Annotated in this window: 112 protein-coding genes, 1 tRNA gene and 2 pseudogenes (1 of these 115 running past the window's edge); 45 read left to right on the plus strand and 70 right to left on the minus strand. The window is 61.2% G+C overall.

Translation table 11 applies throughout. From position 1 onward, the window contains the following. From AC04SH_RS01190 to AC04SH_RS01200, 3 genes are all read left to right on the plus strand, one after another. Positions 1-1,129 carry the 3' portion of a GNAT family N-acetyltransferase gene (locus AC04SH_RS01190; RefSeq protein ID WP_488573623.1) on the plus strand. The gene continues 86 nt to the left of window position 1, outside the view, so the window shows 1,129 of its 1,215 coding nt (coding positions 87-1,215); its start codon lies off the left edge, out of view; the stop codon is at positions 1,127-1,129. Positions 1,130-1,240: 111 nt separating this feature from the next. Then, on the plus strand, positions 1,241-1,672 hold the full coding sequence (locus AC04SH_RS01195; RefSeq protein WP_488573624.1) for an HIT family protein: 432 nt from the start codon (positions 1,241-1,243) through the stop codon (positions 1,670-1,672). A gap of 145 nt (positions 1,673-1,817) precedes the next feature. Beyond that, a complete protein-coding gene (locus tag AC04SH_RS01200; protein ID WP_488573625.1) occupies positions 1,818-2,885 on the plus strand; it encodes a phosphatase PAP2 family protein in 1,068 nt (355 codons plus the stop codon). A gap of 98 nt (positions 2,886-2,983) precedes the next feature. Here AC04SH_RS01200 and clpA read toward each other — a convergent pair whose 3' ends face one another. From clpA to AC04SH_RS01215, 3 genes are all read right to left on the minus strand, one after another. After that, positions 2,984-5,467 carry an ATP-dependent Clp protease ATP-binding subunit ClpA gene (gene clpA, locus AC04SH_RS01205; RefSeq protein WP_477232615.1) on the minus strand — a complete coding sequence of 828 codons (2,484 nt, stop codon included), beginning with the start codon at positions 5,465-5,467 and terminating at the stop codon, positions 2,984-2,986. Between the two features lie 6 nt (positions 5,468-5,473). Continuing rightward, entirely contained in the window at positions 5,474-5,800 is a 327-nt protein-coding gene (gene clpS, locus AC04SH_RS01210) for an ATP-dependent Clp protease adapter ClpS (RefSeq protein WP_023671012.1), read from the minus strand. 275 nt (positions 5,801-6,075) lie between these two features. Next, complete coding sequence (locus AC04SH_RS01215) at positions 6,076-6,405, minus strand: phasin family protein (protein ID WP_488573626.1); 330 nt, start codon at positions 6,403-6,405, stop codon at positions 6,076-6,078. A 285-nt stretch (positions 6,406-6,690) separates the two neighbouring features. On the opposite strand from AC04SH_RS01215, the gene AC04SH_RS01220 reads away from it, so the two are divergent. After that, positions 6,691-8,127: an SPOR domain-containing protein gene (locus AC04SH_RS01220; protein WP_488573627.1), complete on the plus strand. Its 1,437-nt coding sequence runs from the start codon at positions 6,691-6,693 to the stop codon at positions 8,125-8,127. Positions 8,128-8,174: 47 nt separating this feature from the next. Here the strand turns inward: AC04SH_RS01220 and AC04SH_RS01225 are convergent, their stop codons facing one another. The 4 genes from AC04SH_RS01225 to AC04SH_RS01240 all read right to left on the minus strand — a co-directional run bounded on the left by AC04SH_RS01225 (position 8,175) and on the right by AC04SH_RS01240 (position 11,626). Then, entirely contained in the window at positions 8,175-8,873 is a 699-nt protein-coding gene (locus AC04SH_RS01225; protein WP_488573628.1) for a DnaJ domain-containing protein, read from the minus strand. Further along, positions 8,873-9,604: a VWA domain-containing protein gene (locus AC04SH_RS01230; RefSeq protein ID WP_488573629.1), complete on the minus strand. Its 732-nt coding sequence runs from the start codon at positions 9,602-9,604 to the stop codon at positions 8,873-8,875. The genes AC04SH_RS01225 and AC04SH_RS01230 overlap by 1 nt, the downstream gene beginning before the upstream one ends. Before the next feature lie 102 nt (positions 9,605-9,706). After that, positions 9,707-10,144 (minus strand): DUF1489 family protein, encoded by a 438-nt coding sequence (locus tag AC04SH_RS01235; protein WP_488573630.1) that lies wholly within the window; start codon positions 10,142-10,144, stop codon positions 9,707-9,709. A gap of 78 nt (positions 10,145-10,222) precedes the next feature. Next, positions 10,223-11,626 (minus strand): L-serine ammonia-lyase, encoded by a 1,404-nt coding sequence (locus tag AC04SH_RS01240; protein WP_488573631.1) that lies wholly within the window; start codon positions 11,624-11,626, stop codon positions 10,223-10,225. 211 nt (positions 11,627-11,837) lie between these two features. On the opposite strand from AC04SH_RS01240, the gene AC04SH_RS01245 reads away from it, so the two are divergent. Next, positions 11,838-12,533, plus strand: coding sequence for a cysteine hydrolase family protein (locus AC04SH_RS01245; protein WP_488573632.1), 696 nt, complete (start codon positions 11,838-11,840; stop codon positions 12,531-12,533). 44 nt (positions 12,534-12,577) lie between these two features. Beyond that, positions 12,578-13,321 (plus strand): DUF599 domain-containing protein, encoded by a 744-nt coding sequence (locus AC04SH_RS01250; RefSeq protein WP_488573633.1) that lies wholly within the window; start codon positions 12,578-12,580, stop codon positions 13,319-13,321. Here the strand turns inward: AC04SH_RS01250 and AC04SH_RS01255 are convergent. The 9 genes from AC04SH_RS01255 to AC04SH_RS01295 all read right to left on the minus strand — a co-directional run bounded on the left by AC04SH_RS01255 (position 13,270) and on the right by AC04SH_RS01295 (position 19,843). Beyond that, complete coding sequence (locus AC04SH_RS01255) at positions 13,270-14,067, minus strand: YdcF family protein (RefSeq protein WP_488573634.1); 798 nt, start codon at positions 14,065-14,067, stop codon at positions 13,270-13,272. The genes AC04SH_RS01250 and AC04SH_RS01255 overlap by 52 nt on opposite strands. Next, positions 14,067-14,468 (minus strand): hypothetical protein, encoded by a 402-nt coding sequence (locus AC04SH_RS01260; RefSeq protein ID WP_488573635.1) that lies wholly within the window; start codon positions 14,466-14,468, stop codon positions 14,067-14,069. Before AC04SH_RS01260 ends, AC04SH_RS01255 begins: the two co-directional genes overlap by 1 nt. Before the next feature lie 139 nt (positions 14,469-14,607). Continuing rightward, positions 14,608-16,173, minus strand: coding sequence for an amidase (locus AC04SH_RS01265; protein WP_488573636.1), 1,566 nt, complete (start codon positions 16,171-16,173; stop codon positions 14,608-14,610). Further along, a complete protein-coding gene (locus AC04SH_RS01270) occupies positions 16,173-16,628 on the minus strand; it encodes a GNAT family N-acetyltransferase (protein WP_488573637.1) in 456 nt (151 codons plus the stop codon). Before AC04SH_RS01270 ends, AC04SH_RS01265 begins: the two co-directional genes overlap by 1 nt. Positions 16,629-16,635: 7 nt before the next feature. After that, positions 16,636-16,923, minus strand: a complete 288-nt coding sequence (gene gatC / locus AC04SH_RS01275) for an Asp-tRNA(Asn)/Glu-tRNA(Gln) amidotransferase subunit GatC (protein WP_488573638.1) — start codon at positions 16,921-16,923, stop codon at positions 16,636-16,638. Positions 16,924-17,018: 95 nt separating this feature from the next. Beyond that, positions 17,019-17,585 carry a hypothetical protein gene (locus AC04SH_RS01280; protein ID WP_488573639.1) on the minus strand — a complete coding sequence of 189 codons (567 nt, stop codon included), beginning with the start codon at positions 17,583-17,585 and terminating at the stop codon, positions 17,019-17,021. 114 nt (positions 17,586-17,699) lie between these two features. After that, positions 17,700-18,509, minus strand: coding sequence for a radical SAM protein (locus tag AC04SH_RS01285; protein ID WP_488573640.1), 810 nt, complete (start codon positions 18,507-18,509; stop codon positions 17,700-17,702). Positions 18,510-18,674: 165 nt separating this feature from the next. Continuing rightward, on the minus strand, positions 18,675-19,091 hold the full coding sequence (locus tag AC04SH_RS01290) for a hypothetical protein (protein ID WP_488573641.1): 417 nt from the start codon (positions 19,089-19,091) through the stop codon (positions 18,675-18,677). Between the two features lie 44 nt (positions 19,092-19,135). Next, on the minus strand, positions 19,136-19,843 hold the full coding sequence (locus tag AC04SH_RS01295; protein ID WP_488573642.1) for a metal-dependent hydrolase: 708 nt from the start codon (positions 19,841-19,843) through the stop codon (positions 19,136-19,138). A gap of 119 nt (positions 19,844-19,962) precedes the next feature. Here AC04SH_RS01295 and ruvX point away from each other — a divergent pair, with 119 nt between their 5' ends. Then, complete coding sequence (ruvX, locus tag AC04SH_RS01300) at positions 19,963-20,469, plus strand: Holliday junction resolvase RuvX (protein WP_488573643.1); 507 nt, start codon at positions 19,963-19,965, stop codon at positions 20,467-20,469. On the opposite strand, the gene AC04SH_RS01305 is transcribed toward ruvX, so the two are convergent. The 3 genes from AC04SH_RS01305 to AC04SH_RS01315 form a co-directional block, all read right to left on the minus strand. After that, entirely contained in the window at positions 20,387-20,728 is a 342-nt protein-coding gene (locus AC04SH_RS01305; protein ID WP_488573644.1) for a DUF6105 family protein, read from the minus strand. The two genes, ruvX and AC04SH_RS01305, sit on opposite strands and share 83 nt — an antisense overlap. Beyond that, on the minus strand, positions 20,728-21,351 hold the full coding sequence (locus AC04SH_RS01310; protein WP_488573645.1) for a hypothetical protein: 624 nt from the start codon (positions 21,349-21,351) through the stop codon (positions 20,728-20,730). The genes AC04SH_RS01305 and AC04SH_RS01310 overlap by 1 nt, the downstream gene beginning before the upstream one ends. 128 nt (positions 21,352-21,479) lie before the next feature. Next, complete coding sequence (locus tag AC04SH_RS01315) at positions 21,480-23,108, minus strand: DNA alkylation response protein (RefSeq protein ID WP_488573646.1); 1,629 nt, start codon at positions 23,106-23,108, stop codon at positions 21,480-21,482. A 158-nt stretch (positions 23,109-23,266) separates the two neighbouring features. Between AC04SH_RS01315 and AC04SH_RS01320 the strand changes: the two genes are divergently transcribed. From AC04SH_RS01320 to dprA, 4 genes are read left to right on the plus strand one after another with little or no spacing between them, the layout of a single operon-like run. Continuing rightward, complete coding sequence (locus AC04SH_RS01320; RefSeq protein WP_023806087.1) at positions 23,267-24,232, plus strand: aspartate carbamoyltransferase catalytic subunit; 966 nt, start codon at positions 23,267-23,269, stop codon at positions 24,230-24,232. After that, a complete protein-coding gene (locus tag AC04SH_RS01325; RefSeq protein WP_488573647.1) occupies positions 24,229-25,515 on the plus strand; it encodes a dihydroorotase in 1,287 nt (428 codons plus the stop codon). Before AC04SH_RS01320 ends, AC04SH_RS01325 begins: the two co-directional genes overlap by 4 nt. Before the next feature lie 56 nt (positions 25,516-25,571). Beyond that, positions 25,572-26,177 (plus strand): glycerol-3-phosphate 1-O-acyltransferase PlsY, encoded by a 606-nt coding sequence (gene plsY, locus AC04SH_RS01330; protein ID WP_477232634.1) that lies wholly within the window; start codon positions 25,572-25,574, stop codon positions 26,175-26,177. Beyond that, on the plus strand, positions 26,174-27,310 hold the full coding sequence (gene dprA / locus AC04SH_RS01335; RefSeq protein WP_488573648.1) for a DNA-processing protein DprA: 1,137 nt from the start codon (positions 26,174-26,176) through the stop codon (positions 27,308-27,310). Before plsY ends, dprA begins: the two co-directional genes overlap by 4 nt. A 3-nt stretch (positions 27,311-27,313) precedes the next feature. Here dprA and AC04SH_RS01340 read toward each other — a convergent pair whose 3' ends face one another. Beyond that, positions 27,314-28,456: a hypothetical protein gene (locus AC04SH_RS01340; RefSeq protein ID WP_488573649.1), complete on the minus strand. Its 1,143-nt coding sequence runs from the start codon at positions 28,454-28,456 to the stop codon at positions 27,314-27,316. Between the two features lie 1,146 nt (positions 28,457-29,602). Between AC04SH_RS01340 and AC04SH_RS01345 the strand changes: the two genes are divergently transcribed. Further along, positions 29,603-30,256 (plus strand): ATP-dependent DNA ligase, encoded by a 654-nt coding sequence (locus AC04SH_RS01345; RefSeq protein ID WP_488573890.1) that lies wholly within the window; start codon positions 29,603-29,605, stop codon positions 30,254-30,256. A gap of 204 nt (positions 30,257-30,460) precedes the next feature. On the opposite strand, the gene AC04SH_RS01350 is transcribed toward AC04SH_RS01345, so the two are convergent. Continuing rightward, positions 30,461-31,612 (minus strand): Hint domain-containing protein, encoded by a 1,152-nt coding sequence (locus AC04SH_RS01350; RefSeq protein ID WP_488573650.1) that lies wholly within the window; start codon positions 31,610-31,612, stop codon positions 30,461-30,463. Positions 31,613-32,354: 742 nt separating this feature from the next. Here AC04SH_RS01350 and AC04SH_RS01355 point away from each other — a divergent pair. After that, positions 32,355-32,942, plus strand: a complete 588-nt coding sequence (locus AC04SH_RS01355; RefSeq protein ID WP_488573651.1) for a hypothetical protein — start codon at positions 32,355-32,357, stop codon at positions 32,940-32,942. A gap of 31 nt (positions 32,943-32,973) precedes the next feature. Continuing rightward, the gene (locus AC04SH_RS01360) at positions 32,974-34,056 is read left to right on the plus strand and encodes a hypothetical protein (RefSeq protein WP_488573652.1); all 1,083 of its coding nucleotides are present in this window, start codon (positions 32,974-32,976) and stop codon (positions 34,054-34,056) included. A gap of 450 nt (positions 34,057-34,506) precedes the next feature. Here the strand turns inward: AC04SH_RS01360 and AC04SH_RS01365 are convergent, their stop codons facing one another. Together AC04SH_RS01365 and AC04SH_RS01370 are read right to left on the minus strand one after the other, a co-directional pair. After that, positions 34,507-35,481, minus strand: a complete 975-nt coding sequence (locus AC04SH_RS01365; protein ID WP_488573653.1) for a helix-turn-helix domain-containing protein — start codon at positions 35,479-35,481, stop codon at positions 34,507-34,509. Positions 35,482-35,548: 67 nt separating this feature from the next. Beyond that, positions 35,549-35,953, minus strand: coding sequence for a hypothetical protein (locus AC04SH_RS01370; protein ID WP_488573654.1), 405 nt, complete (start codon positions 35,951-35,953; stop codon positions 35,549-35,551). 143 nt (positions 35,954-36,096) lie between these two features. On the opposite strand from AC04SH_RS01370, the gene AC04SH_RS01375 reads away from it, so the two are divergent. From AC04SH_RS01375 to AC04SH_RS01385, 3 genes are all read left to right on the plus strand, one after another. Beyond that, the gene (locus AC04SH_RS01375; RefSeq protein ID WP_488573655.1) at positions 36,097-37,401 is read left to right on the plus strand and encodes an epoxide hydrolase family protein; all 1,305 of its coding nucleotides are present in this window, start codon (positions 36,097-36,099) and stop codon (positions 37,399-37,401) included. A 109-nt stretch (positions 37,402-37,510) separates the two neighbouring features. Beyond that, positions 37,511-38,137 carry a VOC family protein gene (locus AC04SH_RS01380; RefSeq protein ID WP_488573656.1) on the plus strand — a complete coding sequence of 209 codons (627 nt, stop codon included), beginning with the start codon at positions 37,511-37,513 and terminating at the stop codon, positions 38,135-38,137. Between the two features lie 425 nt (positions 38,138-38,562). Next, entirely contained in the window at positions 38,563-39,585 is a 1,023-nt protein-coding gene (locus tag AC04SH_RS01385; RefSeq protein WP_488573657.1) for an MBL fold metallo-hydrolase, read from the plus strand. Positions 39,586-39,833: 248 nt separating this feature from the next. On the opposite strand, the gene AC04SH_RS01390 is transcribed toward AC04SH_RS01385, so the two are convergent. The 5 genes from AC04SH_RS01390 to AC04SH_RS01410 form a co-directional block, all read right to left on the minus strand. Beyond that, positions 39,834-40,916, minus strand: coding sequence for an NmrA family NAD(P)-binding protein (locus tag AC04SH_RS01390; RefSeq protein ID WP_488573658.1), 1,083 nt, complete (start codon positions 40,914-40,916; stop codon positions 39,834-39,836). Beyond that, positions 40,876-42,162: an epoxide hydrolase family protein gene (locus tag AC04SH_RS01395; RefSeq protein ID WP_488573659.1), complete on the minus strand. Its 1,287-nt coding sequence runs from the start codon at positions 42,160-42,162 to the stop codon at positions 40,876-40,878. The genes AC04SH_RS01390 and AC04SH_RS01395 overlap by 41 nt, the downstream gene beginning before the upstream one ends. 723 nt (positions 42,163-42,885) lie before the next feature. Further along, a complete protein-coding gene (locus tag AC04SH_RS01400) occupies positions 42,886-44,532 on the minus strand; it encodes an MASE4 domain-containing protein (protein WP_488573660.1) in 1,647 nt (548 codons plus the stop codon). A gap of 128 nt (positions 44,533-44,660) precedes the next feature. Next, positions 44,661-45,029: a response regulator transcription factor gene (locus AC04SH_RS01405; RefSeq protein ID WP_488573661.1), complete on the minus strand. Its 369-nt coding sequence runs from the start codon at positions 45,027-45,029 to the stop codon at positions 44,661-44,663. Between the two features lie 76 nt (positions 45,030-45,105). Then, positions 45,106-45,762: a response regulator transcription factor gene (locus AC04SH_RS01410; protein ID WP_488573891.1), complete on the minus strand. Its 657-nt coding sequence runs from the start codon at positions 45,760-45,762 to the stop codon at positions 45,106-45,108. Between the two features lie 405 nt (positions 45,763-46,167). On the opposite strand from AC04SH_RS01410, the gene AC04SH_RS01415 reads away from it, so the two are divergent. The 9 genes from AC04SH_RS01415 (at position 46,168) to AC04SH_RS01455 (ending at position 59,803) form a co-directional block, all read left to right on the plus strand. Continuing rightward, positions 46,168-47,094, plus strand: a complete 927-nt coding sequence (locus tag AC04SH_RS01415) for a response regulator transcription factor (RefSeq protein ID WP_488573662.1) — start codon at positions 46,168-46,170, stop codon at positions 47,092-47,094. 176 nt (positions 47,095-47,270) lie between these two features. Continuing rightward, complete coding sequence (locus AC04SH_RS01420) at positions 47,271-47,981, plus strand: SDR family NAD(P)-dependent oxidoreductase (protein ID WP_488573663.1); 711 nt, start codon at positions 47,271-47,273, stop codon at positions 47,979-47,981. 42 nt (positions 47,982-48,023) lie between these two features. Continuing rightward, positions 48,024-48,260, plus strand: coding sequence for a tautomerase family protein (locus AC04SH_RS01425; protein ID WP_488573664.1), 237 nt, complete (start codon positions 48,024-48,026; stop codon positions 48,258-48,260). Between the two features lie 241 nt (positions 48,261-48,501). Next, positions 48,502-49,128, plus strand: a complete 627-nt coding sequence (locus AC04SH_RS01430) for a VOC family protein (protein WP_488573665.1) — start codon at positions 48,502-48,504, stop codon at positions 49,126-49,128. Between the two features lie 377 nt (positions 49,129-49,505). Next, on the plus strand, positions 49,506-50,825 hold the full coding sequence (locus AC04SH_RS01435; protein ID WP_488573666.1) for an epoxide hydrolase family protein: 1,320 nt from the start codon (positions 49,506-49,508) through the stop codon (positions 50,823-50,825). A 494-nt stretch (positions 50,826-51,319) separates the two neighbouring features. Continuing rightward, complete coding sequence (locus AC04SH_RS01440) at positions 51,320-52,429, plus strand: redoxin domain-containing protein (RefSeq protein ID WP_488573667.1); 1,110 nt, start codon at positions 51,320-51,322, stop codon at positions 52,427-52,429. A gap of 890 nt (positions 52,430-53,319) precedes the next feature. Beyond that, complete coding sequence (locus tag AC04SH_RS01445; RefSeq protein ID WP_488573668.1) at positions 53,320-54,552, plus strand: hypothetical protein; 1,233 nt, start codon at positions 53,320-53,322, stop codon at positions 54,550-54,552. Continuing rightward, the gene (locus tag AC04SH_RS01450) at positions 54,549-55,790 is read left to right on the plus strand and encodes a hypothetical protein (protein WP_488573669.1); all 1,242 of its coding nucleotides are present in this window, start codon (positions 54,549-54,551) and stop codon (positions 55,788-55,790) included. Before AC04SH_RS01445 ends, AC04SH_RS01450 begins: the two co-directional genes overlap by 4 nt. A gap of 416 nt (positions 55,791-56,206) precedes the next feature. Continuing rightward, positions 56,207-59,803, plus strand: coding sequence for a DNA/RNA non-specific endonuclease (locus tag AC04SH_RS01455; RefSeq protein ID WP_488573670.1), 3,597 nt, complete (start codon positions 56,207-56,209; stop codon positions 59,801-59,803). A gap of 222 nt (positions 59,804-60,025) precedes the next feature. Here AC04SH_RS01455 and AC04SH_RS01460 read toward each other — a convergent pair whose 3' ends face one another. Beyond that, entirely contained in the window at positions 60,026-60,241 is a 216-nt protein-coding gene (locus tag AC04SH_RS01460) for a hypothetical protein (RefSeq protein ID WP_488573671.1), read from the minus strand. Positions 60,242-60,299: 58 nt separating this feature from the next. Here AC04SH_RS01460 and AC04SH_RS01465 point away from each other — a divergent pair, with 58 nt between their 5' ends. Both AC04SH_RS01465 and AC04SH_RS01470 read left to right on the plus strand, forming a co-directional pair. After that, the gene (locus tag AC04SH_RS01465; RefSeq protein ID WP_488573672.1) at positions 60,300-60,560 is read left to right on the plus strand and encodes a hypothetical protein; all 261 of its coding nucleotides are present in this window, start codon (positions 60,300-60,302) and stop codon (positions 60,558-60,560) included. Between the two features lie 76 nt (positions 60,561-60,636). After that, a pseudogene (locus AC04SH_RS01470) lies at positions 60,637-60,726 on the plus strand (IS21-like element helper ATPase IstB); the annotation flags it as partial. Positions 60,727-61,203: 477 nt separating this feature from the next. Here the strand turns inward: AC04SH_RS01470 and AC04SH_RS01475 are convergent. From AC04SH_RS01475 to AC04SH_RS01485, 3 genes and pseudogenes are all read right to left on the minus strand, one after another. Beyond that, a pseudogene (locus AC04SH_RS01475) lies at positions 61,204-62,582 on the minus strand (virulence-associated E family protein). After that, positions 62,582-63,391, minus strand: a complete 810-nt coding sequence (locus AC04SH_RS01480; RefSeq protein WP_488573673.1) for a hypothetical protein — start codon at positions 63,389-63,391, stop codon at positions 62,582-62,584. Before AC04SH_RS01480 ends, AC04SH_RS01475 begins: the two are co-directional and overlap by 1 nt. A gap of 499 nt (positions 63,392-63,890) precedes the next feature. Then, positions 63,891-63,966, minus strand: a tRNA-Lys gene (locus tag AC04SH_RS01485). A gap of 329 nt (positions 63,967-64,295) precedes the next feature. Between AC04SH_RS01485 and AC04SH_RS01490 the strand changes: the two genes are divergently transcribed. Continuing rightward, positions 64,296-64,763, plus strand: coding sequence for a BA14K family protein (locus tag AC04SH_RS01490; RefSeq protein WP_488573674.1), 468 nt, complete (start codon positions 64,296-64,298; stop codon positions 64,761-64,763). A 99-nt stretch (positions 64,764-64,862) separates the two neighbouring features. On the opposite strand, the gene AC04SH_RS01495 is transcribed toward AC04SH_RS01490, so the two are convergent. The 19 genes from AC04SH_RS01495 to AC04SH_RS01585 form a co-directional block, all read right to left on the minus strand. Further along, positions 64,863-65,342: a DUF6882 domain-containing protein gene (locus tag AC04SH_RS01495; protein WP_488573675.1), complete on the minus strand. Its 480-nt coding sequence runs from the start codon at positions 65,340-65,342 to the stop codon at positions 64,863-64,865. 44 nt (positions 65,343-65,386) lie between these two features. Further along, the gene (glpK, locus tag AC04SH_RS01500; protein WP_488573676.1) at positions 65,387-66,880 is read right to left on the minus strand and encodes a glycerol kinase GlpK; all 1,494 of its coding nucleotides are present in this window, start codon (positions 66,878-66,880) and stop codon (positions 65,387-65,389) included. Positions 66,881-66,891: 11 nt separating this feature from the next. Beyond that, on the minus strand, positions 66,892-67,416 hold the full coding sequence (locus AC04SH_RS01505; RefSeq protein WP_488573677.1) for a hypothetical protein: 525 nt from the start codon (positions 67,414-67,416) through the stop codon (positions 66,892-66,894). A 59-nt stretch (positions 67,417-67,475) separates the two neighbouring features. Beyond that, complete coding sequence (locus AC04SH_RS01510) at positions 67,476-69,203, minus strand: ABC transporter substrate-binding protein (protein ID WP_488573678.1); 1,728 nt, start codon at positions 69,201-69,203, stop codon at positions 67,476-67,478. A 77-nt stretch (positions 69,204-69,280) separates the two neighbouring features. Then, complete coding sequence (locus AC04SH_RS01515; protein ID WP_192253790.1) at positions 69,281-69,568, minus strand: DUF2160 domain-containing protein; 288 nt, start codon at positions 69,566-69,568, stop codon at positions 69,281-69,283. A gap of 2 nt (positions 69,569-69,570) precedes the next feature. Then, a complete protein-coding gene (locus tag AC04SH_RS01520) occupies positions 69,571-70,485 on the minus strand; it encodes a carbohydrate ABC transporter permease (protein WP_488573679.1) in 915 nt (304 codons plus the stop codon). A gap of 1 nt (position 70,486) precedes the next feature. Continuing rightward, positions 70,487-71,353: a carbohydrate ABC transporter permease gene (locus tag AC04SH_RS01525; protein WP_454574966.1), complete on the minus strand. Its 867-nt coding sequence runs from the start codon at positions 71,351-71,353 to the stop codon at positions 70,487-70,489. Then, a complete protein-coding gene (locus AC04SH_RS01530; RefSeq protein WP_488573680.1) occupies positions 71,354-72,433 on the minus strand; it encodes an ABC transporter ATP-binding protein in 1,080 nt (359 codons plus the stop codon). 10 nt (positions 72,434-72,443) lie between these two features. Next, a complete protein-coding gene (locus AC04SH_RS01535; protein ID WP_192253782.1) occupies positions 72,444-73,523 on the minus strand; it encodes an ABC transporter ATP-binding protein in 1,080 nt (359 codons plus the stop codon). A 38-nt stretch (positions 73,524-73,561) separates the two neighbouring features. Continuing rightward, positions 73,562-75,088 carry a glycerol-3-phosphate dehydrogenase gene (glpD, locus tag AC04SH_RS01540; protein WP_488573681.1) on the minus strand — a complete coding sequence of 509 codons (1,527 nt, stop codon included), beginning with the start codon at positions 75,086-75,088 and terminating at the stop codon, positions 73,562-73,564. 127 nt (positions 75,089-75,215) lie between these two features. Continuing rightward, the gene (locus tag AC04SH_RS01545; protein ID WP_477232653.1) at positions 75,216-75,983 is read right to left on the minus strand and encodes a DeoR/GlpR family DNA-binding transcription regulator; all 768 of its coding nucleotides are present in this window, start codon (positions 75,981-75,983) and stop codon (positions 75,216-75,218) included. Between the two features lie 117 nt (positions 75,984-76,100). Further along, a complete protein-coding gene (locus AC04SH_RS01550; RefSeq protein WP_488573682.1) occupies positions 76,101-76,505 on the minus strand; it encodes a hypothetical protein in 405 nt (134 codons plus the stop codon). A gap of 60 nt (positions 76,506-76,565) precedes the next feature. After that, positions 76,566-77,975, minus strand: coding sequence for a pyridoxal phosphate-dependent decarboxylase family protein (locus tag AC04SH_RS01555; RefSeq protein WP_488573683.1), 1,410 nt, complete (start codon positions 77,973-77,975; stop codon positions 76,566-76,568). Between the two features lie 74 nt (positions 77,976-78,049). Further along, on the minus strand, positions 78,050-78,781 hold the full coding sequence (locus AC04SH_RS01560) for a proteasome-type protease (protein ID WP_488573684.1): 732 nt from the start codon (positions 78,779-78,781) through the stop codon (positions 78,050-78,052). Between the two features lie 32 nt (positions 78,782-78,813). Then, positions 78,814-79,608: a transglutaminase family protein gene (locus tag AC04SH_RS01565; protein WP_488573685.1), complete on the minus strand. Its 795-nt coding sequence runs from the start codon at positions 79,606-79,608 to the stop codon at positions 78,814-78,816. Positions 79,609-79,693: 85 nt separating this feature from the next. Further along, a complete protein-coding gene (locus AC04SH_RS01570; RefSeq protein WP_112561554.1) occupies positions 79,694-80,635 on the minus strand; it encodes an alpha-E domain-containing protein in 942 nt (313 codons plus the stop codon). 91 nt (positions 80,636-80,726) lie between these two features. Continuing rightward, entirely contained in the window at positions 80,727-82,139 is a 1,413-nt protein-coding gene (locus AC04SH_RS01575; protein ID WP_162712104.1) for a circularly permuted type 2 ATP-grasp protein, read from the minus strand. A gap of 173 nt (positions 82,140-82,312) precedes the next feature. Beyond that, the gene (locus tag AC04SH_RS01580) at positions 82,313-82,549 is read right to left on the minus strand and encodes an Lrp/AsnC ligand binding domain-containing protein (RefSeq protein WP_112561551.1); all 237 of its coding nucleotides are present in this window, start codon (positions 82,547-82,549) and stop codon (positions 82,313-82,315) included. A gap of 80 nt (positions 82,550-82,629) precedes the next feature. Then, the gene (locus AC04SH_RS01585) at positions 82,630-82,878 is read right to left on the minus strand and encodes a thioredoxin domain-containing protein (RefSeq protein WP_488573686.1); all 249 of its coding nucleotides are present in this window, start codon (positions 82,876-82,878) and stop codon (positions 82,630-82,632) included. A 195-nt stretch (positions 82,879-83,073) separates the two neighbouring features. Here AC04SH_RS01585 and AC04SH_RS01590 point away from each other — a divergent pair, with 195 nt between their 5' ends. Then, a complete protein-coding gene (locus AC04SH_RS01590; protein ID WP_488573687.1) occupies positions 83,074-83,502 on the plus strand; it encodes a DUF4864 domain-containing protein in 429 nt (142 codons plus the stop codon). Positions 83,503-83,513: 11 nt separating this feature from the next. Here the strand turns inward: AC04SH_RS01590 and AC04SH_RS01595 are convergent, their stop codons facing one another. From AC04SH_RS01595 to coaD, 8 genes are all read right to left on the minus strand, one after another. Next, a complete protein-coding gene (locus tag AC04SH_RS01595; RefSeq protein WP_488573688.1) occupies positions 83,514-84,200 on the minus strand; it encodes an SDR family NAD(P)-dependent oxidoreductase in 687 nt (228 codons plus the stop codon). A gap of 110 nt (positions 84,201-84,310) precedes the next feature. Continuing rightward, on the minus strand, positions 84,311-85,441 hold the full coding sequence (tgt, locus tag AC04SH_RS01600) for a tRNA guanosine(34) transglycosylase Tgt (protein WP_488573689.1): 1,131 nt from the start codon (positions 85,439-85,441) through the stop codon (positions 84,311-84,313). Continuing rightward, the gene (locus tag AC04SH_RS01605; RefSeq protein WP_477232659.1) at positions 85,434-85,703 is read right to left on the minus strand and encodes a hypothetical protein; all 270 of its coding nucleotides are present in this window, start codon (positions 85,701-85,703) and stop codon (positions 85,434-85,436) included. The genes tgt and AC04SH_RS01605 overlap by 8 nt, the downstream gene beginning before the upstream one ends. Next, positions 85,693-86,781 carry a tRNA preQ1(34) S-adenosylmethionine ribosyltransferase-isomerase QueA gene (queA, locus tag AC04SH_RS01610; protein WP_488573690.1) on the minus strand — a complete coding sequence of 363 codons (1,089 nt, stop codon included), beginning with the start codon at positions 86,779-86,781 and terminating at the stop codon, positions 85,693-85,695. The genes AC04SH_RS01605 and queA overlap by 11 nt, the downstream gene beginning before the upstream one ends. Next, positions 86,781-87,230 carry a DMT family transporter gene (locus AC04SH_RS01615; RefSeq protein ID WP_488573691.1) on the minus strand — a complete coding sequence of 150 codons (450 nt, stop codon included), beginning with the start codon at positions 87,228-87,230 and terminating at the stop codon, positions 86,781-86,783. Before AC04SH_RS01615 ends, queA begins: the two co-directional genes overlap by 1 nt. A gap of 12 nt (positions 87,231-87,242) precedes the next feature. After that, on the minus strand, positions 87,243-87,755 hold the full coding sequence (locus AC04SH_RS01620) for a peptidylprolyl isomerase (RefSeq protein ID WP_112561544.1): 513 nt from the start codon (positions 87,753-87,755) through the stop codon (positions 87,243-87,245). Between the two features lie 43 nt (positions 87,756-87,798). Further along, entirely contained in the window at positions 87,799-88,386 is a 588-nt protein-coding gene (locus AC04SH_RS01625; RefSeq protein WP_488573692.1) for a peptidylprolyl isomerase, read from the minus strand. Between the two features lie 16 nt (positions 88,387-88,402). Further along, a complete protein-coding gene (gene coaD, locus AC04SH_RS01630; protein ID WP_112561542.1) occupies positions 88,403-88,903 on the minus strand; it encodes a pantetheine-phosphate adenylyltransferase in 501 nt (166 codons plus the stop codon). Positions 88,904-89,094: 191 nt separating this feature from the next. Between coaD and AC04SH_RS01635 the strand changes: the two genes are divergently transcribed. After that, positions 89,095-89,241: a hypothetical protein gene (locus AC04SH_RS01635; protein WP_352586861.1), complete on the plus strand. Its 147-nt coding sequence runs from the start codon at positions 89,095-89,097 to the stop codon at positions 89,239-89,241. A 59-nt stretch (positions 89,242-89,300) separates the two neighbouring features. On the opposite strand, the gene gyrA is transcribed toward AC04SH_RS01635, so the two are convergent. After that, positions 89,301-92,099 carry a DNA gyrase subunit A gene (gene gyrA, locus AC04SH_RS01640; RefSeq protein WP_488573693.1) on the minus strand — a complete coding sequence of 933 codons (2,799 nt, stop codon included), beginning with the start codon at positions 92,097-92,099 and terminating at the stop codon, positions 89,301-89,303. Between the two features lie 211 nt (positions 92,100-92,310). Between gyrA and AC04SH_RS01645 the strand changes: the two genes are divergently transcribed. Both AC04SH_RS01645 and AC04SH_RS01650 read left to right on the plus strand, forming a co-directional pair. After that, entirely contained in the window at positions 92,311-93,999 is a 1,689-nt protein-coding gene (locus AC04SH_RS01645; RefSeq protein ID WP_488573694.1) for a SulP family inorganic anion transporter, read from the plus strand. Further along, positions 93,996-94,133, plus strand: a complete 138-nt coding sequence (locus AC04SH_RS01650) for a hypothetical protein (protein ID WP_488573695.1) — start codon at positions 93,996-93,998, stop codon at positions 94,131-94,133. Before AC04SH_RS01645 ends, AC04SH_RS01650 begins: the two co-directional genes overlap by 4 nt. Before the next feature lie 2 nt (positions 94,134-94,135). Here the strand turns inward: AC04SH_RS01650 and AC04SH_RS01655 are convergent, their stop codons facing one another. Next, positions 94,136-94,996: a helix-turn-helix transcriptional regulator gene (locus tag AC04SH_RS01655; RefSeq protein WP_488573696.1), complete on the minus strand. Its 861-nt coding sequence runs from the start codon at positions 94,994-94,996 to the stop codon at positions 94,136-94,138. Positions 94,997-95,082: 86 nt separating this feature from the next. Here AC04SH_RS01655 and AC04SH_RS01660 point away from each other — a divergent pair, with 86 nt between their 5' ends. The 3 genes from AC04SH_RS01660 (at position 95,083) to AC04SH_RS01670 (ending at position 96,764) form a co-directional block, all read left to right on the plus strand. Then, positions 95,083-95,619, plus strand: a complete 537-nt coding sequence (locus AC04SH_RS01660) for a hypothetical protein (protein ID WP_488573697.1) — start codon at positions 95,083-95,085, stop codon at positions 95,617-95,619. Positions 95,620-95,651: 32 nt separating this feature from the next. Next, positions 95,652-96,029 (plus strand): VOC family protein, encoded by a 378-nt coding sequence (locus AC04SH_RS01665; RefSeq protein ID WP_488573698.1) that lies wholly within the window; start codon positions 95,652-95,654, stop codon positions 96,027-96,029. Positions 96,030-96,134: 105 nt separating this feature from the next. Then, positions 96,135-96,764, plus strand: coding sequence for a MarC family protein (locus AC04SH_RS01670; protein WP_023822237.1), 630 nt, complete (start codon positions 96,135-96,137; stop codon positions 96,762-96,764). Between the two features lie 18 nt (positions 96,765-96,782). Here the strand turns inward: AC04SH_RS01670 and AC04SH_RS01675 are convergent, their stop codons facing one another. The 3 genes from AC04SH_RS01675 to ssb are packed head-to-tail and all read right to left on the minus strand — an operon-like array spanning position 96,783 to position 98,196. Continuing rightward, positions 96,783-97,208 carry an OsmC family protein gene (locus AC04SH_RS01675; RefSeq protein WP_488573699.1) on the minus strand — a complete coding sequence of 142 codons (426 nt, stop codon included), beginning with the start codon at positions 97,206-97,208 and terminating at the stop codon, positions 96,783-96,785. 27 nt (positions 97,209-97,235) lie between these two features. Further along, on the minus strand, positions 97,236-97,631 hold the full coding sequence (locus tag AC04SH_RS01680; protein WP_488573700.1) for a DUF2306 domain-containing protein: 396 nt from the start codon (positions 97,629-97,631) through the stop codon (positions 97,236-97,238). A gap of 40 nt (positions 97,632-97,671) precedes the next feature. Continuing rightward, positions 97,672-98,196: a single-stranded DNA-binding protein gene (ssb, locus tag AC04SH_RS01685; protein WP_112561535.1), complete on the minus strand. Its 525-nt coding sequence runs from the start codon at positions 98,194-98,196 to the stop codon at positions 97,672-97,674. A 209-nt stretch (positions 98,197-98,405) separates the two neighbouring features. Between ssb and AC04SH_RS01690 the strand changes: the two genes are divergently transcribed. The 9 genes from AC04SH_RS01690 to AC04SH_RS01730 all read left to right on the plus strand — a co-directional run bounded on the left by AC04SH_RS01690 (position 98,406) and on the right by AC04SH_RS01730 (position 106,982). Further along, positions 98,406-98,795 carry a cupin domain-containing protein gene (locus AC04SH_RS01690; protein WP_488573701.1) on the plus strand — a complete coding sequence of 130 codons (390 nt, stop codon included), beginning with the start codon at positions 98,406-98,408 and terminating at the stop codon, positions 98,793-98,795. A 44-nt stretch (positions 98,796-98,839) separates the two neighbouring features. Beyond that, positions 98,840-99,154: an ArsR/SmtB family transcription factor gene (locus AC04SH_RS01695; RefSeq protein WP_488573702.1), complete on the plus strand. Its 315-nt coding sequence runs from the start codon at positions 98,840-98,842 to the stop codon at positions 99,152-99,154. Then, a complete protein-coding gene (locus AC04SH_RS01700) occupies positions 99,151-99,624 on the plus strand; it encodes an SRPBCC family protein (RefSeq protein ID WP_488573703.1) in 474 nt (157 codons plus the stop codon). Before AC04SH_RS01695 ends, AC04SH_RS01700 begins: the two co-directional genes overlap by 4 nt. A 28-nt stretch (positions 99,625-99,652) precedes the next feature. Beyond that, a complete protein-coding gene (locus tag AC04SH_RS01705) occupies positions 99,653-100,261 on the plus strand; it encodes an ATP-dependent Clp protease proteolytic subunit (RefSeq protein ID WP_192253728.1) in 609 nt (202 codons plus the stop codon). A gap of 110 nt (positions 100,262-100,371) precedes the next feature. Continuing rightward, on the plus strand, positions 100,372-100,629 hold the full coding sequence (locus tag AC04SH_RS01710) for a hypothetical protein (RefSeq protein WP_488573704.1): 258 nt from the start codon (positions 100,372-100,374) through the stop codon (positions 100,627-100,629). Positions 100,630-101,365: 736 nt separating this feature from the next. Continuing rightward, positions 101,366-104,287 carry an excinuclease ABC subunit UvrA gene (uvrA, locus tag AC04SH_RS01715; protein ID WP_488573705.1) on the plus strand — a complete coding sequence of 974 codons (2,922 nt, stop codon included), beginning with the start codon at positions 101,366-101,368 and terminating at the stop codon, positions 104,285-104,287. A gap of 34 nt (positions 104,288-104,321) precedes the next feature. Next, the gene (locus AC04SH_RS01720; RefSeq protein WP_488573706.1) at positions 104,322-104,792 is read left to right on the plus strand and encodes a GNAT family N-acetyltransferase; all 471 of its coding nucleotides are present in this window, start codon (positions 104,322-104,324) and stop codon (positions 104,790-104,792) included. Between the two features lie 24 nt (positions 104,793-104,816). Next, on the plus strand, positions 104,817-105,620 hold the full coding sequence (locus AC04SH_RS01725) for a DUF72 domain-containing protein (RefSeq protein WP_488573707.1): 804 nt from the start codon (positions 104,817-104,819) through the stop codon (positions 105,618-105,620). Positions 105,621-105,836: 216 nt separating this feature from the next. After that, positions 105,837-106,982: a GGDEF domain-containing protein gene (locus tag AC04SH_RS01730; protein ID WP_488573892.1), complete on the plus strand. Its 1,146-nt coding sequence runs from the start codon at positions 105,837-105,839 to the stop codon at positions 106,980-106,982. A gap of 58 nt (positions 106,983-107,040) precedes the next feature. On the opposite strand, the gene AC04SH_RS01735 is transcribed toward AC04SH_RS01730, so the two are convergent. From AC04SH_RS01735 to urtA, 6 genes are all read right to left on the minus strand, one after another. Next, positions 107,041-107,217, minus strand: coding sequence for a hypothetical protein (locus AC04SH_RS01735; RefSeq protein WP_112561526.1), 177 nt, complete (start codon positions 107,215-107,217; stop codon positions 107,041-107,043). A gap of 528 nt (positions 107,218-107,745) precedes the next feature. Beyond that, the gene (gene urtE, locus AC04SH_RS01740) at positions 107,746-108,441 is read right to left on the minus strand and encodes an urea ABC transporter ATP-binding subunit UrtE (protein WP_013895283.1); all 696 of its coding nucleotides are present in this window, start codon (positions 108,439-108,441) and stop codon (positions 107,746-107,748) included. 69 nt (positions 108,442-108,510) lie between these two features. Further along, entirely contained in the window at positions 108,511-109,257 is a 747-nt protein-coding gene (gene urtD / locus AC04SH_RS01745; RefSeq protein ID WP_192253719.1) for an urea ABC transporter ATP-binding protein UrtD, read from the minus strand. Positions 109,258-109,261: 4 nt separating this feature from the next. Then, a complete protein-coding gene (gene urtC, locus AC04SH_RS01750; protein WP_488573708.1) occupies positions 109,262-110,494 on the minus strand; it encodes an urea ABC transporter permease subunit UrtC in 1,233 nt (410 codons plus the stop codon). Beyond that, the gene (gene urtB / locus AC04SH_RS01755) at positions 110,491-112,107 is read right to left on the minus strand and encodes an urea ABC transporter permease subunit UrtB (RefSeq protein ID WP_488573709.1); all 1,617 of its coding nucleotides are present in this window, start codon (positions 112,105-112,107) and stop codon (positions 110,491-110,493) included. The genes urtC and urtB overlap by 4 nt, the downstream gene beginning before the upstream one ends. A gap of 104 nt (positions 112,108-112,211) precedes the next feature. Then, on the minus strand, positions 112,212-113,522 hold the full coding sequence (urtA, locus tag AC04SH_RS01760; RefSeq protein WP_112561521.1) for an urea ABC transporter substrate-binding protein: 1,311 nt from the start codon (positions 113,520-113,522) through the stop codon (positions 112,212-112,214). Between the last annotated feature and the right edge of the window lie 242 nt (positions 113,523-113,764).

A 113,764-nucleotide genomic window follows, 5' to 3' on the forward strand; every position in this document is an offset into this window, starting at 1 on the left:
CGATGAGTGGAACGGATTTGCCGGCACCACGCGCGGTTGCACAGAAAACGGCTATAACCCTCTGATTTCATACGCTTTTCTGAGCGCGCTTGAGGATTCCGGCTGCGCCGTGCGGCGCACCGGCTGGCAGGGCCATCACCTCAGGCTGGAAAATGCGCAAGGCAGATTGTTGGGCGCGATGCCCTGCTATCTCAAATCGCACAGCCAGGGCGAATATGTCTTCGACCATGGCTGGTCGGATGCATTCGAGCGCGCCGGCGGCCGCTACTATCCAAAATTGCAGTGCGCCGTGCCGTTCTCCCCTGTCACCGGCCCTCGCCTGCTGGTCAGCAGGGGCGAGGATAGCGCGACTGTGAAGGCCGGTCTCGCGGCGGGCCTGAAGGCGGTGACGGAAAAGCTAGGTGTGTCCTCAGCGCACGTCACCTTCGCGCAGGAAAGCGACGTTGCAACGCTCGAAGCAGCCGGCTTCCTGCACCGCACCGACCAGCAGTTCCATTTCTTCAACGAAGGCTTTTCGACCTATGACGATTTCCTCGCCACGCTGGCATCACGCAAGCGCAAAGCGATGAAGAAGGAACGCCGCGAGGCGCTCGCCAACGACATCTCGATCGACCGGCTGACTGGCAAGGACCTGACCGAAAAGGCCTGGGACGATTTCTTTGCCTTCTACATGGACACCGGCAGCCGCAAATGGGGCCGGCCCTATCTCAACCGCAAGTTCTTCTCGCTGATCGGCGAGCGGATAGCCGACGACATCGTGCTGGTGATGGCCAAACGCAATGGCCGCTATATCGCCGGCGCCATCAACTTCATCGGCTCCGATGCGCTCTACGGGCGCAATTGGGGCTGCATCGAGGACCACCCCTTCCTGCATTTCGAGGTCTGCTACCATCAGGCCATCGACTTCGCCATTGAGCGCAAGCTGAAGGTGGTTGAGGCGGGTGCACAGGGTGAGCACAAGCTGGCCCGCGGCTACCGTCCCGTGACCATGCATTCGGCGCATTACATTGCGCATCCCGGCCTGCGCAACGCGGTGGCAGATTATCTCCGGCGTGAGCGGCGCGAGGTCGAGCGAATGGGCGAAATTCTGGAAGAGCACACGCCTTTCCGCAAGGATCTGGAAGAGTAGCGGTCTGTCGTCCCGGGTGCCATTCGATCCGGTCTCGCCGATCTCACCTGACTGACTTGCCGGTTTGGGGAGGCTTCGCTACACCGGGAGGCACAATTCCGGAGCACCGCCATGGCTGAAGCCAGCTACGACCCCAGCAATATCTTCGCAAAGATCCTGCGCGGCGAAATCCCCTCGCACCGCGTCTACGAGGATGACGCGGTGGTTGCCTTCATGGATGTGATGCCGCAGGGGCTCGGGCACACGCTGGTTGTGCCGAAGGCGCCGTCGCGCAATCTGCTCGATGCCGATCCGTCCACGCTCGGCCCACTGTTCACGGTCGTTAAGCAGGTGGCGCTGGCGGTCAAAAAAGCATTCGGCGCCGACGGCGTCACCGTCCTGCAGTTCAACGAACCGGCCTCTGGCCAGTCCGTCTATCACCTGCATGTCCATGTCATCCCGCGGTTCGAAGGCATCGCGCTCAAGCCGCACACGGGACAGATGGAGAAGCCCGAAGTGCTGGCTGAGAACGCGGCCAAGATCCGGGCAGTGCTGAACGGTTGAAGCCGGGGTCCTCAAGACGATGCGCTTAGGCAAATTCCACCGCGTCGGTTAGGAAAGTATCAAACCACGCCATGGTAACTTGTCGTACCGTGGTGCGTTTGGGTTTTCAAAAATCGTGGGAAATTCGGTTGCGACATCAGAACCGTTGGCAAAAGCAGTTGCCGGGCGGGTCTTTCTGAGCATTTTGGCGGACGCATACCGGCGACACCGGCTGCTGCATGTGATGGCCATCGCTTCCTTGCTCTTGGCAGCCGCGGTCGGCCTGCGTACCGGAAACATGCCGGATTTCAGCGTGCTGGAAGACTACGCCCTATACCTTCTCTTCGCTTTCTGGATAGGCGGCTGTGCCTTCGCGCTCGGCAGTTTTTTTCACCTTGCGCTCATCAAGCGGGATACTGAACCGCTCGGCACTTTTCTGAGTTCGATGAGTGGCTTCTTCGGCAACGCCGAGCGCAACGCCAACAGCCTCAACGGTCTGGCTGCGAGCATTGCGCTCATATCCGCTTTCGGTGTGTTGAAAGGCGCGGTCGCGATCCTTTCGCCATTCGCATGGGACCACGCATTGGCCCAGGCCGACCGGGCGCTGCATTTGGGGCGAGCTCCCCATGAATGGCTATGGTTTATCGTCCAGTCGCCGCTCGCCGTAAGACTGTTCAACCTGGCTTACAATTCCTGGTTCGTCGTCCTTATCGCCTCGGTCTTCATCGCTTGCATCACGCGCAAGGACACGAAGCTGCGCCACCAGTTCCTGATGAGCTTCATGCTCGTATGGATACTAGGGGGGTTCTTCCTGGCAATGGGCCTGTCTTCGGCAGGGCCGTGCTTTTACGAGCGACTGGGGCTGGGCAGCGACTACCATCCCCTGGTGCAAGCGCTCGCTGCTGCCGATCGCATCTATCCGATCTGGGCGCTGAGCACGCAGGACATGTTGTGGAGCGGCTACATCGGGGCGACCCCAGGCAGTCTTGGCATATCCGCCTTCCCGTCCATGCATGTGGCGATGGCGGTGCTTTTCGCTCTTTACGCAGCACGCCGCTCACCGTTGGTTGGCCTGTTGATGTGGGCATTCGCCGCAATCATCATGGTCGGCTCGGTTGTCCTTGGCTGGCACTATGCTGTCGACGGCTATGCGAGCGTGCTGATCTCGATTGCCATCTGGAAGGCGTGCGGTCATTTCCTGGCCCGCTTCGCAGCCGACGGCGTCGCCGCCTGACCTCACAGCATCTGACCTGAACGCAGGGGCGCTGTTTCGGCAAACGGCCAGCCATGAAAAAAGGCCCCGTCACCGGGGCCTTTTCATCGGCGAACTTTTTAGCCCTTGCGTGGCAGTTGCGGCACCAGACTGCGCTTGCCGCCGTCCTTGCCCTTAGGCTCAGGCTCGTCCTTGCCCTTGGGCTTTTGCGCCACCGCCTTCTTGGCGACGGGCTTCTTGGCCACCGCCTTGCGGGCTTTCGGCGCCTCTTCCGGCTCCTGCTTCGGTTTCACCGGGGCTTCGTCGGCCAGCGATTCGAGCTTCAGGCCGGTTTCGCCGGTTTCCTTCTTCTCGACGGTGACGCGCACCGTGCCGCCCTTCTTGAGCTTGCCGAACAGCACCTCGTCGGCCAACGGCTTCTTGATGTGCTCCTGGATGACCCGGCCGAGCGGCCGCGCACCCATGCGCTCGTCGTAACCCTTGTCGGCGAGCCAGGCGATCGCGTCCGGCGACAGGTCGAAGGTGACACCACGCTCGGAGAGCTGGGCCTCGAGCTGCATGACGAACTTCTGCACCACCTGATGGATGACCGGCACCGGCAGCGAGCCGAACGGGATGATCGCATCGAGACGGTTGCGGAATTCCGGCGTGAACAGCCGGTTGATCGCCTCGACATCGTCGCCTTCGCGCTTGGTCGACCCGAAACCGATCGCCGCGCGCTGCGCATCGGATGCGCCCGCATTGGTGGTCATGATCAGAATGACATTGCGGAAGTCGATCTGCTTGCCGTTGTGGTCGGTCAGCTTGCCGTGATCCATGACCTGCAACAGGATGTTGAACAGGTCGGGATGCGCCTTCTCCACCTCGTCGAGCAGCAGCACGCAGTGCGGATGCTGGTCGACGCCGTCGGTCAACAGGCCGCCCTGGTCGAAGCCGACATAGCCGGGAGGAGCGCCGATCAGCCGCGAAACGGTGTGGCGCTCCATATATTCCGACATGTCGAAGCGGATCAGCTCGACGCCGAGCGAGGCGGCGAGTTGCTTGGCCACTTCGGTCTTGCCGACGCCGGTCGGGCCTGAGAACAGGTAAGAGCCGATCGGCTTTTCCGGTTCGCGCAGGCCGGCACGCGCCAACTTGATCGCCGAGGTCAGCGCGGTGATCGCGGTATCCTGACCGTAGACGACGCGCTTCAGCTCGATATCGAGACCCTGCAGCACCTTCTCGTCGTCGGCCGAAACCGTCTTCGGCGGGATGCGCGCCATGGTGGCGATCGTGGCTTCGATCTCCTTGATGCCGATCGTCTTCTTGCGCTTGGCCTCCGGCACCAGCATCTGCGAGGCGCCTGTCTCGTCGATCACGTCGATCGCCTTGTCCGGCAGCTTGCGGTCATTGATGTAGCGCGCCGACAGTTCCACCGAAGCCTTGATCGCCTCGTTGGTGAACTTCACCTTGTGGAACTCCTCATAATAGGGCTTGAGGCCCTTCATGATCTCGATGGCGTCCTCGATGGTCGGCTCGTTGACGTCGATCTTCTGGAAGCGCCGCACCAGAGCGCGGTCCTTCTCGAAGAACTGGCGGAACTCCTTGTAGGTGGTCGAGCCGATGCAACGGATCGCACCAGAAGACAGCGCCGGCTTCAACAGGTTCGACGCATCCATGGCGCCGCCCGAGGTGGCGCCGGCACCGATCACGGTGTGGATTTCGTCGATGAACAGCACGGCGCCCGGATAATCCTCGAGCTCCTTGACGACCTGCTTCAGCCGCTCTTCGAAATCGCCGCGATAGCGGGTGCCGGCCAAAAGCGTGCCCATGTCGAGCGCGAAGATGGTGGCGTCCTGCAGCACTTCCGGCACATCGCCTTCGACGATGCGCTTGGCCAGACCTTCGGCGATTGCCGTCTTGCCGACGCCGGGGTCGCCGACATAGAGCGGGTTGTTCTTGGAGCGGCGGCACAGCACCTGGATGGTGCGGTTGATCTCGGTCTCGCGGCCGATCAGCGGATCGATCTTGCCGGCCTTGGCCTTGTTGTTGAGGTTGACGCAATAAGCGGTCAGCGCATCCTGCTGCTGCTTCTTCTTGCCGCCTTCCTCTTGCGGCTCGGCGCCGTTCTGGCCGCCCTGCTCGTCATCGGCGCCGCGCGGCGAGCGCGTTTCCGATGCGCCCGGGCGCTTGGCGATGCCGTGCGAGATGTAGTTGACCGCGTCGTAGCGGGTCATCTGTTGTTCCTGCAGGAAATAGGCGGCATGGCTCTCGCGCTCGGCAAAGATGGCGACGAGCACGTTTGCGCCGGACACTTCCTCGCGGCCGGATGACTGCACGTGGATCACGGCGCGCTGGATGACGCGCTGGAAGCCGGCGGTCGGCTTGGAATCCTCATCGTAACCGGTGACGAGATTGTCGAGCTCGGTGTCGATATAGGTGAGGACAGTGTGCTTCAGCTCGTCGAGATCGACGTTGCAGGCGCGCATGACGGCGGCCGCCTCGGTGTCGTCGATGAGTGCGAGCAGCAGATGTTCAAGGGTTGCATATTCATGGTGCCGCTCATTGGCGAGCGTCAGCGCCTGGTGAAGCGCCTTTTCCAGGCCTTGGGAGAAAGCCGGCATGTTACCTCACTTCTTCTCCATCACGCATTGCAGCGGATGCTGATTCTGTCGGGCGAAATCCATGACCTGGGACACTTTGGTCTCGGCCACCTCGAATGTATAGACCCCGCACTCGCCCACTCCATGATTGTGAACATGAAGCATGATGCGTGTGGCGGCTTCGCGGTCCTTTTGAAAAAAACGCTCCAGGACGTGAACCACGAACTCCATGGGCGTGTAGTCGTCGTTGAGGATAAGGACCCGATAAAGGCTGGGCTTCTTGGTCTTGGTTTTCGTGCGCGTAATGACGGCCGTGCCGCGACCGGCCTCATTGCCGTCGCCGTCACTTTGCATCCGCACCACGCTTGCCGTAGCAGTCAAACCGATCGTCACGTAATCCTGCCTCTTTCGAATCCCCATGCGAGTTCGACATGTAGGTGTTCGATGGACGATTTTAAGCCCTTCTTGTTAGCTGACAATATGGCTAGGTGGGCAAACCGAGGCGATTTTCAAAATCGTGAACCGCCAAAGCCCCGGAATTGAAACCGGCATGAAAAAACCCGGCCGCGCATCCGCGACCGGGTCTGTTTTGCAAGCCCGAAAGGCCGTGCCTGGTATTTTGGAGCGAATTACTTCGCTTTGGCGACAATCGATTCGAAGGGCTTGTAGGCCTCCTTGGCGAGCTCGGCATAGAGATCGCCGAACTTGGTCGCCTCGGCAATGAAGCTCTCATAGCTCTGCTTGGCGAAGTCGGACTGGATCTCGATCGCCTTTTCCAGCGACTTGGCGGAGATCAGCTTTTCGACAGCGGCGCTGCCGGCTTCGAAGCTCTTCTTGGTGTACTCGCCAGCTTCGGTGGCGATCGCCTGAGCGCCCTTGGAGAGCGAAGCGAAGCTCTTCAATCCGGTGTCGGCAAACTCTTTGCCGTATTTCGAGAAGTCCTCATAGGTCTGGGTCATTTCACGTTTCCCTTGGCGTTTTTAAAGCGCCCCTGCCTGAGCGCGGTTGTGCAATGCAGGAGAGTATATTGTGCGCTGCACAAAAGTCAAGATTTCCGCGGCGTCGGGGCCGCGCTGCGTCGGCAACGACTAAAATTCGAATAAAGAAAGCCTCAAGCCCGAGGAAAATGGTGAACGCGCCGGTTACCATAAACGGATTGGTAACGCAGGCCGCGATAGTTTGACGGCAAGTGAGGTCGGATCCCTTTGCCGCCTCCAGGGCAACGAGTTTCAAAGGAACTATCAGTGCGTCAGGCGTTGTCGGTCTTCGGTTCAAAATCCGCATCTTCCCTCAAAACGATCATGATCCTCGCCTTGGCGATGTCATTTGTCGTTGCGGATGCCGCATCGTCGATGGCCGCCAGGTCGTCGGCGATCGTCGTCGACGCCAAGACCGGCAAGGTGCTCTATTCGTCCGATGCCAATGGCCGGCGCTACCCGGCGTCGCTAACCAAGATGATGACGCTCTATCTGACCTTCGAAGCCATGGCGAAGGGTCGAATCAGCAAGAACACGCCGGTGCCGTTTTCGGCAAAAGCGGCGGCCGAGCCCCCGACCAAGCTCGGCGTCAAGGCCGGCGGAGCGGTTTCTGTCGAGACCGCCATCCTGTCGATGGTGACCAAGTCGGCCAATGATTCGGCGACCGCGCTCGGCGAACTGCTCGGCGGCAGCGAGAGCAATTTCGCCCGCATGATGACGGCCAAGGCGCGGCAGCTCGGCATGGACGGCACCGTGTTTCGCAATGCCAACGGCCTGCCCGACCCCGGTCAGTTCACCACCGCCCACGACATGGCGATGCTCGGCATCGCGCTCCGGGAACATTACCCGCAGTATTACGGCTATTTCTCGCAGCGCTCTTTTCTGTACGGGCGGCAGCGCATCAACGGCCACAACCGCCTGCTCGGCCGCATCAAGGGCGTCGACGGCATCAAGACCGGCTATACCCGCGCCTCCGGCTTCAACCTCGTCTCGTCGGTTTCGGACGGCAACCGCCGCCTCGTTGCCGTCGTCATGGGCGGGACCTCGGGCCGCAGCCGCGACAACCAGATGGCCGGGCTGATCAACGCCTACATGCCGCGCGCATCGACCCGCGGCGGCGGCGCCCTGATCGCCAAAGCCGGCGGCGACAATCCGATCAAGGCGCTGGCCAAGGCTTTCTTGCCCAAGCATGACGCGCCGACGCCCGACGACAAGCCGATGGTGGAAGACGATGCCGTGGCGTCCAATGACGATCCGACAACTGCTGACGAGCAGTCTGCCGACGAACAGACGGTGGCCGCGGTCGAAGAACCCGCTCCCGTCGTCAAGACCAGGAAGGTCAAGACCGTCATCGTGACGGCGCCCAAGGTCGAAACGGCACAAATGGTCGCGGCCTACGCCGAGCCCACGCCAGCATCGCCTCCGGCGGTCGATCCGGTCAACACCGCCTCGGTGCCGTCCGGTTGGGCGGTCCAGGTGGCGTCTTCGCCCAAACAGTCCGAAGCCCAGGCTTTCCTCGACAAGACCGCCAAGCAGGCGCCGAAGATCCTTGCATCTGCCTCCGGTTTTACGGTCGCTTTCGACAAGGATGGCGAGACCTATTACCGCGCCCGCTTCGGCGGTTTCGGTTCGAAGGATGCGGCCTGGAATGCCTGCAACGCTTTGAAGAAGAAGAAAATTACCTGCTACGCCGTCCAACAGTAGGGCGGCGTCGAGGACCATCTCCCGGAAATTTACTGCGTCGAAGGAGACTAATTGTGATTGGAGAGCAAGACGTCCTTGGCTTCATTGATCCGCGCCGCCAGGAAAGACGTGCCGCCGATGTCGGGGTGCAGGCGCTGCATCAGGCGGCGGTGCGCCTTGCGGACATCCGCCGCGGCGGCCCCCGCTTCAAGACCAAGGACCTTGTAGGCCTCCTCCTTAGTCATGGCGCCCGCACCTGGCGCAACACCCAGCCCTTCGCCACCGTTCGTCTCAGCGTCTTTGCGCCAGACGGGAAAACGGCCGTCAAGATACGTCTCTAGCAACTGACGGCTCTCCGGGTCACCGGGGAGCTCGCGATAAAGCTGCTGCAGTTCGGGCAGGCCCATCGCGCCCAACATCTTGCCTTCATGGCGACCCGCCAGAACCAAGCCTTCAAGCCCGCCCGTATCGTGATCAAGTTCCATCTCCAGCGCTGCTGTGCGCACCGTCGAGCGCTTGCCGGGCGCCGGCCTGATCGTGGGCCGCTTCATCCGCACCGAACCATACCAGGCAAGGGCCACGGCCAGGATGAGGCCGGCAATGCCTTCGCGGCCGACCACCAGCACGGCGAGGCCAAACAGCGCCAGAAGGACCGGTCCGAGCGTGCGCATGCCGCTAGCCAGTTTTTGCGCATCGGCGCGGACGAAGATCGTCGCCGCGCCAAGCAGCACCAGAAACAGTGCAACAAGTGCAATGATTGCGCCCATCAATTCCCGCCGCCCCGCAGATGCTCGATTAGCAGCCGGTCTCCCGGCCGGTCCCTTGCCTCGAGCGCCTTCAATCCGCCGGTCGCATAGACGGCGACGGCTGAAAGCAGTCCGGCCAGGGTCGCGGCAGCCCGCCGGTCGAACCGGAACCAGGCCCCTTTGGACAGCCGCGCGATCTCCTTGAACGCCTTTTCTGCGCCGGAATCATGACCTTCCTGGAAGACGAAGACGGGAACGCCGTGCAGGCCCAGGCTGCCGGCCTTCTGCGCCAGGTCGTCGATATTCTCTTCCATGGCGTCGCCGATATAGACCAGCGCATTGACCTTCGCCTTCGCCGTCTCCTTCAGCGCATGGGTGAGGACCTTGCCGATTTGGGTGGTGCCGCTACGGCACACGATGCGCGTCATCAACGTCTTCAGTGCATCGGTGTCGGCAACGAAGGCCGATGACCGGCATTCGCCCAGCCCGCGAAAATAGGCAAGTTGGACGCTGAGGGTTCCGGCCTTGCCGGCGGCATCGAACATTTCGCCTTGCAGCTTGGTGGCGAGATCCCAGGTCGGCTGGCGGCTCATCGTCGCGTCGAGCGCCAGGATCAGCCGCCCGGAGCCGGTCGCGGACGCGACAAGCGACCGCGCCTGACGGATAAAGGCGTCGATCTCGCCGGCATTGGATTGAGGCTTGACCGGCGCCGAACTGGCCTTTGCGGGCACTGGCTGCTTCTTGTCGCTCATAAGAAGCAAGATGTGGCGCGTTGCCGGGCCGCTTGCAAGTCCAGTCTCGGACAGGATAAAGGGCCAGCGATCGCACAGTGGGCAGGACGCCCGGCCCAGGCGCTAGAGCAGACCGAGATCGGCGAGCTCGCGCTTCAATTTCGGCGGCATCTCGACCATTCCGGCCTTGCCCTTGCCGATGTCGGCCGGCGCATCCGACGGTTTCAGGTAGCGCCAGCCCTGGAAGGCGCGGCGCGGCTGCCAGTCGGTGCGCACGACCTCCGGGTCGAGCATCAAACGGCAACGGCCGATGCCTTCATCGTCGGTGAAGGGCCTGATATCAGTGATCAGCTGGCGGCACTGAACGCTGCCCTTGATCACCCAATAGAGCGAGCCGCCATCGGTGACCTCGGCGCCACGTGTCGGCACCATGCGGGTCGTGTGCCAGTGTTCGGCCTGTTCGCCGGCGCGGCGCCGCTCATCGAGACGGAAGGCGATCCACTCTTCGAGATCCTCGACGCTGTCGCAACCGACGCACAGTTTTAGGAGATTGAGTGCCATCGCTTAAGGTTTAGTCCGGCGTGCGGTTGCGTCAACGGCTCTGCCCGACTTCTCCACAGTGCCAGCGGCGTTGAGTGTTCAACATTCCACGACGTTGACAGCCAGCCCACCCAGGCTGGTTTCCTTGTACTTCTCGTTCATGTCGAGGCCGGTCTGGCGCATGGTTTCGATCGCCGCGTCAAGCGGCACGAAATGGACACCGTCGCCCTTGATGGCCAGCGAGGCGGCGGTCACCGCCTTGACGGCGCCAAGCGCATTGCGCTCGATGCAGGGCACCTGAACCAGGCCGCCGACCGGATCGCAAGTCATACCGAGATGGTGTTCGAGCGCGATCTCGGCAGCGTTTTCGACCTGCTCGGGCGTGCCGCCCATGACGGCGCAGAGGCCTGCAGCGGCCATCGCAGAGGCTGAACCGACCTCGCCCTGACAGCCGACCTCGGCGCCGGAGATCGAGGCGTTGGTCTTGATAATGCCGCCGACAGCGGCGGCCGTCAGCAGGAAGTCGCGGATGCTCGGCTGGTCAGCCTCGGGGTGAAAATGCAGCCAATAGCGCAGCACGGCCGGCAGCGTGCCAGCAGCGCCATTGGTCGGTGCAGTGACGACGCGGCCACCGGCGGCATTTTCCTCGTTCACCGCCATGGCGTAGATCGACAGCCAGTCATTGGCGAGCAAGGGGTTGGGCTTGTTCTGCTGCCATTGCTCCTGCAACTTGTCGTGCAACATGCGGGCGCGGCGGCGCACTTTCAGGCCGCCCGGCATGATGCCGTCCTGCGACAGGCCGCGGTCGATACAGCCCTTCATGGCGCCCCAGATCGCATCCAGGCCGCTGTCGAGCTCCTCGCGCGACATATGCGTCTCTTCGTTGACGCGCTTCATATCGGCAATCGACAGGCCGCTTTTGCCGGCCATCTTCAGCATCTCGACGGCGTTCTTGAAGGGATAAGGCACCTTTTTGCCTTCGGTCGTCACCGAGCCCTTCACCTTCATCCGCTGCAGCTCTTCTTCCGAGACCACGAAGCCGCCGCCGATGGAATAATAGATGCGCTTGAGCAGCAGCCGGTCGTCGGAATCGTAGGCGTAGAACGCCATGCCGTTGGCGTGGCCAGTGAGGGGCGTTTTCCTGTCCAGCACCAGATCCGTCGCCGGATCGAAGCGATAGGAGGGATGGCCGGGCGGCGAAATCCGCTTCTCGGCGGCGATGCGCGTGGCGATGGTATCGGCCTGATCGGGATCGACCGTCTGCGGCGTCAGGCCGGCAAGGCCGAGGACAACGGCGCGGTCCGAGCCATGGCCGATGCCGGTATAGGCGAGCGAGCCATGCAGGCTGGCGCCAATCCGATCGACCTTGACGCCGGCCGGGCGTGGCCAGTCATCGCCGGCGATCTCGTCGAGAAACCGCCGCGCCGCCGTCATCGGTCCCATCGTATGCGAACTCGACGGTCCGATGCCGATCTTGAACAGGTCGAAAACCGAAAGGAACACGCTGCGCCGTCTCCAGGAATGAGATCAAGACCTACATATAGGACTTTCCATGATGTTTGTGCTGTTTTGACAAACGCAGCGCTGCACCCGCCGACCTTGTTTGCTCCGGCAGCGACATTGATTGCTCGACCATGACGGCGCGGCTATTCTGAACATCGCGCCCCGGGGTGCGCCCGCAGCGTTTGTTTCTCGTCTGCCGAGGGAGAGAACCGTGCTTACGCTGAATGCCAGGCCCCAGCCGGTGCGCATCGCGCCTGCCGAGACCGCCGTCGTCGTGGTGGACATGCAGAACGCCTTTGCGTCGAAAGGCGGCATGTTCGACCTCGCTGGCTTCGACATATCCGGCGCCGCGCCCGCCATCGACACCAACAGGCGCCTGCTCAAGGCGGCACGCGAGGCCGGCGTCAGCGTTATTTACCTCCAGATGTCGTACAAGCCCGATCTCAGCGATGCGGGAGACGCCTCCTCCCCGAACCATCACAAGGAACTGGGGATGGTGATGATGCGCGAGCGTCCCGAGCTTGCCGGCAGACTGTTGATCGACAACAGTTGGGACTGGCAAATCGTCGACGCGCTGAAGCCCGAGCCGGGCGACCAAATCATTCGCAAATCGCGCTACAGCGGCTTTTGCAACACCGGCCTGGAAGCGCATCTGCGCGCCCGCAAGATCCGAAATCTGCTGTTCACCGGCGTCGCCACCAACATCTGCGTCGATGCCACCGCGCGTGACGCCTACATGCTGGAATTCTGGCCGATCCTGGTCGAGGACGCGATGAACCATTCCGGCCCCGATTTCAATCGCCAGTCGACGCTGTGGAATTTCGAGCATGCCTTCGGATGGATCACCCGGACTGACAGCGTCGTCGAGGCGTTGCACATGGAAGCCGCCGCGCCTTTGCCGGCCTGAGCCAACCGTCGAAAGGCGCGCCTTGCCTGTGGTAAAAGGTCTGCATGGGCGATTCCTTTCATCTGTCGACGGCTGATCTCGCGGCGCTGGCCTTCTTCCTCCTTGCATGGGTGCTGCATACGCTGGCGTCCGACGGCAAGCTGGTCAGCCGGGTGTCGCTGACGATGGCCATGAATGTGCAGCGCGAAGCCTGGATGCGCACCATGGCCGAGCGCGAGATCCGGATTGTCGACACCGCCATCATGAGCGGCCTGCAGCAAGGCACCGCCTTTTTCGCCTCGAGTTCGCTGATTGCGCTGGGCGGCTGCTTTGCGCTGCTCGGCGCGTCCGACAGGGTGCTTGACGTGCTGAACGACCTGCCATTGAACGCGACCTCGTCGCGCTCGGCCTTCCAGATCAAGGTCTTTGGCCTGGTGCTGATCCTGGCCTTCGCGTTCTTCAAGTTCGGCTGGGCCTACCGCCTCTTCAACTACTGCACGATCCTGATCGGCGCGGTGCCGATCCCGCATGGCGAGGCCTCACACAATCCGGTCAGCGAAACGGCGGTGTGGCGCGCGGCGCGCATGAACATGCTGGCCGGCAAGCACTTCAATTCAGGCCTGCGCGCTGTGTTCTTCTCGATCGGCTATCTCGGCTGGTTCGTCGACCCGGTCGTGTTCGTGCTGTCGACGCTGCTGCTTCTGGCGGTGCTGGTGCGCCGCCAGTTCTTTTCCGCCGCCAGGCAAGCAGTGATCGGTCAGCCGCCCGGGCCCGGGAAAAGCTGGTCGATCCGCCCCGACAGCCAATAGGCGGCTAGACCGATCCATTCGCGGATCGCCATGGTCGTGGTCTGCAGCGAATCCGGCGCGTTATCGCGGAACAGGCCAAAGCCTTCCTTTCCCGAGGTGCGATAGTCGACAGGCCACGGGGTCGTCGGAAAGCCGGCCTTGTCGAACAGCGCCTTGGCGCGCGGCATGTGGAAGGCGGAAGTCACCAGCAGCCAGGTCTCGCCCGGCTTCGGCGTCACCAATTCTTTGGCGAAGACGGCATTCTCATAGGTGTTGCGGGATTTATTTTCGAGCATCAGACGATCGGCGCTGACGCCAAGCGCCCCGAGCAGGCGCGGCGCGGTCGCCGCATCGCCCTCGCCTTCCAGCAACAATTCGCCGGTGCCGCCGGAGACAACCACCTTTGCCTCGGGAAAGCGCCGGGCGAGGATCGCGGTCTCGACCATGCGGTCGCCGCCGGAATTCAGCTCATAACCACCGCGCACCAGATTGATGGCACCCTCGAAACCGCCACCGAGCACGACGACACCATCGACCTTCTGCGGCAGTGGTGGCTTGGGAAAGCGCTCTTCGAGCGGATTGAGCATCATGGCGCCGAGCGACGACCAGGCCGACAGCGCGAGAATCAGGAAGCCGAGCACACTGCCTGTCGCCGCCAGCCGCCGCCGGCCGATCAGCGCCGCAAGCAAACCAGCCAGCAGCAGGAAGATCGCCAGGTTGAGCGGCTGGACGAAGAACCAGAAGATCTTGGAAAGATAGAAGAACATTACCTGCCTATCGCCAGCATGAATTTTTGACGGCCGGTGAAATCCTGGATCGCATTCGCCACAACCTCCGCCTCCTCACGGCTCAACTCCCGGCCGAAAACAATGGTGCCGTTCGCGTTGGTCAAACGGATGACTTCCAACAGCCCGACTTCGTCCGTCGGATAGGTATGATCGAGGATTTCGACGTTAAGGTGCCCTTTCAAAGGCAATGAAGAACGATTTCCTAGAGACCCCCTGATGTCGCGTACAGCGGCGGCGGCGGTCAGCCGCAGGGTTTCCTTGCCGAACACCAGCCAGATGAAATCCTTGCCGAGGAAATAGGTGAACAGGGCGATGATCGCCACAAACGACAGCAGGCCGAAAGTTCCGCTGGTGACCGCCGCGGGCGAAATGTCTGTCAATCCCATGTAGCCGGTGTAGGCAACAATCGCGGCCCCGATCAGGACAAAGCCTGTCCTGAAATCCGAGGTGCGTGGTGGGTTTGTGATCAGCAGTTCGTCTCCCGTCTCGACGATGGAAATGCGAGACGGGGGCGGCATGCTACCACCACTTCTCCGGCTGGAAGGTTCCCGCCGCCTGTTCGATGACGGCAGCGGTCTGGAACAGGGTTTCCTCGTCGAAGGGCCGGCCGATCAGCTGCAGGCCGAGCGGCAGGCCCTTGGCGTCGAGGCCGGCGGGCACGCTGATGCCCGGCAGGCCGGCCATGTTTACGGTGACCGTGAAAATGTCGTTGAGGTACATCTTCACAGGGTCGGCGGCCATGTCCTCGTCGGCGATGCCGAAGGCGGCGGACGGCGTCGCCGGCGTCAGGATGACGTCGACGCCGGCGGCAAAGACGGTCTCGAAGTCGCGCTTGATCAGATTGCGCACCTTCTGCGCCTGCAGATAATAGGCGTCGTAATAGCCGGCCGACAGCACATAGGTGCCGATCATGATGCGGCGCTTGACCTCGCGGCCGAAACCGGCGGCGCGGGTCTTTTCATACATGTCGACAATGTCCTTGCCCGGCACGCGCAGGCCGTAGCGGACGCCGTCATAGCGCGCGAGGTTGGACGACGCCTCGGCGGGTGCGACGATATAATAAGCCGGCAAAGCATATTTGGTGTGCGGCAGTGAAATGTCGACGATCTCGGCGCCGGCATCCTTCAGCCAGGCAATGCCCTTCTGCCACAGCGCCTCGATCTCTTCCGGCATGCCGTCGACGCGGTATTCCCTGGGAATGCCGACCTTCATGCCCTTGATCGGCTTGCCGATCGCCGCCTCGTAGTCCGGCACCGGACGGTCGACCGAGGTGGTGTCCTTGGCATCGACCGAAGCCATGGATTTCAGCAGGATCGCGGCGTCGCGCACGTCGCGGGCGATCGGGCCGGCCTGGTCGAGCGACGAGGCGAAAGCGACGATGCCCCAGCGCGAGCAGCGGCCATAGGTCGGCTTGATGCCGACGGTGCCGGTGAAAGCGGCGGGCTGGCGGATCGAGCCGCCGGTGTCGGTGGCCGTGGCGCCGGCGCACAGGAAGGCCGAGACGGCGGAAGCCGAGCCGCCCGACGAACCGCCCGGCACCAGCTGCGCGTTGTCCAAAGTGCGTGCGGTCTTGGTGCCGCCGGCCGAAACGAAACCGCCATCGCCCTGATGCGTGGTCGGCATCACCACCGTGTCGAGGCGCGAGCGCCGCCATGGATTGACGACCGGGCCGTAGTAGGAGGTCTCGTTGGACGAGCCCATGGCGAACTCGTCCATGTTGAGCTTGCCCAGCATGACGGCGCCGTCGGCCCACAGATTGGCGGTAACGGTCGATTCATAGCGCGGCTTGAATCCGTCGAGCACATGGCTGCAAGCCTGGGTGTGGACACCTTCGGTGCCGAACAAATCCTTGATGCCGAGCGGGATGCCTTCCAGCGCACCGCCCTCGCCCTTGGCGAGCTTCGCGTCGGAGGCCTTGGCCATATCGCGCGCCTTGTCGCCGGTGACGACGATGTAGGCGTTGAGCACCGGATTGGCGCGCTCGATGGCCGAGAGATAGGCCTCGGTGATCTCGGCGGCGGTGATCTCCTTGCCGCGCAGCTTGGCGCGGGCCTGCGAAATCGTCAGATGGGTCAGTTCGCTCATCAAAGGCTCTTTTCGTAAAACACCGACCACTCGGAATCGGGATAATCCAGCACCGGCCCACAGCGCGAGAAGCCGGCGCGTTCATAGACGGTCCATGCCGCGGGATGGCGGTCGCCGGTTTCCAGCACCAGGCGCTTCAATCCTTCTTGACGCGCCAGCATCTCGACCCGCTCGACGATTTTTGCGCCGATCTTCCTGCCGCGATGCGAAGGCCGCGTGTACATGCGCTTGACCTCGCCGACGGTATCGTCATGGCGCTTCAGCGCGCCGCAGCCGATGGCCTGCCCGTCGTCGCGGGCGATGAAGACAGTGGTGTCTTCGCCGGCCATCTGCTCGACCGTCAAATGATAGCAATGTTCCGGCGGCGTCAGTTCGAGCAGCGTCGCGTTGAGCTCCTCGACCAAAGCGCGGACATCGTCCTGCAGCGGTGTCTCGATGGCGATCTCGATTGCCATCGGCCGCCTACTCCACGACCTTCGGCACGAGGAAGAAATCCTCTTCGGTGGCCGGCGCGTTGGCGACGATGTCGGCGGCCTTGCTGCCGTCAGTGACGACGTCCTGGCGCTTCTTCATCTCCATCGGCGTCACCGAGGTCATTGGCTCGACGCCGGAGACATCGACCTCGTTCAACTGCTCGACAAAGCCCAGAATGGCGTTCAACTCGCCGGTCATGCGCTCGGCATCCTCCTCGCTCACCGCAATGCGGGCGAGACGCGCAACGCGCTTCACTGTCTGCAGATCAACGGACATTTTGAAACCTTCGAAAAACCAGCCCGCGCTATAGCCGCGCAGAGCGGCGGGCGCAACATATCGGGCAACATTTGACGCCTCAGCCAGGCTAGACCTTACTGGAAGACGTAACCCATGTGCTTGCGCCTTTGCGCCGAGACAGCGTCGGTGACCGCTTTCCGGTTGTCGGGGGTATCTTCAAGGATCATTGCCGGCGCGCAAGGTTGCTGGACAAGCTGAACAAATGGCGTCCCGTGACGGTCGATGGCAGCGCGTAGACCAACGATCACATTTTCCGGCCCTTCCCAGTGCTCCGGCATGGCATATGTTGAGTGGACCCAGTTGCCCTCCAAGTTGTCCAATGGTGGAGAGCCGGAAAGCATTTCTACAACCTCGAACTTGATCCGAATGCTATTGGCGGAACGATCCGATAGCTTGGCTGCCAGTTGCTCACCGCCATTGTTGCTCAGAGCCTCACGAAACTTGCGCCGCCGTTCCTGGAGTTCCGGGTCGAATACCGGTTGATAAGATATCATTCTGGCGCGGACGACGATTTGCGCATTGCTGAAGTAGTTCAGATCTTGCTCGTGAAGAATTGCACATGCCGTTGCTGTTCCGGATAGCGAAAAAAGGCTCAAAACCGCGCATGCCAGCACAGCGTTCAGCTTCAAGGTCCTGTTCACATCGCTCTCCATACCGCCTCAGCATTAGAGACGATCGTCAACAATCAAGGCAAATTGACGCCGTCTCACAGGTAATAGCTGCTGCCGTTGCCGACCGGCCCGCGTGCTGCAGGCCTAAATCGCGGTGCTGGCCCGGGCCTTCGGCAGGCGCAGCGGAAGCGGCAATTCGAACAGGCGCTCCTTGGCCGGGCACATGCCGCAGGCGGCTTCGTCCTCGAGGGCGGCGAAAGCGTCAAGTTCGGCGCGCGAGCAATCCGGGTCGAGTGGCTGATAGGCGAGATAGCGATCCCATTTGTCGACTAGGCGGTATTTTGCTTTCTGCATCGGCAGATAGGCCAAGGGTGCGCATTTCCAGATGCGCCCATCGAGAAGCTGCTTGCAGTGACGGGCTGGACAGGCCTCCCAGCTAGCGCGCGGGTCGCCGTCCTCGAATGGCAGCATGGTGTCGCCAAAACCTTCGTAGCGCCGGGTCCAGTTCTTGTGCGCCGGACGCACCCTGGCGACGAAACCGTGCTCCTGCCGCCATTGTTCCAGCAAGGCGAAGACCGGTTTCAGCCGGTCGCGGTATTCTTCCGAATCATGATGAACCGAGATGACAAGGCGGGCGTCCGGGTCCGCTGCAAGGACGGTGGGCAAGGACGGGTGACGATGCAGGAAGAAGCCGTTCGAGACGATCTCGATCTGGGTATGCGGCCAATGCCGCCGCACCAGGCCGACAAATTGCGGCAAATGCGGATGGACGGTGGGTTCGCCGCCAAGCAACGAGAACCGGGTGACCGATACACGGCGGCTCCAAAGGCCCATCCAGCGGTCGGCATCCTCAAGCGACACCGTGCCGGAATGGGCATGGTTGGAATAGTGCGAACAGCTTTCGCAGGCCAGGTTGCAGCCATGCGCGACATGCAGTTCGAGCTTCCGGAACACCGGCTGCTCTCCCCGCAGAAGCGATCCTACCCGTTTCAGCATCCCCATGGGGTCACGCTAGCATGTGGATGTGTGCCGTGCATCATCTCGCCGGCGGCAAATTTCAGCTCTTTGTTTTACGCAATTCCCGAGGGAAAACCGCTCTACACTTTTCCTGGAATTGCTCTATGGCAAGGACACGCCGTCGCAAAGGTAGTAGCTGCCGCCATTGCCGGCCTGCTCGCCTTCGTCGGCGGTCGGGCGCACTGAGACGATGTCGATTTGCGTCGCGTTCATCTGCGTGATCGAAAGCACGTCGGGAAACAAAAAGCCCGGTTCCTGGCAGATGGCGGTGACCGCCCAGCTCGGCGAGCGCGTCGCCTTGGTGACCTGAACGAACTCGCAATTATACTCGACGCTTTGCAGGCCGTCCGCCGACAAGATGACATTGCCGGCGTCGATCAGCGTCTGCAGCGTGTCCTTTTTGGCTTGCGCACAAAGCTCCTGGGTTTGGAGATAGACGCCCTTGATGAAGTCCTCCGCGGCCGATGCGGGTGACGCCGCAACCAGCATCGAAACGCAAAGAGACCTTCTCAAACCCATGTTTTCATTCTCTTTTACGACAAGGGATCGTCCAAGCGATCGCTCTATAGTGTGATCGTTTGGCCGATTGCTGGCAAGGCCACGTCAACATCCGATCCTTCGAGACCCGCAACGAACTTTTCCGCTGTCGGGTCGATGATCGGGAAGGTGCCGAAGTGACAGGGCACGACCGTGTCGAAGTGGAAGAAGCGCCGGCAGGCAAGGGCCGCCACCGCACCGCCCATGGTGAAACGGTCGCCGACCGGCACGATGCCGATCTTCGGCTCATGCAATTCGTTGATCAGCGCCATGTCGGAAAAGATGTCGGTGTCGCCCATGTGGTAGAGCGTCTTGTCCTCCGCGAAATGCAGGACCAGACCGCCGGGATTGCCGAGATAGACGTTCTGGCCGCCATCGAGGCCAAACGACGAGGAATGCAGCGCCTGCACAAAAGTGGTGGTGAACGCGCCGCAATCGACGGTGCCGCCGAGATTGCCGGGGTTGATCTTGTTGCCGTCGACGCCCTGGCCGACCAGGTACATGCAGATCTCGAAATTGGCGACCAGCTGGGCACCGCTCTTCTTCAGCACTTCGACGGCGCCGCTGACGTGATCATTGTGGCCGTGGGTCAAAAGCACATGGGTGACGCCTTCCGCCGGTCCCTCCCAGCCGCCCGTCCATGACGGATTGCCGACGAGATAGGGGTCGATGAGGATGGTCGCGCCTGATGTCTCGATGCGAAAGGCCGAATGTCCGTACCAGGTCAATTTCATCAATCGTGTTCCTCGATTTTGGTTGCGCCGGAAAATAGAACGCCGGCTGCGAAATTAAAGTGACATAGTATGCTCTCGGTTCAAAAGAACGTGTCACGCTTTTTGTCGAAGGTAGGCCGTTGGGCATCATAGCAATCGAGGATCTGCCGGCACGCCTGGAAGGCGGCAGGACGCTCGCCGGGCTCGACCTCGGCGACAAGACGATCGGCGTCGCCGTTTCCGACCGTGGCCTGTCCTTTGCCCATCCGCGCCCGGTGATCCTGCGCAAGAAGTTTTCGCAGGATGCGGCAGCGCTGCTGGCCCAGTTGCAAAAGGACAATGTCGGCGCGTTCGTGCTCGGCCTTCCCATCAACATGGACGGATCGGAAGGTCCGCGGGCGCAAAAATCGCGTGCCTTCGTGCGCAACATGGCCGGGATGACCGACCTGCCCTTCGTGCTGTGGGACGAGCGGCTGTCGACGGTCGCCGCCGAGCGGACGTTGATCGAAATGGATTTCTCGCGCGCCAAACGCGCCGGCAAGATCGATTCGGCGGCGGCGGCCTTTATTCTGCAGGGAGCTTTAGATCGACTCCAGTCGCTTGGCTCATCCGATCGCCCGGAACCGGATTCCCCACCTTCCGCCTGATCCAGGCTGCGATGTTGCGGCGGCGACGGAACGCCCACAGCGCCATCAGCAGGAAGCCGTCAAAGACGCAGGCCCTTGCTACCATGCCCGGAATGATTGCCGGATCGATGCCCAGCATCTGGCCGTAGAGCTGGAACACGACATCGTGCAGCTGCCGGCTGAGCATGACGTAGCCGAAATTGATGTCGTTGAGCGACAGGTAGAACCAGCCCCAGAACAGAGCGAGCGGAGCGGCCCACAATGCGAACAGCGTACGCATCAGAGACCGTCCCTGCGGCTGGAGCCGCCTCTATGGCCACCATCCCTGGGACCGCCATCTCTGGGACCGCCATCTCTGGGACCAATGTCGGGCCGGCCGGAAATGCGCGACAGCAAGGACCCGTGCGCGGCGCCTTGTGCCATGGCATGCGCGGTTACCCGACTCTCGGCTTCCCGCGAAACCGCGCCGGCGAAAACCGACCTCCGCTCGGCAAGCATGGCGACATAGGAGGCCAGAAGTGCCGCCAGTTGCACGGCCACAACCATGAACAGGCCGTTGATGCCTTGCGCGGCGCCGCCGATCAGGATCAGCGACAAGACGGCGGATGCGGAAATAAAGGCGGTCCGCGCCACGCTGTCGGCTCCGTCGGGGCTCGCTGCGGCGTTAACCAAACTCTCGACGAAGACCCAGCAAAACAGCACCGCGACGACCAGCAGCGCAATGGCCAGCGGCGCCACGACGGCAGCGTTGTCGAGATCGACCAGACGGGAGTTTTCCACGACGACGCCGAGCACCCCCAGGGCGCCCGCAACGCCGCGGTTTCCATCCATACAGATGAACGCCAGCAGGGCGAAAACCACTGCCCAGTGCAAGGCCAGAAAAGAGGTCAAAATGGCACGCATGGCATTCCTGCTTTGGTGACAAAGACAGTGGGCTTTGCGGCCCGCCGCTGCAATGGAAACCATTTGTTAAGGTTAACGTCCATCCACAGGCGGCAGTAAATTCGCGGTGAAAAGCTGTGCAGGCGGCGTCAGTTGACCGGCGGATAGAGCGTGTCGATGATCATGCGCGCGTCATGGCGTGAATCGAGCATGCCATAGGTGTTGCGCCACTGGCCGGCGAGCCGCGTCTCGACAAAAGCGTCGGCGATCCGCCCCGCCCCCAGCCGGCGCAATTCCGCCGCTGCCGCCGACAGCGCCAGTTGCTCGGTGAGCAGCCGGGCTGATCCCTCATCGGTGCCTGCGACCTGCATGGCAGCCTTCAACACGCCGATGGTGCCGCGTCCGCCCGCCCCGAGATCGCGGTCGATGCCGGCCAGCACCTCCTCGAACAGGCCGGGCGCGCGGCCAAGCACGCGCAGCACGTCGAGAGCCATGACATTGCCCGAGCCTTCCCAGATCGCATTGACCGGGGCTTCGCGATAGTAGCGGGCGAGCGGTGCTTCCTCGACATAGCCATTGCCGCCGAGGCACTCCATCGCCTCATAGAGCAGTGCCGGCGCGATCTTGCAGACCCAGTATTTGACCACCGGCGTCATGGCGCGGGCAAAGGCCGCCTCGCCGCGGTCGCTGGCCGCCTCGTCGAAAGAACGCGCCAGCCGGAACGAGAGTGCTGTAGCGGCGGCGACGTCGAGCGCCATGTCGGCCAGCACACGCTGCATCAGCGGCTGTTCCATCAACGTCGAACCGAACACCTGGCGGTGGCGGGTGTGATGGACGGCTTCGGCCAGGCCGGCGCGCATGATCGCCGACGACGCGACGGCGCAGTCGAGTCGCGTCAAGGTGACCATGTCCATGATCGTCTTCACGCCTGCGCCGGGCTCGCCGACCATCTCGCCGATGGCATTGACGAACTCCACTTCCGAGGAGGCGTTGGAGCGGTTGCCGAGCTTGTCTTTCAGGCGCTGGAAACGGAAGCCGTTGCCGGAGCCGTCGCCGAGGATGCGCGGGACGAGAAAGCAGGAAAGCCCTTCCGGCGCCTGTCCGAGCACGAGGAAAGCATCCGACATCGGCGCCGACATGAACCATTTGTGGCCGGTCAGGCGGTAAAAGCCACTGCCGGCGCGCTCGGCCCGTGTGGCGTTGGCACGCACGTCGGTGCCGCCCTGCTTTTCGGTCATGCCCATGCCAAGTGTCAGGCCGGTCTTTTCGACCGGCGGTTTCTGGCTCTGGTCGTATTTGCGCGTCGTCACCCGCGGCGCCCATTCGCGAAACAGCTTTGGGCTGGCCATCAACGCCGCCAGCGACGCGCTGGTCATCGTGATGGGGCACAGATGCCCGGTCTCGAGCTCGGCGGTCAGATAGAAACGCGCGGCGCGCACCTGATGGCGGCGGCCGATCTCGCTGTCGCCGTTTTCCCAGATCGAGGAATGCAGGCCGCCGGCGACCGAGCGGCGCATCAGCGCATGATAGGCCGGGTGGAATTCGACCTGGTCGATGCGCCGGCCCTGGCGGTCATGCGTCCTGAGCTTGGGCGTCTCGACATTGGCAAGACGCGCCAGTTCCTGCGCTTCCTGCGTCAGGACGAAGCGGCCAAGCCCGTCGAGATCCTTGCGCACCGGATCGGAAAAGCGTTCGGCGAGCTGGATCAGCAACGGATCGCCCCGCCAGGCGTTGCCGCCCGTCAGCGGCGGCGGCTGGTTGGTCACGTCGTCGGTCACGCACTGTCCTTATGATCGCAAGGCCTCGAATCCGAAGCCATCGGCTAGATATAGCCCAAGCCGGCCCGCGCGCGCGACGAAAATACCGGGGAGAAAGGCCGCAATCCCAAGCTGGCGCTTGCGGCAAGGAATTCTCCCCCCTATAGCAGCGCCTTGAGATGACCGACGCTTCGTCCCTGCCGCTCTACCCCCACCGCCATCTTCTGGGCATCCGCGATCTTTCCCCCGGGGATATCGAGCTTTTGCTCGACCGGGCTGATCGCGCCGTCGCCATCTCGCGGCAGTCCGAGAAGAAAACCTCGACGCTGCGTGGCCGCACCCAGATCAACCTCTTCTACGAAGCATCGACCCGTACGCAATCGTCGTTCGAACTCGCCGGTAAACGGCTTGGCGCCGACGTCATGAACATGTCGGTGGCGAGTTCTTCGGTGAAGAAGGGCGAAACGCTGATCGACACGGCGATGACGCTTAATGCCATGCGCCCTGACATCCTCATCATCCGCCACCAGTCGGCGGGCGCCGCCGCGCTTCTGGCACAGAAAGTCGGCTGCTCGGTGGTCAATGCGGGCGACGGCGCGCATGAGCACCCGACGCAGGCGCTGCTCGATGCGCTGACCATCCGCCGCGCCAAGGGACCGCTGTCGAAGCTGATCGTGGCGATCTGCGGCGACATCCTGCATTCGCGCGTGGCGCGCTCCAACATCATGCTCTTGAACGCGCTCGGCGCGCAGGTGCGGGTGGTAGCGCCGTCGACGCTGTTGCCGTCCGGCATCGAGAAAATGGGTGTCATCGTCTCGCGCTCGATGGCCGAAGGGCTGAAAGGCGCCGACGTGGTGATGATGCTGCGCCTGCAGCGCGAGCGCATGGAAGGCGCCTTCGTGCCTTCGGTGCGTGAATATTTCCGCTATTTCGGCCTCGACGCGGAAAAGCTGAAGGCGGCCAAGGATGGCGCGCTGGTCATGCATCCCGGACCGATGAACCGCGGCGTCGAGATCGCGTCCGAAATCGCCGACGGCCCGCAAAGCGTCATCCAGGAACAGGTCGAAATGGGCGTCGCCGTGCGTATGGCGGTGATGGAAGCGCTGCTCGATCCCCGTCGCAACGCAGAGGGCCGTGGCGCATGAGCACGACGGTCTTTGAGCGCGCCCGCATCGTCGACCCGTCACGCAGCATCGACGAAGTCGGCACGGTTATTGTCGAAGGCAAAAAGATCGTTGCGGCTGGCAAGGCGGCCCTGAACCAGGGCGCACCAGCGGGAGCCACCGTTGTTGACTGCGCCGGCAAGACGATCATCCCCGGTCTGATCGATTCGCGCGTCTTCATCGGTGAGCCCGGCGGCGAACACCGCGAGACCATTGCTTCGGCAAGCGCGGCGGCGGCGGCCGGCGGCGTCACCTCCGTTGTCATGATGCCCGACACCGATCCGGTGATCGACAATGTCGCGCTGGTCGAATTCGTGCTGCGCACCGCCAAGGACACCGCAATCGTCAATATCTTCCCGGCTGCGGCGATCACCAAGGGCCTTGCCGGCCGCGAGATGACCGAGTTCGGCTTGCTGCGAGAGGCCGGCGCGGTGGCCTTCACCGATGGCCGGCACACGATAGCCAGCGCGCTGGTGATGCGCCGGGCACTGACCTATGCCCGCGACTTCGGCGGTGTCATCGCGCATGAGACACAGGATGGCGACCTCGCCTCGGCAGGCGTCATGAATGAAGGCCTCTATGCCAGCTGGCTCGGCCTTGCCGGCATTCCGCGCGAGGCCGAGTCCATCCCGCTGGAGCGCGACCTGGCGCTGGCGCGGCTGACGCGCGGCGCCTATCACGCCGCCAAGATTTCGACGGCTATGGCAGCACAAGCGGTGACGCGGGCGAAGGCCGACCAGGCCAATGTCACGGCCGGTGTGGCGATCCACAACCTGTCGCTCAACGAGAACGATGTCGGGGAATACCGTACCTTCTTCCGCCTGACGCCGCCTTTGCGCGCCGAGGAAGACCGGCTGGCGATGATCGAGGCCGTCAAGGACGGAACGATCGACGTCATCGTCTCCTCGCACGACCCACAGGATGTCGACACCAAGCGCCTGCCCTTCGCCGATGCCGCTGCCGGCGCCATCGGGCTGGAGACGCTGCTGGGCGCGGCACTGCGGCTCTACCACATTGGCGATGTGCCGCTGCTCAGGCTGATCGAGACGCTGTCCACGGCACCGGCCAAACTGTTTGGCCTGCCGGGCGGCACGCTGAAGCCGGGCGCTCCGGCTGATCTTGCGGTCGTCGATCTGGAAGAACCCTGGATCGTCAGCGAAAGCGGTATCCGTTCGCGCTCGAAAAACACCTGTTTCGAAGGTGCGCGGCTGCAAGGCATGGTCTTGCAAACACTGGTGGCGGGCCGCACAGTGTTTTCGGCATAGGCTGATCGCGGCACTTCGCACGTCGATTTGCTGCCAGGGAAATGCGGGGGGAAACAATGAGTTACAACGTCATCCTGGCATTGCTGTTCGGCTATCTCCTCGGCTCGATTCCCTTTGGCCTGCTGATTACCCGCGCCGCCGGCCTCGGCGATGTCCGCAAGATCGGTTCCGGCAACATCGGCGCCACCAATGTGCTGCGCACCGGCAACAAGGGCCTGGCCGCCGCGACGCTGGTGCTCGACGCGCTGAAGGGCACGGCGGCGGTGATGATCGCGCGCCATTATGGGCACGACTTCGGACCGTGGGCCGGCCTTGGACTCTGGGCAGGCCTTGGTGCCTTCCTTGGCCATCTGTTTCCCGTCTGGCTTGGTTTCAAGGGCGGCAAGGGCGTTGCGACCTATCTCGGCGTGCTGATCGCGCTCGGCTGGCATGTGGCACTGATCTTCATCGTCGTCTGGCTAGTGATGGCTTTCGTCTTCCGCTACTCGTCGCTGGCGGCGCTGACGGCAGCGGTCATCGTGCCGATTGCGCTGTATTTCCTGAGCACGCCTGAGGTCGCCGGGCTGTTCGTGGTGATGAGCCTGATCGTCATTGTAAAACACCGCGCCAACATTTCGCGCCTGCTTGCCGGCACTGAAGGCAAGATCGGAGCCAAGGGGTGAGCAAGCCTGCCGCCGGGCCGCGCCTCAGCGACCGGCAGCGGCTGAGCTGGCTGCGCCTGATCCGCACCCAAAATGTCGGCCCGGCCTCGTTTCGCGAATTGATCAACCGCTTCGGCTCGGCCGAGGCTGCATTGGAGATGCTGCCCGAACTGATGATTTCGGGCGGCGCCAGAAAAATCGTCCGCATTCCCTCCGTCGAAGAGGCGGAAGCAGAACTGGAAGCAGCCAGAGGGAACGGCGCCCGCTTCGTCGGCATCGGCGAGGCCGACTACCCGCCGATGCTGAAAAACATGGACAACCCGCCGCCTCTGATCGCCATGAAGGGCGAGGCCGCCGTGTTCCGGCTGCCTGCGGTCGCCATTGTCGGCGCCCGTAACGCGTCGCTCGCCGGCATCAAGATGGCGCGCATGCTGGCGGCGGATCTGGGCCGCGACGGCTACGCCATCGTCTCCGGCCTGGCGCGCGGCATCGACACGGCGGCCCACCAAGGCAGTCTCTCGACAGGCACGATTGGGGTGCTGGCCGGCGGGCTCGATGTCCCCTACCCGCCCGAAAATATCGGCTTGTGCGATGATATCGCCGAACGTGGCGGCGCCGTCATTTCGGAGATGCCGTTCGGCTGGCAGCCGCGGGCGCAGGATTTTCCACGCCGCAACCGGCTCGTCGCGGGTGCCGCCCTCGGACTTGTGGTAATCGAAGCGGCGCAACGCTCCGGCTCGCTGATCAGCGCGCGCCTGGCCGGCGAAATGGGCCGGCTGGTCTTTGCCGTGCCGGGTTCGCCGCTCGATCCACGATGCGCCGGCTCGAACGGCCTGCTCAAGGACGGCGCCACGCTGGTGACCGAGGCATCCGATGTTTCCGGCGCGATCGCGCCCTTGGCCGGCACGCGGCCGCCCAGGGCGGCGTCCTCGGAAAAGGCGCCCGACTTTTCCGCAACGCCGCCACCCGGCGAAGACGAACGCAGCGGCGTGCTCGAAGTGCTCGGACCAACGCCGGTGGCGGTGGACGAGATCATCCGCCACACCGGTCTCAATGCCGCGCAGGTGTCGATGGTGCTTTTGGAACTCGACCTCGCCGGCCGCATCGAGCGCCACGCCGGCGGCGATGTCTCGCTGGTGTTCGGCGGCTCCTGACGGCTAGCGGAACAGATACCGCGACACCTCCGGATTGCCACGGCGCCACATCACATTGTCCAGAAAATAATGATGCACGTTGATGAAGATCAGCACGATGAAGAAGAACAGCGATGATCCCAGGACTTGCCTGTCATAGGGAATCAAAGCCGTCAGCGCAGACGGGATCAGCCAGAAACCGAGATAGCCAAGGGCGGTGCCGCCGACGATAAAGCCGAGAAGCCGAAACCTGTAGAGGGGGCCGAGAAAGGACAGGACCTTCGGCTGCGGATTACTTTCGGCATCGGAGCTGTCACGCTCGACATTGGTCTGGTAGCGCCAAACCACGGCGAGATACTGCAGCGAGTGGAGCGCAGGCACGATCAGCAGCCAGAGCGGGTTTATTCTGGCAATCAGGATCCACAGATAGAGCGACGCGACATAAGCCACCAGGCCGTTATAGGGCAGACCGCCGCCGTTCTTCCGCCAGCGATTGACCAACATCAAAAGCGTGGCCGCCGTCGACGCAACGGCCGCCAGCAGGGCAATGTCGGCAATCCAGGAAGGGGCGGCGAATGTGTAATAGTCCAGCCCGTAATATTTGCCCTGGGTGACCGCGGTGTTGGTCTGCAGCCACGCCAGGATCCACACGGCGTAGGAGTTGACCAGCAGCACCTTCTTGTCGCGGTCGTCGAAGAATTTGCGCTTGAGCACCGCATCCACCATCAGCATGCCGTAGCCCTGCTTGACGTAGTGCCAGCCGACGAAAAAGAACATGGCGTTGGTTGCGTAGCCGAGCAGCCGCGTGTTCGCCGCCGCCGCGCCATAGGCAAAGAACCCGGTCATGACCAGAGGCACGACAATGCCCGCAAAGATGTAGCGGAGTTGCAGGCTCCGGTCGTAGCCGTTGCCGGATACCTTGCGCCCGAAATTGCGATAGAAAAGCTGGTAGGAGTGGGCGAAGTGGGGATAGTTCACGAGATAGGCCACGAAGACCATCGTTGCGGCTACCGGACCCTCATACTCGAGCGGAACGAGAAACAGCACCGGCAGGATGAGAAAAGCGCTGCCGCCCAGCATGAGGAAATCGGCGACCGGGCCGAAGAGATGCTTCTGAGGTGTCGCCGCCTTAGGAGTTACGGCATCCGCCGAAAGCTGAAGTGCCATGTTCGAACCCTCCCCTGGGAAGATCGAGTTTAGCCAGCGGCGCGTGTGGCGACAAGGTTGGAAGCTGCGCTCTGGGCCGATGCAGGCACCAAGTTCGTCTTGTCATTTTGCGAGTAGAAATGGCGAGCGTGATGGGGTTCGAGCCCATCACCTGCTGATTAAAAGTCAGGGCCTCAACACCAAAACGAATGCAAGCACTACGACTTCGACGCCGCGAGCGGCAAGGCGATCACTCGCCTGCCATGGGCCAATGCCGACGACGAGATCCGGGAGCCAAAGGCAGAGCTCAGGCGGCTCGCAGCAGACGGGAAGGACGCTGCGACACATTCAGGCGGGTTGAAGGTATCCGACCGAATGCTCGCGCATCCTCAACACCAGCAGGCGCGTGGCTGCGAATGGCGCCATAGCGATAAACGCCATCGTGACACTGACGAAAACCGACAGAAGACAGATCCCGTCGGGGACGGAGCAAACTGTTTCCATGAACTACCCCTTTCCACCGTTATCCTGCGGCCTCCTCCGCGCGTCTGCAAGCATGCTCCCGCTTCAAGAGAAATACAAGCATGCGCTAATGGATGCAGACTGGAGGGGCGTAATTGCCCGAGGTCTGCCGCTGGCCGTGAGGCGCAGCAGCAGGCTGAGATGCAAAAGCGCTGTCTGCAGGCCACAGCAAGTTGCAAGGAGTCGCACAGGCCTCATGGGGTGCGAACTGCGGCCAACGGCAGCGCGCTCTGGCGGTCCACAGGAAACCAAATCAAAACTCAATCGTTGAACTGGGGTATGGCGCCAATCGGGAGTGCGCATGAACCCTCGTGAGAACTCTGTTTCTCCGTTTGAGGAGGAACAAGACCAGGCCCGACTCGCGAAGAACGCACGCCTGCGAGAGCTTCGATCTCATGCGTCTTGGTTGGCTTTCGACCCTCATGCCCAGTTTCATGATGAGATAGATCTCTCAGTCATTTTCGAGGAGAGGCCGTTGCACAACCGCTTTTAGAGCGGGCCAAGTCCCACGGACTTCAGTCGTAATTGAGTAAATTCTAATCTGCCTATAACTTAGGCAGTGCGGGGGACCCCGAAATCCAAGCCCGCAATGGCCGGTGCGCCTCGCTTGCCCAAGCAACCCCCCGCACCGGCCATTTCTACTTTCTGGGACCCTATGGCCACCTCAACGGCCACGATTTGCCGGACATGCCGCTGGAGGACCGGCGCGAGATACTGGCAGCGATGATCCCAGAAGGGCGCCGCATCCAATTCAGCCAATCCCTACCAGGCGATGCCGCGGCAATCTTCCATCTTGTTGACCAGGCCGGGCTTAAAGGAATGGTATCGAAGCTCAGGGACAGCGTTTACCGGAGCGGGCAATCGAGCAATTGGTTGAAAGCGAAGTGTTACACCATCGGCGAATACGACCTGCTCGGCGTCGAGCGCGAGCCCGGCCAACCGGCCTTTGCCCTCATGGTCGAGCGCGGCACCGGGCGCTATATCGGTTCTGCCTTCATCAACTCGAGCCGGGAGATCCGCGATCGACGCTGGAAGCGCGTTCAGGAGCACGCTGGCCCGGCGCCCAAGGGCATGAAGCGACCGGCGACGCAATGGGTGAAGCCGGGGCTGATCGGCCGCGTGAAGCATCTGCGCGGCGAGGCAGACTTGCGGCACGCCTCGCCCCAGGTACGAACGCCGTTCTTACGCAGGGACCGTCCTCATCTGTTCGGCCGATGTGCCGGGCAAAGGAAGGCGCCAAATTGCACATGTGATCTTCCCTGGTCACACCGCCGAACAGCCCTTTCAGCTAGTCCCTAAATGGGCTGTTCTAAGAGCCCCACCGGCTGATTCCGGTGGGGCATCTTGCTATCCAGGCCTCAGCCAGGCGGCTTCTCCCGCGGTTGCTGATGGATCGAGAGCCGTTATAAGTGGCGGCTTGTACGCTTCCTGCCTCTCGGAATGGAGCCGTCGGACACTCTAACGCGAAGGCTGTTCGACGGCAAGCGAACACTCAGGGTCCTGCTATGGCTTCTGCCAGATAATGCTCGAGCTACGGGCATCGCCCGCAAGAAATCCCACCCCGGTATCCAGATCGAGGGTGTGCACGTCGCGGCTCTCAAACACAAACTGCCGTTCAGAGACAAAAGAGCTGACATCGTTAATCTGGAGAAGTTTGGCATTCGAGCTAAGGTCTATTGCGCGAACGGGACCGGCAATCGTCAAAAGAGGTTGCGTTGTTGAGCAAAGCAAGCGCTGCCCTCCTGATGTTGTCAGGCTGAGGACAAACGGCACGCACTTTGATCGCCTGCCGCGTACGCGGGCAGGACGAATGCCTCTCGACCTGATTCCATCGACCCCAGACACCGAATCTCCAATTTGAATATCTTCGATGCCTTTGGATGTGCCGTCTGCCATCACAATCGGGGTCCCGGAGGCTAGGCAATCTGGCTCACCTGGCCCCGGCTTGCAGTTTCCTAAGAGCGGCTTGAGGCCACCTACGAAGAAGCTGGCGCCATTCTCAAGAAACAGGCTGTAAACCTCGTCAGAGCGATCGGTCTGCCGGACATCGAGCGCTGTCAGTTGCTCCTCTATGTTGGACGTGCGCAGCACGGTGGGGGTCAGTAGGTACAACGCTTGCACTGGTCCTGCTGATGTTCCAATTGGCTGCGAGGCGGAGCAGCAGATGGTCTCGCCGGACGAAGTTGTTAGCTCAACCGTGCTCTCTATGCCAACCGAGACTCCGACGACACGAACTGGCGACGGATTTGCGTCGTCAATCGAATGGACGCCAAGAACGCGATCATTGACGTTTATTTTTTCGATCGGCTTTCGGGAGCCGTCGCTCATCGCGATCATTGTTCCCGCGGCGAAACAATGACCGCCGCCGGGAACCTGAGGTACTGGAACATCATCTTTGGAAAAGATCAGCACCTGGTCTTGGTCGTCATCGCCGAATCCAAACACCTTTCCATGGTCAAATACTTCTCTGTCGCCGAATGTTCTATTAAAACCCGGTTTCCAGGCAATATAGAACAGATCGCCAACATTTCCTGACAGTGTTAGAGGCGAGTCAACCGTAACTTTTCGTGTGAACTTATTGCCACTTTGATAAATCTGTACTGTAATAACCGGTGTCGGGAAATCAGGCGAGATCAGAATCGTCCTTTGGGCCATAACCCACCTCTCCGAAACAGACTTCCATTAACTTCAATGCTATCATGTAAGATCGACACCGAGAAGACATTGATGCCTCCGAGCCAACAGGCGGTCGAGGCGCGCGATTGCAATTGGCCCAGCAGCGGATGAGCAGGCCGTCAGAAAGTTCGAACACGAACATGTCGGTGGACGATGAGACATAGGGGGGGCATTTGGTTCCTCTCCCCACTACGGCCCCCTGCTTGCAGCCCTTGTTGGACGCCTTCCTCGGCGAAGCGACGAAACGGCTCGCGGTGGACATCGCCACGTTTGGGTGGGTTATGATGAAGCGAGCGGATCACTTTACGAGTGAACGGGGAGCCGAAGTAGTGTGTATGACATCAGTCATCATGTCGGCACGGGAACGCGCAATCGCGAGTGATAGCTCAAGCGCACGCCAAGAGAAACGCAGACCGCTCCCGTTATCGGAGCTGGCTCTATGCGTTTTAAGCTGTAGCACAGAGTTTGGAACTCGCACGGATTTGGCGCACAGGCGACCTAGTCCAATACTCGCCTCGATCGCATTTTAGCAGATCCTGAAAACGGGGCGGCTCTTGATCCGGGAAGCTTAAGCATGATCGGAGAAAGATACTGATGCATTTATGCCACGGGTTGAAGCCATGAGGAACCGCGCATTAGTTCTCATCTTCTGTTTCTTAAGTTTATGATATAATAACGATGAGTGATTGCCTGTTTTCGATACGTCAGATGGGAGATGGCTTTGACAACGTCAAATGTAAAGATTGCTCGTGGAATTGTTCTTGACGCTGCGGTTGCACTAACGTCAATTTCGATTACAGACTCTGATGATGACGACAGTCTAGTGGCGCTGGGCATCAAAGGCGCTTTGAGAAAAGTAGTCCCCGCACGCCTTGTAGTCTCAGCAACGGAATCGGGGCGCAGCCTGGATCTCAAGGTTCTGAGCGAGCAATGTCGCCGTGCTAAGACCTTGGCAGACCTCAATAAAGCCGTTGCATCTTCACTACAGCCACAGAAATCTATCGCAACGTCGTCACGGCAGCGGCTTAAAATAGATTCTGCTCGCTTTAGTTCGTCAGCCGTCATGGCGCACGTTTGTATCGTCATTGCTAAGTTTAAGAGTATCGACCCCTCGCTGATAAAGCCGACGGACGACCTGAAAGCCAAATGGTTCTTTGATAGATTTGAAAAGCGCGCAATCAGCAATTCGATTAATTCGTACTTCGAATATCAACTTAATCATCGTTTATCTCCTCAGATACATCCCTCGGAGACAGAGGCCGCTGTCACCGTCCGTGATCTTGGCCAGATCACGTTCAATCATCTGTAAGTCCGGTGCAGCCATGACACGAACAATCACTATGGTCGCCGTTTTGTTGGTGACGATGTCGTCCCCAGTTCTGGCGGACAAGCGTCTCGAGGACGCTCTTGAGCCGTATTATGATGTCGACAAGAACGGCCTTGATGCCAAAGAGCGGCAGGCGATGATGCAGCAGATTCAGGCCATCCAAGATCGCGCTGTTGAAACGGTTCAATTCAAGAAGCAGGACCTTCCAGACGAGAACAACCAATGGCGCTCAGGCATCCTGTTGCGGGACGCATATGCCACTGGAGCCTTCCTAGACAGCAACGAAGAGATCTCGGACGCTGGGGCCGCCTTTTCATATACGAACAATTTTAAGACCAACACCGACACGTTTTCAGCAACGGGGGCTCTTATGTTTGGAGCCGTTGGTGAACTCAATCGGAGATATGACGGTCCCTCAGACGTCTGGCGTCCAACGAGACTTGGGTTTTTGGGTGGCGTAGAGTTCGACACCGCCTGGGTCGATGGCGAAAAGTCTGGCTCACTAGCTGCGCGTTTCGGCACGGAGTTGGAGACCCAGCAAGGCGGCCCGTTGGATTATCAGTATTGGAAAATGGATGGGGTCTACACGACAGACTTCGACGGATCAGCGAGCGTGTTAGGTCTTGAAGCGAAGTGGATGCCCCTTTCAACGACGTTGCCGATCGGCAAGACAGTTTCTCTCGATAACGGCCGGAGTACATGGTTGTATTTCCGACCCACACTCAACCTCGACTATGCACATGTCGAGGACAATGGCGAGTTCACTAATCTCGAGCCGGGCGCCGACTATCTCTGGGGAGGAATAAAAGCTGACATCTCTCTATTCTTCAGCGAAGACACTCCGCTAGAGCGCTTAAGCATGAACGCAAAGTACATTTTAATGTACAACCTCCTCGACACTGGTCATAATTCCGTGGATTTCGCGCAGGTTGCCATTAAATATGCACTAAATGATAGCAAATCATCGTTCCTGCAGTTACGGTACACCTACGGAAACACACCCAGAACCCTCACCGAGAAAAACGAAATATTCTTTGGGTTGACGGCTCTGATCGGAGACTTGGTGGAGGCGAAGCCTTCGCCTGATGCCCTGTAGTAATTGATATACGATGTCTGCCGATCCGGCGCCTATCTAGGCACACGCCAAATCAAAACGTGTCAGCCAGATGAAGTGTCAGTGATTGGATGAAAGTAACGAGCGCCGCTGAGCAGAAGCCGATTCTGCTCACGAAGGTGATGAAGCGCTCGTAGCCGATCCGCGCAATAGTCTACCTGTCTAGACCGGGCGTGGCTAATTCCGCGCGATAAACCGGGCTGAATAGCGTTCCGAGTTCCGGGTCAAATCCGCGGTGGCTTGTCCATCTCCCCGACAGCAGACAATTGAATCTTGTAGACAGAACAGCATCTCCTCAAGCGGCAGGTTTTGGGCCGTAAGCGGTCGGTCGGCTTCGGAGGCTCGAACTTTTGAGAAGCAGACCTTGAGCCTCCTGGGGCCGTCGAGATGTGACCCTTACCGGACAGCGGAAATCCTTCCTGCTTTGCAACATCATCTAGTATCTGCGCGACGTCTCGCGAGCGTCGCTGAGGGTGTTTCGGCGAAATGCTGACGGTAGCGCTCAGCAAAGCGCCCCAGTTCGAAGAAGCCGAGATCTGTTGCTATCGCGGTGACAGTCGCCTCCGGTGTCGCGGCTAAGAGCTTCTGCCGCGCCGCCTCAAGTCGCCGTTCGATGACAAACTCGTGTGGCGAGCAACCATGGACGCGCTTGAAGCTTAGTTGCAGCGAACGGATGCCAACGCCGATGGCGGTTGCGACCTCGTCAATCCCAATTACGTCCGCCAAATGGGCATCGATCCATTCCTCGGCAAGATGGACTTGCGCGTGACTGATGTCTTGTACTGGCTCGGAGTCTGTCGGCGAAGCCTCGGAAAGACATTCAACTATGAGACTAACGAGCAGACGTTGAGCATGTAACCGCGGCTTGCGGGCCTCTCCGAGAGGCGAACCGGTCCGTTCGACTTCGCAGGCCATCCATTTTGCCGTGGAACGCAGGGTGTCGAGTCGGGCGCCCTCTGGTAAGGAGCCAACCCATTCTGAAAATGGCTGCAGCTTGCGAAATCGCTGACGCATAGCCGTCCTGATGATACTGGCGTCGACGGTCAAGAGAAGAAGTTTGAACGGGTTGATGTCGAGATGCAGATCGGTGCCAGGCGCGTGCATGACGGCGTTTCCGCCATGGGAGTCAAATTTCTTACCGTTCACCGAATGTCCGATTGACCCGTCCTCGTGAAAGAAAACTCGGAAGTGATCGGAGAGCGGACCTTGCGCGGTGAGATCTACTGCACAGTCATGCTCGATATAGGAGAAACCAATGTTCTCCATGTCGAGCTGGTTCCATCGAATGGCATATTGGAGGTCGTCGGTCTTGATGCTCCGATTTCGCTCCCAAACCTGGCCGGCAAATTGAGCGCCCTCGTCGAGGTCACCGCTCGCAAAGATGCGATGCTTTGATAGGAATTCCATGGCCACGCTCCACCGTGAAAAGCATGAACTCCCCAAAGTTGGCTGCGGTCAGGCAGAGACGTCTCCGTCAGCGCAATTCACCGCTTGCGAACATCGAGACCAGAGCGAGTGTCGCCCTAAAGCGAAAGGACTGCTCGGGGCATTTCCGATCCACGATCTCCGCCGCCTCCTCCGTCTTCCTGCGTAACTTGCTCTCCGGCAACTGGGCGACCATCTTCCTCGCTCGAGCAACGGTGAGCTTGCGAGTCGCGTCGTCTGCCAGATCCGCCAAGAGGGAGAGAGCGAGGTCGTCGCCTTTCCCAGTGCTCTGTGCACGCCTACCGAGGAGCAGCAGCGCTTGCGCAATTTTACCCCAGTTTGCGTCTGCCTCAAATAGTGCGCGAAGTCCTTCCCGACAGACTAGGACCACGCTGGTTCGGAGTGTTTCCCATTCGGCGTCGCTTAGACTTGACTCGAATTCCCGATGGGCCATCGCAAACCTCGCAAGTAAAGTTAGCGAAACGCAGCAGCTAGACTATGCAGAAAGCGAATGCGGTGATCATTCGCATCCTGCATAGCGGAGGAGAGTGATTTTGAATCCTCCTATCCGGGTTAATCGGACACCAGGAGGATATCATGTCCACGAAACCCTCATCGCCAACAAGGCGTGACATACTTGCAGCCACCGCTGCTGCTGGGGCCATCAGCATGCTTCCCGGAACAGTGAGCGCCGCATCGAGCGGCGACGCCATCCGCCCCTTCACCATCAGCATCCCGCGGGAGGAACTCGACGATCTTCGCCGGCGCGTCAAGGCCACTCGCTTCCCCGACCGTGAATCCGTGACCGACTTTTCGCAGGGCGTGCCGCTCGCGACGATCAAGAAGCTCGCGGATTACTGGGCGACGGACTACGACTGGCGCAAGGTCGAAGCACGGCTCAACAGTTATCCGAACTTCATCACCAAGGTAGACGGCCTAGACATTCACTTCATCCACGTCCGCTCGAAACACGAAAACGCCTTGCCGGTGATCGTCACGCACGGATGGCCCGGTTCGGTCATCGAGCAGCTGAAGATCATTGATCCACTGGTCGATCCCACCGCGCATGGCGGTACTGCATCGGACGCATTCGATGTAGTGATCCCTTCAATTCCCGGCTACGGATTCTCGGGCAGGCCCGCCACAACGGGGTGGGGACCGCAGCGCATCGCACGCGCCTGGAATGTCCTGATGAAGCGCCTCGGCTATAACAGATATGCCGCCCAGGGCGGCGACTGGGGTGCGATCATCACCGACACGATGGGGGTACAGGCGCCTCCGGAACTCCTCGGCATCCACACCAATATGGCCGGCGTGATCACACCCGACATCGACAAGGCCGCCGGGGCCGGCGCGCCGGCGCCGGCCGGTCTCTCTGCAGAAGAGCAGCAGGCCTACGAGCACCTGAAGTTCGTGTATACGAAGGGCGTCGGCTACGCCTACCAAATGGGCCTGCGCCCGCAGACGCTTTACGGGCTCGCCGACTCTCCCGTCGGTCTGGCCGCCTATCTGCTCGACCACGACGCGCGCAGCCTGCAGCTCATCGCACGCTCATTTGACGGGCAGGTTGAAGGTCTGACGAGGGATGATGTCCTCGACAACATCACGCTTACCTGGCTGACGAACACCGGGGTTTCCTCCGGTCGTCTCTATTGGGAGCGGCTCGCGGAGGGCGCAGGGTTCGGCTTTTTCAATGTCAAAGGCGTAACTATTCCGGTTGCTGTGAGCGCCTTCCCGGACGACCTATTTCAGACTCCGCGCAGTTGGGCTGAGCGGGCTTACCCCAAACTCATTTACTACAACAAGCTCCCCAAAGGGGGGCATTTCGCGGCTTGGGAACAGCCGGCGCTTTTCGTCCCCGAAGTGCGTGCCGCGTTTCGTCCGCTGCGCCAGGAGATCTGAAGCGGGCGGGGTGGATCGCCGCCCCGCTCACCTCCCAGCGGACCGGGCAAATGAGGACCCGGTCCGCCTCGCATGAACTCACAAGGCACCTGAATCGGAGAAAATCGACATGACCGGCAATGAGACGTGCGGCGAAACTGCGATATGGCCCAAGGCAGCGCGAGCGGTCGACTTGAAGCTCGAGGTTGCGGTCATCCCTGTTTCGGATGTTGATCGCGCCAAGCACTTCTATGGCAGTCTGGGATGGAGGCTCGACGCCGACACCGTAGGCGACGACTTTCGGGTCATCCAGTTTACACCCCCAGGCTCTCCGTGCTCGATCATCTTCGGCAAAGGGGTCACTCCCGGTCTCTATCTCGTTGTATCCGATATCGAGGCAGCGAGCGCCGAGCTTGCGGGTCGCGGGGTCGATGTGAGCGAGGTGTACCACTACGCCTCGGAAGGCCGTGTCAGCGGTCCGGACCCGGAGCGGCGCAGTTACACTTCATGGGCATCGTTCAGCGATCCAGACGGCAATGGATGGCTGTTCCAGGAGGTCACTACGCGATTGCCCGGACGGGTTGAGGGCGACACCAGCTTCGCTTCATCGAATGACCTCGCGGCCGCGCTCCGGCGTGCCGAGGCCGCACACGGCGAACATGAGAAGCGGGCGGGTGGACAGCGGGATCAGAATTGGCCGGCCTGGTACGCGGAATACATGGTGGCCGAGCAGGCCGGCAAACCGCTGCCGCTGTGAAGGGCATGCTTAGGAGGCTTTGAAACTGGCACGGTTCACCTCGCGGCTCGATCTCTTTGGAACATGGCCAACCGGTAGTGCCACACGATAAGGCGATAGCAATGCGCGACGGTTCGTGTCCTGCCCGTGCGCGCCGCAGGCCGTGTGCGATCCCGCCAAAGCTCACGTAGGCGCGAAACCAGCCCCGCTCGATTGAAACACCGGTGGGTTTCGGTTGCCCGAGCGTCGACCTAAAGCTGGTCGGGCGGAATTGTGATGCTGGGCGCCGGCGAAACTTTGATACTATAGTATTCAGATACCTAAGGATAATAAACAACCATAAAAATTTGTCGACAAATCCTCCTTGCGAACATCATTTAAAACAGGAGGTTGTTATGCTTCTCTTCCGTCCAGGTTCTTTAAGGGCAGCGGCGAGGACCGGTTCCATGTTGGTCACTGTTGGACTCGGTTTAGCGCCAATCCCAGGCGCCTGCGCCGACACCCTGCCGGGACAGCCTGGCGCCCCCTACCGGAGTATGCCGTCGCTGGCGCCGATAGGCACGCGTGTCGACCATTACCTTCCAATTCCCCAGGAAGACCTAGCTGCGGCCATCGACCCAAAGAAGGGATACCGAACCCAACAGCTGGGCCGTGGCCTCTATATGATCACCGACAACGGGTACCAGTCCATGTTCCTGGTCTACGAAACAGGCGTTGTTGTGATCGACGCCCCTCCGGCATACTCGGGCCACATCCACCAGGCTATCTCCGAGGTGACGGGTCAGCCGGTCACACACGTCGTCTACAGTCATGCGCATGTAGATCATATCGGCGGCGTAAACGACTTTGGCGGTCATCCAATTATCATCGCCCAAGAAGAGACCCTGCGACTCCTGGAACGGGCGAAGGATCCTAGGCGCCCTCTACCTACGGTCACGTTCAAAGATCACTACACACTGAAGGTCGGTAGCCAGGTTCTTGAGCTGAGCTATCCCGGCAGCAGCCCCCACGAGCCAGGGAACATCTTCATCTATGCCCCCGAACAGAAGGTCCTGATGGTGGTCGATGTGATCTTCCCTGGTTGGATGCCATGGCGTCGCTTCGCGCTTGCCAAGGACATCCCGGGTTACTTTGACCAGGTGGCGTACATCGACACATTGCCCTTCGAAACGCTCGTTGGAGGCCATGTCAATCGCGTGGGCACTCATTCCGATGTACGGACGCAGCTCGAATTTATGAATGACCTGAAGGCGGCTGCCACTGCTGCCCTAAAATCAACGAAACCGGGAGAAGAAATGGAAGCCGAGGACAAGCCCAACCCGTGGGCAATTTACGACAACTACATCGACCGCGTCGTTGTGAAATGCGTGAATGCCGTCACGCCCAAGTGGCAGTCTCGGCTCGCCGGCTATGACGTCTTCATCTGGGACCAGTGTTACGCGATGGAGCAGAGCCTTCGCATCGACTGAAATCTTGCGACCTGAATGCTCGGAGGGGTCGTCCTATAAGACGAGCCCTCTCAGGCAAATCTAATGGTTGGCGCCTCGGCGAAGGCAGTTGCAGCCGGGAAATTCCCGGTAAATTCGCGAGGAGAGGTTATCAACAAAAAGAATACGTCGCTGCCGCGCGATGTCGCGAATGACGTGGTTCGGTTCGGGTCGCGGAGTCTCGCTCACCAGGAACCGCGCCCAGATCGATCGTGCAACCTCGCGGCAACTCAAGCCGCGGTTTCACTCCGCGTGAATTCGTCAGCGTGCAATTTCACGAAGTCGTACATGCTTGTCGGCGTTCTGCCGGTGAGTTCGACGAGATCATCCGTCTGGCGATCATAGCGCCCCTGCACGTGAAGCTCGGCCATTGCTCCAAGGTGGCCCAGGAGGTGCGTCGGCACTCCAGATGCCCGTAGCGCATCCGTCCAGACCGAGAGCGGGATGTCGCGATAACGTATCGTCCGGCCGAGGACTTCCGAGAAGATCCGCGCATAGTGATGCAAATCCGCCGACTCGAATCCGGTCAAATTGTAAATTTGACCGATGTGAGGGATAGGGTCATCGAGGATCACGGAGACGGCCCGCGCCACATCAACAGACGATACGGGCGAGGTCTTGCTGTCGCCCAGCGGCAGCGCCAGCTCGTCATTGTCCCGGACGCTTGCTTTGGCAAGGCGCAAGAAGAAGCTTTCGAGAAAAACTGTCGGCCGCACAGTGACAACTGATAGCTCCGACCAGGCCAATACCTGTTCTGCGAGCCAGTGCAGCTTGTGCTGCGGGCTGTCAGTGGTTTCGGTGATGCTCATCTGTGTCACAGTCATCTGCGACATGTTCACGAACGCCTCGGCGCCGTGGTGGCGCGTCACCGCTGCGAGGTTCACAGTGGCTTCGAGATAAGCCGCCGAGATCGACATTCCGAAATAGATGCGCGAGCACCCTTCGACCGCACGGTGCACCGAGGCCAGATCGGTCAGATCGCCCAGAACAACCTCGGCCCCGAGCTGGCGCAAACCCTCGGCTCGTTCATCCTCCCGCCGTACCAAGGCTCGCACCTTATGCCCCTTGGCGAGGAGCATTCCTGTGACGTGGCGGCCGATAGCACCGATGTCCCCGGCCGCTCCGGTCACCAGGATCGAGCCCCCATGTACCGATTTCATCGTCATATCGTTTACCGTTGTTCCGCCGCCGGGAACCACAAACGCTTGAGTCCCGGCGGAGATGAGGGGGGCCGGCCATCCGTATTCCGATTGCCACACGCGCCGACGGTTTTCAGAGGGATCGGAGGGTTCTGAACGCTGCCCGAAGCTCATTGCAGAAGACCTCTGGCTGTTCCCAGGAGGCGAAATGCCCGCCTTTGTCGACCTTGTTGTAGTAGATAAGCTTGGGATACGCCTGCGCCGCCCAATTCCGTGGGATTGTACAGACCTCGTCAGGAAAGGCGCTCACGGCGACGGGTATATCGACCCCTTTCGGCGCGAAAAAGGCGAACTTGTTCTCCCAATAAATACGCGCCGAGGACGTCGCTGTATTTGTCAACCAGTAGAGAGTTATGTTGTCGAGAATATCGTCTCGCGTAAGACCACTGGGTTGTCCGTCAAAGGTGCGTGCGATGAGCTCATAACTGCGCGCGTCGTGGTCGACCAGGAACGCTGCAAGGCCGATCGGTGAATCACCGAGTCCGTACAGTGTCTGTGGGCGGTTCGCCATCTCGAGGGCGTAGCCCACACCTGTCTTGTAAAAAAAAGCCAGCTGCTCGCATGCCCGTCGTTCGTCGGCTGAGAGATCGGAGGGAAGCGGGCTGCCGGTCTGGATCGCCTTATCGATGTCTGGTGGAACCGCGAAAACCCAATTGAGGTGAATTCCGAGCAATTCCGGAGGCGCTTGCGTACCCATCACATCCGAGATCATCGCACCCCAATCGCCGCCTTGCGCCACAAACCGCGTATATCCGAGGCGCTTCATCAGCACGCCCCAGGCACGTGCCATGCGGGCGGGGTCCCAGCCGGTCGTGGTTGGCTTGCCTGAAAACCCGAAACCGGGCAGCGACGGCACCACCAGATGGAAAGCGTCCGATGCGCTCGCTCCATGCGCTGTGGGATTGGTCAGTGGATCAACAATCTTCAGTTGCTCGATGATCGAGCCGGGCCACCCGTGCGTGACGATCAGCGGCAGAGCATTCTCGTGTTTTGAACGAACGTGGATGAAATGAATGTCGAGCCCGTCGATTTCGGTAATGAATTGCGGCAACGCATTGAGCCGCGTCTCGACCTTGCGCCAGTCGTAGTCAGTTTCCCAGTAGCGCGCGAGTTTCTGGATGGTCCCGAGTTGCACGCCCTGCGAATCGTCCGCGACTGTTTCCCGGTCGGGCCAGCGGGTCGCCGCGATGCGGCGGCGAAGCTCGACGAGCTCTTCATCCGAAGCATTGAACGTGAAGGGCCGGACCGAGTCGCCGCCCGCTGCCGCGTTCAGCGGGTCAGGAAGAAGGCTAACGGCCCCGACCGCGGCTGCGGTGGCAAGAAGTTCACGTCGGGTGGACGAGAGCGGTAATGTTGACATGAAATCCTCCTCTGTCTGCTCGATCAGTTCGAGTGCGACACAGATCGACTATCGAGGGGACGCAAGTCTATCCCACTATGGTATCGGCAATACTTTCGGATAGGCCAGGCAGTGAGCAGTCAGACCGGCCCGCCGCGCGAGTCTATGCACACCTACCCGCGCGCGAGAAGGTCTGGGCTCCATCGTCTCGCGGCTTGTCCGAGAATATCTATGACGCCACCCGCCCGCCCGTCTCGCTATGATCCTGTACCCGGTGAGACGCCGACGGGCAACGAGACGCGCTGCCTTTGGCACCTCCTCGCGCGCCGTGTCCGCCCTGCTGGCCTCCACCCGTATTAGATCCGCGGCGATCGCCAACATGGCTGGGGCCGGTGCGAGGACAATGCGACCGACTACCTCGTCGGGCTGCCCAGCAACAAGGTACCCCAGCATCTCGTCGCAAAGTGGCCAACGATATCCGCACCCGCGCGCCTGTATTAGCGGCGAGCCAGACAACGGTCGATCGCATTGCGGTATCGCAAAAATTGCCCAACGCCGGCACATGCGAACGGAGGGCAATGGAGATTGACCTCTCCCGTTTTGATGCGTCGCCGGCTGACATAAGGGCTGCGATCCTGGCCGGCAGATCGACCTTGTGAATCAGCCCGCTCCATTTCTATTCACTTCAATCCGCTAAGATCCCAACTGATCATCAAATGACGCGTACCCTCGACACGTAAAGTCTCACTCGGTGCCGACGGATGATGCTAGAACGAACTGAAATATTGAGCCCCGTGGTGCGTTAGGCAATACCCATAGCAATCCGTCATGCGCTTCGATGATTGAACGGCAGATCGATAGGCCCATTCCCATCCCTCGAGATTTGGTGGTGAAAAGGGGATCGAACACCCTCTGTAAGTCCTGCGAGTCGATACCCATGCCTGTGTCAGCTACCGAAATCATGACGCCACCATCGTCGCGAAGAGTGGAACTGACGGCGAGATCCCGTGGACCCTCCACGGTATTCATGGCCTCAATCGCATTCGTGACCAGATTGAGAAGCACCTGCTGCACCTGAATTCGATCTCCCGTCACCCGCAGCGGCCGATCGATCCGTTTAACTTTGACCAATATCCGGTGGCTTTTCAGATCGTCGTTAAGCAATGCGATCACTTCTTCAATGAGGTTGTCGACGTCGAACGAAGTTCTGACGCGTTCATCCTTCCGGAAATTCGCGCGAATGCTCTCGATAACCGCAGCAGCGCGATGCCCGGCAGCGGCGATCTTCATGAACTCCGTTCTCGCCTTGTCTAGTTCGGGAACCGCGCGATCGAGCCAGCGTAAGCCAGTTTCGGACCTCGTTATCATAGCAGCAAGGGGCTGATTGACCTCGTGTGCAATCGTGGCGGCAACAGCATCGCCCGTTATCAGTCGAGCGTCGCGCTCGCGACGCTGCGCATCAATCGCGCGCTGTAGACTCTTACGCTCTTGTTGTAGCATCGCGTTCGAACGAGCGAGGCCCGCATACAGCCGTGTCATCTCTGCAAGCAATACCACCATCACAACGGTGGCAGTCACGAGCTGATAAAAACGGCCGGCATACCACGCAAGATTGAAGCGGCCGGCACTCAACACGGACGCCAGAGCCACCTCGAGCAGGAGCGCGCACAAGGCGACAACAAGCCACTGATCGAGCAGGGAATGCTGGCGGTGCCACAGCAACCAAAGAGCAATGCCGCCTAGCGACAAGACCACCACGCCACCGATCACGCGACGGAATAGACTGAGAGGATGCACGTCTACAAAGGTTATAGGCAGCAGATCTTCATGCTGCGTAACAAACCAGAACAGTCCAAGGACGAGGGCAAGAACGCCCGCGATGCTGAGGCTGATGGCATATCCGGTGAAGCGGACATCTGCCGTGCGATTGGTGTCTTTAAGCAAGGCATAGGCGATGATGGCGAGGGGCAGCCCTGAATGCCAAGACCAGTAGAGCCAGACGGCCGATTGCAATCCCGAGCCCAGGATGCCGGTCGGCGTGAACGCTCCCGGAAACGTCAGTGCATGTGCAACCACGATCAGGGCGTTGAACAGGTAGCCGCTCGCAATCGCCAAGAGTGCCCATTGCCGTAAAATGGAGAACTGGGCAAACAGAAGAGCTGCAGTGACGCAGTCGCTGACAAAAAGCGCGGCAGCGAGAGTCGGCACAAACGAGTTGATTTCCGGCAGCTTGGTGGCCGCAAACGGCCAAGTTACGAGGAGGAATAAGAGCAGGGCCAGCAGAAAAGCGCGCGCCGTGCGGCGCTGAACTTGCGTCGGCGGAATATTTGCCAGGACCTCGGGCTCGGCGCGCGAGGCCAGTGCAAACACCGGTTCCCCGCTTTCTGCCATTGGAGTCAGGGTCCGTACCAATGCAAAAGGTCGACTTCATCGAGAATGCGCGAGGGATCGATGGTTGACAAGGGAATCTGTATGCGATCAGGCCATTCTTTTTGCGAGCTTCCTGCCCCTCAGACTCCTCAGATTTTGAGAGCTTTTTCGACACAGTCGATCAACTCTTCTGTTCTAAAAGGCTTTCGAAGCAGACAGATTACGCCGAGTTCTGCCGCCTGATCATCAATGCCCGGGTTTGCACGTGCGGTGACCATAACGACAGGCACGCCGCGCGGGCGCCCCTTAAGCAGCCGGGCAAGATCAAGTCCGCTCATCCCAGGCATGTGAATGTCAGTTACGACGCATCTCCAAGACTCGCCAGCTTCCCAGGCTATGAAGTCCTCCGCAGATGCAAATCCTCGTGCACCATATCCGAGCGCACCAAGGCTATCGACGAGAGCCATACGGAATGAATCATCATCATCGACTACCGCGATTAGCAACTCTCTCGACACATCGTCCTTTCCTCGGATTTGACCAAGGCAAATAGTTGGACCTCTATTCTGGCACGCGACGTCCCCTAATAGGAACCTATACGGGAGTGTTAGCCGGCACTTGCGGCCGCGGCGTGGGGCTGATCATGTCCGCCATGCGGACCAGGTCCGCCAAGGTCCTTGCTCCCATCTTGCGCATGGCTGCGCCGCGATGAATTTTCGCTGTGATCTCGCTGATACCGAGCTCGCCAGCCACCTGCTTGTTCATCTTTCCCTCGGTCACCAGCAGCATTACCTGCTGCTCCCGTGCCGTCAGTGTTTCAAACCGCTCCCGCATTTTCGAAACTTGGCCATCGATCGCGCGGCGCTGCCGGTCGCGTTCAATGGCTGCCAACACGGCATCGAGCATGTCCTGATCTTTGAAGGGCTTTGGGAGAAAGTCCACTGCCCCGTGCTTCATCGCGCGAACTGACATGGGAATGTCACCAAATCCGGTCATCATCACGACCGGCAACCGAACACCCTGCTTTGACAGTTGAGCCTGAAAATCCAGCCCGTTCATGTCAGGCAAGCGAATATCGACGATAAGGCAGCCCGGACAATCCGGAATGGCAGCGGCGAGGAAATCCTGTGCGGCTGAATATGTCCGCGTTTCGAGCCCTATCGAAAGGAACAAGTCTGGCAACACTTCTCGCATCGACGGGTCATCGTCGACCACGTGAACGATCGAACCTGGTTCCGAGGACAGCGGCATTTCTATGGACAGTATGCCAGAAACTTCTGGGCGTGCATCATACGAAAGTGTGATGGAGCGTTCATCTTCGACCAAGCTGCGCACCCGCTCGCATCCTAAAGTCACCTCAAGCAGGTTGACCTGAATAGTGAGCCCGGTCCGTCATGCAAATCGGAGCGGGAAATCGCGTGCGTGGGGGAAACGGCAATCGCGTTATCCAGCTCATCCTTTCATATGAGCAAGCCTTCCGATCGTTGGATAGCGAATCCAGCGCAGAATCTTAGGATACCAGAAAACTACTTGAAGATGTCTTCACTAGGTGAATGCAACCGACTATTGCTCGCACCGGCGCGCTTGCATCACTGCACTGACCGTACCCCTCTGCTCCCTCACCAGGTAGCCGTTCGCCGAATTCAGGAGCTCGCCATGGATAACGAACCCAAGTGGCGCAACGCCCGTGCGATTAGGGTAGCCGCCAGTGCTATTGGCCTCTTTGCGAAGGCAGTCAAATGCCCCGTGGCAAAAGACCGATCGGGCGAGACTCAGGGCGATACCCCGGTCCCCGCCTCACGCAGCGTCCCCGAAGAGGCGATTGTCCATTTACGGCGGTGCGCTGCTTCGACACGCCGGGCCATGCGGGAGGTTGTCGGCGACTTCTCGCAAGGCGTGCAGTTGGCGAAAACTGCTGACGCCAAGTCATCTATGCCACAAGATAAGCCTGTCGTATTCGTAGTCGACGACGACGCATCCGTCCGCGAATCGCTTAGTTCGCTCATCAGCTCTGCGGGCTGGTACACGGAAATTTTCGAGTCCGCCCAGGCTTTCTTCTCTCATCCGCGACCAAATGTTCCGAACTGCTTGATCCTAGACGTCAATCTCCCGGATATCAGCGGGCTTGATCTGCAAAAACTCGTCACTGTCGAGCGGACCGACACGCCGATCATCTTCGTCACGGGATTCGGCGATGTGGCTATGGCTGTTAGCGCGATGAAAGCGGGCGCATTTGAGTTCCTGATGAAACCCGTCCACTCCAACGCGTTGCTGACTTCCATCGACGAGGCGCTGGAGCGCAGCAGAACCGCACTCGAGTTTGAATTGGAGTTGAGTCGGCTCCAAGATCGCTACGCATCGCTCAGCTGCCGCGAGCAGGAGGTCATGGCGCTGGTCGTCACCGGCCTCCTGAACAAGCAAGTGGGTTTTGAGCTCGGCATCAGCGAACCCACAGTGAAGGCTCACCGGAGCCAAGTCATGCGAAAGATGAAGGCCCGCTCACTTCCACATCTAGTGAATATGGCGCAATGCTTGGCCTTGTATGAGAGAGCTACACTCGCTGAGACGTTTGGGTCATTCTGAGGGAGTAACCACCTTTGGAAGGCCCAACTGCTAACCCTGGTTTGTAGCGTGGGCCAAGTCAAAGGTATCGGCGATACTATCGTACAGTCGATTTCGCGCCGCCCTTTCTGCAGCTTGGATTTCACCCCCAAGCATTCATCGCACCGATTTAACAAAGCGATCGGAAGGAGAATCAATTGAAAAGCGATCAAAAGGTAGCCGTCATCACCGGAGCGTCGCGCGGCATCGGCGCGGCACTCGTCAACGCATATCGCAGTCGGAAGTACCGCGTGGTCGCAACAGCGCGGTCGATCGAGCGGTCGGACGACCACGACATCCTGATCGTGCCCGGCGACATCGCCGATCCCAAGACGGCCGAGCTCGTCATCGCCGCAGGAGTGGATCGGTTCGGACGGATCGACACGCTCATCAATAACGCCGGTATCTTTATCTCTAAGCCGTTCACCCGCTACACCGAGGAGGACTTCGTGGCGACCCTGGGTGTCAACATGGCTGGGTTCTTTCACATCACTCAGCGAACGGTCGCCGAAATGGAGAAGAAAGGCAGCGGCCATATCGTGCAGGTTACGACGAGCTTGGTCGCTCATCCAAATACGGCCGTCCCAGCGGCGCTCGCCGTGCTGACAAAGGGTGGATTGAACGCCGCGACCAGATCGCTTGCCATCGAGTATGCTAGCCGCGGCATTCGGGTGAACGCGGTCTCGCCCGGCGTCATCAAAACGCCGATGCATCCTGTCGAGACGCACGAAGGGCTGGGAGGCCTTCACCCCGTCGGGCGGATGGGCGAAATCGCCGACGTCGTCGAAGCAATTCTCTACCTGGAATCGGCGGCCTTTGTGACAGGAGTCATCCTCCACGTAGATGGCGGGCAAAGTGCCGGCCACTAAGAAATGACTTTTGCGCATCCACCTTCATCAAGAGACAAGAACATGCCTATTGTTACCATTCAAGTAACCCGAGAAGGGACCAAGTCAGGAACAACATCCGTCACGAGGGAGGAGAAGGCGGCGCTGATCAAGGGCGCGAGCGAACTCCTGCGCGATGTCCTGAACAAGCCCTTCGACTCGACTTTCGTCATCATCGAGGAGATCGAGACAGACAACTGGGGCTGGGGTGGCTTGCCGACGCTCGACTACCGGCTCGTGCGCGCGGCGACCCGAAGCTGATCCCGCTGATCGAGGCCGGGACTGGACTGTCGAGGAACGGAGAGGCGCGGTGGGGGTTGGCGCTCCGTCTAATCCGCGGAATCTACGCACCGGCTCACCGTATGGATGCTCGGCATTACGGAAGGCATTGACCCGCGCCTAGTAATCCAAAGGTATCGCCAAGACCTTCGTGTAATTGCTTTCGGCCCGGCGCCGGACAAATCTGGCCGAGCATCTGAACACGCAACCAAAGGAGGCAAAGATGAGCGCCATTCTGGCGAGCAGTGAAGCCGCGACCAAAATCCCGAAGGCGCGCGCAATCGACATGAAGCTTGAGGTCGCTGTGATCCCCGTTGCCGATATCGATCGCGCCAAGAACTTCTATTGCAATTTGGGCTGGCGGATCGATGCGGACTTTGTCCGGAGTGACGGCTCTCGAGCCGTCCAACTCACACCCCCAGGCTCGCCATCATCGATACATCTCGGCGAAGAGGCTGTCCTTTTTCTCGTCGTCTCCGACATCGAGGCAGCGCGCGCCGAACTCGCGGAGCATGGTGTCAAGGTCACTGAGGTATTCCATCGAGGCAACGCAGGTCCGGTCGGCGGCCTAGCTCCCGACCGGGCAAGCTATGGCTCGCTGGCCTCCTTCAGCGATCCGGATGGCAACCGGTGGCTGCTCCAAGAGGTCACCGCTCGATTGCCAGGGCGCGTCGACTCGAATGTTACGATGTTCACGTCGCCAGCTGAGCTTGCGGCTGCAATGCAGCGTGCGGCGGTTGCGCATGGCGAGCATGAGGCGCGAAATGGCGGCCAGCGCGATGAGAACTGGCCCGCATGGTATAGCGAATATATGGTCGCCGAGCAGGCAGGCAAGCCGCTTCCCTTATGAGAGCGGCGATGCCTTGCTGGTCGCAGCCTTTGCCACCGACGGGCTGCTTGGGTCACGTTTCAGTATCTCGCCTTGCTGGAAATGATGAAGAACGAGTGCAACGACGCGGCAAGCCCTACGCCGAATTCTGGTGGCCGGTTAATAATCTCCGGTCATTGCCGGAATGGCCATCGTAGAAATGGTGGCCGGCACGCCTGGCCATCGTCTCCAAGATTCGCTGGCCACATTACAAGGCCAGCTTCGCCGATGCCGGCCGGCGGCCTTGCCGGTCCCCTCCCCGCTGCGCGCGATGGCGTCGACCGGCATCGGTCCTCTTTCACTTACACTACTCTCTCGACAGCTTGCCGGGAAATAAACCGACACCAGAGGATCGGAAAATGGATAAGATGGCGGAAGATATCAATCAGGATCGACGCCGACTTCTGGCGGCAGTCACGACCGGCATGGTGGTTGCGGGTATGGCAATGCTGCTCCCGTCATTGCCGAGCGCAGCAGCCCCCAGCGACGCCATCCGTCCCTTCCACATTCACGTTCCGAAAAAAGAACTCGTCGATCTTCGCAAGCGACTCGCCGCCACGCGGTGGCCAGACAAAGAGACAGTCGCCGATCAGTCGCAGGGTGCTCAGTTGGCCAACCTGCGGGGCCTGGCTCAGTACTGGGGCAGCGATTACGACTGGCGAAAAATCGAAGCCAAGCTGAATGCACTGCCGCAGTTCATCACCAATATCGATGGGATCGACATCCACTTCATTCACGTTCGTTCCCGTGGAAAGCGTGCGCTTCCCTTGATCGTCTCGCACGGTTGGCCCGGATCCGTTATCGAGCAACTCAAGATCATCGGCCCCCTCACCGATCCGACAGAGCACGGAGCCAGCGCCGAGGATGCATTCGACGTCGTTATTCCCTCATTACCCGGCTTCGGCTTCTCGGGCAAACCGACCGGCACCGGGTGGGACCCCGACCATATCGCGCGAGCATGGGCCGAGCTGATGAAACGCCTTGGCTACACGCACTACGTCGCCCAAGGCGGCGATTGGGGTAGTGCGATCTGCAACTCCATGGCGCGTCAGTCTCCCCCCGGGTTGCGCGGCATTCATGTCAATTTGCCGGCAACGGTGCCGCCGGAAGCGGCCGCGGCACTGGGCGGCGGGCCTTTGCCGGCAGGCATCTCCAATCAGGAGCGCGCAGTCATAGAAGCGCTTATGATGTCCGGGAAGAATGGGAACTTGGCCTATTTCACGATGATGTCGGCGCGGCCCCAGACAGTCGGCTATGGCACGACGGATTCTCCGGCCGGCCTTGCGGCGTGGGTTCTCGTGCACCCCGGGTTCTCACACTGGTCGTACGGTGCCGATCCGAAAAACTCGCCAACGAAAGAAGACTTGCTGGACAACATCACCCTGTACTGGCTCACCAACAGCGCTGCATCGTCGGCGCGACTCTACTGGGAGAATGGCCCCCACGGCAGCATCATCTTCGCGGCCGCGCAAAGGACCTCCGAGATATCGCTCCCGGTCGCCATCACAGTGTTCCCCGAGGACGTTTACAAGCCGCCAGAGACATGGGCACGCCGTGCTTACCCCAACCTGACCTACTTCCACGAAGTCGACAGGGGCGGACACTTCGCTGCATGGGAGCAGCCCGAATTGTTCAGCGCGGAACTTCGCGCGGCGTTCCGGGCACTTCGGCAGGCCTGACTGTCTTCCACCACATCTCACACGACCGAACATGGCCGGGGAAGAACGGCGTCACGAGTTGTAAGAGGCTGACATGAGGTACGGCAAGGTTGGTGCGTTCTTGTTGATCTCTGGAAGCGGTATCGAGATCAACACAAGCCGGGCGTAGCAGATGGATCAAATGCCCGGGACAACACGGACGGACCTGCAGCGTCCGGAGAGGAAGCCGTTCAGACGCGGCTAGACTTCGCGCCCCGAGCGGCGTTTCCCATGCACCCGCATCCCGGCGATGAGATTGTCTACGTCCAGGGAAGCTCATTAGAATACGAGGTCGAGGGCCACCCGTCACAGATCATTCATGCAGGCAGGCGTGCTGTTTATTTATGCCCCGCGAAAAAGTCGGCAGTGTCACTGCGGCCGATGTTGCCACGTATGTGATCGAGAAAGACAACCGCTCGCCGAACCGGTGAAGCGAGATTCGGAGACCGCAGTCTGACCACGAGAAGGATTTCCGCATGATGGCGCACAGCTTATTGGCCTCATTCTTGTTTGTGAACGCAATTGGGCTGCCAGCCGGCAGTTTCGAAGCGAAGGAGCAACCGATGGTCGACAAGGCACCGCAAAGTTCATCCGTCCACGGATCCATTTTCGGCTGGATAGCCGGCCGATCGGAGCTGGCGTCTATCGAGCGAGCCAACGAGTGGCTCAATTCCCCGCCACTGACGCCGGCTGCCCTCCGCGGAAAAGTCGTCCTTGTCAGTTTCTGGACCTACACCTGCGTCAATTGGATGCGCGTACAGCCCTACCTCCGCGCCTGGGCGGAAAAGTACAAGGACCAGGGGCTCGTCGTGATAGGCGTCCACACGCCGGAGTTCCGATTTGAGAAGGACCTCGAAAACGTGCGCCGCCAGGTGAAAGCGCTGGGCGTCGACTATCCTGTCGCGGTCGACAGCGAGGGAGCGATCTGGAGCGAGTTCAACAACAATTATTGGCCGGCGCTCTATTTTGTCGATGCGCAAGGAACCGTTCGGGATCACCATTTCGGCGAGGGCTCGTACGAACAATCCGAAAGGATTATTAAGCGATTGCTCGCGGAGGCTGGCACCCAAGGCATAGGCGCCGATCTGGTGTCGGTCGACGCCGTTGGTCTTGGGGCCGCCGCGGACCAGGCCAATCTCAGGTCTTCAGAAAACTATGTCGGTTACAAACGCACCCAAGGCTTCACGTCCCTGGGCGGTGCCGTGCGCAACAAGCTTCACCTCTATGAACCGCCGGCCCAGTTGCACCTGAATGAATGGGCGCTCGCTGGTGGCTGGACGATGGGCAGCGACGGCGCCTCATTAAAAGAACCGAATGGCAACATCACGTACCGATTTCACGCCCGCGATCTTAATCTTGTCATGGGACCGGCATCGCCCGGAGCCTCCGTGAAATTCCGCGTCCTGATCGATGGTCAGCCACCAGGCAGATCTCACGGGCTTGACGTTGACGCAAAGGGCAACGGCATAGTCAGCGAGCAGCGTCTGTACCAACTGATCAGGCAACGGGGGCCGATCGAAGATCGCGAATTTGAAATCATCTTCCCCACCCCAGGCGCCGAGGTTTTCTGCTTCACATTCGGCTGATCCGCCCCCCGGCTCGGCCTCGATCGCGATATCGAGTAAGCCGAGCGGACCAACACGCCCGAAGTTGTCGCTGGCAATGTCGACGTTTCCCGCGAGGGTTCCTGCTTTATGTCGCCGAAACCATCACCCTCCCGCCATTTCTTAAGGCCAGAGCGCGGACAGCGCGCCCGACAGTCGGCCGCTTGGATAGGGCAGCGTTGATTTTGAAGCATTGCGGCCATCCACGCGCGCTGAGTCCGTCCGCTTTGAAGCGAAGGCGAGTCTTGCGTAAACGTCCGGCTTGAGGCGCATTGCAGACTGGCTACATCGGGGCCGAGAGTTGATTGGCCGCTTGCATCAACCGCGCCTGTGAAGCGGACAGCTCGGATGACCTGACGCGTAGTGACCGACCATACGTCGTCCAACGTCTCTCAAGATTGACGTGTACCAGAAGGTTAGCCAAGCAGAGCGTCGTCGCGGGGCGGCGATACCGCTGCGCCAGCGAGTTCAGCGGACTAGGTGCGATGGGGGCCATAGTATGTGGATCAGATCGCAGTCTCTGACAGTCGGAATGACGCGGAGCGCGCCGGGTCGCGTTTCTCCGTTAGTGATGCTGCACCCCGGACGACGGGGATGATCGCCGGCTCGGCGATAAGAGTTTCTTGTCGCGTGAAGAAACCCCACGAACTGATGCGAGTTGCATTATCGGACTTCATCCGCTACATATAGCCTGCTTTCGTGTATAGCACTAACAACTTGTTGTTTGAGCGAGACTTCACAATAATATTGGACGCTCCGGCATAGCGCGACTATTAGAGCGGAAGGTTTCATTTTCTGCGGGGGATGTGATGCCAGTATGCTTCATCCACGGCGTCAGTGTTCGGAAAGATGACCCAAGCTACGACTGCGACGTGGCCGTACGCGACGAGCTGATCCGGAGCCTTCTCCTAAAACCCTTGGCACAGCGAAATCCGCGTTATGGCGGGCTGAAAATCATCAACCCGTATTGGGGAGAACTGGGTGTTGCCCATGCCTGGGCGCAGGCTACGGTGCCGAACGTCAGCCTCTTGGAGGACCTCGGGGCGGCGCAAAGCTATTTCCAATCCGACCTGGAAATGACCATGCTGCTGAAGGAGCAATGTGGGACGGCTAGCGAACTTGAGGCTCTCGGTGCGGCCGATCCGATCGCAGCGGCCGCGCAACGCGATGTGCAGGCGCTTCTCGAGGCGGTGTTGGCGCCGCTTATCTATTCGGAGGAACCTCTGATCGATCGCGGGCCCACGCCGGACGCCGACGCGCACGGTGCGCTTGAAGGGATGCTGCTCGCCGCAGCGCAGGAGATTGCAGCGGACTCCGCCATTGTGGCTGAAGTGCAAGCGGCGCCTTCCGGCGACGCCGCGCTTGATCTTCGCGACAGCCTCGATCAACGCTTCACCAAGCGTGCCAGCCTTGCCGCCAAGCCCGCCGACGCCGGGGAGAGCATCAACCTTGAGGAACTTGGCCCGTCCTGGCTTACCGGCGCGAAAGACCGGATCCAGCAATTGTTCGATCGTGCAAAATCAAAAGCGGGAAGAGCACTTTCGGCTGGCACGCTTGATGCTTATCGGGCGCGGCTCCACGCCCAGATAGGGCGGTTCCTCGGCGACGTTTTCGTCTATCTCCAGCGTCGCGGAGATCGGGCATCTCCGGGTCCTATCCCGAAGCTCGTTCTTAATGAAATCCACAAGGCACGTAAGAGCGGCGAGCCGCTGGTTCTGATCACCCATTCGATGGGCGGCAATATCCTGTTCGATCTGCTGACGACGTTCGATCCTGCATTGGAAGTCGATGCCTGGATCTCGGTCGGCGGTCAGGTCGGCCAGTTCGAGGAGATGAAGCTGTTCCTGGCGAGCGACCCGGCACTCGGCCCCCCGGCGAAGGTCAAGCCGTTCGGCGGGCGAGTGAAGACATGGCTCAACGTCTACGACCCCGTTGACGTCCTGAGCTTCCTCGTTGCGCCCGTATTCGAGAGTGCGGATCCTCGCTTCGTGATCAAAGACCTGAAGTTCAAGTCGGGAGCTAGCACACTGGAAGCACATGGCGCCTACTTCAAGCGGCCAAGCTTCTACAAGCTTATCGCCAAAGAGCTGGAGCAAAGGGTATGAGCATCGTTCTCCCGCATGAGCGAAAACCTGAGGACCCATGCCTGGTCTATGACGCCCGGGATGAGCATGGGGCCAAGCCGGGCCTGCATGTACTGATCGCGGGCGTCAGCGCCTATCCGAAACTGCCGAGCGCGAACGGGCTTGGCATGGTGCCGTTGTCGTCGACCTCTCTGACTGCCTACCTCATGTTCTACTGGTTGCTTAGCGCTAGTCAGGCAGACCTGCTCGAACAGCCGCTAGCGACCTGTCGGCTGTTGCTGACGCCCTCGGCTGAAGAGCGATCGGACAGCGCCGGACGTGCGCCTGGGATTGCCGCGTTGGCCCCGCCAAATTGCTCTATGCCTATGTTCCGGCTTGCGGTTGAAGCTTGGCGGAAGGATGCCGCGACCAACAGAAACCATAGCACGCTATTCTACTTCGCCGGCCATGGCATACAGATCACACGCAATAACCAGGCTTTGCTGCTCGACAGCTTCGGCGACACCGGCCCGGTGTCGATGCATTCCGTGGACTGCAGCGTGTTGCGCAACGGAATGGCGCCCTCGTTAGCGCACCCGGACATCGCGCGGACGCAATTCTACTTCGTCGACGCTTGCCGGAACCTGCCACCGGCTAACCTCTCGCTCGAGAATGTGCGTGCTGGAGACGTCTTCCAGGTTCATGCAAGCGGCCTCGACGATCGGAGGGCGCCGATCTTCTTCGCCTCGCCACCTGACGGCAAGGCGCAGGCGGTTCCCCGAGTCCAGACCCTGTTCAGCATAGCGCTGCTCCGTTGTCTCGCTGGTCGGGCCGCTTTCCCGCCCGACCGAATGGCTAGTGGAAAGGCGGCAAACCACTGGTATGTCTCCACGCAGTCGATTGCCCAAGGCCTGCCGATCGTGCTCGATGAGGTCAACCGGGAATATGGCGGCCAGCAGAGCTGGACCATGGATGGTGGCGGCAACGATGCGGTGCTTACTCACATCGGCGGTACGCCGATCGTTCCACTGCAGATCGAAGTAGATCCAGCGCGTGCGCTCGGCAGCACCACAGTGGAACTGAAGATGGGCGGCTCGCCAGCCGCACTCGCGCAGTTCAGGTCGAACCGCGATTCTCACCCCTTCCGAAGGGACGTCCCCGCCGGAATTTACGAGATCGGTGCCATAGTAAATCCGAAGATTGCCGGGCTGCGTGAAGCTGACAAATTCACTCACACCGTCGAGCCTCTGCGTTGCCGGACGAAGGTGAGGCTGTCATGAGCGCCACGCGACTGACACCACCCACCCCTCGCCGAGGCCGGCCGAGTCGAAAGACCGGCTCGCTCAAATTCACCACGGATTTTCACTCGAACGAGTTGAGGGACCTAGAAATCCCGCTTGAGGTCAGAGCCCTCGACTCCACGGTCATGGCTAGGACCACGAGCTCGCAGACCGTTCGTGAGCTGCCGCCCGGTCAATACTATGTTGTGGCCTCCCTGCCAGGCGGCCAGGATCTGTCGCGAGCGGTGAAAATCCCGAAGAATCCCTCGCCTGAACCTGTCGAGGTGCAGCTTTCTGTCCGCGAGTCGCAGCGGTCCGCAAGAGAAACGGACGAGAGATCTGAGTATATGGGCCTACCGGTCAAGACTGCGCTCAGCTCAGCGCCGCCGGTCGACCAAGCGGCCTGGAGGTCGCCCGTGCCTCTGGCGCAGGATCCGGCCAGCGCGTTCGCGGCAGCGACCGTCACTGGCGCAAGTACGTTCCAATCCGCACCCCGCGACGCTCGCTCCGGCTTCCGGCAGGACGGCCTCGAAACACTGGGTGCGGCTCCTAGCGACTTCACTATGGCCGCACTGCGAGAGTCGGAGAGCGTCTTGCTACTTGCCGAATTCGCCGCATTGCAGTCAGGTACGCCGCCACCAACACGCGCCGCGAGCGGCGGCCTTGCCGCCCTCGAAGTCATGGGGCCGGCGGGACCGGTCACAGCGCCGGCCATCGCTTCGCAAGCGGAAGTGCAGGCCGCTTCCGGGCCGCTTGACGTTCAGCTCGCTTTCTTCCGCGGCAACCCACTCTCTTTCAAATCGAACCTGGTGGTCGACAACACGCCATGGATAGCGAGCGTCGCAGACCGGAGCATCCGGATCGCGGTCAATGGCAACGACTGCCCATGCACGCTGCAGGTCATCGAGGCAGGCCGGCCGCCACTGAATATCGCCCTTCCGGTTTCTACCGAACATGGCTGCCTGGTCGAGATTTCGAGACTTGCGGCACCGCGGAATCCGACGTCGGATGTGGACGTGATCTCGATCGATGTTCACCTCGACAGTGCTGCCGCCAACTCGCTGCTTCGTTATCGCGCGATGGGAGAGCTCAAGCAGGTTGAGACCAGCCTCGGCGATGGTCAGACATCAACCGCCCACCACTTGCTTTCGGAGAAATTCGAAGATCCGGTCGCTGCGGTCGTCGGCGGCTATACTCTGCTCCGATTCAATAAGTTGGACCGGCTGCCGGACAGCTGGACCAAGAATCTTTCAAACCGATTCGAATGGCTGCCGGATGGGGCGGTGGTCCGCGGAGAGCATCTCGCACGGCTGGGAAGGCACGACGAGGCGCTCGACGCTTTCTTGCTTCTTTCCGGGCGTGGGCTGCCAATGTTCACCGAGGGCCTCGGCTACGCGATGGATCGGCTGGATCTCTATCTGCGAACGCTCGAAAGCTCGCTCAGTCGGGACGCCCTGCAGCGAGCTCGCGGCCTGACCGCATTGCTGCGCAAGTTCTGCGAATATTCGAGCAATAACCGGCAGCTGCTCAGCTACACCGGCCTTTCTCCAAACAGGCCGGGCAGCGAGCTGGTTCGTGACCTTCGCGGCGGTGAAGCCAGCTTGGGCCTGCTTACCCTGCGCCTCGACCCGCACGGCGCTGCGATTGTGCCGACCCTACACCAGCCAAGAGGAACTACGCCAACAATGCCCCTCGAGACACAGGGTGTCGCGGAGCCCTCGCTCCCTCCGGCCGCAGCGAGCTTGGCGTTGCCGGAAACGGTTCTCGCTGCCACCGAACAGCGCTTTGCTGAGCGCACGGCGGAACGAACCGCTCACATCGAAAAGATAGATAAGGCCAAGGAGCGGAAGGGAAGCCTGCTAGAGGTCGATGACCAAGACAGGATCGCGTTGCGGAGCCAACGCGTGCTATCGCAGCCCGGCGTCCGCGATATCCTGGCCGGTGGGCCTGGCGGAAATCAGCTCGAAATGCTAGGCACAGTCGATCCTATCGTTCTCGAGCGGATCATCGGCGGCGACAACCTGCTAGGTACCGCCTTCCTGAAAATCGGCACCAAGGTCTCTCGCACAGTCGCGCGCGTCGTCGTCCGCGGTCCGTCGGGCGCGACGCTGGGGTTCGGCACGGCTTCGCTGGTATCGCCGCGGCTGGTCATGACCAACAATCACGTGTTTCCGGACGCTCTCGCGGCGCAGTTCTCCGAGGTGGAGTTTGACTATGAGACCGGGGAGGACGGGCGGCCGCTCCCCCTCAGCGTCTTCAGGCTCGAGCCTAGCATCTTCTTCTACACAGATGCCGATCTCGACTTCACCATCGTCGCCGTTACCGAGCGATCGCACGATGGCCGGTCCTCGATCGGTGATTTCGGCTTCAATCGCCTCACTGAAGAGCTCGGCAAGGTGGTGCTCGGCGAATCCGTTAACATCGTCCAGCATCCTGACGGGCGTCCAAAACAGATCGCGCTTCAGCAAAACGAACTGATCGATCGGCTCGAGAATTTCCTACATTACCGGACGGACACCCTGCCTGGCTCATCGGGGTCGCCAGTGTTCAACAATCAGTGGGAAATGATCGCACTTCATCATTCCGGCGTGGCCGCCCGGGATGCCAATGGCCGAATTCTAAGCCGCGATGATCGGATATGGACGCCGGACATGGGCGAAGCCGCGGTAAAATGGATCGCCAACGAAGGTGCCAGAATCAGCAGTATCATCGCCCGGCTCCGCAGTCTCACCAGCCTGTCGTCGCAACAACAGACTCTGCTCGACCAACTGCTGACGCCTCCGATTTTGGCGCCGGAGACCCAGCTGAGCCCGGTCGCGATCGTGAATTCGCCGGGAGACACCCAACCAATGACATCAGGCACGTCCAGCGCACTCGACGAACCGAATGCTTCGCGAACCGCTTCGCCGGCTCAGAGCACGATAGCCGGCGAAATCGTCTTCAACGTGCCTCTCACTATTTCCGTCAGGCTGGGAACTCCCGACGCGGTGCAGGCGCGGCCGGTTGCTCCAACGACAAGCGCCCGGACAGACCTCCTCGAGCGGCTCACGCCCAAGCAGCCAATCGTCGACCGCAACTACGCATCCCGAGCCGGCTATGATCCGGCGTTTCTCGGACCTAATTTTTTGGTCCCACTTCCCACAGTAACGGATCCCACTACCGTTTCGACTATGGCCGATGGTCGCCAGGCAATCCCATACGAGCATTTCTCCATCGTCATGCACAAGTCGCGCCGCCTCGCGCTGTTCACCGCCTCAAACGTAGATGGTCGTCAGGCAAGCCGCCGTCCCGAACCGGGCCGTGACTATTCGCGCAAGGGACTGACCGGACTTGGTCCGAACAATATAGAGGAGTGGGTCACGGAAACCCGAATTTCAAGCTCGCATCAACTGCCCGACAAATTCTACAGCAACGATCGGGGCGCGTTCGATAAAGGCCACGTCGTGCGGCGCGACGATGTTTGCTTCGGTAATTCCTTCGCTCAGATTCAGCGGGCCAACGGCGATACCTACCACACCACCAACTGCTCGCCTCAGGTGTCAGGTTACAATCAATCGGCACGAGGGGTCGACAATTGGGGAGATCTCGAAAACTTCGTGCTGATGCAGGCCAAGGTGGAAACCTATTGCGTCTTCGCCGGCCCGATCTTTCAGCAGACGGACCGCGAGTTCCGCGGCGTGGGTGAGGACGGTCCGCTTCGGGTCAAGATCCCCAGAAGCTACTGGAAGGTTGTTGTCGCCGCCAAGGCGGGGTCGTTGCAGGCCTTCGCCTTTGTCCTAGATCAGGATCTGAGCGATCTCCGCCCAGAAACCCCGGCTGTTGACGAAGCGATGGAACCGTCTGCCTTCGAGTTCGAGCCGACCCGCGAGTGGCGGCGGAGGATGGTCGCAATCTCCACGCTCGAAGAGCGCCTCGGCAACACGATCCGATTTCCCGAGGGGCTGCGCCAGGCAGATCAGTTCAGCAAGCCGAATGGCGAGGAAATCGTCCGAATCGCTCGCATGCAATCGTGACGCTGGCTCGCTGCTGTTGGCGTGGAGCGGATAGCCGCCCCTCGGCTTCTGACCCCAAATTGGTCGTTTGGACTACGATGTTCAAGTGCGGTCGGCCGCTTGCACCTGCCACGGTCCTCGCCAGTAATGATGCCGCAACTTGACGCTGCGTTTGCTCTGGGCGCACCGTCAAGCTCCAGCGCCGGGGGATGGGACATTACGACGATGCTTGAGAAGTTGCGATCAAGGCTTAGCCAGATTCCCTACACCGCTGTCACCGCGACGATCGCGATTGTCGTGGCGTCCGTAACCCCGTTCTTTAATTACTTCCATGTCGTGCGATCGGTGAAGTTGACCGTCGCTGACGTGTCCCTGGATGACGAAGGCAATTTTCACATTCCAGTCGTTCTCGCCAATGTCGGCAACAGGATCCGGAACTGTCCACTTTGAACGGTCCAACGCATTTGTCCTGGATCCCGGCAAAGCCGCGACGGCGACACTCTCTGGCAAATTTGACATGACCGAAGCGTTCCATAAAGGTGACGAGGCGGAAACGCCCGCGTTCATCGACGTTAGCGCCATTCAGCCGGACGGCGCTTTGGTCGATCAGCGTGTGCCGCTCGGCACGATTCTGACCGACATAAACGACCAGTTTACCCTGAACGCCCTGGCGTTGCCGGGCCGCATCGAAGTGTTGTTTCCGTCGGAAAACCACTTTCCTGCCGTGATTTGGAAGCTCGGCCCGCCGCCGCCATCTGCACCTGCTTTTAACAGCTGAACGTCAATTCAACATCCAGTCTGCTTGATTGCTGCCTCTGTGGCCGTATTCTCGGCTCGCGTGTTGCCCGCGCCCCGGAACCGGCAAGTCGCATCTCGCCTTCGGCGTCGCCCGTGCCCTTATCCGCAACGGTTCTCGGGGCCGCTACTTGAACGTCGTTGATCTGGAATGAGGCGCAAAGCTGTCGTTGCTTCGATGAAAGTCTTCAGTGTCACCAAACGCTCAAAATGCCATTCAAGCGGCCGACCGCCATCATATGAAACGCGCTGTCTTCACAAGAACATCAATGCGTTATGTAGCGGTGCGTATTCGTGGCGCGTAGTGACGGTATGCTTTTCCGACTTTCTGACGCTAGCGGGAACGTGAGATGCAGTGGACCGCGCACAACCCACCCTCCCCGAAGGACCCGTGAATATTAGTAGGGCCGCCCTCGAAGCCATTGCGAAGGGCAGCAGGCGGCCTAGCCAAACCTAAACAACTGAGTTTATTGCGTTTCGAAGGCACGAAGGCAGATTTGAGTCATACTTATCGAGTATGTTTCCTGATGGCTCTAGTGATCCAGTTTGGACGCAAGCTATGCATGACACCTTTATCCCTTCGAAGCATTGGGAATTCAACCACTTAATCCCGAAGGGTTAGGCTTCTACCCTTCGCGTTCCTTCGCTACATTTGGATTCATAAACAATCGTCGACGTGTTTTCGTATCTTTCGAACCCAACACCCAGGCGTAGTTGGTGAGGATTTTGACGATTCGGTTTTGTTCGATCCGGCCAATCTTAGAGACATCCATATCTAGGACATCGCGAGCAAAATCCATGATCGTAGTTGACGACCTGGTATCCAGAAAACCAACGGCTTTGTCCTCCCATGCGTCAAAGGCGTATCGTTCGGACTGGACGGGAAGAATGTATCTGCGCTCAAATTCGTCGTCCGGCCACCATTTTGCGTTGCCGCTGCGATAAAGGTGTACAACTTCCGCCCAAATCTGATCGCGGTCGCGCCGGAGATCATCGATGCGAATATTGTTTACGGTCACGGGCCAGAACCGCCTGGCACCGGTCGCATCGCGAAGATAGCCGCCGGAAGTTGGATTGATCGTACCGATCATGATCGACTGGCGCAGCTCTTCCACTACGAAACGGCCGTACGGCGGTCTGTAGCGTTCTGTCGTGCGCGTGATAAATGCCTTCAGAGCCCCGCGTCGGCTTTGTTCATCGAATGCATCTCCGCGATCTCAATAATCCAACTTCCTTTCATCGCAATTGAAGAGTCTTTCCCACGCAAGTCTTCCGGAAGGTGATCCGTGAACCACTCTCCTCCCAAGATTTTACAGGCGGTAGACTTTCTGGCGCCTTGAGGACCTTCCAAAACAAGCATGTGGTCTGCTTGACAACCCGGTTCCGCTATTCGGGCTACGCCAGAGACGAGCCATAGCCGCCCGACACACCTCGCATATTCAGTATTCGCGGTACCTAGATAGGTGCTGAGCCATCCATCAACGCGCGGGGTACCATCCCATGTCAGGCTGTCAAAATAATTGAGCACCGGATGAAAACCGTTCTCGCGCGAGATCAAGGTTATCGCTTCTTGAACAGTCTTTATCTGCACCCCGGGGAGCTCCATTCCCTGCAGCCATTCGGTCAAGCTGATAACGTCGGAATCATCTATGGCCCTGTCGGAAGCTCTAGGTGGGCCTACGGCCGGCAACGGCTTTCGCACCACGATGTTGCCGCTCATTTGGTCGAGGGCGACTGCTCCCTGCAGTTCAGGCGCGTTGCGAAATGCGAAGGCCACATTGATAAGCCCGGGTAGAACCTTGCCTTTGTCATTGACGACAAGGTGTGACTTCCAATTTTGGTCTGGGCCGTCTGGCGGAAGGCCTTTGCCTTTGACAGGCGACCGCGTGACTTGGTGGCTGGGTTCGCGTTCGGACGCAATGCCGTTGACACGATTCATAAATGCCGACTGTCTGGGCTGATTTGGCTTCGGAAACGAAGCGTCGCCTTTTGAGGGCCTCATCATCAAAGCTCACCCCGTCCTGCCGCCTTAAGGGTGGCATACAGCGCACGACCGAAGCGCAGGCGGATCTTTCCCGGCCCGTAGCCGTGAACGAACTGTGCGAGCGCCTGTCGCCGCGCACTGTACGTCCGTTGCGGCTCCGGAAGGTCCGAGCTTTCCGCGATGATGCAAATCCGCTCTTCCAGTACCCTTGACCGTATGATCGCTTCAAAAGCCAGTTTGCTGTGATGACGCTGCCACCGCGTAGTTCGTTGATAGGTCGCCAAGCTGCGTAGATCAGAAACGTCGCTCGCCAAGGCGGCGTATCTGGCCGGGGCAGGCTCCCGTGTTTCGAGCGCAAGTTTGCAGTAAGTCGCTAAATCAGCCGTTGGCGCTTTCATCTCAAAAATTATCTCGTCCGGCAGAACATCGAGGATGGGCACAACTCGGACCAGGTGTGGTTTCTCGCGACCGCCATGAAAGGGCGGGAAACCGTAACTGCATTCCGGTACTCGCAAAGGATCAGCATTGAGCCCCGTAAAATGCAGTCGCGTGCAGAGGCTGCATTTCGTGATCCCGGTGATATGCAGGGCGCCCCCACGGAGCTTCTCGACTGCCGTGGGCCAGGCATAGGTAATCGGTATCTTCGGATCGATGCCGGCGGCTTGGGAGCACTGGATTTGTTGAACTTGCTCTACCGATAGATCCACGCCGGAAGCGGCGAGACGTTCCAATCCTCCCGGCGGCCTGATGTCGGGTGTTTGCGGTGTGCAAACGGTCTGGGCGTCGCCAGCGACTTGCACGCTGGACGCAGTTTGGGTACGAATTGCCATCGGTTTTCTTCTGAATGTGCGGTGAATGCTGCCCGCTGGTTGCAGCCACGCGGGCCTTCATGTTGCGTTAGGTGCGAACCCGGCGGCGATCGATGAACGCAGCGAGCTCAGCTTCGGGCCAGTAGTTGCGCCCGTTAATGTTGACAGGTCGAGGAAAGTCCAGACCGGGCTTTCGTAACCATCGCCAAATGGTCATGTCACTAACGCCCCCTACTCGGATCTTCATCTCATGGGCGGGTAGCAAACGATGGGATAGTGGGGTGGTCACGGCGGGATCTCCTTGTTCAACCTTGATGAACACAGGGTATCAAAATCGCTGTGACACCTCCTACCCACAATGCGAGAGTCGTTTTTGCCCACTCGATGGCCAAGAGATTTAAGTCCAAACACTTTTTGCAAAGTGAAATCCGTTACCCACGGCGTTACCCGTGCAGAAGCGAAAGCCCTTCCACTTTAAGCGCAGAAGACATGTAAATATCTGATTTTATTATATAGTTTTTGGTGAGCGCGATGGGATTCGAACCCATGACCTACTGATTAAAAGTCAGTTGCTCTACCGGCTGAGCTACGCGCTCCCGCGGGCTCTAAAGGCCGCCCTCGAAATTGCGCGGAACATAGGGAGAGTGCCGCGACCGGTCAACCGGAAAAAGAAGGCCCTTTCACCGAGGTTTCTGCCATCGGCTTGGGCCCCGCAAATTGCCTTGGCAGGACGCCCGGTGAGCCGCTCCCGCAATGAGGTCGCCGCTTCAAAATCTGCGGGCGCGCGAGATGGGTCCTTTCTTCTCCGGTTGACTGGAGAAACATTGCAAATCAGCAACTTAATGTTCTGGCGGGGAACCTTCGCACCGCCGGGCCGTTCTCCCCGCACAAGGGACGTCAACCACCCCCTTTAAAGGAGAAGATCGTGAACAAGATCGTATCGGGTATGCTGGCGGCCACATTGTCAGCCTCTTTCGCAGTATCCGCGGCCATGCCGGCCGGCGCCACGCAAATGATTGCGCCGCAGGCCCCGTCGGCTTCGTCCGATGTGCAGGCGGTCGACTACAGGCCGTGGATGAGAAACCGCAACTTCAACGGCGACCGCAATTTCTCGCGCAGCAACAATGACGGCGCCTACTGGAACGGCCATCGCGGCTCGCGCCATTACCGCCACGGCTATCGCCGTCACGGCGATTTCTGGTTCCCAGCTGGTGCATTCATTGCCGGCGCGCTGATTACCGGTGCGATCGTCAACAACAACCAGAACCGCGTCTACCGGGGCGGCGATTCGCATGTGCAGTGGTGCTATGACCGCTACCGGTCGTATCGCGCGTCGGACAACACCTACCAGCCGAATTACGGTCCGCGGCGGCAGTGCAATTCGCCCTATTGATCCAAGGGTAAGTACCAGTAGCTGACGAGTATGAGTAAAACCCGCGCCGAGATGGCGCGGGCTTTCTGTATGGCTTGTCACAGGGGACGGCGATTCAGTTCAACTCGCCCAACCAATGGTCTTCAAGACCAGATAGAGACCACCGCCTTCTCCGCGTGGAGACCGGTAAGCTCCAAGGGCGTCGCAAATTCGAACCATGGTCGCGGACAATTCCCAACCGAGCACTTCCAGATCGTCTTGGGCATCCGTCACATAGGCCTGCGCCAGCTCGTCAATGCCGTTCTTCTCTCCGAACGATCTAACCAGCTTTGCATCGACAAGCAGTTTGCTAGGCAGGTTTGAGTTCGACCAGGCCCAAAGCCAGTTGCTGGCCTTCGCGCTGGTGCTACCTGCAATCTGGATTTCGGCGACAACTCTGACGATGTTCTGGTCTGAAAAGAGAAGCTTTCCGGTTGTCAGATCGTAGTCGTAGCGGGACCAGCTACCCAGGCGGAAGTCGCCCTCGAGCCGCTTGTTCTTCGCGTTCAACTGGTCGATAGCCTCGTCGCGCCAAGCAGGATACCAATCTGGACTTCTCATGCTCCCTCGCTCAGCAAAGCCCAATCATTTCGCGGTCCGTCGATCTATTGCGCGCTTAGCGTCCTGCGCACCGCATCGCGCCAGCCCGCCAGTTTTGCCGAGCGCAGCGTCGCATCCATGTCCGGCTTGAAGCGGCGCTCGAGCGCCCAGCTCCTGGCAAAGTCCCTCGCCTTCGGCCACACACCCGCCTTCGAGCCGGCGAGCCATGCGGCGCCCAGCGCCGTCGTCTCCAGAATGGTCGGACGGTCGACCGGCGCGTCGAGGATGTCGGCCAGCCTCTGCATGGTCCAGTCGGAGGCCACCATGCCGCCATCGACGCGGAGCACGGTTTTCGCCGAAGCCCCTTTCCAGTCCTTACGCATGGCGTCGAGCAGGTCGCGCGTCTGGTAGGCGACGGATTCGAGTGCGGCGCGGGCGAACTCCGCCGGGCCTGAATTACGGGTCAGACCGAAGATGGCGCCACGCGCCTTGGCGTCCCAATGCGGCGCGCCCAGGCCGACGAAAGCCGGCACCAGATAGACATTCTGGGTAGGATCTGCCTCGGCAGCCAGCACGCCGCTGTGCTCGGCCTTGCCGATCACCTTGATGCCGTCGCGCAGCCATTGCACGGCCGCACCGGCGATGAAGATCGAGCCTTCCAGCGCATAGGTGGTCTTGCCGTTCAGCCGGTAGGCGATGGTGGTCAAAAGCCGGTTCTTGGAACGCACCAGATCGGCCCCGGTGTTGAGCAGCGCGAAGCAGCCGGTGCCGTAAGTCGATTTCATCATGCCCGGCTCGAAACAGGCCTGGCCGATGGTTGCGGCGTGCTGATCGCCAGCGACGCCCAAGATTTTTATCTCGGCGCCGAACAGGCTTTTTTCAGTCACGCCGTAGTCGTCGGCGCAGTCCTTGACCTGCGGCAGCATCGCGACCGGGATGCGCAGGATGGAGAGCAGCTCGTCGTCCCAGACATTTTTCTCGATGTTGTAGACCAGCGTGCGCGAGGCGTTGGTGGCGTCGGTGGCGTGAACCTTGCCGCCAGTCAGCCGCCAGATCAAAAAACTGTCGATGGTGCCGGCGAGCAATTCGCCCTTTTCGGCGCGTTTTCTCGCGCCCTTCACCTTCTCCAGCATCCAGGCGATCTTGGTGCCGGAGAAATAGGGATCGAGCAGCAGGCCGGTTTTTTTGGTGAACTTTTTCTCCAGCCCCTGCTTCTTCAGCTTCTGGCAGAGCGGCGCGGTGCGCCTGTCCTGCCAGACGATGGCATTGTGGATCGGCTTGCCCGTCGCCTTGTCCCAGATGACGACGGTCTCGCGCTGGTTGGTGATGCCGACGGCCGCGACATCCGAGGCCTCGTGGCCGGCGGCCTTCAGCGCGCCTTTGACCGTGGCGACGACGGTTCCCCAGATGTCCTCCGGGTCGTGCTCGACCCAGCCGGAGGCCGGGTAATGCTGGGTGAATTCCTGCTGCTTGCTGCCGGCAACCTTCATCTCGCCGTCGAACAGGATCGCCCTGGTCGATGTCGTGCCCTGGTCGATCGCAAGGATGTGTTTGGTCAAGTTCGGCAACCCTATCTAACTTCTAGTCTGCCTCGATGAAGGCCAAGCCCGATCGGTGCAGTGCAAACGGTCAAATCTGCCAGCGCCTCACCCGCATTCAACGCATTGGAAACCGCGTCTGCATAGCTGGAGGCTTTTGCAATCGTTTCCACAGCGGACGCAGGCAGAAGCTCGCGTGCGATGCTGTCGTGAACCGATCGAACAATTGGATGGCTGGCGACCTTGAAGGTATAGGCCTGCCCATTTCGACCGCTCAACATGTACTCAAAGGCCTTGGGAGCGGATAGCTTTCGCAACGCGTATTCCGCAATGATCTCAGGAACGAGTTCATAAGCCAGCCGCAACTCCGGATTCTCCAGAATTTGCTTCAATCGATCCGAGGCAGGTTCTGCCGTGGCTTCCCTTTCATCCCCAAGGTTTGAAAGGTGAAACCTGGCCAATTCGAGCGCGAAATTCGCCGTGAAAAGCGGCTCGCCGTTTTCACTCGTCGTGGCTGGAGTCCAACGTTCAGCACGCCGAAAAAGCGAGGAAATCACCGGCCGCTCCGAAACGTTTGCCGGGGCACCATGCCCCGGCAAACTGTAGTTGCAGAATTTTACTTCTGCCAGCTCTTCACCAGTTCGTCGTAGTTGATGGTGACCGGCTTTTCCTTCTCGTTCTCGATTTTCAGCTGAGGCGCGAGATTGCCCTTCTTGACCGCGTCGGCGTTCCAGTAGGCGAGGTCATGCTCTTCGGCCATCTTCGGGCCGATATCGCCCTGGACGCCCGACTTCTCGATGCGGGTCATGACCTTTTCCTGCTCGGCGCAGAGCGAGTCCATGGCTTCCTGCGCCGTCTTGGCGCCGGACGAGGCATCGCCGATCGCCTGCCACCAGAGCTGTGCCAGCTTCGGATAGTCAGGCACGTTGGTGCCGGTCGGCGACCACTGGACGCGGGCCGGCGAGCGGTAGAACTCGATCAGGCCGCCGAGCTTCGGCGCACGTTCGGTGAAGCTCTTGTCGTGGATCGTGCTCTCGCGGATGAAGGTCAGGCCGACATGGCTCTTCTTCACGTCGACGGTCTTCGAGGTCACGAACTGCGCGTAGAGCCAGGCGGCCTTGGCGCGGTCGGTCGGCGTCGACTTCATCAGCGTCCAGGAGCCCACGTCCTGATAGCCGAGCTTCATGCCGTCCTTCCAGTAGACGCCGTGCGGCGACGGGGCCATGCGCCACTTCGGCGTGCCGTCGTCGTTCATCACCGCCTTGGCGCCGGCGTCGACCATCGACGCGGTGAAGGCGGTGTACCAGAAGATCTGCTGCGCAACCGCGCCCTGCGCCGGAACCGGTCCGGATTCGGAGAAGGTCATGCCCTGTGCCTCAGCCGGAGCGTAGGCCTTCAGCCAGTCAAGGTACTTCTGGATCGAGTAGACGGCAGCCGGGCCATTGGTGTCGCCGCCGCGCGCGGTGCAGGAGCCGACAGGACGCGAATTCTCGTCGACCTTGATGCCCCATTCGTCGACCGGCAGGCCGTTCGGAATGCCCTTGTCACCGTTGCCGGCCATGGACAGCCAGGCGTCGGTGAACCGCCAGCCGAGTGACGGATCCTTCTTGCCGTAGTCCATGTGGCCATAGACCTTTTTACCGTCGATCTCGCGGCCGGTGAAGAACTCGGCGATGTCTTCATAGGCCGACCAGTTGACGGGAACGCCAAGGTCGTAGCCGTACTTGGCCTTGAAGTCGGCCTTGTTTTTCTCGTCGTTAAACCAGTCGTAGCGGAACCAGTAGAGGTTGGCGAACTGCTGGTCGGGCAGTTGATAGAGCTTCTTGTCCGGCGCCGTGGTGAAGGAGGTGCCGATAAAATCCTTCAGGTCGAGGTTCGGGTTGGTGACGTCCTTGCCGTCGCCCGCCATCCAGTCGGTCAGGTTGCGGACCTGCTGGTAGCGCCAGTGCGTGCCGATCAGGTCGGAATCGTTGACCCAGGCGTCATAAAGGTTCTGACCTGTCTGCATCTGGGTCTGGATCTTCTCGACGACGTCGCCTTCCTGGATGGTGTCGTGCGTCACCTTGATGCCGGTGATCGCCGAAAAGGCCGGCGCCAGCACCTGCGATTCATAGGAATGGGTGGCGATGGTTTCGGAGACGACCTTGATGTCCATGCCGGCGAAAGGCTTCGCGGCATCGATGAACCACTGCATTTCGGCTTCCTGTCCGGCGCGATCAAGCGTCGACAGCGGGCCGATTTCCTTGTCCAGGAACGCCTTGGCCTCGTCCATTCCGGCATAGGCGTTGCCTGCCCCGAGCAACAGGACAAGCGCGGTCGTAGATGTTAAAAATTGCCGTCGCATAGGTTTCCTCCACATTTAGGTTTCAAGTGCGATCTGGAGCGGCCGCCGGCACGCGGTCGCTCCAACAGTTTCCCCCTCTATACGTAGCGGAACACGCCGACGGCGTAGACCACGGAGAGAGCGAGAGCCCACCACAGGTTGGATCCGACAAGACCCAGCCAAGCGAGATGGATGAAGGCGCTGCCAAGCAGCGAAAGAAAAAGGCGATCGCCGCGCGTCGTCTCGAAGCGCAGCACGCCGACACGGGGATTGCCGCCCGGCGAGACGAATTCCCAGGCCGCCATGCCGCACAGCAGGAAAAGAATGGTGCCGAAGAACGCCGCCGTTGGCCACGTCCACGCCATCCAGGTGAGGTCGAGATTCATGGTCACACCCTCCCCAGGGCGAAGCCCTTGGCGATGTAGTTGCGGACGAACCAGATGACCAGCGCGCCTGGGATCAGCGTCAGCACGCCGGCAGCGGCGAGCAGGCCCCAGTCCATGCCCGCGGCAGAGACCGTGCGGGTCATCGTAGCGGCGATCGGCTTTGCATCAGTGGTGGTCAGCGTGCGCGCGATCAACAGTTCCACCCATGAGAACATGAAGCAGAAGAAGCAGGCGACGCCGATGCCGCTGGCGATCAGCGGCATGAATATCTTCACGAAGAAACGCGGGAAGGAATAGCCGTCAATATAGGCGGTCTCGTCGATTTCCTTCGGCACGCCCGACATGAAGCCTTCGAGGATCCACACCGCCAGCGGCACGTTGAACAGGCAGTGCGCCAACGCCACCGCAATATGGGTGTCGATCAGGCCGAAGGCGGAATAGAGCTGGAAGAAGGGCAGCGCGAACACCGCCGGCGGCGCCATGCGGTTGGTCAGCAGCCAGAAGAACAGATGCTTGTCGCCGAGGAAACGGTAGCGCGAAAAGGCGTAGGCCGCCGGCAGCGCGGCCGCCACCGAAATCACCATGTTCATCACCACATAGGTGATCGAGTTGATGTAGCCCGAATACCAGGAGGCGTCGGTGAAGATGGTGACGTAGTTGGCGATCGTTGGCGCATGCGGATAGAGCGTCAGCGACGAGACGATCTCGGCATTGGTCTTGAAGCTCATGTTGATGAGCCAGTAGATCGGCAGCAAAAGCACGATGATGTAGACCGTCGGCACGATCCACCACCAGCGCGATTCCTCGCCGCGCTTGCGCATCAGCCGGGCGACCTGCTCCTGCGAGAGCGTGCTCGCCAGTTTGCCCTCGGCTGTCGTCTCGCTCACTCGGTCAGCTCTCTCGTTGGCGCCGCTCATCTCAGCGCTCCGCGTCGTAGTTGGTCATCACGGTGTAGAACACCCACGACAACAACAGGATGATCAGGAAGTAGACCAGCGACATCGCCGCCGCCGGACCCAGGTCGAACTGGCCGAGCGCGGTCTTGACGAGGTCGATCGACAGGAAGGTCGTCGAATTGCCGGGGCCGCCGCCGGTGACGACGAAGGGCTCGGTGTAGATCATGAATGAGTCCATGAAGCGCAACAGCACGGCGATGAGCAGCACGCGCTGCATCTTCGGCAGCTGGATGTAGCGGAACACCGCCCAGCGCGAAGCGCCGTCGATCTTGGCCGCCTGGTAGAAGGCGTCCGGAATCGAGACCAGGCCGGCATAGCAAAGCAGCACGACAAGGCTGGTCCAGTGCCAGACATCCATGATGATGATGGTGACCCAGGCGTCGTACGGGTCCTGGACGTAGTTGTAGTCGATGCCGAGCGCATTGACGTAATAGCCGAGCAAACCGATGTCGTTGCGGCCGAACACCTGCCAGATGGTGCCGACCACGTTCCACGGGATCAAGAGCGGCAGCGCCATCAGCACCAGACAGACCGGAACGCCCCAGCCTTTCTTCGGCATGTTGAGCGCGATGAAGATGCCGAGCGGCACTTCGATGGCGAGGATGATGAAGGAGAAGATCAGGTTGCGCACCATCGCTTCCCAGAAGCGGTCGGATGACAGCAGCTCCTCGAACCATTCGGTGCCGGCCCAGAAGAACTGATTGTTGCCGAACGTGTCCTGCACCGAATAGTTGACGACGGTCATCAACGGGATGACGGCCGAGAACGCCACCAGCACCAGCACCGGCAGGACAAGGAACCAGGCCTTGTTGTTCCAGGTCTTTTCCATCTATGCCCCCATCTCGACGCGCCAGGAATCGGCATAGATGTTGATGCCGGCCGGATCGAAGCGCACCTTCGGTTCGGCCGGAACGCTCTCATCCTCGCCGATGACGGCCGCGATCTCGCGGCCTTCGAAGCTGGCGCGCACCACCTTGTGGCGGCCGAGATCCTCGACCTTGCTGATCTTCACCGCCATGCCGTCGCGGCCGAGCCTGACATATTCGGGGCGGATGCCGAGTTCGATGGCGCCATTGCCGGTGTTTGGGCCGGTTTTTGGCGCGCCGGGCAGCTCGATGCGCTGGCTGCCGATGGTCGCGGTCTTGCCCTCGATCGCCACCGGCATGACGTTCATGCCGGGCGAGCCGATGAAATAGCCGACAAAAGTGTGGCGCGGGCGCTCGAACAATTCGGCCGGCGTGCCAATCTGGACGATGCCGCCATCATACATGACGACCACCTGGTCGGCGAAGGTCAGCGCCTCGGTCTGGTCATGGGTGACATAGACCATGGTATAGCCGAAGCGGCGGTGCAGCTGCTTCAACTGCGAGCGCAGCACCCACTTCATATGCGGGTCGATGACGGTCAGCGGCTCGTCGAACAGGATGGCGTTGACATCGGAGCGCACCAGGCCGCGGCCGAGCGAAATCTTCTGCTTCTGGTCGGCGGTCAGGCCCCTCGCCTTCTTCTTCGCCCATGACGCCAGATCGATCATCTCCAGCGTCTCGCGCACCTTGCGGTCGACGTCGGCTTCCGGCACGCCGCGGTTGCGCAGCGGGAACGCTAGATTGTCGTAGACGGTCATGGTGTCGTAGATGACCGGGAACTGGAACACCTGCGCGATGTTGCGCTCCTGCGTCGACAGATTGGTGACGTCCTTGCCGTTGAACAGCAGCTTTCCGTGCGAAGGATGCAGCAGCCCCGAAATGATGTTGAGCAGCGTGGTCTTGCCGCAGCCGGACGGCCCGAGCAGCGCATAGGCGCCGCCATCCTCGAAAGTGTGGTGCACTTCCCTGAGAGCGAAATCGGCGTCCTTCTGCGGGTTGGGCAGGTAGGAGTGCCGGACATGGTTGACGTCGATGCGCGCCATCGCTTCCCCCTCAAGCCGCCAGCTTCGATGCGGCGACGGCGCTGCCGTTGCTGTCGAAGACCATGATGTGGCGCGGATCGATGAACACCTCGATCTCTGCGTCGGGCTCGAAATCCCTGATACCATGGGTCAGCATGACCCAGCGCGCGTCGGCGAAATCGAGATGGATGAAGCTTTCCGAACCGGTGATCTCGGTGATCGTCACCTTGGCACGCACCGGCACGGCGGCGGCGTTGGGCCGCTCGAGCGAGAGATGATGCGGCTGGAAACCGATCGTATAGTTGGCGTCGGCAATGCCGGAAAGCTCGGCCGGCACCGGCAGCTTGACGCCGCCTTCGAGCAGGAAATCCGGGCCTTTCTTGGCCAGCACGATGGTGTTGAGCGGCGGATCGGCAAAGGTCCTTGCCGTCACCAGGTCGATCGGCTTGCGGAAGACGTCGATGGTCGGGCCGAACTGGGTGATGCGTCCCTCGGACAGCGTCGCCGTGTTGCCGCCGAGCAGCAACGCTTCGTGCGGCTCAGTCGTGGCATAGACGAAAATGGTGCCGGCGGCGGCGAAGATCTTCGGCAGCTCGGCGCGCAACTCCTCGCGCAATTTGTAATCGAGATTGGCGAGCGGCTCGTCGAGCAGGACCAGGCTGGCATTCTTGACGATGGCGCGGGCAAGTGCGGTGCGCTGCTGCTGGCCGCCGGACAGGCTGAGCGGCGTGCGGTCGAGATAGGGCGTCAGCTTCAGGAGCGCTGCCGCGTTGCGGACTTCCTTGTCGATCTTGGCCTGATCGGTGCCGGCGACGCGCAACGGCGAAGCGATGTTCTCATAGACCGTCATCGCGGGGTAATTGATGAACTGCTGGTAGACCATGGCGATCTTGCGCTGCTGCACCGGCATGCCGGTGACATTCTGGCCGTCGAACCAGACCGAACCGGAGGTCGGCACATCGAGCCCGGCCATCAGCCGCATCAGGCTGGTCTTGCCCGACAGCGTCGGCCCGAGCAGGACATTGAGCGAGCCGTGCTGAAGCGTCAGCGAGACGTCGCGGATATGCTCCGCCGCACCGACCGTCTTCGTCACGTTTCTCAGTTCCAGCATGATGCCTCCTCCCAGGCTTTGTGCATCACTCGCCTTCCCTATTCCGCTGCCACGACATGGCGCTGGCTGATGCCGCGCATGAATTCGTCAAGGGCCGAGACCTGCTCGCGGCTGAAATGCAGGCCGCGCTTGGTGCGACGCCACAATACATCTTCGGCGGTCAGCGCCCATTCGTTTTCGCAGAGGTAGCGCACCTCGGCCTCATAGAGATCGGCGCCGAAATTGCGGCCGAGATCGGCATTCGACTTGGCGAGGCCGAGCAGCACTTGCGCGCGCGTGCCGTAAAGCCTGGTCAGTCGGCGCGCCAGGCGCTGGTCGAGGAAAGGATAGGCGCTCTTCAGCTTCGCCACCTGCGCGTCGAACCCGGTAGCCGGGAAATCGCCGCCCGGCAAGGACGCATTCGCTGTCCATGGCTTGCCGCGTTTGCCGAGAAATCCCTCTATCCTTTCCAGCATCGATTCCGACAGCCGACGATAGGTGGTGATCTTGCCGCCGAAAGCATTGACGATCGGCGCCTTGCCCTCGCCGCCATCGGCCTTCAGCACATAGTCGCGGGTCGCTTCCTGCGCCTTCGAGGCGCCGTCATCATAGAGCGGGCGCACCGCCGAATAGGTCCAGACGATGTCCGGGCGCGTCACGGGCTTGGCAAAATATTCGCTCGCCGCCGCGCAGAGATAGTCGATCTCGGTGTCGCTGATCTTCACGTCATGCGGATCGCCGGGATAATCGCGATCGGTGGTGCCGATCAGCGTGAACTCTTCTTCATAGGGAATGGCGAAGATGATGCGCCCATCCTTGTTCTGGAAGAAGTACGCGCGCGGATCGTCAAACTTCTTCTTGATGACGATGTGGCTGCCCTGCACCAGGCGGACATTGTGCACGTCGTTCTGGCCGACAGTGGTCGACAGCACGTGGTCGACCCACGGGCCGGCGGCATTGACCAGCAGCCGGGCCTTGACCTCCTCGGTCGTTCCGGTCGCCAGATCCTCCAGGCGGATTGCCCAGATATCGCCTTCGCGCCTTGCTGCGACGACTTTCGTGCGGGTGCGGATGGTGGCGCCGCGGTCGGCGGCGTCACGCGCGTTCAACGCCACCAGACGGGCATCGTTGACCCAGCCATCCGAATATTCGAACGCCTTGTGAAACAACGGCTTCAGCGGCTTGCCGGCAGGGTCCTTGGCCATGTCGAGCGTGCGGGTCGCCGGCAGCAATTTGCGGCCGCCAATATGGTCGTAGAGAAAGAGGCCGAGCCGGATCAGCCAGGCCGGGCGCAGGCCCTTGGCATAGGGCAGCACGAAGCGCATCGGCCAGATGATGTGCGGCGCGTTCTTCCACAGAACCTCGCGCTCCATCAGCGCCTCGCGCACCAGCCGGAATTCGTAGAATTCGAGGTAGCGCAGGCCGCCATGGATCAGCTTGGTCGAACCGGAGGAGGTCCCGCTGGCCAGGTCGTTCATCTCGGCGAGAAACACCGAGAAGCCGCGGCCAACCGCATCGCGGGCAATGCCGCAGCCGTTGATACCGCCGCCAATGACAAAGATGTCATGGATCGGAGATGCGTCCAAGAATTCCTCCAGCGATTTCGCATTGCAGCATTTTTGGTGTTTTGCGAAACCGTGGCGGAATTATTTCGAAATGATAACGAATGTCAAACGAAATATCACGGCCACGTAATAGGGGCCCCGAAAGCCGCTAGCCGAGCGACGTTTCGATCAATTGAACCTCCGCTTCCTCGCAGATCTTGCGCACCGACGGGATGTCGCAACGGTCGGTGATGAAGGTGTTGACCTGGGACAGATGGCCGATGCGCACCGGCGCGGTGCGCTCGAACTTGGTCTGGTCGGAAACCAGGATGACATGCCTGGCATTGGCGATGATGGCTTGCGCCACTTTCACTTCGCGAAAGTCGAAATCGAGCAACGCGCCGTCGTGGTCGATGGCCGAGGCGCCGATGACGGCATAGTCGACCTTGAACTGCCTGATGAAATCGACCGCCGCCTCGCCGACCACACCGCCGTCGGAGCCGCGCACGACGCCGCCGGCGATCACCACCTCGATCGAAGGATAAATGCGCATCCTGTTGGCAACATTGATATTATTGGTGATGACCATGAGCCCGGTATGGTCGAGCAGCGCCTTGCTGACCGACTCGGTCGTGGTGCCGATATTGATGAACAACGAGGCGTGGTCGGGAATCAGCCTGGCCGCCGCGCGGCCGATCGCCTCCTTCTCGTCGGCCGCGATCTTGCGGCGCGCCTCATACTCCATGTTCTCGATGCCGGACGGGAACAACGCCCCGCCATGGATGCGCGACAGCAGCCGCTGGTCGCAGAGATCGTTGAGGTCCTTGCGGATGGTCTGCGGCGTCACGTTGAAATGCGTGGCCAGATCGTCGACCAGCACGCGGCCATGGTCTTTGGCCATCTGGATGATTTCGGCATGGCGCGGCGACAGATACACTGAGAAAACCTCCCGTTTTCGTTTTTCTTGTTTGTAGCTCAAAACGAAAGCAATGAAAAGGGATAAGCCGGCTAATGAAATATCGGTGATTGCAAAGGCGAACCAGGCAGATACAGCTCAGACCCGCTCCGCCACCTTGCGGGCGACGCCAGCGACTTTGCCCGCCGAGCGGATCATCAGGAATTTGCCGGACCAGTTTCCCAGGATGCGCCAGGTGCCCGCGATCTCCGTGGCATCGCCGTTCAGAATGCCGCTGTAGTGGATCGGATCCACGTTCGGTCCGGCATTGTCGTATGTTTTGACGAAGGAGACGGCGTTGCCGTTGCGCTGCCCCTGCAGGGTTGCGTATCTCACTGTGCCGGTCGCCGGGCCGGCCGGTTCGTGGGTCGCCCCCGTCAATCGGGTTGCCGTCTCGATCAGCGTCGCGACAAACGAGACCGGCGCCAGCTCGCGCGGATAGAAATAGCGCCCGTTCCAGACGCCCGTCAGATTCCGGCTCGCCTCTTCGCCCTGTCCGGCCATATGCTTGCTCGCAATTCGTTGCTGGCTACTCGGTGGCGGGAAACCGCCCGGACAATCCTGTCAATCACTCAGGGATCTTGCACAGTCGCAAATGACGGTGAAGGCGGTATCGACGTCTTCTGCAGTCGTCTCGAACTGTCCGACCTGGAAACGAATGGCGACGCGTCCATCGACCCGCGTCTGCGTCAGATAGAGGCGGCCATCGTCGTTGATGGCATTGACCAGGCGCAGATTGTGGTCGTCGGCATCGCCGGTGGCCTTATGGCGGAATGAAAACAGTGACAGCATTGGCTCGGTGACGATCTCGAAATCCGGCTCGTTCGCCAGCCGCGCCGCAAGGGCCTCGCTCCAGGCGACATTGTTGCGGATCTTGGTGCGCAGCGCTTCCAGTCCGTGCGCGCGCAGCAGGAACCACAGTTTCAAAGCGCGGAAGCGGCGGCCAAGCGGCACCGACCATTCGGAATAATTGATGATGCCGTCGCGGCCATGCGTCTTCAGGAATTCGGGCTTGATCGCCAAAGTGCGGACCAGATCCTCGGGCTGGCGGATGAACTGCATCGAGCAGTCAAATTGCGCGCCAAGCCACTTATGCGGGTTGAAGACGATGGAATCGGCGAGCTCTGCGCCGGCCCAGAAATGGCGGAATTCCGGGCAGATCATCGCCGATCCGGCCCAGGCGGCATCGACATGCAGATAGAGCCCGTGGCGCCTGGCCACGGCGGCGACGGCGGCGACATTGTCGGTGCCACCGGTGCTGGTACCGCCGACACTGGCGATGATGCCGGCGGGCAACATGCCGGCCTCACGGTCCGCGACGATTGCCGCCTCGAGCGCCCCCGTATCCATGGCGCGAAAGCGACCGGTGACCGGAATGCGGACCAGATTGTCCTCGCCGATGCCCGACACCCAGATCGCGCGGTCGATCGAGGTGTGGACCTGATCGGAAGAATAGATGCGCGGCTGCTTCTGCCCGGCAAGGCCCTGCTTGTTGCCCTGCCAGTCGAGCGCCCGCTCGCGCATCGTCAGCACGGCGGCCAGCGTCGCCGACGAGGCCGAATCCTGGATGACGCCGGAAAAGCCCTCAGGCAGGCCGAGCGCCTGGCGCATCCAATCGACAATACGCGTTTCGAGTTCGGTCGCGGCCGGCGAGGTCTGCCACAGCATGCATTGCGCGGCCATCGCCGAGACAAGATATTCGGCCACCACCGAGACAGGTGCGGCATTGGCCGGGAAATAGGCGAAGAAGCGCGGATGCTGCCAGTGCGTCATCCCCGGCACGATCTTGTCTTCGAAATCGGCGAAAATTCGCTCCATCGGCTCAGCCGCTTCCGGCGGCGACGCCTCTATGCTGCGAAAGATCTCACCCGGCTCGACCAGCGGCCGCACCGGTCTTTCCCGCAGCGATGAACGGTAATCGACTCCCCAATCGGCGGCGTGCCTCGACCATTGCCGGAAATCATCGTTGTTCATTCTGGTCTCCAGACTTGGGCCAAGCAGCGTCGATCGCCGCGGCAAGCGCCACGCAAGAGCGCCGGCAAGGCAATCTAACCCGGGAAATCAGGCAGGCTGGCAAAGGCCGCCTTCAGCGCGTTCGACCAGCCGTCCGAGATGGTGCGATAGTACTGGTCGTCCTGGCCTATCCGCTTCTTCAGCCCGACCTTGAAAGCATCCTTCTCCAGGAACAGCAGGTCGAGCGGCAGGCCGACGGACAGGTTCGACTTCAGCGTCGAATCGAAGGAGACCAGAAGCAGCTTCACCGTTTCGGCCAGGCTCATCGTCCTTTCATAGGCGCGGATGATGATCGGCTTGCCGTATTTGGTCTCGCCGATCTGGAAGAACGGCGTGTCGTCGGTCGATTCGATGAAATTGCCCTCGGGATAGATCATGAACAGGCGCGGCGCGCTGCCCTTGATCTGGCCGCCGAGGATGAAGGAGGCGTTGAAATAGGAATCCGCCTTTTCGCCGGCCGGTGACGACTGAGCGATGACTTCCTTGACGGTGTCGCCGACCAGCCGCACCGTCTGGTACATGGACGGGGTTTCGAGCAGCGTCGCATGGCGTTCGCCGATCGCCTTGTTGCGCTCGTCGAGCAGGCTGATGACAGCCTGCGTCGTCGCCAGATTGCCGGCCGACATCAGCACGATGACGCGCTCGCCCGGCTCTTCCCAGACATGCATCTTCTTGAAGGTCGAGATCGAATCCATGCCGGCATTGGTGCGCGTGTCCGACATGAACACGAGCCCACGATCGATCTTGAGGCCGACGCAATAAGTCATGGAATCTCTTCAGGCAGCAATCTTGCCGAGAACTACTGCTCTACCGTGACGGTGACCGCAAGCTGTTCCTCCGCCTGTCCCAGTCGAATTCCCGACACCGGCGAGGCATCGCGATAATCGCGGCCGGTGGCCACCCTGACATAGCGCTCGTCAGGGGAAATGCCATTGGCGGCGTCGAAGGCGACCCAGCCGAGACCCTGGACATGGACTTCGGCCCAGGCATGGCTTGCCGCCTGTTCGATGGCCGCACCCATCATCAGATAGCCGCTGACATAACGGGCCGGAAAGCCCATGGCGCGGGCCGCGGCGACAAAGATATGGCTGTGGTCCTGGCAGACGCCGGTCTTCAGCGCCAACGCTTCTTCGGCCGGCGTCGTCACGCTGGTGGTGCCCGGCGTGTAGGCGACGCGCTCGACGATCAGCGCCATCAAGCGATGCAGCCTCTCTATGTCGGTGCCTTTGCCGACCGCCGCGGCAAGCTCGCGGATGCCGTCGCCGGGGGTGGTCAAAGCGGTCTCCTGGCTGAACAGCCAGAGCGGCGCAAAGCCGTGATGCGGGCCGGAAACACCCGCTGTGTCACGCGTGACAACCTCGCCGGAGGCCTCGACGGTGATGAAGTCGCGCTCGCCATCGACGCTCAAGAGCCTGTTATCGTTGCCGAAATGGTCGCTGAAGCGCACTTCTTCGCGCGCACCTTCGATCTTCAGCGCCCAGGACAGCACGGTCTGCGTCGGGCCACTGACCGGCAACAGCCGCAGTCGCTGCAGCAGATAGTGTACCGGCGCGTCGTAGCGGTATTCCGTCCGGTGGGTGATTTTCAATCTCATAACTTGTCTTCCGTTTTGAGCATGACCTTATCCGAAAACCGGGTCCCACTTTTCGCTAACGCGGTCCTCCGGTTCGGGGTCATGCTCAATTGAACCGGTAATCCTGGGCGATCTCATCGCCGAGCTTGGTGTTGTCCTGGATGAACCTGGCCAGGAATTCGTGCAGGCCGGCGTCGAATATGTCCTTGATCGACCCTGCCCGCAGCATCGCCTGGGTCCTGTCGACCGTGGCGTGGCAGGCATGGCGTTCGCCATAATCGTCGCCGAGGAATTTCAGGTGCTCGGCGAGAAAACGATAGCAGAAGGTCAGCGAGCGCGGCATGCGCACGTTGAGGATCAGATAGTCGGCAATGTTGGTCGGCTTGTAGTCGGCCTCATAGACCCAGCGGTAGGAACGGTGCGCCGACACCGAGCGCAGGATCGACTCCCACTGGTAATTGTCCAGCGTCGAGCCAACCCAGGAGATCGACGGCAACAACACGTAGTATTTCACGTCGAGGATGCGCGCCGTGTTGTCGGCGCGTTCGACATAGGTGCCGAGCTGCGAGAAGTCGAAGATCTCGTTGCGCAGCATGGTGCCGTAAAAACAGCCGCGGATAAGCGCCGTCTCGCGCTTGATGGCGTCGAGCACGCTCGGCAGGTCGCGCTCGTCGATCGGCTTTGCCAGCATCCGCTTCAACGCCATCCAGGCCTCGTTGATGCTTTCCCAGGTTTCGCGTGTCAGCGCGGTGCGCACCATGCGGGCATTGTTGCGTGCGGTCTCGATCGCCGACATCGTGCTCGACGGGTTCGAGGTGTCGCGCAGCAGGAAGTCGGCGACATTGGCGGCGGTATAGTCTTGGTATTTCTGCGTGAAGGTGACGTCGGAGCCGGCGCTGAGCAGCACCGAATTCCACTCTTCCGAAGCGCTCTGGGTACGGGTCAGCGCCATGCGCAGGCCGGCATCGACCAGACGCGCCATGTTTTCCGCCCGCTCGATATAGCGGTTCATCCAGTAGAGCCCGTTGGCGGTGCGGCCCAAAAGCATATCAGCGTGCCCCGATGTCGAGCGAATAGCGAATAGCGAGTAGCGAATAGGGAAGAATGCTTTTCATGATTGCTGCGTCCCCCTGCCCAGCTCAGTCATCGAGTACCCACGTATCCTTGGTGCCGCCGCCCTGCGAGGAGTTGACCACCAGCGACCCTTCTTTGAGCGCCACCCGCGTCAAGCCGCCGGGCACGATCTGGATGCGGTCGGAGACCAGCACGTAGGGGCGCAAGTCGACATGGCGCGGCGACAAGCCTTTTTCTGTCAGGATCGGACAGGTCGACAGCGCCAGCGTCGGCTGGGCGATGTAGTTGGAAGGTTTGGCCTGCAGCTTCTTGGCGAAGTCCTGGCATTCCTTCTTGGTCGCCGCCGGGCCGACCAGCATGCCGTAGCCGCCGGAACCGTGCACTTCCTTGATGACCAGCTCATGGATGTGCTCGAGCACATATTTCAGGCTGTCGGGCTCCGAGCAGCGCCAGGTCGGGATGTTGCCGAGGATCGCCTTGCGGCCGGTGTAGAACTCGACGATCTCGGGCATGTAGGAATAGATCGCCTTGTCGTCGGCAATGCCGGTTCCCGGCGCATTGGCGATGGTGATGTTGCCGGCGCGGTAGACATCCATGATGCCGGGCACGCCAAGCGCCGAGTCCGGCCTAAAGGTCAGCGGGTCGAGGAACGAATCGTCGACACGCCGGTAGAGCACGTCGATCTGCTTGTAGCCCTCGGTGGTGCGCATGGCGACATGGCCGTCGACGACGCGCAGATCCTGGCCTTCGACCAGCTGCACGCCCATCTGGTCGGCAAGGAAGGCGTGCTCGAAATAGGCGGAGTTGAAGCTGCCCGGCGTCAGCACGGCGATGGTCGGCGCGCCCTTGGTGCTTTGCGGCCGGACCGCTGCCAGCGACTGGCGCAGCAGCTGCGGATAGTTCTCGACCGGCCGCACCTTGATCTGCTGGAACAGCTCGGGGAAGAGCTGCATCATCGTCTCGCGGTTCTCCAGCATGTAGGAGACGCCCGACGGCGTGCGCGCATTGTCCTCCAGCACGTAGAACTCGTTCTCAGAGATGCGGACGATATCGACGCCGATAATGTGGGTGTAGACGCCGGCCGGCGGCCGCACGCCAATCATTTCCGGCAGGAAGGCCTCGTTCCTGGCGATGAGCTCCCTGGGCACACGGCCGGCGCGCAGGATTTCCTGGCGATGGTAGATGTCGTCGAGGAAAGCATTCAGCGCCTGGACGCGCTGCTCGATGCCTTGCGTCAGCCTTCGCCATTCATTGCCGGAGATGATGCGCGGAACGATATCGAAGGGGATCAGCCGCTCGGAAGCTTCCTGCTCGCCATAGACGGCGAAGGTGATGCCGGTCTTGCGGAAGACGCGCTCGGCGTCCTGCATCTTTTCGGTAAGCCTGGCCGGGTCCTGCTCCTTCAGCCAGCGGTCGTAAGCCGTATACGGTTTTCTCAATCCGGAAACTTCCGGAAGCATTTCATCGAACGCTGCCAATCGCATACTCCCCTGTGACGCCATTTCACTGGCGTCGCGGGAGAAAATCAAGCGCAATCGATGATTTGGAGGATATCGGCGATCAGTATGTTACGACTGCCCAAAATTAGGGCAGTCAAAACAGGGGCGTAATCAGGCTTTGCCTCCTCGCCGGGCAAGTGCCTGATGCGGCTTTAGAAAGCGCGGAAAGTGACGACCGTGAAGGTGTCCTTGATTCCGGGAAGATGCTGCACCTTCTCGTTGACGAAGTGGCCAACATCTTCCTCGTCGTCGACATAGAATTTGGCGAGCAGGTCGTAATTGCCGGCGGTCGAGTAGATTTCCGAGGCGATCTCGGCGTCGGCGAGCGCGCTGGCGACCTCATAGGACTTGCCCAGGTCGCACTTTATCTGCACGAAAAACGTCTTCATTGCCGGTCCTGCCACGTTGAAACGCGCATCTTGCGCCCATGGCGGCCCTTCTCGCAGACTGCCGCCCGGCTTTCAAGCATTCAGGCCGAATGCGCCTTGGCAACGGCTTGTCTAAGTTCGGACACCGGCATGCCGCGCCGGTAGAGGCTGCCACCGATGACCAAAGCGGGAGTGCCACGCAGTTTAAACGCGGTTGCCTGTGTATCGGTGCGCAAAAGGGCAGCGTCAATGTCGGGTTCACGGATGGCGAGATCGGCACGCACCATCGCCACATCAAAGCTAGCCGCGCCCTTCAGCAAAAGGCGCCGGTCAATCGGCTGCTTAGACATGGTTCGTCCCTGGTTGCGCGAACGGGTCCCACCCGTCCCCTACGATGCGCGCCCCGCCTTAAAGGATGCTTAAGCATGATCTTGTGGCACTTGCGTGGCGAATTACTGCGGTTGCTGAAACCGTGAGGCAGCGCCAAGCGTATGGTATGATGTGTCTTCAGACAGCGATTTGTCGGGAGACAATGGAGGCAGGCCATGCGCCGTATCGCATTCGCAGTCGTTTCATTGCTGTTCGCGTCTTCCCTGTTCATCTCGGCAGCCCTTGCCGGCGATGCCGAAATCAAGGCCGGCCAGACCGTCATCGATGGTCAGCTGAAGGCGCTCATCGCAAACGATGGCGCGAAGGCCTACAGCTACGCTGCTCCAAACGTGAAGCAGATTTTCCCGACCGTCGACGCCTTCATGAACATGGTGACCAATGGCTACGCGCCGGTGCGCCAGCCACAAAGCTATTCCTTCGGCAAGGTCGAGCAGACCGGCCCAGGCTCGATCATCCAGCAGGTGCTCATCGTCGGTCCCGACGGCAAGGACTACGAGGCGGTCTATACGCTGCAGCAGCAGCCCGACGGCAGTTTCCAGATCACCGGCTGCAGCCTGCGGGCGTCGAATTCACTGAGCACCTGACGCACAAAGCCTCAGTAGCGTGCCCTGCCGCCCGACATGTCGAACACGGCTCCGGTGTTGAATGCGCTGGCGTCGGAACAAAGCCAAAGCACCAGTGCCGCCACTTCATCCACCGAGCCAAGGCGCTTGAGCGGGCTGGCATCTATCATGTCGTCTACGACATCGTTTCCAAGGCGCCTGATCAACTCGGTATCGATCGGCCCCGGTGCCACGCAATTCACCCGAATGTCGGTATCGCAGGTCTCCCGCGACAAGGCTTTCGTAAAGGCAATGACGCCTGCACTTGCCGCTGAATAGGCGGCCAGATTCGGCAGCCCCTCCTTGCCTGCCAGGGACCCCATATTGATGATCCGGCCCCTACCGGCCTTGCGCATGATCGGCAGAACCTGATGCGTAACCTCGAAAATGCCGATCAGGTTGACACCGATGATGCGTTGCCACTCGATCGGATCGAATGCCTCGAACCCACGATAGTCGCCTAAATAGCCTGCATTGTTGATAAGAATGTCGATCCGGCTGTTGTCTGCGACGACCTCGGCCAAGGCGTCTTTGATTTGGTGAGCCTTTGTCACATCGACCGTCTGGCAATGCGCGCCGTCGACAGGTGTCGGATCGGCATCCCATATCCAGACCTCGACACCGGAGTTCAACAACTGCGCCGCAATGGCCTTGCCGATGCCTCGTGCGCCGCCAGTCACGATCGCGGTCTTGCCGCCAAGTTCGTATGTGACAGTCATGGCCTGACCCCAACCGGAATCTGCGCCCGGACAATGGATCCGTCAATCATCGTCAGGTGGCGTTGATTTGTTCAAAGGGTAGAGATATCGCCCCTCGCCCAGCCCTCGGAAATCTCCGCCGCGCGCGCCTCGAAGGCGCCGGCCTCGATCGCGCCGCGAATGTCCTGCATCAGCTTCTGATAGTAGGACAGGTTGTTCCAGGTCAGCAGCATCGCCCCCAGCGCCTCCTGCGAGCGCACGAGATGATGCAGATAGGCGCGTGAATAATCGCGTGCGGCCGGGCAGTCGCTTTCCTCGTCCAGCGGGCGCGGATCGTCGGCATGGCGCGCATTTCTCAGATTGACCTTGCCGCGCCTGGTGTAGGCGAGACCGTGGCGACCGGCGCGGGTCGGCATCACGCAGTCGAACATGTCGATGCCGCGCGCCACCGATTTGACGATATCGTCCGGCGTGCCGACGCCCATGAGATATCTAGGCTTATTGTCAGGCAGTTCCGGACAGGTGATGTCGAGCATCTCCAGCATCACCGCCTGCGGCTCGCCGACGGCGAGGCCGCCGACAGCGTAACCCTTCAGCTCCATAGTGCTCAGCGTCTGCGCCGAGCGCACCCTGAGCGCTGCGTTGTCGCCGCCCTGCACGATGCCGAACATCGCCTTGCCCGGCTGGTCGCCGAACGCCATCTTGCAGCGCTCCGCCCAGCGCAGCGACAGTTCCATCGCGCGCTCGATCTCCTTCACATCGGCCGGTAGCGCGGTGCATTCGTCGAGCTGCATCTGGATGTCGGAATCGAGCAGCCCCTGGATCTCGATCGAGCGCTCCGGCGACATCTCGTAAGGCGCGCCGTCAATATGCGAGCGGAAGGTAACGCCCTTTTCGGTCAATTTTCGCAGCTTCGACAGAGACATCACCTGAAAACCGCCGCTGTCGGTCAGGATCGGATGCGGCCAGCGAGCGAACTCATGCAGGCCGCCGAGCCTTGCCACGCGCTCGGCGCCGGGCCGCAGCATCAGATGGTAGGTGTTGCCCAGGATGATGTCGGCGCCGACGCCGCGCACCTGGTCCATATACATGGTCTTGACGGTGCCGCCGGTGCCGACCGGCATGAAGGCAGGCGTGCGGATTTCGCCGCGCGGCATGTCGATGACACCGCGCCGCGCCTTGCCGTCGGTTGCGAGGACCTTGAAAGTAAACGGCTTAGCCATTGAATTCCTTGTCATGGACAGGTGCGTCTGGCGCCTGTCTGTCGAGCGACTGGCGGTACTGGATGCAGCCACGCATGAATTTGGGCCAGGGCGGCACCGCGATCGCCGGCTCGGTCTTTTCCGGCAACAGATCCCACAGATCGGGATGATGCCAGCACAGATCATGGCCCGTCGTGTCGCGGTGCGCGCGGATGCCGGCACGCAATTTTTTCACTTCGGCAATCAGGCTTTCTCGGTCAAGGGCTTGCAGGTCATCGTCCATCGCTCATCTCCGCTCGATAAAGCAGGCTTGCGTCTCCGTAGGAGTAGAATCTGTAGCTGGTGTCGATGGCATGCGCATAGGCGGTCCGCATCGTGTCGAGGCCACTGAAGGCCGAAACCAGCATGAACAGCGTCGAGCGCGGCAGATGGAAGTTCGTCATCAGCAGGTCGGCAGTCTTGAACCGATAGCCGGGTGTGATGAAAATATCGGTCGGGCCGGACCATGCGGCGAGCGTACCGTCGGGCTTTGCCGCGCTCTCCAGCAGGCGCAACGAGGTGGTGCCGACGGCGATGATGCGCCCGCCCCTCGCCTTCGCGGCATTGAGCGCCGCGGCGGTCGCCTCGCTGACTGAACCGGTCTCCGCATGCATCTTGTGATCGGCGGTATCGTCAGCCTTGACCGGCAGGAAGGTGCCGGCGCCGACATGCAGCGTGACGAAGCGGCGTTCGATGCCTTTGGCGTCTAGCGCGGCAAACAGCTCCGGCGTGAAATGCAGGCCGGCGGTTGGCGCGGCAACCGCGCCCTCCTCCCTGGCATAGATGGTCTGATAGTCGGTCAGGTCGCGCTCATCGTCGTCGCGCTTGGAAGCGATATAAGGCGGCAATGGAATATGGCCGACGGCGTGGAGGGCCTCGTCGAGGAACGGCCCGGACAGGTCGAAGCCGAGCAGCGCCTCGCCAGCCTCGCCCTTCTCGATCACCGTGGCGTCGAGCTGGCCAAGGAAGCAGGAATTGCCGTCATGGCCGAAATGAATGCGGTCGCCGGCAGCGATGCGCTTGCCCGGCCGCATGAAGGCCAGCCAGCGGTCCGGCGCCATGCGCATGTGCAGCGTCGCCTCGACCTGCGCCTGCGCTTCGCCGCGCCGCCTGATGCCTCTCAGCTGCGCCGGAATGACCTTGGTGTCGTTGAAGACCAACACGTCGCCGGCTTTGAGCAGGGACGGCAGGTCGCGCACGGAGCGGTCCGAAAGGTCTTCGCCCGGCCTGACCACCAGCATCTTGGCGCTGTCGCGCGGCTCGGCCGGGCGAAGCGCGATGCGCTCCTCCGGCAGGTCGAAGTCGAAGAGGTCGACGCGCATCAGTAAAGCCGGACGAGCAGCGCTCCGGCCAAGAGCAGCACCGCGCCGGCGACGCGGCCGAGTGAGATCTCGCGCACCGCCACGCCGAGGAAGCCGACGCGGTCGATCAGCATGCCGGCCAAGAGCTGGCCGGCAACCAGGAACGCCATCAGGGCGGCCGCACCGATGCGCGGCGTCAGAATGGTCGACAGCGTGACGTAGAAACCGCCGAGCATGCCGCCGGCGATGAACAGCCACGGTGCCGGCGCCTTCCAGTCGAGCGAGATGTCGTTCGACTTCACCACCACCACGGAGATGATGCCGAGCACGATCGCGCCGGACAGGAACGAAAACGCCGCGGCCGCGACCGGGAGCCCCAGGCCGCGCGCCAGCTGCGAATTGATCGGCGCCTGAATGGCGATGAAGGCGCCGGACAGGATGCCGAGCAGCGACCAGACGACGCCCATCATCGATATCAGTCCTTACTTGACGTCGGCCGCGACCTTCAGCGACACGATCTTGTCGGGATCGACCACCGGCTCGCCGCGCTTGATTTTGTCGACATTGTCCATGCCTTCGATGACCTGGCCCCAGACCGTGTACTGGCGGTTGAGGAAGGCGGCATCGTCGAAGCAGATGAAGAATTGCGAATTGGCCGAGTTCGGGTTCTGCGAACGAGCCATCGAGCAGGTGCCGCGGCCGTGGTTGGCGTTGGAAAACTCGGCCTTCAGGTCCGGCTTTTCCGAGCCGCCCATGCCCGCGCGCGATGGCGCAAACGAGGGCTTGCTCGAATTGCCGAACTTGACGTCGCCGGTCTGCGCCATGAAACCTTCGATGACGCGGTGGAAGACCACGCCGTCGTAGGCGCCTTCGCGCGCCAGCTCCTTGATGCGGGCGACGTGGCCAGGGGCCAGATCGGGAAACAGTTCGATGACGACGTTGCCCTTGGTCGTTTCCATGATGAGCGCGTTTTCGCGGTCCTTGATCTCAGCCATGTCGGATATCCTTTATCTCAGAAAAACAGATTGATTTGATAGACTACTTGTCTGCGGCGATGCGCACTTTGATCATGCGGTCTGGGTTGCTGACGGTGCCATTGTCGGCCTCGTCGCCCTTCTTGATGTGATCGACCAATTCCATGCCGCTGACGACATTGCCGACGATGGTGTACTGGCCGTCGAGGTTCGGCGCCGGCGCGAACATGATGAAGAACTGCGAATTGGCGGAGTTCGGATCCTGCGAGCGGGCCATGCCGAGCGTGCCGCGCTTGTAATGCTCGCTCTGCGAGAATTCGGCCGGCAGGTCGGGCAAATCTGAACCACCGGTGCCGACTGCTTCCGGGCTGAACCCCTTCTTCATATTGCCGAACTTGACGTCGCCGGTCTGCGCCATGAAGCCGTCGATGACGCGGTGGAAGGCGACATTGTCGTAAGCGCCTTCGCGCACCAGCTTCTTGATCTGCGCGACATGCTTGGGCGCCAGGTCGGGCCGCAGCGCGATGGTGACGTCACCGTCCTTGAGCGTGATGATCATGGTGTTTTCCGGATCGGCGGCATAGCCCGACACCGATGCGGTGACCAGACCGGCAAGCACGACGAGGAACGAGGCGAGCTTCTTCAGCTGCATAGGGATCTCCGAAGGATTATTTCTTGAACTTTGCGGTGAGGGCGCCGGCAACCGCGGCCGGCACGAAGGGTCGGATGTCGCCGCCCATCGAAGCTATCTGGCGCACAAGTGTGGCGGTAATGGTTCTGACTGACGGGCTGGCGGGCAGAAAAACCGTCTGAAGCTCCGGCGCCATGGTCTCGTTCATGCCGGCCATCTGCATCTCGTAGTCGAGATCGGTGCCGTCGCGCAGGCCGCGGATCATGATCGAGGCGCCGTGCTTGCGTGCAGCGTCGATGACCAGCCCGTCGAAGGCGACGACCTTGATGCGGCCGCCGTCACGGCCGAATTCGGCCTTGGTCGCGGCCTCGATCAGCTTCACCCGTTCCTCGAAGGAAAACAGCGGCGTCTTGCCGGGATGGGTGCCGATCGCCGCATAAACCGTGTCGGCGACAGCCAGCGATGCCTTCAGGACATCGAGATGTCCGTTGGTCAGCGGGTCGAAGGAGCCGGCATAAAGGGCGGTGCGTTCGGTCATGGCAGGCTTCTAGCGGGGCATTGAACGGAAGGCAAATGCGATTGGGAACATCTGCGTGAACCTTTTCGCAGACATGAACGACAGATGAATGCCTTGATCACGAAGACTTCACGCAGCGTTCACTAGTTTGCACTTCAGAAGATGAAACCAAAACCCCATCTAACCGTTGTTAGGCGCAGGAGAACACGCAAATGCTGATCTACATGCTCGCCACCGCAATGACCGTCGCCATGCTGATTGCTACCGCATTCGGGCTGCATCAGGAGGCAGAGCGTATCCGTGTCCGGACCAAGCGCTTCGAAGGCTTTGGCGCTCGCTGGCCACACCGTCACCACTAATCTTACCGGCTAAGTCTTGATCGCGCCGGCCCATCGGGTCGGCGTTGTTGTGTCTGAGCCTATTCGGCGCTGTCGGGTGCGGCATCCGCAGTATCCGGACCACCCTCGGCCGCACCCTCGCCGCTCTCTTCGACATCCTCGTCAGACTGCGGTTCCGATATCCGCTCGACCGAAACCACCTTCTCGCCTTCGGCGGTGTTGAAGATGGTCACGCCCTTGGTGGCGCGGCTGGCGAAGCGGATGCCGTTGACCGGCACCCGGATGACCGTGCCGCCGTCCGAAACCAGCATGATCTGGTCGTCATTGCCGACAGGGAAGGTCGCCACCAGCTGGCCGATCTCTGCCGTTTTCGACACGTCGGTGGCGCGGATGCCCTTGCCGCCGCGCCCTGTCAGGCGGAAATCATAGGACGACGAGCGCTTGCCGTAGCCATATTCGGTTACCGTCAGCACATACTGCTCATGCGCCTTGAGGAACTCGTAGCGGTCGTCGGAAAGCTCCGCCTCCTCGCCGATCTCCTCATTGGTCAGCGCGATCTCTTCTTCCTCGCCGGCCGTCTCGAGCCGCCGCTCCGCCGCCGCCCGCTTGAGGTAAGCGGCGCGCTCCGCCGGTGAAGCATCGACATGCTCGATCACCGACATGGAAATAATGCGGTCGGTCTCGGCCATGCTTATGCCGCGCACGCCGACCGAATTTCGGCTCTGGAAGACGCGCACGTCGCCGACGGAGAAACGGATGCACTGGCCCGAATTCGCCGTCAAAAGCACGTCGTCATTGTCGGTGCAGGTCTCGACGCCGAGGATCTCGTCGCCTTCCTCCTCCAGCTTCATGGCGATCTTGCCGTTGCGGTTGACCTGGACGAAGTCGGACAGCTTGTTGCGCCGCACGGTGCCGCGCGTGGTGGCGAACATCACATCGAGCTCGCCCCAACTGGTCTCGTCCTCGGGCAGCGGCATGATGGTGGTGATGCGCTCGCCCTGCTCCAGCGGCAGCATGTTGATCAGCGCCTTGCCGCGCGACTGCGGGTTGCCGATCGGCAGCCGCCAGACCTTTTCCTTGTAGACAATGCCACGCGAGGAGAAGAACAGCACCGGCGTGTGCGTGTTGGCGACGAACAGCCGGGTGACGAAATCCTCTTCCTTGGTCGACATGCCGGAGCGGCCCTTGCCGCCGCGGCGCTGTGCCCGGTAGAGCGACAGCGGCACGCGCTTGATGTAGCCAGAATGACTGACGGTGACGACCATGTCCTCGCGCTGGATCAGGTCCTCGTCTTCCATGTCGGCGCCGCCGTCGGTGAGCTCTGTGCGGCGTGGCGTGCCGAACTCGTCGCGCACGGCGGCGAGCTCGTCCTTGACGATCTGCTGGATGCGCGCGCGGGACGACAAAATATCAAGGTAATCAACGATTTCGGCGCCGATCGTGTTCAACTCGTCGGCGATCTCGTCGCGGCCGAGCGCGGTCAGGCGCTGCAGGCGCAGTTCGAGGATGGCGCGGGCTTGTTCCTCGGACAGATTGTAGGTGCCGTCCTCGTTGATGCGATGGCGCGGATCGTCGATCAAAAGGATCAGCGACTCGACATCGCCGGAGGGCCAGCGCCGCTCCATCAACTGCTCGCGCGCCGTCTGCGGATCGGGCGCGGTGCGGATCAGCTTGATCACTTCGTCGATGTTGGCGACGGCAATGGCGAGACCGACCAGGACGTGGGCGCGGTCGCGCGCCTTTCGCAGCAAGAATTTAGTTCGCCGGCTAATCACCTCTTCGCGGAAGCCGACAAATGCCTTCAGCATGTCGGTCAGCGTCATCACTTCCGGCTTGCCGCCGTTCAGCGCTACCATATTGGCGCCGAAGGACGTCTGCAGCGGTGTGAAGCGGTAAAGCTGGTTGAGGATGACGTCGGCGACAGCGTCGCGTTTCAGTTCGATGACGACGCGGTAGCCCTGGCGGTCGCTCTCGTCGCGGATGTCGGAAATGCCCTCGATGCGCTTGTCGCGCACCAGCTCGGCCATTTTCTCGATCATCGAGGCCTTGTTCACCTGGTACGGGACTTCGGTGATGATGATCGATTCACGGTCGTTGCCGCGCTGTTCGACATTGACCTTGCCGCGCATGACGATGGAGCCGCGACCGGTCGCGTAGGCGCTGTAGATGCCGGAACGGCCAAGCACGATGCCGCCGGTCGGGAAATCGGGCCCTGGAATGATCTCCATCAGTGCCGGCAGGTCGATCGCCGGATTGTCGATGATGGCGATGGCGCCGTTGCAGACTTCGGCCAGATTGTGCGGCGGAATGTTGGTGGCCATGCCGACGGCAATGCCGCCGGAACCGTTGACCAGAAGGTTGGGGAAGCGAGCCGGCAACACCTTCGGCTCGGTGTCGGAGGCATCATAGGTCTCCTGGAAATCGACGGTTTCCTTGTCGATGTCCTCAAGCAGTTCATGCGCGACCTTGGTCAGGCGCGATTCGGTGTAGCGCATCGCCGCCGGCGGATCGCCGTCGATGGAGCCGAAATTGCCTTGGCCGTCGATCAGCGGCACGCGCAGCGACCAGTCCTGCGCCATGCGCACCAAGGCGTCATAGATCGAGGCATCACCATGCGGATGGTATTTACCCATCACGTCGGCGACCGGGCGGGCCGACTTCACATATTTGCGGTTCCAGTGGTAGCCGCTCTCATGCGCGGCATAGAGAATGCGCCGATGCACCGGCTTCAGGCCGTCGCGAACGTCCGGCAGCGCACGGCTGACGATCACGCTCATGGCGTAGGAGAGGTAGGAGCTCTGCATCTCCTCGATGATGGAGATCGGCTCGATGCCGGTGGGGCCGCCGTCGGCGCCGCGCGGTGTCTTTTGGTCGGTCAAATTGGATCACAATCTAATCAGGAATCACTGACCGCTTATATAGGAAGCCCGCTCGAAACTCCAATGTTCCCAGCACTTTTCCAAAGACAATTTCGGTGGTAATTTCAAATGGATACCGCTGATTGCGACGATTTGGCAAAAGCGTATTTCGCCGCCGCCAGAGCAAAAGCCTGCGGTGGACCGTTTTCCCCGGCCGGGAGCCTCGATCACGATGAACTGGACCCGGTGGCTGCCTTTGCGAGCGCTGAGCGGTTGGCGGCCCGGGGATCTCAATGGCGATCTGGCCGCAGGGCTGACGCTGGCGGCAATCGCCATTCCCGAACAGATGGCGACGGCGCGGCTTGGCGGCTTTGCGCCCGAGATCGGCTTCTTCGCCTTTGTCGCGGGATCGCTGGGCTTTGCCCTGTTCGGCGCCAACCGCCATCTGTCGACCGGCGCGGATTCGACCATCACACCGCTTTTTGCCGGCGGCCTCGCACTCATCGCCGTTGCCGGCTCGGCGCATTATCTGGCGCTGGCGGCGATGCTGGCGCTGATGGTCGGTTTGCTGGTGGGTTTGAGCGGCATACTCCGGCTCGGCTGGATCGCCGACCTTCTGTCGGTGCCGGTCACCACCGGTTTTCTGGCCGGCATTTCGGTCCATATCATCGTTTCGCAACTGCCCGGACTGCTCGGCCTGCCGCCCGAAAGCGGTGAAACGCTGCGCCGCGTCGGTGAGATCGCCGCCAACCTGCATCTGACCAACCCGTGGAGCCTGACGCTCGGCCTTGGCGTCTTTGCCATTGTGTTCGCCGCCGAACGCATCAGCGCCCGCATCCCCGGCGCCTTGATCGGCATGGTGCTGGCGACGCTGGCGGTTGCTGTCTTCGATCTGAAGGCACGCGGCGTCGAGGTGCTTGGCGCCTTGCCCAACGGCCTGCCGCAGGCGGGCCTGCCGACGGTCAGCCTTAGCGATGCCCAGGCGCTGCTGCCGCTGGCGCTGCTGATCGCCATCGTCGTCATGGTGCAGACGGCGGCCACCAGCCGCTCCTTTGCCGGCGACGACGTCAACCGCGATTTTGTCGGCGTCGGTGCCGGCAGCATCCTGTCCGGCCTGTTCGGCGCCTTCGCGGTCAATGCCAGCCCGCCGCGCACCGCAATCGCCGCCCAGTCGGGCGGCCGTTCGCAGTTTTCAGGCCTGATTGCCGCGGCAATCGTGCTGGCGCTGGGCGCCTTTGGCGGCGGCCTGCTTGCCGATGTCCCGCAGGCCGCCCTTGCCGGCGTGCTGATGTTCGTTGCCCAGTACATTTTGCGCTGGAAGGTGTTTGCCAGTGTCTACCGGCAGGCGCCGGTCGAATTCCTGCTGATCCTGGTCACCATGACGGCGATCGTCGTGTTGCCGATCGAAACCGGCGTCGCGATCGGCATCGGCCTGTCGTTGCTGCATGGTCTCTGGAGCGCGACACGCACGCAGGCGATCGAGCTGGAACAGGTGCCCGGCACCTCGGTGTGGTGGCCGCCGAGCACGCCGTCGGCCGGCGAGCAGCTCCCCGGCGTGCTGGTCGCGGCTTTCCAGGCGCCGCTGTCCTTCGTCAATGCCGAAAGCTTCAAGCGCGGCGTCTGCAAACTGATCGACGCCCGGGGCGACAGTGTGAAACTGGTCGTGCTCGAAGCCAGCAACATCGCCGAGATCGACTATACCGCCGCACAGGCGCTGATCGAAACCGTCGACCACTGCCGCAAGGCCGGTGCTGTCTTTGCCATCGCACGGCTGGAATCACTGCGTGCCCAGGCGGCACTGGCGCGTTTCGGTATCGCCGACATGGTCGGCAAAGAGCGGATTTTTCACAGCGTCGACGCCGCCATCAAGGCCTTGGCGTCAGACAGGCAACTTGTCGGACAACAGGACGAGGCACCATGACGACCGAGCGCGAGCCTTTGCTGAAGCCTGTCGCCGTGGAGGAGCTGCGGCCCACGATGAAGCAACCGCTGGTCCTGGCCAAGGGCAAGGACGCGGACTATCTGCCGGGCTGGTGCGGGCCGACCTCGGACTGAGGTCAGAAGGCTGCAAACGCTGACCGTGACGGCGAGGCGCTGCCTGACCGGCGCGCGCGATAGTCTCCCGGCGTCTCGCCCATGACGCGCCGGAAACGGCGATTGAATGTGGACAGGTCGTTGAAGCCGGCCTCGAAAGCAATTGCCGAGATGGGCTCATCCGACATGCGCAGCCGCACCGCCGCGCGGTGCATCCGGGTTCTGAGCAGGAACTGGTAAGGCGTCATGCCGGCGACCTGCCGGAAGGTGCGCAGGAAGTGATAGGGGCTGGTCGCCGTCGAGCCGGCAAGCTCGGAAAGCGAGACCGGCCGGTTGGCATTGAGTTCGATCTGCCGGACCGCTTCGGCAACCCGTTTCTGGTCACGGCGGCTCGGTGGGCGAGCGGCAGGCGCGGCCTCGCTGGCGACAGTAAGGGCTGTGCCGGCTATGCGCAGGCCAAGCTCCTCGAAGGCGTCGGTATCGGCCGTCTCGCGCGCCGCTTCGGCCTCGGCCAGCAGCGACGCCAGCGCCGGCAAGGGCGGCAGATGCGACACCCCGAACGTCAGCTTCTTGGCGCCAGCCACGTCGTTGGCAATCCGGTCGAGATAGGCGGGAGCGAAGTGGAAGGACAGGCAGCGGTCGCCGGCGCCGTGCTCGTGCCCGCATTCATAGCAGGCGCCGACATTGCCGAGCAGGACGGCACCTGGCGCCAGCATGGCGGTGCCCTGGCTGGTGCGGTAGCGGAAGCTGCCGCTGGTGACTGCGGCAATGCAGACACCACGGTGCTCTTCCTCGAACGGGCGATCGCCGGCGCCTGCGGTGCACACCACGTCGGACACATACCAGTCCGGCCCCGACGCCAGTTTTTGTTCGCTCGTCGTCATGGCTTGAAAGATAGCAATTTTTCCCAAGCGCAACACCCTGCCCCGGCCTATCGCTTGCAGCCTCCTGACACCACGAAGGCAGCAACATGACCAATTCATATTCTTTCAGCCAAGCGCTGCACAGCGATGGCCCTAATCGCGATCTGGCTGAGAAGCTCGACCTCTACGGCCGTTTCGTCGGCGCCTGGACATTCGATGCCACGCGCCACCTCGAGGACGGCACGGTTTTGACCGGGCGCGGCGAGGTGCATTTCGGCTGGGTCCTGGAAGGCAAGGCGATCCAGGATGTGTGGATCCTGCCCGCGCGCGACGCTGGCCCTTCGCCCTCGCTCGGCAAATGGACTTTCTATGGCACAACGCTGCGGGCCTATGATCCCGGCGCGGACGCCTGGCACATCTTCTGGAGCGATCCGCGCAACCAGTATTGCAGCCGTCAGCTCGGTCGTGCCGAAGGCGACACGATCGTGCAGGTCGGTGCAGACGGCACCGGTTCCTCGGTCCGCTGGAGTTTTTCGCGGATCACCAAGGACAGTTTCCGCTGGCTGGGAGAGCGTTCGCATAACGATGGCAGGACGTGGCGGCTCGAAGTCGAGTTCCTGGCGCGCCGTGTCGTCCAAAGCTGACAGCGCAACATATTGTAAAAAAGGTGAAAAACATGCTTGACCATGTCTCGATCGGTGTCCGCGACACCAACGTTTCGAAGCTCTTCTACGATGCTGCGCTGAAGCCGCTCGGCTATTCCTGCCTCAGCCAGTCGCCAGGTTCGCTGGGCTATGGCGCGCAAGCCGCCTCGCTGTGGGTGAACCAGGCTGAGCGGCCGGTGCAACCCGACAAGAAATCCGGCCTGCATTTCAGCTTTGTCGCACCGACAAGGGCCAGCGTCGACGCCTTTCACGCCGGCGCCTTGCGCGGAGGCGGCAGCGACAATGGCGCGCCGGGCCTGCGCGCCGACTATGGCGAGAACTATTATGCCGCCTTCGTCATCGATCCCGACGGCTATCGTCTGGAGGCCTATTGCAGCGCCGCCGGCTAACACCGCCGGCGTCTCCGGTATCGCGATCTCAGACGGTTCCCACCGGCCGGGCTTTGCTCTACCAATAGGGTGGTGCGGGGCTCGGCCCGGCGGGAGGGGTCAGCGATGCCGAGTTTCGACAGCCTGTTCAACGCCTTCGTCACCATTCTAGTGACCATCGACCCGCCCGGTCTCGCGCCCCTCTTCCTGGCGGTGACACGCGGCATGAACCGCGAGGAGCGTCAGCAGGTTTCGGTGCGCGCCTCGATCATCGGCTTCCTGGTGATGGCGCTGTTTGCGGTTGCCGGCGCCTCGATCCTGTCGGTGTTCGGCATCACGCTGCCGGCCTTCCGGGTCGCCGGCGGGTTCCTGTTGTTCTTCATCGCCTTCGAAATGGTGTTCGAGCGCCGCCAGGACCGCAAGGAGAAGATCGGCGACGTCGCCATCACCAAGGACATGATCCACAACATCGCCGCCTTCCCGCTGGCGATCCCGCTGATTGCAGGCCCCGGCGCGATTTCGGCAACTGTGCTTCTGTCCGGCTCGTTTCAGGGTTTTACCGCACAGGCAGCACTCGTCGGCATCATCTTCGTCTGCCTGGCCATCACCTATCTGGTATTCGTGCTGTCGGAACGTATCGACCGCATCCTCGGCCAGACCGGCCGCTCGATCCTGACCCGCCTGCTCGGCGTCATCCTGGCCGCGCTGGCGGTGCAGTTCGTCGCCGACGGCATCAAGGCGCTGATGGCGGGGTGAACGCGCCGTCCCTACTGCCTACTTCACCGCCGTGTCGACGACTTCGAAATCATGGGTGATGACCGCAGTCTTGGCCATCATGGCGGACGCCGAGCAGTATTTTTCGATCGAAAGGTTGATGGCGCGCTGGACCTTGTCGTGCGAGAGCGCGCGGCCCGTGACGGTGAAATGCATGTGGATGCGGGTGAAAACTTTTGGATCGGTTTCGGCTCGGTCGGCATCGAGTTCGACGGCGCAATCCTCGATCGCCTCGCGGCCTTTTTCCAGAATGTGGACGACATCATAGGCCGAGCAGCCGCCGGTGCCGATCAGCACCAGCTCCATCGGGCTCGGGCCCGGCGTCTTGCCTTCAGGACCGGAGGCGGTTCCCAGCACCACCTTGTGGCCGCTGCCGGACTCGCCGACGAAAGTGCGCTCTTCAACCCATTTGATCCGTGCTTTCACGGCAATCATCCTCCTGGAAAGACATCCCTAGCCGAACACGACCGCATGCATGATGCGGCCGGGCAGCAGTGTGAACACGCCGGCGCCGATCAGCGCGAAAACATAGAGCGAAATCATGACCCTGCGATGTTTGGCTACGCGATGCCTATGCGCGTGCCAGATCGCCAGCGGCACGGTGATCAACACCAGGATCGACAAGATATGGATCAGGCTGAACGGGCCGATGAGGCGGATCTGCTGGATCCAGAAGCTGGAGGCGGCGATGGCCAGCATCAGCGCCGCCCAGGCATAGCCCATCACGCGGTGGCGCGTCGTGCCTTTCGGCAGCGCCAACTGGGCGCCGCCCAAGGCAAGCGCGGCTAGCGCCGCGAAGGCGTGCCATGGAATGGGAGGGGGCGCCGATAGAAGCGGTCCGAGCGACATCGCGCCCTCTCCTCAAATGCCCTTCACGTGGCCTTGATACTCAGAACGGGATTTCGTCGTCCAGTTCGCGCGACGAACCACCACCGCCGCCACCCTTGGAACCACCGCCACCGCCGCGGTTGAAGCTTTCATTGGGGCTCGACTGGCCGAAATCCGAGCCACGGCTCGCACCGCCGCCACCGGCATAATTGCCGACCTGGCCGCCACCCTCACCGCGTGAATCGAGCATCTGCAGCTCGCCGCGGAATTTCTGCAGCACGACTTCCGTCGTGTATTTGTCGGCGCCGGTCTGGTCCTGCCATTTGCGTGTCTGCAGCTGGCCTTCGACGTAAACCTTCATGCCCTTCTTAAGATATTGCTCGGCGACCTTGGCGATCTGGTCATTGAAAATGACGACGTTGTGCCACTCGGTCTTTTCCTTGCGCTCGCCGGAATTCTTGTCGCGCCAGCTTTCGGACGTCGCGATGCGGATGTTGACGACCGGATCACCCGAATTCAGGCGGCGGATTTCAGGGTCCGCGCCGAGGTTTCCGACCAGAATGACCTTGTTGACGCTACCCGCCATGACACTTCTCCGCGCTCATCCGAAACAAATTTTAAGTCGCTCACCTTACAGCCTGCATGCGATCCTCGCTTGCCGCGGCTGGCTTTTCCCACAAGGTTTTTGTTCTTTTTTTGTTCTATTCTTGTCTGCCCCGGCTGTCAAGAATGTCAGCAAGAGGTAGGGTATGCGTCTGAAATTGCGACTATGCCGGGATCGAAAGGCGGAGGCGAATGAAAGTCATTGCGCATCTGGACCAGCCGCGAGAGCAATGGCGAGCGGGCGTGGAAACCCGCATGCAAGTTTCCGCCGGCAACCGAGCGAGCCAGCTTTGCCTGTTCGAACAGTGGGTTCAGCCAGGCGTCGGGGCTCCGACACACCAACACCCAGTCGAGGAAGTGCTGACCGTCATCGCCGGGATCGCTGAAATGTGGATCGACGAAGGACGTCTGACACTGATTGCCGGACAATCGCTTCTCATTCCTGCCCAACGAAAACATGGGTTTAGAAACGTTGGCACCGAAACGCTTCACATCCAGGCCGTGCTGGCGTCGCCGATCTTCGAGGCGACTTTCGAAGGGGCCGCCGAGCCGGTGAGGCGCTGGCTTCCGGCGGCGCCATAAAAGACCGCTTGCCAAATCAATAAGTATCGACTTATGCTTTTGTCATGGTCGAAGCAGAGATTTTTCGCGCCCTGGCCGACCCGACGCGCCGCGCCGTCTACGAGCGGCTGGCCGGAGGCGAGATGAGCGTATCGGAACTGCGCACCGGCATGAGTGTGTCGCAGCCGGCGGTGTCGCAACACCTCGCCGTGCTGCGCGGCGCCGGTCTGGTCAGCGAAAGGCGGGCCGGCCGCAACGCCTATTATCGCGCCGAGCCGCAAGGGCTCGATCCGCTGCTCGGCTGGATCGAACGCTACCGCGCATTCTGGCCGGAACGCATCGAAAGGCTGAAGGCTGTTTTGAAGGACATGGACCAATGACCGATGAAAAGCAGGCTCCGGCCGCCAAAGATGCCCTCGCCTTCGAATGTGACCTCCCGGACGCACCGGAAAAGGTGTGGCGGGCGCTGACCGTGCCGGAGCTTTTGGCCGCCTGGATGATGCCGAATGACATCAAGCCGGAAACCGGCAACCGCTTTGCCTTTGCCGGGCCGGACGCGCCGATCGAGTGCGAAGTGCTTGATGCCGAACCGGGGCGACTGCTGCGCTATTCCTGGCGCGAGCGGTCCGACACCGGCGATGCCAATGGGTTGGACAGCATCGTCACCTTCACGCTCGCCCGCACCGTCTCAGGCGGTACGCATTTGCGCATCGTCCATGATGGGTTTGTGCAGGCGGCCACGCCCGCGGTGGCGATGGCGAGCGCCGGTTGCCGGCTTTCGCTCGGTGCTTACAAGCTCAAACCGCCCATGGCCGCGAATACGCCACGCCTGTTGCTGCGCGCCGCCTGAGCCCAAGAAAACAAACGGAGACAATGAGATGAGCGGCTTTGCCAATCTGGTGCCGATGGTGATCGAGCAATCGAGCCGCGGCGAACGCGCCTTCGACATTTTCTCGCGGCTGCTGCGCGAGCGCATCATCTTCATCAATGGCGAGATCAATGACGGCATGTCGGCACTGGTCTGCGCCCAGCTTCTGTCGCTGGAATCGGACAATCCCGACAAGGAGATCTCGCTCTACATCAACTCGCCGGGCGGCGTGGTGACCAGCGGCTTCGCCATCTACGACACGATGCAATATGTCAGTTGCCCGGTGTCGACCGTGTGCATGGGCTTTGCCGCCTCGATGGCTTCATTCCTGCTGATGGCGGGAACGCCCGGCCGGCGCATCGCGCTGCCAAACGCCAGCATCGTGCTGCATCAGCCCCTGGGTGGCTTCCAGGGCCAGGCCTCCGACATCCAGCGCCACGCCGAAGGCATTTTGCGCACCAAGCGGCAGATGACCGAGCTCTACGCGCAGCATTGCGGCCGCACCTATGAAGATGTCGAACGCACGCTCGACCGCGATTTCTTCATGACCGCGCGCGAAGCCAAGGATTGGGGCCTCGTCGACCATGTCTTCGACACCCGCAAGCAGGCGGCGGCCTGATCGCCGGATTGAACGCGCGCCGGCGTCGCGTCAATTTCGACGCCGCCGGTCTGGTCTCGCATTGAGCGCGAAACTATAGTCCTGCAATGCGCCACTGCCTGAGCAGACTGATGACAGCCATTGCGATCACCGCCGTGACCGCGAGCGCGGCACTTGCCGGGGACAGCACGTCCCAGTCGCCGAAAGGCGCCTTGCCCGGCGTGACCAGCGACTATCGCATCGCCCAGCCGGCGCCGCAGCCCGAGCCGGACGACGCGCTGCCCGCCGGCGAGAACGGAACATTCAAGATCGGCAATACCGATGTCCGGATTTCCGGCAGCATCACCGTCGATATGGCTACAGGCGGGATCAAGCCGCCGCGCCGGTAGGATTAAGGCTCCATTTCATAACTGAGCGCCCCTCGCGGCCGGCCGAATAAAAGAGCAGCCCCGCCGTTGCTTCCGCAAACGGTCGGGGCTTTTTTTGGATTCCAGATCCAACTTGCCGGTAGTGTTATACCGACTTTTGTCTCGGATGCTTCGCGGCATTCAGCCGACGATCCGACTAGCAGTCTCTGATTTTCATGGGATATGGCAGGTCACGGTTTGTCGGGTGGCGAAAACGCTAAACCCTGGCACTTATGCCCGCCGCGGCTCCAACGAGATGTGGAGCCTCAAGGGACTATCCGGTGGCGTCATGCTCCGCTCCTATGTCCGTTGCTACTGTTGTCGTCCGAAGCGCAAATCGCAAAAGCCCGCGGCGTCTCGCAGGCCACCTGTTGGCGGCGAGGCCATCGAAAGACGGCCGGCTTCGTTGACCTCCCGAGACTGCGCCCCTGAGTCGGCGGCGTCAACCTTTGAATAGCCGGTTACCGAAAAATGTGATCGCTGGGAGCTTACGTCAGGGTCAGTTCTTGAAACACCGTTGTCAGGTTTCTGCACAGCTTTGTCAGGAGCGTGTTCGGCCTTTGTTCTTTCCGCTTGCCCCTTCGCGCGAAAGACGGTTAAACGGTTTTGGTCGAGAAGTGTGGCGTCTCTCGACGTGGCGGCAAAAATACCTACATAGGGGATGGCCGGGAAAACCCCGCCGATCCCACTGATACCAGATCTGAGGCGGCGACCGGCGATGGCCGACCATAAATATCTTTCCATTCGCGGTGCACGCGAACACAATCTGAAGAATGTCGATCTCGACCTGCCGCGTGACAGCCTGATCGTCATGACCGGCCTGTCGGGCTCCGGCAAATCGTCGCTCGCCTTCGACACCATCTATGCCGAGGGCCAGCGTCGCTATGTCGAGAGCCTGTCGGCCTACGCGCGCCAGTTCCTCGAAATGATGCAGAAGCCTGATGTCGACCAGATCGACGGCCTGTCACCTGCCATCTCCATCGAACAGAAGACCACGTCGAAGAACCCGCGCTCGACGGTCGGCACTGTTACCGAGATCTACGACTATATGCGCTTGCTGTTTGCGCGCGTCGGCATCCCCTATTCGCCGGCCACCGGCCTGCCGATCGAGAGCCAGACGGTCAGCCAGATGGTCGACCGGGTGCTGGCTGTCGAGGAAGGAACACGCCTGTTCCTGCTGGCGCCGATCGTGCGCGGCCGCAAGGGCGAGTACCGCAAGGAACTGCTGGAGCTGCAGAAAAAGGGCTTTCAACGCGTCAAGGTCGACGGCGTCTTCTACGAAATCGCCGATGTCCCGGCGCTGGACAAGAAGTACAAGCACGACATCGACGTCGTCGTAGACCGCATCGTCGTGCGCGGCGATCTGGCGACACGGCTTGCCGATTCCATCGAAACGGCGCTGAAGCTCGCCGAAGGGCTGGCGGTGGCCGAATTCGCCGACCGGCCGCTCGATGCCAGCCAGACCGGGGAGGACTCGGTCAACAAGTCGAAGAACGAGACGCATGAGCGCATCCTGTTCTCCGAAAAATTCGCCTGCCCGGTGTCCGGCTTCACCATTCCGGAGATCGAGCCGAGGCTGTTCTCGTTCAACAATCCGTTCGGCGCCTGCCCGACCTGCGACGGTCTCGGCAGCCAGCGCGCCATCGACGCCAGCCTGATCGTGCCGGACGAAAACGTCTCGCTGCGCGATGGCGCCGTCAGCCCGTGGGCGAAATCGACCTCGCCCTATTACGCCCAGACGCTGGAAGCGCTGGGCAAGGCCTACGGCTTCAAACTCGGCGACAAATTCAAGGACCTGACCGAAGAGGCCAAGGAAGCCGTCCTGCGCGGCACCGGCGAGCGCGAGGTCACCTTCCAGTATGATGACGGCCTGCGCTCCTACAAAACGACCAAGACGTTCGAAGGCGTCATTCCCAATCTGGAGCGGCGCTGGAAGGAAACCGAATCCGCCTGGATGCGCGAGGAGATCGAGCGCTTCATGTCGGCAACGCCCTGCCCGGTCTGCAAGGGTTACCGGCTGAAGCCGGAAGCGCTGGCGGTGAAGATCGCGGGAAAACACATTGGCGAGGTCACCGAGCAGTCGATCCGCAACGCCGACAAATGGTTCACCGACCTGCCGGCGCAGCTCAACGACAAGCAGAACGAGATCGCGGTCAGGGTGCTCAAGGAAATCCGCGACCGGTTGCGCTTCCTCAACGATGTCGGTCTCGATTATCTAACGCTGTCGCGCAATTCCGGCACGCTGTCGGGCGGCGAGAGCCAGCGCATTCGTCTGGCCTCGCAGATCGGCTCCGGCCTCACCGGCGTGCTCTATGTGCTGGACGAGCCGTCGATCGGCCTGCATCAGCGCGACAATGCCCGCCTGCTCGACACGCTGAAGCATCTGCGCGACATCGGCAACACGGTGATCGTGGTCGAGCATGACGAGGACGCCATCCTGCATGCCGACTATGTCGTCGACATGGGACCCGCCGCCGGCATTCATGGCGGCGAGATCATCGCCCAGGGCACGCCGCAGCAGGTGATGGCCAACCCCAACTCGATCACCGGCAAATATCTGTCGGGCGAATTGGAAGTGGCCACGCCAGGTGTCAGGCGCGAGCCCAAGAAGAACCGCCGGCTGAAGATCGTCGGCGCGCGCGGCAACAATCTGAAGAACGTCACCGCCGAAATCCCGCTCGGCACGTTCACCGCCGTCACCGGCGTGTCGGGCGGCGGCAAGTCGACCTTCCTGATCGAGACTTTGTTCAAGGTGGCGTCACGCCGCATCATGGGCTCGCGCGAGCATCCGGCCGACCATGACCGCATCGAGGGGCTGGAATTCCTCGACAAGGTCATCGACATCGACCAGTCGCCGATCGGACGCACACCACGCTCGAACCCGGCCACCTATACCGGCGCCTTCACGCCGATCCGTGACTGGTTCGCCGGCCTGCCGGAAGCCAAGGCGCGCGGCTATCAGCCGGGGCGCTTCTCGTTCAACGTCAAGGGCGGCCGCTGCGAGGCCTGCCAGGGCGACGGCGTCATCAAGATCGAGATGCACTTTTTGCCCGACGTCTACGTCACCTGCGATGTCTGCCATGGCAAACGCTACAACCGCGAGACGCTCGATGTCGTGTTCAAGGGCAAATCGATCGCCGACGTGCTCGACATGACCGTTGAGGAAGGCGTCGATTTCTTCGCCGCCGTGCCCGGCGTGCGCGACAAGCTCGACACGCTGAAGCAGGTCGGTCTCGGCTACATCCATATCGGCCAGCAGGCGACGACGCTCTCAGGCGGCGAGGCGCAGCGGATAAAACTCGCCAAGGAATTGTCGCGCAAGGCGACCGGCAAGACGCTCTACATCCTCGACGAGCCAACCACCGGCCTGCATTTCCACGACGTCGCCAAGCTTCTGGAAGTGCTGCACGAACTGGTCGACCAGGGCAACACGGTGGTGGTCATCGAGCACAATCTCGAGGTGATCAAGACCGCCGACTGGGTGCTCGACCTCGGCCCCGAAGGCGGTGACGGCGGCGGCGAACTGGTGGCACAGGGCACGCCGGAAGCCATCGTGCGCGAAAAGCGCAGCTATACCGGGCAGTTCCTCAAGGAGCTGCTGGAACGGCGCCCTGGGGGCAAGCGCGAAGCGGCGGAATAGCAGACAGACCGCTCGATCGCCTGGAGAGTTTTTAATGACATTCCGACAGGCGCTTGCCGGTGATCTCGACGCAGTCGTCTCGCTGACGCAGGCCGCCTATGAGCACTACACGCCACTGCTCGGCGGGCCGCCGATCCCGGTCACCGAGGATTACGCGCCCCGCATAGAACGCGGCGAAGTCTGGCTGCTGGAGAGCGGCGCGGAGATCGCCGGGCTGATCGTCATCGAGCGGCACCCCGATCATGCGATGATCTTCAGTGTCGCGGTGTCCCCCGCCTTTCAGGGCAAGAAACTCGGCACCGCGCTGCTCGACTTCGCCGAGGAACAGGCGCGGCTGTGGGGCGTTCCGGAGGTTCGGCTCTACACCAATTCGCGCATGGAACGGAACATCGCGATCTACACGGCCTATGGCTTCCAGGAAACAGGCCGCCGGGCCAATCCCCACCGGCCGGGATGGACGGTGGTCGACATGGCCAAGCCGGTCGGCGCGAGCACGACGGCCTGATCTTTCTGAAATTGGGAGGACGACATGAGCAAATCCGGGACAATCCGCTCAGGCATGGGCGGCTGGACTTTCGAACCCTGGGATACCTCCTTCTATCCGGACAAACTGTCGAAGGCCAAGCAGCTGCACTATGCCAGCCGGCAGGTGCCGAGCATCGAGGTCAACGGCACCTACTATTCCAGCTTCAAGGAGCCGACCTTCGTCAAATGGGCAAGCGAGGCGCCGGATGGTTTCGTCTATTCGCTGAAGGGCAACCGCTTCGTCACCAACCGGCGCGTGCTCGGCGAAGCCGGCGAGTCCATGACGCGCTTCCTCAGCTCCGGCGTTGCAGCACTTGGCGACAAGCTGGGCCCGATCCTGTGGCAGTTCGCGCCGACGAAAAAGTTCGATGCCGATGATTTCGAGGCCTTTCTGAAACTGCTGCCGGAAAAGCAGGACGGAGTGGCGCTACGCCATGCTCTGGAAGTACGCAACGACAGTTTCATCGTGCCGGAATTCGTCGCACTCGCTCGCAAATACAAGGCGGCTATCGTCTATGCTGACCATGCCAAATACCCTGACATTGCCGACATCACCGGCGATTTCATTTATGTGCGGCTGCAGACCGGCTCGGACGACAATCCGGACTGCTACACACCGAAGGGCCTGGACGAATGGGCGGCGCGGGTGAAAACCTGGGCGGAGGGCAAGCAGCCGGCCGATCTGCGGCGCGCCGACCCGGCTTTCGACGCGCCGGTGAAACCGCGCGACGTGTTTGCCTATTTCATCACCGAGGGCAAGGTGCGCGCGCCGTTCGGCGCCATGGCGCTGATGAAACGGGTGAGCTGAGCGGCTGCGGTTCGCCCGCATCGCGGAAAATGGCGAACCGCTCCAACTCTCCGTTTTGACGCATTCCGGACGAAGTGCGTTTCAACCCAGAATTGCTCTAAATCAAGCGAAACGTGGTATCTTCCCCGCCATCGTAACCTTATCGATACCTCCTTGCTGCATGAATCCGGTTCGGCCGGTTGCAAGAGCCAGGTCGCCGCGGGCAAGGACGAGGGCATGTCGCTCGACTACAATTCCCTTCTGCTGGCTGTCGGTTTTTCCGCCGCTTGCCTCTGCATGACATTGTTCGGCATCTGGCTGACCGCGCGCTCGGAAAAATTCCTGCTGACATGGGCGGTCAGCGTGCTTCTGATCGTCGCCGACGTCTTCGCCTACCAGGCCTATATCGACACGCCCGGACGCCTGCTCGGCCTCGCCGCCTTCACCTTCCTGCTGCTCGGCTTTTCAACCATGCTGGGCGCCGCCCACCAATTCACGACGGGCCACTCGCCGCTGCCGCGCATCGCCATCGGCGCCGGTGTCTCGCTGGCGATCGCCTTGCCGCCAATGGCGCTTGGCTATGACGGGCTGGGCTTCATGCTGGAAAATGCCTTCGCCGCGCTGCTCCTGTTTGCAACAGCCTATGAATACTGGAAGGGACGCACCGAATTCCCGGCTCCGATCATCGGCATTGCCGGGCTCTACACGGCCACCGCAATATCCTTCGTGCTGTGCTCCGGCGTGCTGGTCTGGGATGGCAGGCTGGTGCTTGGCCATGCGCCGAGCAACTGGGCCGAGGATCTCAGCCTCATCGTCGTCATCGCCTGCATGACCGGCATCGGCGCCTTGTCGCTGGCGCTCAACCAAGGGCGCCTGGCGCAGCATCACCGCCGCGAAGCGCTAACCGATCCGCTTACCGGCCTGCTCAACCGACGCGCTCTGTTCGACCTGCATGGCAAAACGCCGGTCGGCGTCTTCACCGCCGTGATCGTGTTCGATCTCGATGGCTTCAAGGCCATCAACGACGAGTTCGGCCATGCCACCGGCGACGAGGTGCTGAAACTGTTTGCCAAGGATTTGACCGCCAATCTCCAGCCGGGCGATGTCGCCGCGCGCATGGGCGGAGAGGAATTTGCGCTGGTCCTCGATCGCATCTTGCCTGAGAAGGTGGAATTCATAGCCGAGCGTATCCGGGCCAGTTTTGCCTCGCGCCGAATCGACACCGAGACCCGCCTGCTGGCCTGCACGGTGAGCGCCGGCTACGCCTTCGGGAGCGAGGGCGGCACCAAATTCGACAAGGTGCTCAGCGCCGCCGACAAGGCGCTCTACGGCGCCAAGCGCGGCGGCCGCAACCGGGTGCTCGCCTTCCGGCGCGCCGGGTAGGCTGTGCCGATATTCAGCCGGCCTGACCTGAATCTCAACACATTATCGGCCTGAGCGGTCAGGCTGCCAGGACGATCTCGTTGTAGGTATCGAGATCGACGTAGAAAACCTTGGTGATTTCGCCGATCAGCTCATCCTGCTGGTAGCCTTGCGAGCGCAGAATGTTGATGGCGGTGATGATGTCGACGCGCTCTGTCAGCCGTCGTTTCTGGTGGTCCTCGACGAACCGTTCCATAGCCTATTCTCCTGGCAAGATTATCTGGACGCATTGACCGACAATCAGAACTGCGAGGGAAAGCTAGGGTGGCTTGCTTGCGTGGAACTTGCAGGCTGAGCCAGCGCATTCCCTCCATCTTCTACAGACTGATACGGAAGCGGCCGACTCACCGAGGCCTGGCAAAGACTAGCATGCAGTATTGCGGGTGCCAGTGTTGAGGATGGCGCCGTTGACGAAAGTCAGGCGCAACGGTGCGGACCAACGCGACTTCGTCATCCTTGGGCGTAGCGAACGCGAAGCGGAGCGAAGACCCAAGGATCCATGCCGTGCCTAAGGCGCACTACTAACGGTCCAGAACGTGAAATGGGCAAATGGGCCGCAGAAGCGATTTATCCTCGACCGCGGCGCCTCTTCGGCGGATGTCACGGCATGGATTCTAGGGTCTGCGCGCGTCGCTTCGCTCCTTGCTCCGCCCTAGAATGACGAAGCGCTATGGGCGTTCAGCTAATCTTCAACGTCGCGATCCGTGCAGTCGTTCGACCTGCGCTACACCGTCAGAAACTTCCTGACGTCCGCCCGGTCCAGATCTTCGGCCGGGCCGGTGTGGACAATCTGCCCGCGGTCCATGATGTTGACCTCGTCGGCGAGCTCGCGGCAGAAATCGAGATATTGCTCGACCAGAAGCACGGCGATGCCGGCCTGGTCGCGCAAATAGCGGATGGCGCGGCCGATGTCCTTGATGATCGAGGGCTGGATGCCTTCGGTTGGCTCGTCCAGCACGAGCAGTTTCGGCCGCATCACCAGCGCCCGTCCGATGGCGAGCTGCTGCTGCTGGCCGCCGGAAAGATCGCCGCCACGGCGGCCCAGCATCTGCTTCAGCACCGGGAACAATTCGAAGACATGCGCAGGCACATTGCGGTCGGCGCGCTTCAAGGGCGCAAAGCCGGACTCCAGGTTCTCGCGCACCGTCAGCAGGGGAAAGATCTCCCTGCCCTGCGGCACGAATGCGATGCCCGACCGGGCGCGATCATACGCCGCGCTCCGGTCGAGCGCCTTCCCCTCGAAGGCAACGCTTCCGCTCGTCAGCCGGTGGTGGCCGACGATCGATCTCATCAAACTGGTCTTGCCGACGCCATTGCGGCCGAGCACGCAAGTGATCTTGCCGGCGCCCGCCTTCAGCGACACGCCGCGCAGCGCCTGGGCGGCGCCGTAATGGAGCGTGGCATTGGAAACTTCGAGCATGTCAGCGCCTTTTCCAGAAGCGGAGGAAAGACAGATCGAAGCGATGGAATTGCACCCGCCACACCATGCTCATCTCCCCAGATAAACTTCGACGACCCGCTCGTCGGCCGAGACGAAATCAAGCGTCCCTTCCGACAGCACCGAGCCCTCATGCAGGCAGGTGACCTTGACGCCGAGCTCGCGCACGAAATGCATGTCGTGCTCGACGACGATGACCGAATGGTCACGCGCTATGTCCTTGAGCAGACGCGCGGTTTCCTCGGTCTCGGCATCGGTCATGCCGGCGACCGGCTCGTCGACCAAGAGCAGCTTCGGATCCTGTGCGAGCAGCATGCCAATCTCCAGCCACTGTTTCTGGCCGTGGCTGAGATTGGCCGCCAGATCGTGACGCTTGTCGCCGAGCCGGATGACACCGAGAATGTCGTCGATCTGCCGCGCCTCGGCGGCCGAGCGGCGATGGAACAGCGCCGGGAAGATCGAGCGTGGCCCCTTCAGCGCCAGCATCAGATTGTCTTCGACGCTGTGGCTTTCGAAGACGGTCGGCTTCTGGAATTTGCGGCCAATGCCCATCATGGCGATCTCAGCCTCGTCGTGCCTTGTCAGATCGACCTGGCCGTCGAAGAACACCTCGCCCTCGTCGGGACGGGTCTTGCCGGTGACGATGTCCATCATCGTCGTTTTGCCGGCGCCGTTGGGGCCGATGATGGCGCGCATCTCGCCCTTGTCGAGCACAAGCGACAGATTGTTGATGGCGCGGAAACCGTCAAAGGAGACCGAGACGCCGTCGAGATAAAGGATGGTGTTGGACTTCGACATCGCTCTACTCCGCCGGCTGCGGTTCGGGGCCGGACGTAGACCAGTCGCCCGGCCTTGTCGCTGCGGCGCGGACGATCTTCGCAGGCGGCGGGGCCTCAGGATCGGTGCCAGCCTCCTCAGCGATCGCGGCTGCCCGCATCGCCTTGGCGTTGCCGCGCCAGCTATCCCACATGCCGATGATGCCCTTGGGCAGGAACAGGGTTACGGCGACGAACAGGCCGCCCAGAGCAAACAGCCAAAATTCTGGCAGCACACCGGTGAACCAGGATTTGCCGGCATTGACGAGCAGCGCGCCGACGATCGGGCCAACGATGGTGCCGCGCCCGCCGACGGCCGCCCAGATCACCACCTCGATCGAGTTGGACGGTTCGAATTCGCCGGGATTGATGATGCCGACCTGCGGCACGTAAAGCGCGCCGGCAATGCCCGCCATGACAGCCGAGACGGTGAAGGCGAACAGCTTGACGTTCTCCGCCCGCCAGCCAAGGAAGCGGGTGCGGCTTTCGGCATCGCGCACGGCCATCAAGAGCTTGCCGTATTTTGAACCGACGATTGCCCAGGTGATGAAGACGGCGAGCGCCAACATCACAGCGCTGGCGGCGAAGAGCGCCGAGCGCGTGGCGTCGGCCTGGACGTTGAAGCCCAGAATGTCCTTGAAATCGGTCAGGCCGTTGTTGCCGCCAAAACCCATATCGTTACGGAAGAAGGCGAGCAGCAGCGCATAGGTCATCGCCTGGGTGATGATCGAGAGATAGACGCCGGTGACGCGGCTGCGGAAGGCGAACCAGCCGAAGACGAAGGCGAGCAGGCCAGGTACGGCCAGAACCATGACGACGGCGAACCAGAAATGATCGAAGCCATACCAGAACCAGGGCAATTCCTTGTAGTTCAGGAACACCATGAAATCGGGCAGGATCGGGTTGCCGTAGACGCCGCGCGAGCCGATCTGGCGCATCAGATACATGCCCATCGCATAGCCGCCGAGCGCGAAGAAGGCGCCGTGGCCGAGCGAGAGGATGCCGCAATAGCCCCAGACGAGATCGAGCGCCAAGGCAAGCAGCGCGTAGCAGAGATACTTGCCGGTCAGCGCCACGATATAGGGCGGGATGTAGAAAGCGCTGGTCGGCGACACCGCGAGGTTGAGCAGCGGCACGATGATGGCGGCGGCCAGCAGGATGAGAATCGTGATGGCGATGCGGCGGTCGGCGCCGGCAGCGAAGAAGCGTCCAGTGATCATGCTTCCACCGCCCTGCCCTTGAGCGCGAACAGGCCGCGCGGGCGTTTTTGGATGAACAGGATGATCAGGACGAGGACGACGATCTTGCCGAGCACGGCGCCGGCATAGGGTTCCAAAACCTTGTTGACGATGCCGAGCGAGAAGGCGCCGACCAGCGTGCCCCACAGATTGCCGACGCCGCCAAAGACGACGACCATGAAACTGTCGATGATGTAGCCGCGGCCGAGATTGGGCGAGACATTGTCGATCTGGCTGAGCGCGACACCGGCGATGCCGGCAATGCCGGACCCCAGCGCAAAGGTCAGCGCGTCGACCCAGGGCGTCCTTATGCCCATGGAGGAGGCCATACGTCGGTTGGCGGTGACGGCGCGCATCTGCAGGCCCCAGGGCGTGCGCTTCATGACGTAGAGCAGCACACCGAAGACAGTCAGCGCGAAGACCAGGATCCACAACCGGTTCCAGGTGATGGCGAGTTGGCCGACATCGAAGGAGCCTGACATCCAAGAGGGGTTGCCGACCTCCTGGTTGGTCGGCCCGAAGATCGAACGCACCGCCTGCTGCAGGACCAGCGAGACGCCCCAGGTCGCCAGCAGCGTTTCCAGCGGCCGGCCGTAGAGAAAGCGGATGACGCCGCGCTCGATGATCAGGCCGACGGAAGCGGCGACCAGGAAGGCGAGCGGCAGCGCAATGACCAGCGACCAGTCGAACAGGCCGGGGAATGAAGTACGGATCACCTGCTGCACGACGAAGGTGGTGTAGGCGCCCAGCATGACCATCTCGCCATGCGCCATGTTGATAACGCCCATGACGCCGAAGGTGATGGCAAGGCCGATGGCGGCCAGCAGCAGCACCGAGCCGAGCGATATGCCGTACCAGATGTTCTGGCCGGCATCCCACAGCGCCAGGCTCGAATTGATGCTGGCGATTGCCGCCGTCGCCGCGTCCTTGACCGCGCCTTGCGCGTTGGCCTCGACCGACGTGAGCAGCGACAACGCATCGCGGTCGCCGCGCGCGCCGATGAGCGCAATGGCTGCAAGCTTGTCGGCCTCGGGCTTGTCGGAGACCAGAACCGACGCAGCGCGCGCCTGCTCGAACAGCGCCTTGACCTTGGCGTCGGTCTCGGCGGCGATGGCCGCGTCGAGCGGCTCGATGTTGGTGGCATCGGGCGTCTTGAACATTGTGTCGGCGGCGGCAATGCGGACAGCTGGATCTTTCGCACGCAACGTCAGCGTGCCCAGCGCATCGCGGATGACGCGGCGCAGCGTGTTGTTGACCTTGATCTTGGTGATGTCGGCCTTGGCGGCTTCGCCGGCGCTCTCGCCGCTCAGCGGGTCGAGCAGTGTGACGCTGTCGCCGGCCTCATTGCCGACGAAGACGGCTGAATCGGCTTTGCGGATGTAAAGATTGCCTTCGGCAAGGGCGGCAAGCGGCCGTTCGACTGCGGGATCGCCGGTCGCGGCAAGCTCGCGCACCACGGCTTCGGTCGCCGAAAACCCTGAGCCGGTGGCGAATTTGGCGATGACGGCGCGCAGATCAGCTTCGGCTGCGTTCGACGGCAACAGACTTGCCATCAGCAACACCAGCATGAGACCGAAAGCGCGTAACAGGATCATCCGTTCAGATACTTTTCCGGGAGGTGGAATTTGGCGTCCGGGCGGACTGAAGCGCCCGGACGCCTTGCGGTCTCTGGCCTTGGATCGGCCAGTCCCGGGAGGGATCAGTTCGTGCCCTTGCCGCCACACCTGCCGGTGGCAACGTTGAAGTTGCCGCAGGACAGAGGCGCACGCCAATCCGAGATCAGGTCCTTGGAGTCGGGCAGATAATCGGACCACTCGTCGCCCATCACGAGGCCGGGCGTCTGCGACACGGTCTCGAACTGGCCGTCGGCCTGGATCTCGCCGATCAGCACCGGCTTGGTGATGTGATGGTTCGGCATCATCGTCGAATAGCCGCCGGTCAGGTTCGGCACGGACACGCCGACCATGGCGTCGATGACCTTGTCCGGATCGGTGGTGCCGGCCTTCTCGACCGCCTTCACCCACATGTTGAAGCCGATATAGTGGGCTTCCATCGGGTCATTGGTGGTGCGCTTGTCGTTCTTGATGAACTTGTGCCAGTCAGCGATGAACTTCTTGTTTTCCGGCGTGTCGACGCTCTCGAAATAGTTCCAGGCGGCGAGATGGCCGACCAGCGGCGCGGTGTCGAGACCGGCCAGTTCTTCCTCGCCGACCGAGAAGGCCATGACCGGGATGTCCTCGGCCTTGATGCCCTGGTTGCCGAGCTCCTTGTAGAAGGGAACGTTGGCGTCGCCGTTGACGGTCGAGACGACGGCGGTCTTCTTGCCGGCCGAACCGAATTTCTTGATCGCCGAGACTTCGGTCTGCCAGTCGGAGAAGCCGAACGGCGTGTAGTTGACCATGATGTCTTCGGCGGCGACGCCCTTGGCCTTCAGATAGGCCTCGAGGATCTTGTTGGTGGTGCGAGGATAGACATAGTCGGTGCCTTCCAGCACCCAGCGCTTCACCGAGCCGCCATCCTCACTCATGAGGTAGTCGACGGCTGGGATCGCCTGCTGGTTTGGCGCGGCGCCGGTGTAGAACACGTTGCGCTCGCTTTCCTCGCCCTCATACTGGACGGGATAGAACAGGATGTTGTCGAGTTCGGAAAACACCGGCAGCACCGATTTGCGCGACACCGAGGTCCAGCAGCCGAACACGGCGGCGACCTTGTCCTTCGAAATCAGCTCGCGTGCCTTTTCGGCGAAGAGCGGCCAGTTGGACGCCGGATCGACAACGACGGCTTCCAGCTTCTTGCCCAGCAGGCCGCCCTTGGCGTTCTGCTCTTCGATGAGCATCAGCATGGCGTCTTTCAACGTCGTCTCCGAAATCGCCATGGTCCCCGACAGCGAATGCAGAATGCCGACCTTGATCGTGTCTTCGGCGGCCTTGGCCGGAGACGACATCGACAGGCCGGCAGCGACCACGCCGGCCGAAAACATTTTTGTTATTGTCGCGAAATTACCCCTCATACCGAACACTCCCAAGCTGGTTGATTGCAGCGCAACCATGCAATGCAACAGCCGTGCCAAACGCAAACGCGACTCTCGGAAATGGGGGATAATCTAACGTTATCAGCCGATTATTATATTAGCCTAAAGAAAACAAAGGCAGCCGGTTAAAAATTGATTGAGGGAAATTTGCGCAGCGCACAAGGGTTTTGCCTAATTTTCGCCCAATTATGACAAGTGCCTAGATTTTGAACTCAGCCGCG

Source organism: Mesorhizobium sp. CNPSo 4688, from assembly GCF_057784295.1.

Excerpts from the sequence above, each read along its gene's own strand:
- AC04SH_RS01195 (WP_488573624.1), top strand. The coding sequence starts at position 1,241 with ATGGCTGAAGCCAGCTACGACCCCAGCAATATCTTCGCAAAGATCCTG.
- clpA (WP_477232615.1), bottom strand. The coding sequence starts at position 5,467 with ATGCCGGCTTTCTCCCAAGGCCTGGAAAAGGCGCTTCACCAGGCGCTG.
- clpS (WP_023671012.1), bottom strand. The coding sequence starts at position 5,800 with ATGCAAAGTGACGGCGACGGCAATGAGGCCGGTCGCGGCACGGCCGTC.
- AC04SH_RS01215 (WP_488573626.1), bottom strand. The coding sequence starts at position 6,405 with ATGACCCAGACCTATGAGGACTTCTCGAAATACGGCAAAGAGTTTGCC.
- AC04SH_RS01225 (WP_488573628.1), bottom strand. The coding sequence starts at position 8,873 with ATGGGCGCAATCATTGCACTTGTTGCACTGTTTCTGGTGCTGCTTGGC.
- AC04SH_RS01230 (WP_488573629.1), bottom strand. The coding sequence starts at position 9,604 with ATGAGCGACAAGAAGCAGCCAGTGCCCGCAAAGGCCAGTTCGGCGCCG.
- AC04SH_RS01235 (WP_488573630.1), bottom strand. The coding sequence starts at position 10,144 with ATGGCACTCAATCTCCTAAAACTGTGCGTCGGTTGCGACAGCGTCGAG.
- AC04SH_RS01250 (WP_488573633.1), top strand. The coding sequence starts at position 12,578 with ATGGGCGATTCCTTTCATCTGTCGACGGCTGATCTCGCGGCGCTGGCC.
- AC04SH_RS01255 (WP_488573634.1), bottom strand. The coding sequence starts at position 14,067 with ATGTTCTTCTATCTTTCCAAGATCTTCTGGTTCTTCGTCCAGCCGCTC.
- AC04SH_RS01265 (WP_488573636.1), bottom strand. The coding sequence starts at position 16,173 with ATGAGCGAACTGACCCATCTGACGATTTCGCAGGCCCGCGCCAAGCTG.
- AC04SH_RS01270 (WP_488573637.1), bottom strand. The coding sequence starts at position 16,628 with ATGGCAATCGAGATCGCCATCGAGACACCGCTGCAGGACGATGTCCGC.
- gatC (WP_488573638.1), bottom strand. The coding sequence starts at position 16,923 with ATGTCCGTTGATCTGCAGACAGTGAAGCGCGTTGCGCGTCTCGCCCGC.
- AC04SH_RS01290 (WP_488573641.1), bottom strand. The coding sequence starts at position 19,091 with ATGGGTTTGAGAAGGTCTCTTTGCGTTTCGATGCTGGTTGCGGCGTCA.
- AC04SH_RS01295 (WP_488573642.1), bottom strand. The coding sequence starts at position 19,843 with ATGAAATTGACCTGGTACGGACATTCGGCCTTTCGCATCGAGACATCA.
- AC04SH_RS01305 (WP_488573644.1), bottom strand. The coding sequence starts at position 20,728 with ATGCGTACGCTGTTCGCATTGTGGGCCGCTCCGCTCGCTCTGTTCTGG.
- AC04SH_RS01310 (WP_488573645.1), bottom strand. The coding sequence starts at position 21,351 with ATGCGTGCCATTTTGACCTCTTTTCTGGCCTTGCACTGGGCAGTGGTT.
- AC04SH_RS01320 (WP_023806087.1), top strand. The coding sequence starts at position 23,267 with ATGACCGACGCTTCGTCCCTGCCGCTCTACCCCCACCGCCATCTTCTG.
- AC04SH_RS01325 (WP_488573647.1), top strand. The coding sequence starts at position 24,229 with ATGAGCACGACGGTCTTTGAGCGCGCCCGCATCGTCGACCCGTCACGC.
- plsY (WP_477232634.1), top strand. The coding sequence starts at position 25,572 with ATGAGTTACAACGTCATCCTGGCATTGCTGTTCGGCTATCTCCTCGGC.
- AC04SH_RS01340 (WP_488573649.1), bottom strand. The coding sequence starts at position 28,456 with ATGGCACTTCAGCTTTCGGCGGATGCCGTAACTCCTAAGGCGGCGACA.
- AC04SH_RS01350 (WP_488573650.1), bottom strand. The coding sequence starts at position 31,612 with ATGGCCCAAAGGACGATTCTGATCTCGCCTGATTTCCCGACACCGGTT.
- AC04SH_RS01360 (WP_488573652.1), top strand. The coding sequence starts at position 32,974 with ATGGTCGCCGTTTTGTTGGTGACGATGTCGTCCCCAGTTCTGGCGGAC.
- AC04SH_RS01365 (WP_488573653.1), bottom strand. The coding sequence starts at position 35,481 with ATGGAATTCCTATCAAAGCATCGCATCTTTGCGAGCGGTGACCTCGAC.
- AC04SH_RS01370 (WP_488573654.1), bottom strand. The coding sequence starts at position 35,953 with ATGGCCCATCGGGAATTCGAGTCAAGTCTAAGCGACGCCGAATGGGAA.
- AC04SH_RS01375 (WP_488573655.1), top strand. The coding sequence starts at position 36,097 with ATGTCCACGAAACCCTCATCGCCAACAAGGCGTGACATACTTGCAGCC.
- AC04SH_RS01380 (WP_488573656.1), top strand. The coding sequence starts at position 37,511 with ATGACCGGCAATGAGACGTGCGGCGAAACTGCGATATGGCCCAAGGCA.
- AC04SH_RS01385 (WP_488573657.1), top strand. The coding sequence starts at position 38,563 with ATGTTGGTCACTGTTGGACTCGGTTTAGCGCCAATCCCAGGCGCCTGC.
- AC04SH_RS01390 (WP_488573658.1), bottom strand. The coding sequence starts at position 40,916 with ATGAGCTTCGGGCAGCGTTCAGAACCCTCCGATCCCTCTGAAAACCGT.
- AC04SH_RS01395 (WP_488573659.1), bottom strand. The coding sequence starts at position 42,162 with ATGTCAACATTACCGCTCTCGTCCACCCGACGTGAACTTCTTGCCACC.
- AC04SH_RS01400 (WP_488573660.1), bottom strand. The coding sequence starts at position 44,532 with ATGGCAGAAAGCGGGGAACCGGTGTTTGCACTGGCCTCGCGCGCCGAG.
- AC04SH_RS01410 (WP_488573891.1), bottom strand. The coding sequence starts at position 45,762 with ATGCCGCTGTCCTCGGAACCAGGTTCGATCGTTCACGTGGTCGACGAT.
- AC04SH_RS01415 (WP_488573662.1), top strand. The coding sequence starts at position 46,168 with ATGGATAACGAACCCAAGTGGCGCAACGCCCGTGCGATTAGGGTAGCC.
- AC04SH_RS01425 (WP_488573664.1), top strand. The coding sequence starts at position 48,024 with ATGCCTATTGTTACCATTCAAGTAACCCGAGAAGGGACCAAGTCAGGA.
- AC04SH_RS01430 (WP_488573665.1), top strand. The coding sequence starts at position 48,502 with ATGAGCGCCATTCTGGCGAGCAGTGAAGCCGCGACCAAAATCCCGAAG.
- AC04SH_RS01435 (WP_488573666.1), top strand. The coding sequence starts at position 49,506 with ATGGATAAGATGGCGGAAGATATCAATCAGGATCGACGCCGACTTCTG.
- AC04SH_RS01440 (WP_488573667.1), top strand. The coding sequence starts at position 51,320 with ATGATGGCGCACAGCTTATTGGCCTCATTCTTGTTTGTGAACGCAATT.
- AC04SH_RS01450 (WP_488573669.1), top strand. The coding sequence starts at position 54,549 with ATGAGCATCGTTCTCCCGCATGAGCGAAAACCTGAGGACCCATGCCTG.
- AC04SH_RS01465 (WP_488573672.1), top strand. The coding sequence starts at position 60,300 with ATGACCGAAGCGTTCCATAAAGGTGACGAGGCGGAAACGCCCGCGTTC.
- AC04SH_RS01480 (WP_488573673.1), bottom strand. The coding sequence starts at position 63,391 with ATGGCAATTCGTACCCAAACTGCGTCCAGCGTGCAAGTCGCTGGCGAC.
- AC04SH_RS01495 (WP_488573675.1), bottom strand. The coding sequence starts at position 65,342 with ATGAGAAGTCCAGATTGGTATCCTGCTTGGCGCGACGAGGCTATCGAC.
- AC04SH_RS01510 (WP_488573678.1), bottom strand. The coding sequence starts at position 69,203 with ATGCGACGGCAATTTTTAACATCTACGACCGCGCTTGTCCTGTTGCTC.
- AC04SH_RS01515 (WP_192253790.1), bottom strand. The coding sequence starts at position 69,568 with ATGAATCTCGACCTCACCTGGATGGCGTGGACGTGGCCAACGGCGGCG.
- AC04SH_RS01520 (WP_488573679.1), bottom strand. The coding sequence starts at position 70,485 with ATGAGCGGCGCCAACGAGAGAGCTGACCGAGTGAGCGAGACGACAGCC.
- AC04SH_RS01525 (WP_454574966.1), bottom strand. The coding sequence starts at position 71,353 with ATGGAAAAGACCTGGAACAACAAGGCCTGGTTCCTTGTCCTGCCGGTG.
- AC04SH_RS01530 (WP_488573680.1), bottom strand. The coding sequence starts at position 72,433 with ATGGCGCGCATCGACGTCAACCATGTCCGGCACTCCTACCTGCCCAAC.
- AC04SH_RS01535 (WP_192253782.1), bottom strand. The coding sequence starts at position 73,523 with ATGCTGGAACTGAGAAACGTGACGAAGACGGTCGGTGCGGCGGAGCAT.
- AC04SH_RS01550 (WP_488573682.1), bottom strand. The coding sequence starts at position 76,505 with ATGGCCGGACAGGGCGAAGAGGCGAGCCGGAATCTGACGGGCGTCTGG.
- AC04SH_RS01555 (WP_488573683.1), bottom strand. The coding sequence starts at position 77,975 with ATGAACAACGATGATTTCCGGCAATGGTCGAGGCACGCCGCCGATTGG.
- AC04SH_RS01560 (WP_488573684.1), bottom strand. The coding sequence starts at position 78,781 with ATGACTTATTGCGTCGGCCTCAAGATCGATCGTGGGCTCGTGTTCATG.
- AC04SH_RS01565 (WP_488573685.1), bottom strand. The coding sequence starts at position 79,608 with ATGAGATTGAAAATCACCCACCGGACGGAATACCGCTACGACGCGCCG.
- AC04SH_RS01570 (WP_112561554.1), bottom strand. The coding sequence starts at position 80,635 with ATGCTTTTGGGCCGCACCGCCAACGGGCTCTACTGGATGAACCGCTAT.
- AC04SH_RS01580 (WP_112561551.1), bottom strand. The coding sequence starts at position 82,549 with ATGAAGACGTTTTTCGTGCAGATAAAGTGCGACCTGGGCAAGTCCTAT.
- AC04SH_RS01585 (WP_488573686.1), bottom strand. The coding sequence starts at position 82,878 with ATGTCTAAGCAGCCGATTGACCGGCGCCTTTTGCTGAAGGGCGCGGCT.
- AC04SH_RS01590 (WP_488573687.1), top strand. The coding sequence starts at position 83,074 with ATGCGCCGTATCGCATTCGCAGTCGTTTCATTGCTGTTCGCGTCTTCC.
- tgt (WP_488573689.1), bottom strand. The coding sequence starts at position 85,441 with ATGGCTAAGCCGTTTACTTTCAAGGTCCTCGCAACCGACGGCAAGGCG.
- AC04SH_RS01605 (WP_477232659.1), bottom strand. The coding sequence starts at position 85,703 with ATGGACGATGACCTGCAAGCCCTTGACCGAGAAAGCCTGATTGCCGAA.
- queA (WP_488573690.1), bottom strand. The coding sequence starts at position 86,781 with ATGCGCGTCGACCTCTTCGACTTCGACCTGCCGGAGGAGCGCATCGCG.
- AC04SH_RS01615 (WP_488573691.1), bottom strand. The coding sequence starts at position 87,230 with ATGATGGGCGTCGTCTGGTCGCTGCTCGGCATCCTGTCCGGCGCCTTC.
- AC04SH_RS01620 (WP_112561544.1), bottom strand. The coding sequence starts at position 87,755 with ATGGCTGAGATCAAGGACCGCGAAAACGCGCTCATCATGGAAACGACC.
- AC04SH_RS01625 (WP_488573692.1), bottom strand. The coding sequence starts at position 88,386 with ATGCAGCTGAAGAAGCTCGCCTCGTTCCTCGTCGTGCTTGCCGGTCTG.
- coaD (WP_112561542.1), bottom strand. The coding sequence starts at position 88,903 with ATGACCGAACGCACCGCCCTTTATGCCGGCTCCTTCGACCCGCTGACC.
- AC04SH_RS01635 (WP_352586861.1), top strand. The coding sequence starts at position 89,095 with ATGCTGATCTACATGCTCGCCACCGCAATGACCGTCGCCATGCTGATT.
- AC04SH_RS01645 (WP_488573694.1), top strand. The coding sequence starts at position 92,311 with ATGAACTGGACCCGGTGGCTGCCTTTGCGAGCGCTGAGCGGTTGGCGG.
- AC04SH_RS01650 (WP_488573695.1), top strand. The coding sequence starts at position 93,996 with ATGACGACCGAGCGCGAGCCTTTGCTGAAGCCTGTCGCCGTGGAGGAG.
- AC04SH_RS01655 (WP_488573696.1), bottom strand. The coding sequence starts at position 94,996 with ATGACGACGAGCGAACAAAAACTGGCGTCGGGGCCGGACTGGTATGTG.
- AC04SH_RS01660 (WP_488573697.1), top strand. The coding sequence starts at position 95,083 with ATGACCAATTCATATTCTTTCAGCCAAGCGCTGCACAGCGATGGCCCT.
- AC04SH_RS01665 (WP_488573698.1), top strand. The coding sequence starts at position 95,652 with ATGCTTGACCATGTCTCGATCGGTGTCCGCGACACCAACGTTTCGAAG.
- AC04SH_RS01670 (WP_023822237.1), top strand. The coding sequence starts at position 96,135 with ATGCCGAGTTTCGACAGCCTGTTCAACGCCTTCGTCACCATTCTAGTG.
- AC04SH_RS01680 (WP_488573700.1), bottom strand. The coding sequence starts at position 97,631 with ATGTCGCTCGGACCGCTTCTATCGGCGCCCCCTCCCATTCCATGGCAC.
- ssb (WP_112561535.1), bottom strand. The coding sequence starts at position 98,196 with ATGGCGGGTAGCGTCAACAAGGTCATTCTGGTCGGAAACCTCGGCGCG.
- AC04SH_RS01690 (WP_488573701.1), top strand. The coding sequence starts at position 98,406 with ATGAAAGTCATTGCGCATCTGGACCAGCCGCGAGAGCAATGGCGAGCG.
- AC04SH_RS01695 (WP_488573702.1), top strand. The coding sequence starts at position 98,840 with ATGGTCGAAGCAGAGATTTTTCGCGCCCTGGCCGACCCGACGCGCCGC.
- AC04SH_RS01700 (WP_488573703.1), top strand. The coding sequence starts at position 99,151 with ATGACCGATGAAAAGCAGGCTCCGGCCGCCAAAGATGCCCTCGCCTTC.
- AC04SH_RS01705 (WP_192253728.1), top strand. The coding sequence starts at position 99,653 with ATGAGCGGCTTTGCCAATCTGGTGCCGATGGTGATCGAGCAATCGAGC.
- AC04SH_RS01710 (WP_488573704.1), top strand. The coding sequence starts at position 100,372 with ATGACAGCCATTGCGATCACCGCCGTGACCGCGAGCGCGGCACTTGCC.
- uvrA (WP_488573705.1), top strand. The coding sequence starts at position 101,366 with ATGGCCGACCATAAATATCTTTCCATTCGCGGTGCACGCGAACACAAT.
- AC04SH_RS01720 (WP_488573706.1), top strand. The coding sequence starts at position 104,322 with ATGACATTCCGACAGGCGCTTGCCGGTGATCTCGACGCAGTCGTCTCG.
- AC04SH_RS01725 (WP_488573707.1), top strand. The coding sequence starts at position 104,817 with ATGAGCAAATCCGGGACAATCCGCTCAGGCATGGGCGGCTGGACTTTC.
- AC04SH_RS01730 (WP_488573892.1), top strand. The coding sequence starts at position 105,837 with ATGTCGCTCGACTACAATTCCCTTCTGCTGGCTGTCGGTTTTTCCGCC.
- AC04SH_RS01735 (WP_112561526.1), bottom strand. The coding sequence starts at position 107,217 with ATGGAACGGTTCGTCGAGGACCACCAGAAACGACGGCTGACAGAGCGC.
- urtE (WP_013895283.1), bottom strand. The coding sequence starts at position 108,441 with ATGCTCGAAGTTTCCAATGCCACGCTCCATTACGGCGCCGCCCAGGCG.
- urtD (WP_192253719.1), bottom strand. The coding sequence starts at position 109,257 with ATGTCGAAGTCCAACACCATCCTTTATCTCGACGGCGTCTCGGTCTCC.
- urtC (WP_488573708.1), bottom strand. The coding sequence starts at position 110,494 with ATGATCACTGGACGCTTCTTCGCTGCCGGCGCCGACCGCCGCATCGCC.
- urtB (WP_488573709.1), bottom strand. The coding sequence starts at position 112,107 with ATGATCCTGTTACGCGCTTTCGGTCTCATGCTGGTGTTGCTGATGGCA.
- urtA (WP_112561521.1), bottom strand. The coding sequence starts at position 113,522 with ATGAGGGGTAATTTCGCGACAATAACAAAAATGTTTTCGGCCGGCGTG.